Genomic DNA, 114,311 nt, shown 5'->3' with positions numbered 1-114,311 from the left:
GGAGATCGGCATGGGCGTGGAGCGGGTGCGGGCCATCCGGTACGCCGGCATGCTGCACGACGTGGGCAAGCTCGGCGTGCCGACGAAGGTGCTGCAGAAGGACGGGCCGCTCACCGAGGAGGAGTTCGCGGCGATCCAGCTGCATCCGATGCGCGGGCTGGAGATCGTCCGGGGCATCGGCTTCCTCGACGAGGCGTACGCCGGCATCATGCACCACCACGAGAAGCACGACGGCACCGGCTATCCGATGGGGCTGGCGGGCGACGAGATCCCCGAGTTCGCGAAGGTGATCGCGGTGGCCGACGCGTTCGACTCGATGACCTCCGACCGCTCCTACCGGGGCGCGCGTCCGGTGCCCGAGGCCGTCGAGGAGCTGCGCAAGAGCGCGGGCACGCACTTCGACCCGGTCATGGTGGCGGCCTTCATCCGGGCGCTGGAGCGTGAGCCGTGGCAGCCGCCGCGCCGCGCGGACCAGCCGCCGCCCGACGCCGCCGAGGCGACGATCAAGGACCACGACGACCCGACGATGCCCATCCAGGTCGTGACCGGATCATGATCACCACTGAGCGCGTCAGGCGCACGACCGGGCGCTCGCTGAGCACGGTCCTGCGCCGCCTCGACTCCGGCCAGCTCCTGCTCATCTGCGCGGCCGGCCTGGTCGCGCTGGTGGGCGTGGCGCACACGGCGGCGGTGGGGCTCACACAGCCGGAGATCGCGGTCGGGTTCGGGGCGCTGATCGCGGTGGGGGAGCTGGCCAGGCTCACCATGCCGGGCAACAGGGAGGTCGCGCCGATCGGGGCCGCCGCGGCGCTCGGTTACACGCTGCTGCTCGACCTCAGCCAGACCCCGTTGGAGCATCCCGCGTTGCAGGTCGTGGCCGTGATCGCCGTCGGCATGACGGCGGGAGCGCTCCCGCACCTCGCGGTGGGCCGGCCGCCGCGCCTCGACGCGATGGCCAGGCGGCTGCTCACCGGCGCGTTGCTGGCCTTCGCGTTCCGGCCGCTGGCGGCCCCGCTGTACGAGATGACCAAGCCGCCGACCCGCACGTGGTGGCCGGCGCTCGTGGTCATGGTCACGCTCATCGCGATCACCCTGCTCATCGACGTGCTGATCGCCGCGCTGCTGCGGGCCGAGCAGGTGCGCACGGCGTTCAGGGTGGCCGTGCGCGACGAGATCAACATGGCCTTCCCGCTGGGCGCCGCCGTGGCCTCCTCCGGCGTGCTGCTCGCGCTGGCCACGCACAGCATGGACCTCGTGGCGCTGCTGGTGTTCGCGGCGCCGCTGCTGGTCACGCAGGTGGCCTTCCGCAAGTACGCCGGCATCAGGGCCACCTACCTGCAGACCGTGCGCGCGCTGTCGCGGGTCACCGAGGTGGGCGGCTACGTCGAGCCGGGGCACTCGCGCCGGGTCAGCCGCCTGGCGGTCGCCATCGGCAGGGAGCTGGGCATGGCCGAGCCCGAGCTGCTGGAGCTGGAGTACGCCGCGCTGATGCACGACATCGGCCAGCTCTCGCTGCGCGACCCGATCCCCGGCGGGGCGACCGTGCTGACCGAGCCCGAGCAGGCCCGCCGCATCGCGGAGCTGGGCGCGGAGGTGATCAGGCAGACGGGCGTGCTCGACCGGGTGGCCGAGGTGGTCAGCCGGCAGTGCGACCCGATCACCGACGACCCGCCGCTGTCGAGCCGCATCATCAAGGTGGCCAACGCCTACGACGACCTCGTGGGGCCCTCCACCGACCGTGACCGGGGCGGGGCGGCGCTGGAGCGGATCCGGCTGTCGTCAGGGAGCGCGTACGATCCGCACGCGGTCGAGGCGCTGGCCCGGGTGATCGACCGCGGCCGGGTGTGATCACCGGCCGAGGTGGGCGCCGGCAAAGGGGGGCGCGCCGTCATCGAGCCGCGCGCTCTCAGCAAATGGCGCGCTCTCAGCGAGTGGCGCGCGCGAGGAACTTCGCGCGGTCGACCACGACGCGCTCGATCCTGCCCTTGCCGACCACCGTGCTCTGCTCGTGCGCCTCGAACGCGAAGACCAGCCGCCGCCCGTCCACCTCGACGAGCTCCACGCTCACCTGGACGTGGGCGCCGAGCGGGCTGGCGGCCAGGTGGTCGAGCTCGACCCGGGTGCCGACGGACGTCTCGCCGGGCGCGAGGTGCTTCTCGACGGCGCGTACGGTCGCCGCCTCCGCCAGCGCGAGCAGCCGGGGCGTGGCCAGCACGGGCACGTCCCCGCTGCCGATCCGCTTCGCGGTGTCCTCCATCTCGACCATGATGAGCAGGTGAGCGCGCAGACCTGGAGTGAGCGTCATGAGATGAGCCTCTCATGGGGTCGCCGAGTTCCCGGAAACGCGGACAAGTACCGCCGGAAGGCCCCAGGATAGGCTTTGTACGGCTTGAGGCATTTGAGTGGCATGTGGGTCAGGTGAGTCGTACACTCTCTGAGTTCCGTGACCACTGTGTTACCTCACCGCGACAAAACTTCGCTTTGTTGGAGATCCGCGGGGTGGGCGAGGTAAGAGGGTTACGGATGGTAGGGGGGTAGCGGGGGAATCATGGTGGCCCAAGGGACGACGCTGGCGGGGCGGTATCGGCTGGATACCCGCATCGGCGCCGGTGGCATGGGTGAGGTGTGGCGGGGCGAGGATGTCGTGCTCGCACGCACCGTCGCCGTCAAAGTGCTGCTCCCAGGCCGCATGCAGGACCCCGGGTTCGTCGCTCGCTTCCAGGGGGAGGCGCGGGCGATGGCCACGATCAACCACTCCGGCGTGGTCGACGTCTACGACTACGGCGTCAGCGGCGACACCGTCTACCTGGTGATGAAGTTCGTCGACGGCGAGCCGCTCGACCGTCTGCTCGGCCGGCTGGGGCGCATCCCGCCGCAGCCCGCCATGGAGCTCATCGCGCAGGCCGCCTCGGCCTTGCAGGCGGTGCACGACCAGGGCATCGTCCACCGCGACGTCAAGCCGGGCAACCTGCTCGTGCAGCGCGACGGCACGCTCGTCCTCACCGACTTCGGCATCGCCCGCTCCGACATCGCCAGCCGGCTCACCGACGCCGGCATGGTGCTCGGCACCGCCGCCTACTGCGCTCCCGAGCAGGCCGAGGGCGCTCCCGTGACGCCCGCCGTGGACATCTACGCGCTCGGCGTGGTCGCGTACGAGTGCCTGGTGGGCCAGCGGCCCTTCGACGGTGACAGCGCGGTCACGATCGCGCTCAAGCACATCCGCGAGGCCCCGCCGCCGCTGCCCCAGGACATCCCGCAGGCGGTGCGCACGCTGGTGGACATCGCCCTGTCGAAGGACCCGGCCAGGCGCTACCCGAGCGCCCGCGCGATGAGCGAGGCCGCCAGGGCGATCGCCAGCGGGCAGGCGCCCGCCGTGCCCGAGCTGGCCACCGGCTCCACGATGGCCCAGCCGCCGCAGCAGCAGTACCAGCAGCAGCCGACCGGTCAGCAGTACCAGCAACAGCCGACCGGCCAGTACCAGCAACAGCAGCAGTACCAGCAGGCGGCCGGCCAGCACGACTCGGGCCCGTACCAGACGGGCGCCAGGATGGCGCACGAGGACACCACGATCTCCGACCGGCGCGGGAGCCGCCGTGCGGCCAAGGCGCCGCGCAGGACCGGGCTGATCGCGGGCATCGCCGCGGCGGTCGTGCTCGGCGCGGGCGCCACCGCAGTGGCGCTGACGGGCATGCCCCTCGGCGCTCCTGAGCCCACGGTCACCGCCACCTACCAGGGCAACGACACCAAGCCCACCAAGACGGCCAGGCCCCCGTCCAAGACCTCGGAGCCCGAGCCCGACCCGACGACGGAGGAGCCGCGGCCGACCACCCGGCCGCCGACGAGGTCGCAACAGGTGCCGGAGAAGACCGAGGAGCCGACGAAGACGCCGTCCGGCACGCCCTCGACCCCTCCGCCGTCCACGTCGAAGTCGCCGAGCCCGACCGCGTCCGGCAACAAGGTGCTGATGCCGAACGTGGTCGGCAGGCGCTACCTGGAGGCGGTGGACATGATCGAGGCGGCCGGCCTGCTGTCGAACCCCGACGACCAGACCACCACCACCGACGGCATGCGCTGCGGCCGGGTCAAGGCGACCACGCCGGGCGCGAACAAGCCGGTCACCAAGGGCACCACGGTCACGCTCGTCGTGGTCGACAGCGTCTGCCCCGAGGACGGCTCGCCCTCGCCCACGGCGACGACGCCCACGCCCACCTCCACGCCGAAGGGGTAGTCACACCCCCGTCGTGTTGCGGGGGTAGGCGATCTGCGGGTCGGTGGCGATGTTCACCAGGTACGGCACACCGGAGTCGAACGCCCTGCGCAGCGCGGGCCCGATCTCCGACGGCTTGGTGACCAACTCGCCGCCGCCGCCGAGCGCGGTCACGACCTGGTCGTAGCGGCACTGCGGCTGCAGCTCGGCGGCCACGTCGTAGCCGTACAACATCTGCATGGGGTGCTTCTCCAGGCCCCACATGCCGTTGTTGCCGCAGATCATCACGACCGGCAGGTTGTGGCGGACGAGGGTGTCGACGTCCATCAGCGAGAAGCCGGCGGCGCCGTCGCCGAGCAGCAGCACCACCTGCGAGGACGGCCTGGCCAGGCGGGCGGCGATGGAGTAGCCGAGGCCGGTGCCGAGGCAGCCGTAGGGGCCCGGGTCGAGCCAGTTGCCGGGCTGCTTCGGCTCGACGTACTTGCCGGCGTAGGAGACGAAGTCGCCGCCGTCGCCGATGACCACGGCGTCGTCGTCGAGGACGCGGTTGAGCTCGCCGTAGATCCGCATGGGGTGGATCGGGTCGGAGCCGGAGGACAGCAGCTCGGCGTCGCCCTCGATCGCGGCCGAGGCGGCCTCGGACAGCTTCGTCACCCAGGACGCGTACGCGTCGGGCTTGACGCCTGCCTCGCCGCAGGCGGTGCCGAGGCCCCAGAACACCACCGACAGGTCGCCGGCGGCCGACGCGGCCGGCTGCATGTGCGTGGCCAGCTGCGAGGGCGCGTCGGCGATGTGCACCACCCTGGCCAGCGGCGCGCCGTCCTTGCCGCCGAACCAGCCGTAGCCGAGGCGGAAGTCGAGCGGCGTGCCGACCACGATGACCAGGTCGGCCTGGCCGAAGGCGAGGCCGCGGGCGCGGGTGACGAGCAGCTCGTGGCCGGCCGGCAGGATGCCGCGGCCCTGCCCGTTGGGGATGACCGGCAGCCGCCACGTCTCGGCGAAGTCGCGGGCGGCCTCCTCGGCGCGGTCCATCCACACGTCGGAGCCGTAGACCAGCACCGGCCGCTCGGCCTCGGCCAGCAGCCGGGCGATGCTCGCCAGGGCGTCGGGGTCGGGCTCCAGCGGCGACGGCGACTGCGTGCTCACGTCGTGCAGCGGCGCGGGCGAGAACAGGTGGTCCATAAAGAAGTCGAGGAAGACCGGGCCGCGGTGAGGCGCGACCGCCGTGCGGAAGGCCACTTCGACGTCCTGGCCGACGGACTCGGCGCCGGAGGCGGTGAACGCGAGCTTGGTGATCGGCTCCAGCAGCGGCGGATGGTCCATCTCCTGCAACGCGCCGCTGCCCCAGCGGGACTGGGGCGCCCGCCCGCCGAGCACGACCACGGGGGAGCCGTTGAAGTGGGCGGTCGCGACGCCGCTGACGCCGTTGGTGATGCCGGGGCCCGCGGTCAGCACGGCCAGGCCCGGTTTCCTGGTCAGCCTGGCGGTCGCCTCGGCGGCGAAGACGGCGCTCTGCTCGTGGCGTACGTCGAGGATGCGCATGCCCTCGTGCACCGCTCCGTCGTAGAGCGGGAAGACATGCCCTCCCGACAGGGTGAACATGGTCTCGACACCATAGGCCTTGGACACGGCGACGGCGGCGTCACCGGCGTGCTTCGCAGACTCCATGCCGGGAACTTACCAACCAGTCACACGGGTAAACAGGTCTTCATCGGCAGCACACGTTCACGAGGCCGTCGGGGGCGGTCACGGTGATCTTTCTTGACGCGCCGGGGGCGTGCCTGACGTCGACCGTGGTGTTGGCGCCCTGCACGGCCACGTCGTACTCGGTGGGCGGCACCTGGAGGGAGACGTCGCCCGCCGTCCGCACGACCACCTTCGCCTCCGAGGGGGCGCTGCGGAAGGCCAGCTCGACGTCGCCGGAGCCGACCTCGACGTCGGCCCGGGCGCCGCGCAGCCCGTCGCCGTCCACGCGGCCCGTGCCGGTGCGTACGTAGAGGTCGCCGGCCAGGGAGTTGACGTTGACGTCACCGGAGACGGAGGTCAGGCGCAGGTCGCCGAACAGCTCGTCCACCGTGAGCTGGCCGACGGACGTGGCGGCCTCCACCGAGGTCTCGGGCGGCACGGCCACCAGGTAGTCGGCCTCGCAGATCGGGCCGTCCGGCTGGTCGTAGCCGAGGCACACGGCGTCGAGCCGCAGCGTGCGGGCGGCGCCGTCCCAGTCCTCCGTGACGGTGGGCCGGTCGCGGGACCAGCTCAGCGACCGCCGGATGAGCAGCTCGCCCGCCTTGCCCGACACGATCCACAGGTTCACCTGGCCCTTGCCGGTCTTGACGCGCAGCTCCTGGCCGTCGAACGGGATGGATCTCATGGTGACGTCGGTCGGGGTCCTGGCGCCGGCGAAGCCGTTCCAGAGGCCCACGGTGGACACCGTGAGCACGACCACGGTGGCCACGGTGCCGGCCGCGAGCCACAGAGCTCTCACGGCAGGCTCCGGATCTTGAGGAACTGCAGCACGGCGAGCACCCGCCGGTGGTCGCCCTCGGCGGGCGGCAGGTCGAGCTTGGTGAAGATGTTGCCGATGTGCTTGCCCACGGCGCCCTCGCTGAGCACCAGGGCCTGGCCGATGCCGGCGTTGGAGCGGCCCTCCGCCATCAGCTGGAGCACCTCGTGCTCGCGGGGTGTGAGCCGCTCCAGCGGGTCGCTGTTGCCGCGCAGCAGGAGCTGGGCCACCACCTCGGGGTCGAGCGCGGTGCCGCCGGAGGCGACCCTGCGCAGCGCGTCGATGAACTCCGCGACGTCCGCCACCCGGTCCTTGAGCAGGTAGCCGACGCCGCCGGCCGAGGCCGACGCGAGGAGCTGGGCGGCGTAGCGCTCCTCGACGTACTGCGAGAGCACGAGCACGGCCAGGCCCGGCTGCTGGCGGCGCAGCACGAGCGCGGCCCGCAGGCCCTCGTCGGTGTGCGTGGGCGGCATCCTGACGTCGGTGACGACCAGCTCGGGCCGGTGCTCCTCGACCGCCCGCAGCAGCCCCTCAGCCTCGTCCACGGCCGCGACCACGTCCATGCCCGCCGCGGCCAGGAGCCGGATCAGGCCCTCTCGCAGCAGTACGGAATCCTCTGCGAGCACTACTCGCACGGCAGCTCCACCTCGATCGTCGTCGGTCCGCCCAGCGGGCTGGACAGCTTCAGCCGCCCGTCGACGGAGTCGATGCGCTGGGCCAGGCCGCGCAGCCCGGTACCGCCGTCCATCCTGGCACCGCCGCACCCGTCGTCGTGCACGAGCACGTGCAGGCGGTCGCGCTCGCGCCGCACGAGCACCTCGGCCTTGGTGGCCGCCGCGTGCTTGGCGATGTTCGTCAGCGCCTCGGAGACGGTGAAGAACGCCACCGCCTCGATCGTCGGGGTGGGCCGCCGCTCGATGTCCACCGTCAGCTTGACGGGGAACGGCGCGCGGGCCGCCACGCCCGATAGCGCCGCGTCCAGCCCCTGGTCGTTGAGCACGGCGGGGTGCAGGCCGCGGACGAAGTCGCGCAGCTCCTTGAGCGCCTGCTTGGCCTCCTCGTGCGCCTGCGCGATGGCCTCCTTGGCCGGCTCGGGCAGGTCGGTCAGGGTGGCCCTGGCCAGCCCGAGGTTCATGGCCAGGGAGACGAGCCGCTGCTGGGCGCCGTCGTGCAGGTCGCGCTCGATCCTGCGGCGCTCGGCGTCGGCCGCGTCGATCACGCCGGCCCGGCTCTCGGTCAGCGTCTCGATGCGCTGCCCCAGCTCCGTACGGCTCGGGCCGAGCAGCGTACGGGCCACCGACAGGTCGAGCGCGGCCATGCCGCGGGCCAGGAACGGCGCGAGCACCAGCAGCGCCAGCCCGATCAGCATGAAGACGATCTGGACCCGGTTGTCCCTGAGGTTGAACATGAACTCCAGCGGCGGCTCCTCCAGCTTCGGCGGCAGGAACGCCAGCAGCCCCACGATGGCCCCGCCCCACGCCAGCCCCACCAGGACCGCGCCGGCCAGGCCCACCACCGGCGACAGCAGGTGGTAGCCGATCTGCCGCCACGTCGGCGAGTCGCGCCAGCCGGTCGGGGCGGGCACGGGCGGGATGCGCACGCCCTGGAAGGCGTGCAGCCGCGAGCGCTGCACCCGGGTGAACCAGGGCAGGGCGTGCCGCAGCACGGGCGGCGCCACGGCCAGCGTCAGCGTCAGCCCGCCGAGCAGCACGGCGACCGGAAAGCCGATCATCACATGGGCCGTGTCCAGCCAGGCTCGCGCCGACCAGGGGCGGGGGACTTTCATGCCTCAAAGGTATTGACCGTGAGCGAGGACGTGAAATGGGTCTGGTGTGCCGGTGGGAGGTGGGGTTAGCCCCACCCTCAGGACAGGGGCCCCCTGAACGCGCCGCCCAGCGTGACGCCGAGCCCTTGCCGCGCCGCCTCGGTGAACGCCCGGCGGTCGCGCAGGCCGCCCATACCCTCGGGCAGCGCACCCGCCAGCGGCCGGGCGGCCAGCATCTCCAGGTCGGCGACGCTGCTGAGCTCGGCCGGGCCGGGAGCGGCGGGCCAGCGGCCGATGACGATCCCGGCCAGGTCGAGGCCGTGGTGGGCCAGGGACTCCAGGGTGAGCGCGGTGTGGTTGACGGTGTCGCCGCCGACCCGTGCCACGACGAGGACCTGCGCGCGCAGGGCGCGGGCCAGGTCGGCGATCGTGGCGCCCTCCTCGTCGTAGCGGTCGAGCAGCCCGCCGGTGCCGTCCACGACGACCAGGCGGTTGCTCGCGGCCAGCTCCCGCACCAGCGTCGCGGCCGCCGACAGCGACACCGGCGGCGTCCCGGCGGCCCTGGCGGCCGCGGCGGGCGGCAGCGGGCAGGGGAAGCGGCCGAGCTCGAAGGTGGTGGTGACGCCGGACAGCCGGATGACCTCGTCCACGTCGCCGGGCTCGCCGGCCGCCCGCCCGGTCTGCGCGGGCTTGACCACCGCCGCCGTGGACCCGCGCGCCAGCGCCAGCGCGGCCAGCGCCGCCGTCACGACCGTCTTTCCCACGCCGGTGCCGGTGCCCGTGACGACGAGGACGCTCATGGGCGGCGCAGGCGGGTGACGAACTTGTACCGGTCGCCGCGGTAGAGCGACTGTGCCCACTCGACGGGGTTGCCGTCGGCGTCGAAGGCGTGCCGGGTGAGCAGGAGCATGGGCAGGCCGACGTCCACGCCCAGGGCCTTGGCGTCGTAGGGGGTGGCCAGGACGGTCTCGATGATCTCTTCGGCGTCGGTCAGCCGGACGTTGTAGGCGTTGTGCAGCGTCTCGTACAGGGACGCGTGCACCTCCAGCTCGCGCCGCAGCCGGGGGAAGCGGCGGGCGGACAGGTGGGTGGTGTCGATCGAGACGGGCTCGCCGTTGGCGAGCCTGAGCCGGTGGATGCGCAGCACCCGCCCGCCGGGGTTGATGGCCAGGCGCCGCGCGAGCGCCTCGTCGGCGGTGATGTAGCCGATCTCCAGGATCTTGGTGTCCGGCTCCAGCCCGGCGGTGCGCAGATCCCCGATGTACGAGGTGAGCTGCAGCACCTGGGCCACCTTGGGCTGCGCCACGAACGTGCCCTTGCCCTGGATGCGCAGCAGCCGCCCCTCGACGACCAGCTCGGTCAGCGCCTGGCGGACGGTGGTGCGCGAGGTCTCGAAGCGGACGGCGAGCGTGCGCTCGGGCGGCAGGGCCGTGCCGGCGGGCAGGGTCTTGGTGAGCTCGAGCAGGGCCCGTTTCACGTCGTAGTACTTGGGAACGCGGGGGCTGTCGTCTGTCACGCTCTCACCTTCACTTCTGCCACGGCGGTGAGGGCGTGTCTGATCACCGCGAGATCATCGGAACTCACTTTGGCCCGAGCGGTCAACCGCGGGCTGGAGCGGCCCGCAGGCTCCGGGCGCGTACGGGTGTGAGCACACGCGGATCCGGGCAGCTCAGGTTGATTGTGAAGGATATCCACAGCAGCGTGCGCGATCGCAACCGAGGCCGGTCCGCGCGCCGTGTCGCGGAAGAACCACCTGGCCGTGTGGATCACCTCCGGCTGGCCGTGCACCGCTCCACCCTGGGAACCGGCGGCTGCGCCCGTGTGACGGTTCTCACAATATGAGATTGACCCTCCACAGTATGGTGTTATGCCCCCGCTGTGGTGAACCCTGCCTGCTCGTCCCCTATCGGCTCAAGCCCGCCCCCTCTGACCGGGAGTCGGTTTGGTTGTTGCGGGGGAAAGCACGCATGATGCACTCGTGCCGACTCTCAGCGACCTCGTAGCCCGTCACACAGCGCTCGACGAGGCAGATCTCGACTGGCTGCACTCGCTGGTCTCCGACTGGCAGCTGCTGGCCGACCTGTCGTTCGCCGACCTCATCCTGTGGGCGCCGCTGCTGGGGGAGAGCGGCTGGATCGCGATCGCCCAGATGCGGCCGACGACCGGCCCGACCGTCTACCACGACGACATCGTCGGCACCGTGGCCGCCAAGGGCGAGCGGGCCCTCATCGACACGGCCTGGAACGAGCGCCGCATCTGCCGCGAGGGCGACCCCGACTGGTCCACCGGCGTGCCGGTGCGCGAGGAGACCATCCCTGTGCGCCGGGCGGTCGAGGGCGGCGAGGGCCGCTTCCTGGCGGTCATCCAGCGCTCCACGAACCTGTCCTCGGCCCGCACGCCGTCCCGGCTGGAGCTGACCTACCTGCAGAGCGCCTCCGACCTGGCGCAGATGGTGGCAGAGGGCCGCTTCCCGTTCTCCGGCGAGGAGCCGATCCTGGTGCGCTCGCCGCGCGTCGGCGACGGTCTGCTGCGGCTCGACCGGGCCGGGCGCGTCACCTACGCCTCCCCGAACGCGCTGTCCGCCTACCGGCGGCTCGGCCTGCACGCGGACCTGGTCGGCGCCGAGCTGGGCCGGGTCACCGCGACCCTCTGCTACTCGGACGAGCCCATCAACGAAGACCTCATGATCGTGGCCAGCGGGCGCGCGGCCAAGGAGACGGAGGTCGAGTCGGGCGGCACGATCGTGCAGCTCCGGGCCATCCCGCTGATCGTCGGCGGCGGCCGCATCGGCGCGCTCGTCCTCATCAGGGACGTCACCGAGCTGCGCCGGCGCGAGCGCGAGCTGATGACCAAGGACGCCACCATCCGCGAGATCCACCACCGGGTCAAGAACAACCTGCAGACCGTGGCCGCGCTGCTGCGGCTCCAGGCCAGGCGGCTGCAGGTGCCCGAGGGGCGGGAGGCGCTGGAGGAGGCGGTGCGCAGGGTCGGGTCGATCGCGATCGTGCACGAGACGCTGTCGCACGCGCCCGAGGAGTTCGTCGACTTCGACGAGATCGCCGACCGCGTGATCGCGATGGCGGGAGAGGTGTCGTCACCGGAGGTGGCCGTCACGCCGAGGCGGGTCGGCGGGTTCGGGGTGCTGCCCTCGCTCATCGCCACGCCGCTGGCCATGGCGCTGACCGAGCTGTTGCAGAACGCGTTGCAGCACGGGCGGCCCAAGCGGCTGGAGGTGGTGGTCGAGTCCGCGCACGAGCGGCTCAACGTGACCGTCTGGGACGACGGCCGCGGCCTGCCCGGGGGCTTCGACCTCGACAGCTCCACCAGTCTGGGGCTGCAGATCGTGCGTACGCTGGTCGAGGGGGAGTTGTCCGGGCGGCTCACCATTGAGCCGCGCCTGGAGGGCGGCACGGAGGTTGCCCTGTCGATCCCGCTCCCGCCCGGCTGACGGCACAGTGACAGTCGGCGGGCCGCTGCTGCGGTGCGGCCGGCGTCGGGGTTCGGTTTTTCGGGGGAGTTACGGGGGTCAGGCGGTGGCGCGGGCCCGGGCGCGGGCGGTGCGGCGCTTGAGTGCGCGGCGCTCGTCCTCGCTCATGCCGCCCCAGACACCGGCGTCCTGGCCGGACTCCAGCGCCCACTTGAGACACATCTCGACGGCCGAGCAGGAACGACAGACCTGCTTGGCCTCCTCGATCTGCATGAGTGCCGGGCCGGTGTTGCCGATCGGGAAGAACAGCTCGGGGTCCACGTCACGGCAGGCAGCTCGGTGGCGCCAGTCCATGCGTCCACTCCTTAGTAGATGGAGCCTCTGGTCGGCTCCGTGCGGCTACTACTTTGTGAAGAGTTTCACTAACTCGCGCGAACAATTACCCGGATCCTGTGAGGACCGGGGTTGCCCACTGAGCATCGGAGGACCCTGGGGTGTTTAAAGGTCCTACGTTCCGACGTCATGAACGAGCCTGTCAGCCACGGAGAGTGCACGCAAGAGGGTTGGCGGGAAGTTTTGGCGGTTATGGATGTCGGATGCGTCACACAATGACCGAATGTAACCGGCTAGACCAGAACTTGTAACGCGTTCGGTGTAGACCGGAATGTCACGGTTTCGCGTTCGCCCAGGTAGTCGCCGTCCAGCTGGAAGGCCACGGGGCGGTCGGCGGTGAGCGTCAGCTCGGCCTCGTCGTGCATCTGCACGAGGTGCCGGCCGGACGGAAGGATGTCACTCTCCGTGAGGATGTGCCGGATCGTCTTCGCCAGCGTCATCGGCCCCATGCGCCGCAGGCCGAGCAGATCCAGGCCCGTCTCGAAGCTCGCCCATGGGGTGGGGCGGACCGGCCGGCTGCCCACGTACGTCCACGGCGAGGTGTTGGAGACGATCGCCATGAACACCCCCTCGGCGGGCGGGATGCCGGGGCCCGTCACCGTCATCGCGGGATGCCGCTTGTCCGTGGCCAGATAGTGCCTCAGAGCCGTGTTCACATACCGTGCAGGGGTAGCCTTACGGCCGGTGCCTCTCAGGCCCTCCACGGCCCGTACAACCTCCGCGTCGTAGCCGAGCCCCGAGCAGAAGGTGAAGTAGCGGCTCTGCCCCTCCCAAAGGGCTTGGCCCAAACCCACGGTCCGGCGCCGGTCCTCCCTGAGCGCCTCCAGCACCTGGCCGGTGGACTCCACCGGGTCGTTCGGCAGGCCCAGGGCGCGGGCGAAGACGTTCGCGCTGCCGCCCGGGATGACGATCAGCCCTGGACGGCCGGCGCTGGGATTGCCGCCGTGGGCCGGGTCCTCGCCGTTGACCGGGTTCAGCAGGCCGTTGACGGTCTCGTTGATGGTGCCGTCGCCGCCCAGCACCGCCACCACGTCATAACCCTTGGCTCGCGCGGTGGCCGCCAGCGACGCGGCGTGCCCGCGGTAGCGGGTCTCCTCGACGGCGAGCTCGACCGCCGCGCCGAGCGCGCGGATGAGCACGTCCCGGGTGCGGGCATTCGTGGTCGTGGCCTTGGGGTTGACCAGCAGCATTGCGCGCATACGGCCAGCGTAGCCGGTGACCTTGTCCGGCTTATCGGCCGATCGTCCTATTTTCCGTGCCGACAGGGCCGGGAGGTAGGGTACGGACGTGAACGGTCGCCCGCTTACCCTCCTCATCGCCGCCGCGGTCGTCGCCCTGGAGGGGCTGGTCGCGCTCGGTCTCGGCGTCTACGTCGCGGTGCAGACCCTGACAGGGAAACCCGACGACCTCACCAGCGCCCTCGCCGAGGCGGTGTTCGGGCTGCTCATCGGGGCCGGCCTGCTCTGGGTCGCCTGGGGCGGCCTCTTCAAGGTGGAGCGGTGGGGGCGCTCGCCCGGGGTGCTGACCCAGATCTTCATGCTGCCCGTGGGGGGCACGCTCGTCACGTCGGACCAGCCGCAGCTCGGGATCCCCGTGATCGTGCTGGGCCTGCTGGGGCTGGTGACGCTGCTGGCTCCGCCCACCACCCAGGCGCTCTACCCCGACGACCAGGCGCCGGACCCGGGCCGTTCGCGCCGCTAGCCCCGTTTCCGCGCTTCGCGGCACATCGTGCGTCCCGGGGCCGGCGACGCGCGGACGGGCGGGCTCAGTCGTCGGCGGTCAGGCCCTCGCGCAGCTGCGCCAGCGTGCGGGCGAGCAGGCGCGAGACGTGCATCTGCGAGATGCCCAGCTCGGTGGCGATCTGCGACTGCGTCATGTTGCCGAAGAAACGCAGCAGCAGGATGCGCTTCTCGCGCGGCGGCAGCCGTTCGAGCAGCGGCTTGAGCGACTCGCGGTACTCGACGCCCTCCAGCGACTCATCGACGATGCCGAGCGAGTCGGACACCGCGGGAGCGTCGTCGTCTCCCGAGTCGGGCGCGTCGAGCGAGACGGTGGAGTAGGCGTTGGCCGACTCGAGCCCCTCGAGCACCTCCTCCTCGGTCATCTTGAGGTAGGTGGCCAGCTCCGCCACGGTCGGGGCGCGCCCCTCGCGCTGGGACAGGTCGCTGATCGCCTTGGTCAGCGAGAGCTTCAGCTCCTGCAGCCGGCGCGGCACGCGGACCGCCCAGCCCTTGTCGCGGAAGTGCCGCTTGATCTCGCCGACGATGGTGGGCGTGGCGTAGGTGGAGAACTCCACGCCCCGGTTGAGGTCGAACCGGTCGATGGACTTGATCAGCCCGATGGTGGCGACCTGCGTGAGGTCGTCGAGCCACTCGCCCCTGTTGCGGAAGCGGCGGGCCAGGTATTCGACCAGGGGAAGGTGAAGCTCGACCAGCTCATCCCTGATGCGCTGGCGGCGCGGCTCCTCGGGGCCCAGCTCGGCCAGCTCGGCGAAGAGCATGCGGGCACGCACCCTGTCGGGTACGGCGTGTTCGCTGGTGGCCATGGCTCCAGTCCTTTCCGTCACGCCGGCCCCGCCGTACCCCGGGCCGCGCCTCGGCGCTTACGCAGGACGATCGCCATGCGATCGGGGGAGTCGGTCACCGCGTCGACGTCGTCGGCCAGGGCGGTCAGGACCATCCAGGCGAAGTCGTCGCGCTTGGGCGCGGAGCTGCCGACGGTGGCGACCTCGACCCTGACCTGCATCTCCTGCCCGGTGAGCTCGAACTCCGCGGTGAGGTCGGTGCCCGGCACCGCCTCGTTCAGCAGCATCGCGCACGCCTCGTCGACCGCGATCCGCAGGTCCTCGATCTCGTCCAGGGTGAAGTCAAGCCGCGCCGCCAGGCCGGCGGTAGCCGTACGCAGCACAGACAGGTAGGCACTCGCCGCGGGGAGCCTGATGCTCACCACGTCACGGATGCCGGCCACGCCTTCCGCGCGCGTCTCGGTTTCCTCGGTCACGTTCCTCCTCGCGAATCCGACGCTGACTGCAACTTACCGCCCCTGAGAGGTGCTTGGACGATTCAGACTCGCCATCAACGGAAAAGGCTCTGTGCGGTGTGTGACCGCACAGAGCCTTATGTGCCGTTTTAGGCGGCCTTGGTCTCCCAGAAGATCTTGGAGATTTCGTCGATCTTGCCCAGCAGGTCCTCGGCCTTGGCGACGTCGACCGTGCCCTTGGCGCCCGCGGCGCCGGCGAGCTTTGTGGCGTCCCAGAAGAGCTGGTGGAGCTGGGGGTACTGCTCCAGGTGCGGCGGCTTGAAGTAGTCGGTCCAGAGCACCCAGAGGTGGTGCTTGACCAGCTCGGCCCGCTCCTCCTTGATCTTGATGGCGCGGGCGCGGAAGACCGGGTCCTCGTTGGCCGCGTACTTCTCCATGATCGCCTTGACCGACTCGGCCTCGATCCGGGCCTGAGCGGGGTCATAGACCCCACAAGGCAGGTCGCAGTGTGCGGAAGCGACATGCTTGGGTCGTAGCAGTCGTGCGAGCATCAGAAAATCCTTCCTGGATGCTGAATCAGCTTGGTCCATCAACGACCTTACTCGGGTCCCAACGCCTGCGGAGTAGGGGGTCAAGACGATGAGAGTACGTGTCGAAGGCGATTCGATGCGGCCCGCGCTGGTGCCCGGCGACTGGCTCCTCGTACGCCGGGGCGCCGCCGTGCACCCCGGCGACCTCGTGGTGGCCAGACTGCCCGGCGACCCCGACCGGCTCATCGTCAAACGCGCGCAGTGGCACGGGGCCGACGGGTGGTGGCTGGAGAGCGACAACCAGCGGGCCAGCGGGCGGCGCGACAGCTGGGACTTCGGGCCCGTCCACGACATCGTGGGGCGGGTGGTGCTGCGCTACTGGCCGCTCGTGCGCCGCTCCGCACGCAAGTCTTCAGGCGGGTCGTCCGGCAAGCGGCGTTAGGCGCCGTTCCTGCGGCGGGCGCGGAAGGCGGCGACGTTGGCGCGGCTGGCGCAGCGGGCCGAGCAGTAGCGGCGGGAGCGGTTGGAGGAGGTGTCGAGGAAGGCCAGCCCGCAGTGCGGCTCCCGGCAGCGGCCGAGACGGTCCACGCCGAGCTCGGCGACCACCGCGGCCAGCCCCATGACGGCGGTCGCCGCCGGGTCCTCGGCCAGGTGCAGGTGCCAGCCGCGGCCGTCGTGGTCCGACAGCTGCGGGCGTACCGGATAGCGGGCCAGCAGGGCGTTCAGCAGGCCGGCGACGGCACGATCGTCGCCGGCCGCGTCGAACACGGCGGCCAGCTCGTCGCGCAGGCCCCTGAGCTCGGGCGGCGGGTCGGGGTCGTTCGCCAGCCGGACCGCCCACTCGGCGTAAGAGGTGAGGTCCATGCCGGTCTATTACAGCAGAAGCCTGCCGGTCTATTGCAGCAGAAGTCCGTGCTGGCGGAAGGCGGGGCGGCCGCCGCTTGGACGCGTCCGGCGTGCCCCGCCCTTCAGCGCGCCGGCTACTCCTCCGGGTGCAGGACGCGGTGCAGGAACGCACGGGTGCGCTCGTGCCGCGGGTCGCCGATGACCTGGGCCGGGGCGCCGTCCTCGACGATCACGCCGCCGTCCATGAACACCACCCGGTCGGCCACCTGCCGCGCGAAGCCCATCTCGTGGGTGACCACCAGCATGGTCATCCCCTCCTCCGCCAGCTTGCGCATGACGGTGAGCACGTCCCCCACCAGTTCGGGGTCGAGCGCCGAGGTGGGCTCGTCGAAGAGCATCAGGCTGGGGTTCATGGCCAGGGCGCGGGCGATCGCGACCCGCTGCTGCTGGCCGCCCGAGAGCTGGCCGGGCAGCGAGTCGCACTTGGCGCCGACGCCGACCTTGTCCAGGTTGTCCCGGGCGACGACCTCCGCCTCCCGCTTGCTCCGCTTCAGCACGCGCTGCTGGGCGATCATGACGTTCTGCAGCGCGGTCATGTGCGGGAACAGGTTGAACTGCTGGAAGACCATGCCGATGCGGCGGCGCACGGCGTCGATGTCCACGTCGGGGTCGGTGACCTCGACGCCCTCCACGAACACCTTGCCCCTCGTGGGCGCCTCCAGCAGGTTCACGCACCGCAGGAGGGTGGACTTGCCCGAGCCCGACGGGCCGATGACGCAGACCACCTGACCCTGCTCGACGGTCATGTCGATGCCCTTGAGCACCTCGTTCTTGCCGAAGTACTTGTGCAGGTCCCGAAGCTCGATGGCGTGGACGGTCATCGGTTCCTCCCCTTGCGCCCCTCCAGCCGGGACGCGAGGTAACCCAGCGGGATGGTGACGATCAGGTACGTCACGCCGGCGACCATGATGGGCGTGGCGTTGGCGTACTGGGACGCCAGGTCGTTGCCGAACTTGGCCAGCTCGACGTACTCGCCGGACACGCCGAGGAACAGCACCAGCGACGAGTCCTTGAGCAGCGCCACGAACTGGTTCGTGGTCGGCGGGATGACCATGCGGATGGCCTGCGGGATCACCACGGTGACCTGGGCGCGGGTGGCGGACATGCCGAGCGACCTGGCCGCCTCCGTCTGCCCCTTGGGCACGGCCTGCAGGCCCGCCCTGAAGACCTCCGCCTGGTAGGCCGCGCCGACCAGGCCGAGCCCGAGTATGCCCTGCCCGTACGTGCCGAAGGGCACCGCGAACCCCGGGAGGGCCAGCGGGAGGAACGTGATCATCAGGAAGATCAGCAGCGCGGGCAGCCCGCGGAAGATCTCGATGTAGACGACCGCGATCCACCGGTACGGCCGGACCTGCGAGAGCCGCATGAGCGCCAGCAGCAGGCCCAGGACGAACGAGAAGACGAAGCCGCCCACCGTGTAGATGATCGTGTTGCGCAGCGCGATGGTGAACAGGTCGGGCAGCGCCTGCCTCGCCACGTCCGGCTTGGCGAAGTTCTGGGCGAGGCTGGCCCAGTCGGCGTACAGTACGACGGCGACGAGCGCGGCGATCAGTACGACGTACTGGATGGTACGGCTGACCTGCTGCTTTTTCCGGGGGCTGAGCCTGGCGCGTCCAGGCTCAGCCGTCTTCGGCTGGTCGGCCATGGGTCAGCCCAGCTCGCCGGGCTTCTTGCCGAACCACTTCACGTAGATCTTCTCGTAGGTGCCGTCCTGCTTGGCCTTGGCGATCTCCTCGTTGATCGTCTTGAGCAGGACGGGGTCGGCGCCCTTCTTCAGGCCGATGCCGTACTGCTCGCCGGTGTCGAGGCTGCCGATCATCTCGAACTTGGCGGCGATGTCGGGCTTCTTCAGCCAGGTGAGGACGACGGGCAGGTCCTGGACGATCACGTCGGCCTGGCCGGCCTGCAGGGCGAGCAGCTCCTTGGCGGAGTCGGCGTACTCCGTGGGGTTGAAGCCCTGCTTCTTGACGTAGTCGAGGCCGGTGGTGCTGGCCTGCGCGCCCAGCTTGAGCCCCTTGGACTTGACGTCCGCCAGGGAGGCGGCGCCGGTGCCCTTCTTGGCCAGCAGGGCCTGCGTGGCGTCGAAGTAGGGGTCGGAGAAGTCGATGTTCTGCTTGCGCTCGTCGGTGATCGTCATGCCGGCGGCGGCGACGTCGCACTTGCCCGCCGCCATGGCGGCACCGCTCTTGATCACGGCGAAGTCGATGTCCACGATGTTCTGGGTCACGCCCAGCTTCTTCGCGGCCAGGTCGACGATGTCCACGTCGAACCCGACGATCTTGCCGCTCGCGTCCTTGAACTGGAACGGCTCGTACGGGATGTTCGTGCAGACCGTGAGCTTGCCGGGCTGGACCAGCTTGACGCCGCCCGCTGCCGAGGCGCTCGCGCTGGTCGTGCCGGTGCCCGAGCCGCTGTCACTGCCGCACGCGGTCAGCGTGAGCGCAGTGGCCAAGGCGAGCGCGCCGGCGGCGTAGCCACGGCGGCTCAAGGGTCTGAGGGCCATGTACGGCCTCCTCGATGTGAAAAGCCATGAAACTTGCGTTTTGTGCAGTTTAGATGGGGTTTAGCTGCGGTCCGTCATCTTCGATTTAACGATGCGTCAACAGAACGGCGTCAGCGGCGACACCGAACACCATCTCAGCATGTGGCACTATGGGGGCACGGGTGACCCCCGAACCCCCTCACCAGACGACCGGCGAGGGGATCCTGGCAGCTACCGAAGCCAGCCCGCTCGCGCTCGTCCGCCGAAGGTTTCTTCCGCTACCGATGACTACAGGGGTCGCTGTGGCTGCCACGTCCGCTTCCGCATCCGCCGAAACACCCGAACTCGATCCGGCCTTCGCCCTGCACAAGGGAGGCAAGATCGAGATCCGCTCCACCGTTCCCGTCCGCGACGCCGACGACCTGTCGCTCGCGTACACGCCCGGCGTCGCCCGGGTCTGCACCGCCATCGCCGACCGGCCCGAGCTGGCCGACGACTACACCTGGGTCTCCAACGTCGTCGCCGTCGTCTCCGACGGCACCGCCGTGCTCGGCCTCGGCGACATCGGCCCCGCCGCGGCCATGCCCGTCATGGAGGGCAAGGCGCTGCTGTTCAAGGAGTTCGCGGGCGTCGACGCCGTGCCGCTCTGCCTCGACTGCACCGACGTCGACGCGCTCGTCGAGACCGTGGTGCGCCTGGCGCCCTCGTTCGGCGGCATCAACCTCGAGGACATCAGCGCCCCCCGCTGCTTCGAGGTCGAGGACCGGCTCCGGAGCCTGCTCGACATCCCCGTCTTCCACGACGACCAGCACGGCACCGCGATCGTGGCGCTGGCCGCCCTCCAGAACGCCGCCCGCCTCACCGGCCGCGCACTCGGCGACCTGCGCGCCGTCGTCGCCGGCGCCGGCGCCTCCGGCGTCGCCGTCACCCGCATCCTGCTCGAAGCGGGCATCGGCGACATCGCCGTCTCCGACTCCAAGGGCATGCTGTACGAGGGCAGAGACGGCCTCAACCCCGTCAAGCAGGCCCTGGCCCGCGACACCAACCGGGCCGGCCACACCGGCTCCACCGAGGAGGCCCTGGAGGGCGCCGACGTGTTCCTGGGGCTGTCCGGCTCGACCGTGTCGGAGGCGGCGATCGCGTCCATGGCGCCCGACGCCATCGTGTTCGCCCTGTCCAACCCGACGCCCGAGGTGCACCCCGAGGTGGCCGCCAAGCACGTCCGGGTCGTCGCCACCGGGCGCTCCGACTTCCCCAACCAGATCAACAACGTGCTGGCCTTCCCCGGGGTGTTCCGGGGCGCGCTCGACGTGCGGGCCACCGCGATCACCGAGAACATGAAGGTGGCCGCGGCCAACGCGCTGGCCGGGGTGGTCAGGGACGAGCTGTCGGAGACGTACATCATCCCGAGCCCGTTCGACGAGCGCGTCGCCCCCGCCGTGACGGCCGCCGTGGCCGCCCAGGCGCGCGTGGACGGCGTGGCCCGCGCCAAGTAACCCCTCGGGCCCTTCGGGATCTCCGGGCTCTTCCCGGCAGCTCTGCGGGATCTTCGGGGCGGGCGGGGGCTGTTTCCGGCCCCTGCTCGCCCCTTTTCTGCCGCCCCTGACCAGCTCGTTCACCCTTTCGGGTTATGAGGCCGTTTCGTGGGTAGTTGAGATCCCCGTCCAGGAGCCAGGGCCCGCATGATCATGCTCGGGGTGGGCCTGGGGTGTGGGATGGAGTTTGGGTGACCTTTGGGAACTGCCATAAACCCTTTACGCAAGGTGCTATAACAGTAGCTCTCTGTAATGATGTGGGCGCCGACTCCTGTGACGAGGAGAGCGATGGAACGCGAGCCGAATCGACTGCTGCAGCAGCTCATCGCAGAGGCGGGTTTTTCCCACAAGGGACTGGCCAGGCGCCTCAACGATCTGGGAGCCGCACGTGGCACACCGGGCCTCAAGTACGACCACAGCTCCGTGCTGCGCTGGCTCGGCGGCCAGAGGCCACGCGATCCGGTCCCGTGCCTGCTCACCGAGATCTTCGCGCTCCGGCTAGGCAGGCCGGTCTCGTCGGAGGATCTCGGCATGCCGGCGGTCATCACACCCCTCGATCTCGGACAGGAGTTCACGCACACCTGGCAGGAGGGGGTCGCGACCGTGACGGCGCTGTGGCGGGCCGATGTGGAGAGACGGAGGTTCCTGATCGACTCGACGTTCGCGATAGGAGCAGGCTCTGTTGGAGCCGTACGCTGGCTGACATCGCCCTCCGAGGGGCGCCCGAGCGGCACCGGGACGCGGCGCGTCGGCCGCGCCGACATCGCCGCCATCCACGAGGTCACCCGCTCGTTCGGTGAGCTCGACAACCGCTTCGGCAGCGGACGCGTCCGCTCGTCCGTCGTCAAATACCTCGACACCGCCGTCTCCCCCCTGCTCAAAGACGGCACGTACGGCGAATCCACCGGCCGGCAACTCGCCGCCGCGGCCGCCGAGCTGACCCGCCTCGCGGGGTGGATGGCCTACGACATGGAGCAGCACGGCCTCGCCCAGCGCTACCTCATCCAGGCCCTGCGCCTGGCCAGGGGCGCCGACGACCAGACGCTGGGCGGCGAGATCCTGGCCGGCATGGCGCACCAGGCCATCTACATGGGCCAGCCGGCCCACGCCCTCGACCTGGCCAGAGCCGCCCAGATGGCGGCCCGCACGGCCGGGGTCAAGACCCTCCTGGCCTCCGCGCACGTCCTGGAGGCCCACGCGCACGCCGGCCTGGGCGACCCCCGCGCCTGCGGCCACTCCCTCCACGAGGCCGAGTGCGCCTTCGACGCCCGCAACCCCGCCGAAGAGCCCCCGTGGCTCAGCTACTTCGACGAGGCCTACCTGTCCGCCAAGTTCGCCCACTGCTTCCGCGACCTGGGGGAGGGCGAACGCGTCGTCCGCCAGGCCCGCCGCTCCCTCGACATGGACTCCCGGTACGTACGGGGCCGCATGTTCAACCTGTCCCTGCTGGCCGCCGGCCTCCTGCAGTGCGGCGAGCTGGAGGAGGCCTGCTCGGCGGCGGGCCACGCCCTGACGCTGGCCGCCGAACTGCAGTCGGTGCGGTCGCGGTCTTACGCGGCCGATCTTCGGCGGCGGCTGGAGCCTTACAAGAATGAGCGGGCGGTCGCGGCACTACGCGAACGCACCCGCGAACTCACCGCCGTCTGACTTGACGGGCCCGGGCCGACTTGTGCCCGGGCCCGTCGACAGCCTTACCGGCCGATCTTTGATCTTGACGGCCCGGATTTTCTTTGACTTGATCAGGGCGCCGACATCTTCCCTTCCTCCAGATCGGAGATCCTGTGCGCCCTTTACGCCTCGAACTCACGCGCCGCCTGGCCGCACTAAGCGGTGTCGTGGCCATGACAGCAGGCTTGATCACCACCCTGGCCCCGGCGGCGGCCGCCGACTCCACGACCGACCTCGGTGTGTCCCTGAGCGTCACCTCCAAGAGCGGTGATGTGGCTGTGGGTGGCGGCAAGGTCTTCGTCAGTGCGGAGAACCAGATCGTCGTCACCGACACCGCGGGCGTGCTCAGCGGCGCCATCGCCGGCCTCTCCGGTGCGCAGGGCCTCGCGATGCGGCCCGACGGCACGCGTCTGTACGCAGCGCTGCGTGGTTTGAACGAGGTCGTCGAGATCGACACCGCCACTCTCGCCATCACCCGCCGGATCGCCCTGCCCTCGAACCCGTGCCCGTCGTACCTGGCGCTGTCCGGAGATCGGCTCTGGGTCGGGTACGGCTGCCAGCACATGTACAACGGAGGCGTTCTCGGCGTCGACCTGTCGGCAGCGGTGCCGGCGCCGGTCGAATTCGGCCCGAACACGAGCTACGCGCCGATCCTCGCCGCCGCCGGCGACACCCTGGTCTTCGGAGATCCCGGCGTCATGCCGACGGACCTGTTGGTCTACGACGTGGGCGGTGCCTCGCCCACGTCGCGCGGCGTGATCTCAGGCAGTGCGAACGGCGAGCTGTCGAACCTGCTGGACCTGGCCATTACAGGGGACGGCTCGAAGGTTGTCTCGTCGTTCGGCTCCCCCAACCGCTTCGACGTCTGGGACACCACCAGCCTGACCAGGACGCGCACCTACGGGGAGGAGTCCGCGTCCCATGGCTCCTGGCGAGCCGTCGCGATCAGCCCGGACGGCGAGCACGTAGCAGGAGGCAGTTGGCGGGGCAGCGTGGACCTGACCCTGTTCGACACCGGAACGGGGGCGACGACGTACACGACCGCCAACCCGGTCGGTGACGTGGTGCAGGGAAGCCTGGCCTTCTCCGGCGACGACGTCTTCAGCGTGCTGAGAGCCTCACGCGACGGCAGGCTGCATCTGTGGCGGGCGGAGGATACGACTCTCAGCGGATCCACGCTGACGTTGACGCCTCCTGACTGGTCGATCGTGTCCAAGCCGCTCACCATGACCGGCCGGCTCACGCTGTCCGGCGAGCCGGCTCCCGGCCCGCAGCAACTCGTCGTGACCCGCCGCCCGGACCACGGCGCGGCCACCACGCTCCCCGCCGTGACGACCGCGGCGGACGGCACGTTCACCTTCACCGACACGTCAACGGCTGGTGGGGGCACCACCTGGGAGGTGCGCTGGAACGGCGACTCCGACCACCGGGCAGCCACGGCGTCGGCATTCATCTGGACCCGCTTTCCGGCCTCGCTCACGCTGACCGGCCCGCGGAGGGGCTCGTCGGCAGCCCGCTGCGGCTCACCGGCACACTGACCACCGACGGCCACGCTGCGGCCGCCGGGACCTGGGTGAGCGTACAGCGCACCCTCACCCAGGACGGGAACACCGTCACCACGGACCTGCCGGGTGTGGCGACTGCAGACGACGGCTCGTTCGCCTTCACCGACACACCAGCGGAGGCCGGTCGTTACCGGTACGTCGTGCAGTGGGGCGACACCAGCTTCGAGCCGGCTGAGGCCGGCCATGAGGTCACGGTTCAGGAGGACACCGGCGTGTAGCCGTTGTCGCAAGGGCAGGGCCCAGGCCGGGACGTACCTGGGCCCATCGTCGCGCGGCCACAAGTCCATCTTGCACAGAGCGTTGAGTCTCGCCGCACTCCATCAGTCCTGCCTGCTTCTGTCATGAAGTGTGAGCATTTGTTATTTTCGCGACCTTTAGTTTGGTACGTCGCATTCCGTCAGCATATGACAACAAAAGTGACTCTTGTCGGGTGATCTTAGGAAAGTTACGCTCTGTCCGTTTGATCATGCTCCAGAACTGCGCGAGCAGGGCCCAACCTGCCGGGCGGGTGGAGTGACGTCCGACACCTCTGGGTGTCCCTCGTTATGGTTCGGAGCGTGATGGTGTATGTCCTCAAGGTCGTGTTTGGCTGGGTCTTGGTGGACGGCGAAGATCGCCTCGGTCACCTTGGCGCTGCTGTTACCGGGCCTTCTGCAGCTCCCAGTGCAGCCGGTGGCGGCCGAGGTCCAGCAGGCTGAGTTACAGCAGCCGGCGGTGGAGGTCCCGCAGCAGCAGCGGGGGAGTGCAGGCGTCCTGCCTGCCTTGGTGGACAGTTCGGTTACGCGAGCGGAAAAGAACGCCTCTCCTGGGGAGAAGAGGGCTTCAGTCAAGCCGCCCAAAGGAGCGCTGGGGCCGGACCGGTTATATGCCGGTGAGCGGCCTTTGAAGGGTGAGCCGCCGACGGGGGAAGTGCCGTCGGATGGGATTGAGCGGAGTTTGGCTTCCAGGGGCGCTGAACGGCAGGCGGTTGCGGCGGCGGACGAGCCGCCTTCGCTGTGGTCGGCACGCCCGGTGGACGGCGCTCAGCTCGACACCCTGACCCCGCAGCTGCGGCTGGAAGCCTATGGATACGGCTCGACCCCCTCGTGGGAGGTCGAGCGTCAGTACGAAGTTTGCGAGGTGACCAACACGGGCGGGACGGGCCCGTGCACCATTTCGCCGTGGAGAGACTGGACTGAGCCGTTCTGGACGGTGCCCGCCGGCAAGCTTGAGTGGGGCAAGAGGTACAAGTGGAAGGCCCGGGCGCGCGACACCACCAACGACGCGACCAGCCAGCTGACCGATATGTACTTCACCACCGGTGTGCGCCAGCCGCTGGTGAGCTCACTGCTGGCCACCAGCGGGGTGGACGGCCAGGAGTTTCACCAGCTGCCAGGCAACTACACCTCCACCGTCACGGACGCGTCGGTGGCAGCGGCCGGCGCGGTTCCGTTGTCGGTGGTGCGCTCCTACAACAGCCTGGATCGGCGGGCCAAGGCGATGTTCGGCGCGGGCTGGTCCACCCGCTTCGACATGAAGATCGACTCTGAGGGAGGGACGCCGGAGTCGTTGCTGCTCACCTATCCCGATGGACGGCAGCTCAGGTTCATCCAGCATCTGGGCAAGAGCACCTACCAGTCCCCGCCCGGCATGCACTTCACGCTGACCAAGCAGAGCGGTGGCGGCTGGAAGCTGATGGACAAGCAGTCCTCGGTCTACGACTTCGACGCCCAGGGCCGCCTGTTGAAGGTGGCCGACAGCCGCGGACGTGGCCAGCAGCTGACCTACACCGGAGGCAAGCTCACCAAGGTGAGCGCGGACGGCGGGCGTTCGCTGACGTTCGCCTGGACGGGGGACCACGTCACCTCGGTGTCCACCGATCCGGTCGGCGGGGCGCCGCTGACCTGGACCTACCACTACGACGGCGATCGGCTGGGGCGGGTGTGCCCGCCGGGGCAGGACAGCGCCTGCACCGTCTACACCTACGACAGCGCCTCCCGTTATCGGGAGACGGTGCTGGACTCCCGTCCCGTGCACTATTTCCGCCTGGGTGAGGTGCGTACCGAGACCTGGCCGGAGATGGGCACGGTGCAGTGCTTCCCGGACGAGGCCCAGGCGCTGGGCTGCCAGCGGTTCAGCAGCGGGGTCCTGACGGGCCAGGCGGGCGCGTTGTCCGGGACGACCAACGCGGCGGTCACCTTCCAGGGCAGCGGACGCTCCTCCTACTTCGAGACCAGCCCGGTGCTGCCCGACCTGGGAAATCAGGTATCGGTCGAGGCCTGGTTCAAGACCACGAAGTCCGGGTTCATCTACTGGGCAGCGCGCGGCGGGTATAGCCAGGGCTCTTGGAATCCCTCCTCTCCCGGCTACGGCATTCCCGGCCTGTACGTGGGTACGGACGGCAAGCTGCGCGGCATGCTGAAGGTAGCAGGACTCGACGGCAGCGACACCCCGGTCGTCTCGCAGCAGACCGTCAACGACGGCCAGTGGCATCATGCGGTCATCACGGCGACCAGCGACCTCACCTCGCTCTACGTGGACGGCACGGCTGCCGGGTCCCAGCCGATCGGTGTGGAAGCCAGGTATTGGGTCAACGGTTCGGTCGTCGGCACGGGCGCGGCCGCGTCCTCCTTGCCCGGCACTCCTGCGGGCATCAGCCAGCCGACCGAGTTCGGCTTCGAGGGCTCCATTGACGAGGTCGCCTTCTACGGCCGGGCCCTTACCGCAACTGAGGTGCGCGCACACTACGAGGCGCGGGCGGAAGCGGCGTTCTCGCTGTCGAAGGTCACGCTTCCGTCCGGCCGGATCTGGGCGTCGAACACGTACGACCCGGCCAGCGGGCGGTTGAGCACCCACACCGACTCCGATGGCGGAACGTGGAAGGTCGGCGTTCCGGTCCTCGACTCCAGCAGGTGGGTCAGCACGGCCACCGTTACCGACCCGTCCCAGAACAACCTGAAGTTCGAGTACGACCCCTGGCGCGGCTACCGGCAGATCGCGGCGATCGACCAGGCGGAGAAGAAGACCAGCTTCAAATACGACACCGGTGGTTTCCTGTCCGAGATCACCGACCCGAACAACAACACGGTCACCTGGGCGAACGACGAGCGCGGCAACACCGTCAGCACGACCACATGCCGGAGCAGCGCGAGCTGCCAGACGGTTCACACCGAGTACTACCCCCGGAGCGCGGATGAGTTCGACCCGCGCAACGACCGCGTGGTCAAGGTGCGCGACGCCCGTTCGTCCACCGCCTACGACAACACCTACGCCACCACCTTCGAGTACAACCAGTACGGCGAGCAGGTAAAGAAAACCACCCCCGCGACGCCGGACTTCCCCAGCGGACGCTCGACCACGGCCGCCTACACCGACGGCAGTGAACCCGCCGTCGGCGGCGGCACGGTTCCCGCCGGCTTGATCAAGACGCGTACCGACGCCAAGGGGAACGCCACCAAGCTGCGCTACACCGCATCCGGGGATCTCGCCGAACAGACCGATCCCTCGGGACTGGTCACCCAATTCGAGCATGACGAGCTTGGGCGCGTCGTCGCACAGACCCAGATCTCGCAAGCACAGCCCGGCGGAGTGAAGACCACCTTCACCTACGACAACCTAGGGCGACTGGCGACGCAGACCGCGCCTGGAGTGAAGAACGAGATCACCGGCGTCACGCACACCGCGCAGACCAGCTACACCTACGATCCGGACGGCCACCGGCTCACCGAGACGGTCAAGGACCTGACCGGCGGCGACCCGGCCCGGACGACCACCTACACCTACGACGCCCACGGCCGTGAGGAGACCGTCACCGATCCCGAGGGCGGCGTCGTCCGGACCGCCTGGGACAACCGCGGTCGGCAGACAACGGTCACCGACCAGCTGGGCTCGGTGTTCGGCTACATCTACACCAAGCGTGGCGAGCTGGAGAAGCGCACGCTCAAGAACTGGACCGGCAGCCCGGTCAGCCCGCAACCGGCCACGGAAATCACGCTGGAGTCCTACTCCTACGACCCGGCGGGCCGGCTGGCCGCCCAGGTCGATGCGATGCTCCGCAAGACGTCCTACACCTACTTCGGGGACAACCTGCTGTCGCGGGTGATCGGCGACGACGTCAAGGTGAACGGCACCACCACCACCAAGGACGTGGTGCTGGAGCAGAACGCCTACGACCCCGCAGGAAACCTGCTGCGCCAAGACAACGGTGGCACCCTCAACGCTGACGGCACCGTCTCCAACATCATCACCACCACCGCATACACCTACGATGCCGCCGGTCGGCTCACCTCGGCCACCCTCGATCCGGCCAAGCTGAACCGCAGAACCGTCTTCGACTACGACGCCAACGACCAGACGATCAAGGAGACGTACACCGGCGCGGCGGGCGGTACCCGCGCGGAGAGCGTCAGCTATGGCTACAACGCGGCCGGGGTCCTGACCCGGCAGACGGTCGAGAACGGTGACGAGGACCTCACCACCACCTGGACGGTCGACGATCGCGGCCTGGCCACCGCGGTCACCGATCCGCGTGGTAACGCCGCAGGCGCCACCGCCGCCGACTACACCACCACCAACACCTACGACGCGCTCGGCCGCCTGATCGAGATCAAGGCCCCCAGCGTCACCATCGAGAAGGCCGGAAGCGCGCAGCAGGGCCGCCCCACCACCCGGATCGGCTACAACAGCGCGGGCTGGCAGACCCACGTCATCGATCCGGAAGGCCGCCTGTCCACCGCCGGTTTCGACAAGATGGGCCGCCGCACCTCGCTGACCGCCATGCCGTACACGCCGCCCGGTGGCACCCCGGTCACCCCAAAGATCGGTTTCGCCTACGATGCGGCCGGTCGGCTGACCAAGGTCACCGACCCGCGCGGGCAGATCACCACGACCGAATACGACGCGCTCGGCAACCCGGTCCGGGTGACCGACCCGCCCGCCGCCGCGGGCCAGCCGGCCGGGCAGTGGATCTCCGAGTACGACCTGGCGGGTGAGCAGCTCGCGGCGGTCGACCCGACCGGCGCGCGCGTCCAGGCCACCTACGACGACCTGGGCCGCCAGATCACCCAGACCGTGATCGAACGCAAGCCCACCAGCGCCGCGTACGTCACCACGCTCACCTACAACGACGCCGGCTACCTCACCAAGCAGGTCCAGCCGGGCAACAAGACCACCGACTACACCGTGAACGCGGCCGGCGAGGTCGAATCGGTCACCGACCCGGCCCGGGAGACCACCAAGTACAGCTACGACGCGCTCGGCCGCCCCGCCAAGATGACCAACCCGCTCGACAACGCCATGGTCGGCGAGTACGACCTGGCCGGTCGCCTGATCAGCGTGAAGAGCCTGGACAACACCGGAGCGACGGTCCGCACGGTCGGCCTGGGCTACGACGCCGCCGGCAACGCCACCCGCTACACCTCCGGCGAGGGCCACGTCACCCGGCGCAGCTACGACGCCACCGACCTGCTGACCGAGCTCGTCGAACCGGTCTCCGACAGCAAGTCCATCACCACCAGCTTCGGCTACGACGCCACCGGCGCCCGCACCCGGATCACCGACGGCCGCGGCAACGCCACCTGGACCGGCTACAACACCCTCGGCCTGATCGAAACCCTGACCGAGCCGGCCACCACCGCCCACCCCGACCTGGCCGACCGCACCTGGACCCACGTCTACGACGTGGCCGGCAACGAGACCGCGCTCATCCAGCCCGGCGGCGTGCGTCACGACAAGCAGTACGACAACCTCAACCGGCTCACCAAGGTCAGCGGCTCCGGGGCCGGCATCGTCGCCGACGACAAGACCTACACCTACGACCTGGCCGACCGCCCCACCGCGGTCAGCGGCAACACCCTCGAATACAACGACCGCAGCCTGCTGACCAAGCTCACCACCCCGGCTGGGACCAGCACCGCCTACGCCTATGACGCCCTCGGCAACCCCACCCAGCGCGCCGACGTCACCGGCACCACCACCTACGCCTGGGACGCCGACAACCGGCTCAAGACCGTCACCGACCCGGTCAGCGGACGCACCAACACCTACGACTACGACAAGGCCGACCGGCTCACCACCATCACCTCCGCCAACCCGGCCAACACCCAGTCCTACACCTACGACGCCCTCGACCGCATCAAGACGCACACGCTGAAGAACAGCAGCGGCGGCCAACTCGCCAAGATCACTTACGGGTGGGACAAGGACGACAACCTCACCAGCAAGGTCACCGAAGGCCTCGCCGGAGCGGGCAGCAACACCTACGGCTACGACCACGCCGGCCGCCTCACCTCCTGGACCGGCCCCGACGGCACCACCACCAGCTACGAGTGGGACGCCTCCGGCAACCGCACCAAGGCCGGCGACAAGACCTACACCTACGACGAACGCAACCGCCTGCTCGAAGGGGACGGCAGCACCTACACCTACACCCCGCGCGGCACCCTCGCCACCCAGACCAAGAACGGCAACACCCGCCACCTCACCTTCGACGCCTTCGACCGGCTCATCAACGACGGCGACGCCACCTACACCTACGACGCCTTCGACCGCATGCTCACCCGCCAAAAGAGCGGCGGAACTCAGCAGCGGTTCGTCTACGCCGGCCTCGACAACGACATCATCGCCATCACCGACCCGGCCGGTGCCGTGCAAGCCAGCTACGGTCGTGACCCCTTCGGCGGCCTGATCAGCGTCAAGGAAGGCGCCGCCCCCGCCGCGGGCGCGCTCACCGACCTGCACCAGGACCTGATCGGCACCTTCACTGGAACCGCCCTGTCCAACACGACCACCTACAACCCCTTCGGCGAAGTCACCGCCCAAACCGGCACCAAACCCGGCCTCGGCTACCAGAGCGAATACACCGATCCCGACACCGGCAACGTCAACATGCACGCCCGCTGGTATCAGCCCGGCACCGGCACCTTCACCAGCCGCGACACCTGGACACTAGAACCGAACCCGTCCGCCCGAATGAACCGCCACGGATATGGACAAGCCAGTCCCCTCAACTACGGCGACCCATCAGGTCACAAACCCGATCCACTCTGCGTCCCTGGATTTATCGTGGCGCCAGGATTAGGAGCTGTTTGTGACGGCTTCATCGGTGAGACTAATAGGGACAATGACGTATGCAGGGACCGTTTCGGCAAGGCAACCAGCTGCAACCCCGACCCCTGTGCGGAGTTCTCTAACCAGTGCCCCAACCGCCCTAACAGCAAAGACAAGGGTTCGAAATCTAATAAGGAGAAGAGTAATCCTGAGCGTCATAATGATGCCACGTCGACCTCGAATAATGCTCCGCGACCTCCTGCCGTATACCGCCCTCCTGCCGCTCACCGCCCGACAGGTGGAGAGCCCAAAGAAGACCCATGCGCTGTCATGTGTTATGTTCCCGGCCCTAAGCGACCTAATTGTGGCAAAAAATGTATGATCGACCCGGCGCCAGCATTGGACCCCGTCATCCCGATCATCATCGTGATCGGTGATGGGGACCTGGCGCCCTTCGGTGGGGTTGACCCTGATGACGGCGTTGACTTTGTTCCGACTCGCGAGCGACCGACAACCGACCCAGAAGGTGGCACTGACCCCACGCCTGAGCCTTCCCCTGGCTCGGAGAGTCCGCCACCGGGAGGCGGTGGACCGGAGCCCGATTGTGAATCCTTCAAGAATAATTATGTGGATCCTTTCAACCGTCCTATCGCTGGGGTTGCGCGGTACTGCCGTCCATCCGACTTACAAGGCGGATCGGATGCAAGAAAGAAACCTGGTCCCGCATATTGGCCCAAAAAAAATCCGCAGCTGCCAGGCTCGAAGGCCTACCGATATAACAGATGTCATCTAATTGGCAAACAGCTGGGGGGTAGCGGAAAGAAGAGAGAGAATCTTGTCCCATGCCTTTCGACCGTCAATAACCAGACAGTGAAGTCTCGCGAAAACCGAGTCCGAGAGGCAGTAGAGAGTGCCAATGGAAAGGGTGTCGTCGATTACAGGGTGACAGTATTCTATAATGGCCGCAGTGGAAGACCTTCCAAGTTTCGCATGGAAGCGAGCCTGGATGGGGTACCTTTCCTCGATGATTGTGTTCACAATAATGCGAGTCGAACGGTGAATCCAGGAGCCACCTGTATCTGATACATGGCTGCCTCTGATCTCTCGGCGTTCCACTTGGACGCCATGCTGCGGGGAACTTTGGTAGAGGCGGGAGGCGTCTAAAAAAGTCGCAGAAATTGCTGTCGAGGTCTAGTTGTGACCGTGAGTCCGCTGGCCTGAGGATGGTGCTGTATCCACGTTTAAGATTGGCCGACGGATTACGCCCCTGAAATGCACATTCAGATTCACTAGATAGCTACAGGGATCTCGCGAAGGTGGTTGGACAACTGTTTATCAAACAAGCATTCCGATTTGCTTTCGCATGGCAGCGCTGCGATGCCGTGGGGCACGTCGGAGAGGCCAGTGGGACTTGTGTTGCGTTGTCTCGTTAATTTCGCTGCGGTGACCCATCTTGCCTGTCCCGCTCTTGAAGCCGGCCAGTCCAGTGTGGTGGTGTTTCCCCTCGTAGGGCGTACGGGCCAAGAAAGGCTTGTCGTTGCCGGAGTTACGTGGCGCCTCTACGATCCAAGGCGCTGGAGGAGAGCGATCAGGAAGAGTCGGCCTGGCACCGGCGGAGGAATGCCGCGCCTCTATCGCATGCGGACGTCACATGATCGAGAAAAGGGCAGCTATATCGGCTCTGCCGAGGACCGCTGTGGAACAAACCCCTTCTAAGCTTTCAGGGAATTAACGGTTCCCGCATGGCTATTGGATAGACAGACGATAGCCATGATCTGCAGATTGTGGACATACGAAAATGTAGAGGGAAGCATCCCGGCCGAGTTGTAGTGTAGTCGGTTCATGAATTTGTGCGTACTCGGGAGTTCCCCGCAAGATGCGGCGTTCTTCGAGTGGACGCCATCTCTGTTCGCCGTCGTCTTCCCATTCGCTGCTGGCAAATTTGAGGAGCAGTTCGGTCTCGGCTCCACAGACTTCGCAGGCTAGCTTGTACATATCAGTGAGGCCCCACGAAACCCAGCCGCCGATCTTGCAGCCGGTAGCAACTGACAGTAGATCGCTGTATGCGAAGTCGGCCTCGTCGTCCCATTCGCTCAGGGGCTGCTGAAGCTGTTCAGGGAGTTCCTCGAGTGACGGATATTCGATAATCCGCTCGGGATGGAGCATACATGGGCGTGGCAGGTAATACTTCTGAGCTAGCTCGACTGAAGGTGCCCCAGGCGGACTGCTCGGAGCAGCGTAATCGCGCCTTGGAGGCTGCGCGAACGGGTCAGCCAGATCTGCGAAGCGGCGCCAGATCAATTGTGGAAGCGGCGCTATGGTGCCCTCTAGGAGATGATCATTTGGGCACCATAGCACTTGAAGTAGATCAGCGTCCTGGGGAAACAGGATCTCAGGAAAATCTCGTGCGTAGAACTGAGCCACCCCGACCATGGGAATGGGGGTCTCGGGAACTCGATCCCGCGCACCACCAGTGGCCTCGTCAGATGGGGGGACCTCTACTGTAATCATCCGGTCGCACATAGGCCATGGCTCTGCGGATGGCCAGATCAGTGGTCCTCCAATATGGCTCTCATACATGTTTGGCTCGCCAGGGCGTGGGTGGAGGCGAACAGTCGTCCTTGCATACTCTCTCAAAGGAGGGAACAGCTCAGTGATGTCATAAGGGGGGCTGGAAGTAGTGCGCGTCATAGGACAAGACTAGCTGTAAAGGTGCGATATGGATGTCGATGTTGCGTGAATGCTGGCCACTTTTCATCCTGAGTGCGTAGAGGGTGTCCGATAAAGGGCCGACATGTCATGCTGGCAGGTACCGAGGGCCTATGCCTGAAGGCGGCAATGGTTCCTCGCCGTCCATGCTTTACCGATCCGTCAGCTGCGATCAAGGAGTACTCACCCCACTGATCTCGGCGCCCAAGCGGGGGTGGGCGGCCTGCCGTTCATGAGCGACAGAAAATCGTGAATGCCCTGGGGTGCGGGGTGCGGGCGGGGTGCGCCTAGCGGCTGCTGCCCCACGACCTGCCGCCCGTGGCGGATGATCCACCACTACTGGCGCACCTGGTGCATCGAGGGCCGCTGGGAACAAATCCTGGCTCGCTTATGCGAACATGAACGCGTTGGTGGCGGTAGTGACCCCACGCCCAGTACGGGCAGCATTGTGCCAGAGCGGGCAGCCCACCAACTGGGGCGGACTGCACGGCTACGACGGCGGCAAAAGATTCCGAGAGTCAAGCGGCATCTGCTGGTCAACGCGCTCGGCACTGTGGTCACCGCCTGCGTCAGCCCGGTCAGCGTCAACGACCGCGACGGCGCGGCCGTGCCAACCCGTACCGACGATCTCCTGCGGCGTCTGAAGCATCCCTGGGCGATCAAGGCTATCGCGGCCAGGAGTTCATCGGGTGAGTTTTGGATCAGTTCGGTATGACCCTGCAGATCGTCGTTCGGCGTGACGGCGGGTTCCGCCACACTTGGGCCAAGAAGCGGAGTCCGCCGCGGCAGATCTTCGGTTCTCGCTCGTAATCACCGGTGGGTGGTTGAGCGGACCTTTGCCTGGCTGGGGAAGTATCGCCGCCTCGCCAAAGATTACGAGTACCTGGCCGCGACCTCGGAGAATGTCGTCTACCTAGCGATGATCACGCCGAGAACATTTCAGCCTGCTGGTCAAAGCCTACGATGATCGGCTCGTCGATACCGTGGCGGAACTTCTGATTTTGGCAGGACATTGGCATCTTGGTCACAGGGGCCACGAAGGCGACGCCGTCCACTGGCAGCTGGCGGCCCTGTCACCCTTCCCCCGGCGAATGGTGTGTTCCCGTGGCCGTCTTATCCCGCCCCATGTTCTGGCCGCCGAGGTGGATTGGCTGCGAGATCGGGATCTATTTGGGAAGGCTCACGCTCCAGCGGCCGCCGGCGTCTCCGGTGCGCTTGTCAAGCTGTGCGCGTCCACCTGATGTCTGGACGATGCGATGGGCCCGGGCTCGCGTCGGCCCGGGCCCATCGGCCGCTACTTGAGCAGTTCGCCGTTCGGGCCGACGATCTTCTTCGTCTCCGCGTAGTTCGCCTTGTTGTAGACGTCGGCGGTCTCGCTGTCGAAGATGGCCGAGCTGATCGTGTCGATGCGGTCGTTGCCGTCCGTGTCGGCGAACAGGCTCGTGACGCCGTTGACGTAGCCGGTGCGCTTGCTGTTGTTGTACTTGATGAGCCAGGGGCCGCCGTCGGCGCCGAAGGTCATCGAGCACTTGAGGGTCTGGTGGGTCTCGACCTTGAAGGTGTTGACCTGGACGCTCTTCGTGCCGGTCTTGCCGGTGCACCACTTCGGGGTGACGCCGGTGAAGGGGCGGTCACCGTCGGGGTGCGGGGCGCTCGGGTAGCCGAAGACGGTGACCTGCTGGCCGAGGGGCTGGTTCCAGGCGAGGCCCTGGCCGCCGACCACGTCGCCGAGGCGGCCGAGGTCCTTGGCGATGCCGACGGTGAAGACGGTCTTGTAGTACAGCGTCTTCGTGGACTCCTTGACCCAGTAACCCAGGAAGTAGTGGGTGATGGTGAAGTTGCCGTTGGCGTCGATCTTGCGGTAGCCCTCGCCCTTGTACGCGTCGTACTCGGACTTGGTCACGTAGTCGACGACCGTCTTGGTCGGCTCCTGGGCGCCGTTCCCGTTCCCCGTGGGGGCCTTGTCGTACTCCTCCTTGGAGACCTCCTTGAAGGCCCGCTTCTTCTCGCCGGTGTAGTCAGGCCCGACGACGTCGGCGTTCGTGGCGAGCTTGGCCCAGCAGTCGGGGCTCTCCCCGCCGTTCAGGTCGACGCACTTGGTGTACTCGGCCTGGGTGATCTCAACGTCCTTGGCCCACTTGTCGCCCAGCCACTTGTCGTAGTCGGCCTTCGAGACCTGCTTCGAACCGCTGAGGGAGAAGCCGTTGTGCACCGCGACGAAGGCGTAGTCGCCGTCGTAGTCGTCGTAGGTGTCGAGGTCGTAGGCGGTGAAGGCGTAGGCGCCGACGTAGACGCCCCAGGGAGCCTTGCCCTGGTAGTAGCCCGGCACGAAGATCCACTTGTTGTAGACCTCGTCCTTGCCGTTCTCGAACACGCAGTGGCCGGCGGTGGCGACCAGGTTGTGGTTCCTGGACTGGATGGAGGTGGCCGAGCACCAGCGGTAGTGGCCCGCCTTGTCCAAGAAGAAGACCTTGCCGACGGTCTTCGGCAGGTTGACGTTCTTGCTGGTGGTGGCCTTGGCAGTGGTGGTCGGGCCGGTCATGCCGGGCTTGCCGTCAGGGGCGCCCTTGCCGCCCGAGCTCACGATCTTCGGCACGTCCTTGGCGTCCAGGTTGTACTGCGTGGCCTTCCGCAGGGCGGCCCCGTTGGAGTCGAGCCAGAAAGCGGCGGCGCCGTACGCGTCGGCCGGCTTGGGCAGAAGGTCTTCGGAGGCCCAGGACGGGGCGGCGGTCGCGGGCGAGGCGAGTACGGCGGCGCTCAGGCCGGCGGCGGCGAGGGGGATGAGCAGGCGCTTCACGGGAGGCTCCACAGTTGTCAAAAAGGGTGTAAAGACCCTATCGACCCACCAGTCACTCTGGTAAGGGGAATGCTCAAATTCATCATGAAAAGGCCAAAGGGCCCGGCCGAAGCCGAGCCCTTTGGGTGAAGCATGTGAACGATGACTAGGTCGTCGTTCTGTCCAGCAGCGAGAACTACGGGATCAGCTTGCCGGACCACGAGGCCGAAGCGGCCTTGTAGATCGCGGCGGTCTCACCGTCGAAGTACGGCGAGGTGATCGTGTCGTAGCGCTTGTTGCTGTCGGTGTCGGCGATGAGGCTGGTGACACCGTTGACGTAGCCGAGACGCTTGCTGTTGCTGTACTTGTACAGCCACGGCGCACCGTCGTAACCGGCGGTCACGGTGCACTTGAACGAGATCTGCTCCTCGACCTTCTTGGACGGGATGCGGAGCACGTTCTTGGCCGTCTTGCCGTAGCACCACTTCGGCGTGACACCGGTGAACGGCTTGTTGCCGTCCAGGTGCGGGCCGAAGGGGTAGCCGAAGGTGCGGACGTACTTGCCGGTCGGCTGGTTCCAGGCGAAGCCCTGGCCACCGACGTTGTCGCCCAGGCGGCCGACGCTCTTCACCTCGTGAACGACGATGAAGAACTCGGTGCGGAAGTACTTGACCTCGGAGCTCTTCTTCACCCAGTACTTGAGGTAGTAGTGGGTGATGGTGAAGTTGCCCTTGTCGTCGATCTTCCGGTAACCGGGGCCACTGTAGGCCTTGTACTGCGCCTCGGTGACGTAGTCGATGGTGGTGGCGCCCTCAGCCTTGGCGCCGTTCTTGTCGCCGGTGGGAGCAGCGTCGTACTGCTCCTTCGAGACCTCCTTGAGCACCTTCTCGGCGCCGGGGGTGTCCGGGCCGGCGAGGTCCTCGAGGTCGGCCGACTTGGCCCAGCAGTCCGGCGTCTCGCCGCCGTTGAGGTCCTTGCACTTCTTGTACTCGGCCTCGGTGATGCTGTAGTCCTTGGTGAACTTCTCACCCTGGTACTTGTCGTAGTCGGCCTTGGAGACCTGCTTCGGCTTGTTCAGGGTGCCGCCGATGCCGTCGTACACGGTGACGAAGGCGTAGTCGCGGTCGAAGTCCTCGTAGACGTCGAAGTCGTAGTGGGTGAAGGCCTGCTTACCCACGTAGACGCCCCAAGGAGCCTTGCCCTGGTAGTAACCCGGGACGAAGACCCAGCGGGAAACGACCTCGTCGTTGCCGGCGATGTCGTAGACGCAGTGACCGGCCGTGGCGACCAGGTTGCGGTACTGCGACTGGATCGAGGTGCCCGAGCACCAGTAGAGCGAGCCGTCACGGTACTCGAAGAAAACCTTACCGATGGTCTTCGGCAGGTTCACGTTCTGAACCTTGGCGGTGCTCTTCTTCTCCTCGCCGATGGGGGCGGTGGAGCCCGGCTTGGTGTCCGCGCTGTAGCCACCACCGGAGGAGATCTTCTCAACCTCGAGAGCGTCGGGGTTGAACGCCACAGCCTTCTTCAGGGCCGCGTTGTCCGACTTGGTCCAGAAGTCGAGGACCTCGGCGGCCTGCGCCGCCGTCTTCGCCAGGTCGGCGTCCGCGATCTTGTCGTCAGCCTGGGCGGTGCTGGCGAGGCCAGCGGCCAGCAGACCAGTGGCCAGAAGGGCGCCACCGGCCGGGAGGAGGATGCGCTTCAAGGTAACTCCTTGCGCTGTCGTGGAACGCCTCTTGCGTCCCATGCGTCAGTAAAGGGATAGCCAGGAACATACAGTGTGGATCTTGAAGTCCGGTAGCCGCTTTGGCCGGAAAAGATGGGACAAGACGGCCGTGATCATTCTGTGATGTTTAAGTGGCTGATGCGCAGGAGTTGAGGAAGGCTCCCCTTGTGACCATTTGCCCTGATCAACATAAGGAAGTTGTCAGTGTGGTCAGCGGTGCTGGATCATCCCCTTGATTCGTTCGATCGATGTGATGTGATGCAGATCACATCGACTTGATGGCACCGTCCGGACGCCCCGTGCGTCCAAAAGCCTTCATCTTTGGGGTGAAAGCTGAAGGGCCCGGCAGGATGCCGGGCCCTTCGCTTGCAACGGTTACACGAACGGTCTAGGTCCGGTCGCTATCCGTTACTCAGACGACCTTGCCGGACCAGGAGGCCGCGGCAGCCTTGTAGACGGTGTTGGTCTCGCCGTCGAAGTACGGCGACGAGATGTAGTCCACGCGGCCGTTGCTGTCCTGGTCGTTGAAGGTGCTGGTGACACCGTTCACGTAGCCGAGACGCTTGCTGTTGCTGTACTTGTACAGCCACGGGCCACCGTCGGCGCCCTCGGTCATGGCGCACTTGAGGGCGACGTGCTCCTCGATCTTCTTGGCGGCGGAGCCCACCAGCTTCTTCGTGGTGTTGCCGTAGCACCACTTCGGAGTCACGCCGGTGTAGTTCTTGTTGCCGTCGGGGTGAGGAGCGGCCGGGTAACCGAACACGCGAACGGCCTTGCCGGTCGGCTGGTTCCAGGCGAAGCCCTGACCGCCGACGTTGTCACCGAGGCGGCCGGCGTCCAGGGAGCCGGTCTCGACGATGAAGAAGGTCGTCTTGTAGTACTTGACCGACGTGCTCTTCTTCACCCAGTACTTGAGGAAGTAGTGGGTGATGGTGAAGTTGCCCTTGTCGTCGATCTTCTGGTAGCCCGGGCCCTTGTAGGCCTTGTACTGCGACTCGGTGACGAACTCGGTGACCGTGGCCTGCTCGGCCTTGGCACCGTTCTTCTTGCCGGTCGGAGCGGCGTCGTACTGCTCCTTCGAGACCTCCTTGAGCACCTTCGTGGCGTCCGGGTAGTCCGGGCCGACGAGGTCCTCGAGGTCGCTGGCCTTCGCCCAGCAGTCAGGGGTCTCGCCGCCGTTGTAGTCCACGCACTTCTGGTACTCGGCCTGCGAGATTTCCTGGTCCTTGGCGTCCTTGATGCCGGCGTACTTGTCCCACTCGGCCTTGGAAACCTGCTTGGTCTTGCCGCCACCGTCGACCTTGACGCCGTTGTAGACGGTCACGAACGCGTAGTCGCGGTCGTAGTCCTCGTAGACGTCGAAGTCGTAGTGGGTGAAGGCCTGCTTGCCGACGTAGATGCCCCACGGAGCCTTGCCCTGGTAGTAGCCGGGGACGAAGACCCACTTGGACATGACGTCGGAGTTGGCGCCAGTGTCGTACACGCAGTGGCCGGCCGTGGCGACCAGGTTGCGGTACTGCGACTGGATCGAAGTGGCGGAGCACCACTTCTTCTCGCCCTTGCTGTTGACGAAGAACACCTTGCCGATGGTCTTCGGCATGTTGACGTTCTGGACCTTGGAGGAGGTCTTCTTCTCCTCGCCGATCGGAGCAGTCGAGCCGGGCTTGGTGTCCGAGCTGTAGCCGCCCTTGCTCTGCAGCTTGGCGACGTCGGACTTGTCCCAGATGTTCGACTCGGTGGCGGCCTTGAGGGCAGCACCGTTGTTCTCCGCCCAGAAGTCGGCGATGGCCTTCGCGTTCGCCGCGCTGGTCGCCAGGTTGTCCTTGGCGACGTCGCTGTCAGCGGCGGCCGTACCGGCGAGGCCGGCGGCCAGGAGGCCGGTGGCCAGGAGGGCGCCACCGGCGGGGATGAGGATGCGCTTCAAGGGAACTGCTCCTTGCTCTGTCGTGGGTCGCAACTTGCGTCCCATGCGTCAGTAAAGGGATAGCAAGGAACATAGCGTGGTGATCTCCGCAGGTGGAACCCGCTTTGAGTGATCCGGTAGACGCCCTTACCGCCGTGACCTTTCCGTGACCTGTCAGAGATCTTCGCGCGTTGTGATCATTAGGTCACGTTTTCGCTGGGTATCGAGGGGTTGTTGCTGCCGGGACGAAAGTGCCGTTAATGGGCCATCACGGACTGTAGTCAGCTGAACGTGACTCAGATCACAGGAACCAGATGGGAACCGGCTCCGTCTAATCTGCCCGTTTCTCACAGGTGATCTTCAGGTTCGGGCCTGAAACCCCTTCGGATGTCCGTTCCTGACGGGGTTTCTGTAGGGCCAGTGCATGACAACGGCCCGCCGACATGTCGTCGGCGGGCCGTGGGGATGTGGTGGGGGCGGTGTCAGAGCTTCTTGGCTCTGACCGTGTCGCCCAGAAGGGCCTGGAGGCTGGCCAGCACCGCTGTGTCCTTGAAGGGGGACAGGTCCGGTGCCGTGCCGGGGGAGCCGGGGGGATGGCTGCGGATGAGGTCGAGGTCGGCGTGGCCGGCCCTGATGGTTTTGGCTCCGTCGGTACGGAGCGCCAGCGCCAGCCGGTGCCAGGTGCCGTCGGCCAGCCAGCGGCGGTGACGTTTGTAGATGGTGACCCAGCAGCCGTACCGGTCGGGGAGATAACGCCATCGGACGCCGGTGCGGGCCTGATAGAGCAGGCCGTTGATCACCGTGCGGTCGTCGGTGCGGTCGGCGTGGACGCTGTCGTGGGGGATCAGGGGAGCGACCTGTTCCCATTCGGCGTCTGTCAGATCATCGCGACGCATGCGCCCATCGTGACAAGGCAAATACCGTCTGTCAGTTGAACCAAGAAAGATCTTCCCGGGGGCGGGTGGAAGGTTCGGCTATGCGGCATGGGTGTCGGTGCCGCGCAGGATGTAGAGGTCATCGCCGGACACCGCGGAGATCTGCGGTTGCCCGCCCAGGGCCTGTAGCCGGCCACGGCCTCCATGGTGGACATCTCGCCGCGCTCCATCTGCGAGACGCGGCTCTTGGCCACGCCCATCCGCTCGGCCACCTCGCTTTGCGACAGACCCACGCTCTTGCGTCGTTCGGCGAGGCGGTGGCCGTCGATGTAAGCCTGGTTGCGCCGCCGGGCCTCCACCACGGCCTCCTCCCTACCGGAGTTGGCCACGATCTCGGCGCGGATGTCGCTCCACTTGTGGAAGTTGGTCATCGGTCCTTCTCCTCCTTCTCGCGCGCCCTCAGATACTCGGCGTACAGCTCTTCCGCGTGGGGGATGGCTCGCTGATACCAACCGGACCAGTTTCCGGACTTGTCTCCACCTGTGAGGAGTACGGCACATCGCCAGGGGTCGAACACGAACAAGATCCGAATCTCGGATCGCCCGGCGGAGCCAGGGCGCAGCTCCTTGAGATTGTGGAGCCGGGAACCCTCCAGCTTGTCGACAAGTGGACGCCCCAGGATTGGCCCGCTCTCGGCCAGTCGGTCGATCGCGTCGACCACCTTGGCCGCGATTGTTTGTCCAGTGTGTCAACCCAGATCAAGAACTCGTCTGTGACCTGGATCTCCCATTCCTCCACACCGTGGCGTGTAGAAAATCCTTTACGGAGCGCGGTGATCTCTGGCTGCGCAGCCATCCGATCTCGAGGGTTATGTCTGCGCGGCGAGATGAGAGACGCGCGGGCAACCAGTACCCGCTTGTGATCAAGCCTCGCTGAGGGCGTTACTCAAGACGGCGGTGGCGCTGCGGCGAGCGGAGCGAGCGGGGGTGTCGGGGGATCGAAAGGGGGCGGAGCCCCCTTGGGAGGCGCTGTCTGAAGCTGCCAAGGCGCGTAGCGCCCCCGAGCGGAAGGCCATGCTGTGAGCCCCCGCGTACCCGGTAGTGCTTTGTGTTCTCGCGTTCAGAGGGTTTCTGGGGGAACGGCAAGGCGAGGGCCTCGGGGTCGAGGCCCTCGCCGTCCCCTGGTAGGGCTTACTTGTACAGCTCGCCGTTCGGGCCCACGATCTTGCCGGACCACACGTTCTTGGCCGCGTTGTAAACGGACGCGGTCTCGCCGTCGAAGTACGGCGAGGTGATGTAGTCGATGCGGTCGTTGCCGTCCTGGTCGGCGAACGTGCTGGTGACGCCGTTCACGTAGCCGAGCCGCTTGGCGTTGCTGTAGTTGAGGAGCCAGGGGCCGCCGTCGTAGCCGGGGGTGACGGCGCACTTGAGGCCGATGTGCTCCTCGATCTTGAGCCAGGAGGCGCCGACGGCCTTGGCGGTGGTGTTGCCGTAGCAGTGCTTGGGGGTGACGCCGCTGTACGGCTTGTTGCCGTCGGGGTGGGGGGCGGCGGGGTAGCCGAAGGCGCGGACGGGCTTGCCGGTGGGCTGGTTCCAGGCGAAGCCCTGGCCGCCGACGTTGTCGCCGAGGCGGCCGGCGTCCTTGGACAGGAGGATGTAGTAGTGGCCGCCCCAGGCGCGCTTCGGGCCGGTGAAGCGCTCGAAGTCCTTGCGGTCCACCTGCTTGACGCCGTTCGAGGTGATGCCGTTGAAGACGGTGACGAACGCGTAGTCGCGGTCGTAGTCCTCGTAGGTGTCGAAGTCGTAGTGGGTGAAGGCCTGCTTGCCGACGTAGATGCCCCACGGGGCCTTGCCCTGGTAGTAGCCGGGGACGAAGACCCACTTGTCCATGGTGGCGCTGTTGCTGTCGGTGTCGTAGACGCAGTGGCCGGCGGTGGCGACCAGGTTGCGGTAGTTCGACTGGATGGAGGTGCCGGAGCACCAGCGGAACTTGCCCTGGCCGTCGACGAAGAAGACCTTGCCGACGGTCTTGGGGAGGTTGACGTTCTGGGCCGAGCCGGTCGACTTCGAGGAGCCGGTCGGGGCGGTGGTGCCGGGCCTGCCGTCGGGGCTGTAGCCGCCCTTGGAGACGACCTTCCGAACTTCGTTCGAGTCCCACGTGTACTGGGTCGCGGACCGGAGCGCCGCGCCGTTCGAGGCCAGCCAGAAGGAGGCGATGGAGACGGCGTCGGAGTTGTTGCGGGCCATCGGGTCGTGGGCGACGTCGCCGTCGGCCTGCGCGGTGCCGGACAGGCCGGCGGCGAGCAGGCCGGTGGCCAGGAGGGCACCGCCGGCGGGAAGGAGGATTCGCTTCAAGGTAACTCCAGGTTGCGCTGACATGAGGCGCCTTGCTGCACCTTCAAAACTCAGCAAACGGACAGCCCGGAACCTATCGGGTTGACTCTGGTCATGTGAATTACCGGTAGATCCTGTCAGCGTTCCAAACGCGCGCCGTGACCGTACTGTGACAAAGAAGCCGCTGATCACCCGCAGTGATCAGATGGTTGCTATGACTTAGGTCACATTTGGGATGGTCGAGAGCGACGCGGCGCGTCGGTAGACCTCTCCGGTGGTGGTGTCGAAGTACGGCGCGGACACCGAGTCGTAGCGGCCCTTGGCGTCCCTGTTCCAGGTCAGGCTGTTGACGCCGGCCAGGCTGCCGAGCCTGCGGGTGCTGTCGTAGGCGATCACCCAGGGGCCGCCGCTGGCGCCGGGGCTGAAGTCGCACGGCGTCAGCTCGACGCCCTTCTGCAGGTCGCGCCCGGGCGCGACGGTGTAGCGGGTGGTGCCGGGCAGGCACTTGAGCAGCGTCTTGCCGTCGAACGGGTGCGTCCCGTCGGGCTGCTGGCCGGCCGGGTAGCCGAAGGCGGTCACGGTGTACGTGCCGGGCTTCTTGTTCAGTTCGAGCCCGAGGCCGCCCACGTTGTCCTGGAGCCGGCCGACGTCCTGCATGACGGACGCGCCGTCCTTGCCGGCGACCCAGGTGAAGCCCCGGTGCACGGTCACGAACGCGTAGTCGTAGTCGTAGTCGCCCTTGCCCGACCAGTCCTCGTGCAGGCTGATCGAGGCGCCGACGTAGATGCCGTCGGGGGCGCCGCCGTTGGGGCCGGGGTTCGGGACGAAGATCCAGTAGTCGGCGGGCTTGCCGGTGCGCGAGTCGTACGCGCAGTGGCCGGCGGTGGCGACGACGCTGCGGTTCCTGGCCGCGACCGCGGCGGCGGAGCACCAGAACTCCTTGTCCCCGAAGCGGAAGAAGACCTTGCCCATGGTGTTGGCGGCGGTGCCCTGACGGGGCAGCGCGGGCGCGACGGCGGCCGCGGCGTTCGTCCGCTTGGCAGCGGTGGCGGTGACACCAGCGGCGGCGGGCGCGGCGGGGCCGGCGGCGGCGCCCGACGAGGTCGTCGAGCCGGCGCCGGAGCCGGGCGTGGCCGGGGTGTAGAGGTCGGTCTGCTTGAGGCGGTCGGGCTTCCAGTAGTCGGCGACCCGCTTCACGTCCGCGAGGGTCCTGGCCAGCGGGACGGCGTACACCTTGCTGGCGACCGCGCTCGTCGCGGCGTGGGCGATCCCCGTGAAGGCAGGCACGATCAGCAGCGCGCTGCCGAGGGCAGCGGCCACGAAGTGCCTGGCTCGGGGGATCATGAAATGCCTTTCTTGGGGTCGTAAGGGTGGATTTTTCCAGATGTACAGACGGTATTGCAGCTCGGATAGAGATTCGTTACCTGATCAAGAGTGCGTCGCGAACCATAAGGATGCCGTCAGTCGTGCGCTCTCGATACGCGTAAATGATCATTAGTGGGCTGCGTCACCGCAGGTCAGCGGCGGGTTCGGCGGCGATCCGCGTGAACCGAATTCGCGCGCATTCGCGGTCGCATTCGCACGTTCCAGTGGCGTACGCCACGCCCGCATCGCACCCCTCATTCCGCCGATGGATGGCCCCGGCTCCCAGGGGAACCGGGGCCTTCCCGTCAGTGGAGTGCCGGTCGATCACCGCCAGTTGCCCGTCCAGCGGTTGGCCGCGGCCTTGTAGACCTTGTAGGTGTCGGTGTTGAAGTAGGGAGAGGAGATGTGGTCGTAGCGGTCGTTGCCGTCGGTGTCCCAGGCGACGCTGTTGACGCCCACCAGGTAGCCGGTGCGTGACGCGCTCTTGTAGTTGTAGAGGAACGGTCCGCCGCTCGCGCCGGCGGTGAAGGAGCACTTGAAGCCGACGTGCTCCTGAAGGTTGTACTTCTTGGCCTCGGGCATCGCCTTGGTCTTGCCGTAGCAGTACTTCATCGTGCGGCCGGTGTAGGGCCGGTCGCCGTCGGGGTGCTCACCGGCCGGGTAGCCGAACGAGAACACGTTCAGCTTGGTGCTCCGGTTCCAGGTGAAGCCCTGACCGCCGACGTTGTCGCCGAGGCGGCCGACGTTCTTGACGGTCCACCGCCAGCGGTTGCCGGCCTTCTGCCAGTCGACCTTGATGCCGTTGAAGACGTTGACGAACGCGTAGTCGTAGTCGTAGTCCTCCTTCACGACGAAGTCGTCGTGCGCGTTGAACGTCTTGGCGGCGTAGATGCCGTACGGGGCCTTGCCGTTCCAGACCTTGTCGCCGTCCCAGTACGACGGGATGAAGATCCAGTTGTCGTAGAAGGTGTTCTGCTTCGTGTCGTACACGCAGTGGGCGGAGGTCGCCACGAGGTTGCGGTACTTGCTCTGGACCGAGGTGGCCGAGCAGTAACGCCAGTTCCTCGGGTCGCGGGGATCGGCCTTGGGCAGCGTGAAGAACACGCGGCCGACCGTGTTCGGCAGGTTGACGTGCTTGCTTCTCTTGGACGACGTCTTCTCGCCACCGATCGGCGGCACGGAACCGGGCGGGCCGTCGGGGGCGTCGTTGCTGCCCTTGACGCCCTTGGACGTCACGTCGATGCCCTCGTCGTGATCGGTGGCCTGCTTGACGCGGTCCGGCGTCCAGAACTGGACGGCCTGCTCGGCGGGGGTCGCCGAGTTCCTGGCGATGACGTCGGAGGGTGCGGTCGTCGCGTCTGCGGCGCCGCTGACCATTCCCGCCGCCAGTCCGATGGCCAGCAGGCCGGCGAGGGGGAACGCGATGCGCCTTGCTCGGGGGTTCATGGAGCTCCTCTCAGCTTTCGGCGGCCCAGAGCGGGGGACTGCGCCCCGGTGGGCCAGGAAAACGTTCGGAACGTTAATGAACGGCGCGATCCGGCGACCAGGAAACGACGTGAAAAAGCATGAGCCGGTTCCATTCCGTTATAGAAATAGCAAATTCGCATGTATTCGTGATGGGCATCTCCGCAGGTGAACGCCTTGATTGAATTTCTCTGGTCACAGCGGTAACCGCATTTATCACATGCCACTCCTTATCAACCGAGCGATGTTCTGGTTGACTTGATCCATGGACCCTCGCACCCCCTGTCTCATTGGCATCGCACAACGCACCGTTCGTGAGCAGCCCGGGCCCGAGCCGCTCGACCTCTGGGAGTCCGTGGCACGCGAGGCCGCCGGCGACGCGCGGCTGCCCGTCGAACGGCTCGACTCCATCCAGATCGTCTGGACCGACTCCTGGCAGTACGACTCTCCCGTCGGCCGCCTCGCCGACCGCCTCGGCGCCACGCCGCGCCACCGGGTCTACTCCAAAGTCGGAGGGACGGCCCCGCACCTGCTCATCGGTGCCGCCATGGCCGCCATCGCCGCGGGCGAGCTCGACTCCGCCCTGGTCGCCGGGGCCGAGGCGCTGGCCACGCGCAGGGCGTACAGGAAAGCGGGGGAGCACGTGCCGTGGAGCCATCCCGCCGACCCCAAGCCCCCGTACGGGTGGGAACGGCCGCCGCACCCCTCGGCGCTCGCGCACGGGCTGGTCCTGCCGGTGCACACGTACCCGATCATGGAGACCGCGCGGCGGGCCGCGGCCGGCCTCACGATCGAGCAGGAGATGCGCGAACGGGCCCGCATCATGGCGCCCATGACCGAGGTCGCCGCCGCGAACCCGCACGCCTGGCGCCGCACCGCCCGCGAGCCCCGCGAGCTCGGCGACCGCTTCGTCGGCTGGCCCTACACCAGGGACACGGTCGCCGTGCTGGAGGTGGACCAGGCCGCCGCCGTCGTCCTGGCCAGCACCGCGCTGGCCGACCGGCTCGGAGTGCCGCCCGACCGGCGGGTGTACCTGCGCGGATGGGCGTACGCGGAGGACGCCTGGGAGGTGGCGGCCCGGCCCGCGCTCGGCTCCTCCACCGCCATCGCCCGCGCCGCCGAAGCCGCCTTCGAACGGGCCGGGCTGACCCTCGACGACATGAACGCGCTCGACCTCTACAGCTGCTTCGCGATCGCGCTGCGGCAGGCGTGCGACGCCATCGGGCTCGACCCGCTCGACCCGCGCGGGCTGACCGTCACCGGCGGGCTGCCGTACGCGGGCGGGCCGGCCAGCGACTACGTCCTGCACTCGACGGCCACGATGGCCGGGCTGCTGCGGGCCCAGTCGGGGCACGGGCTGGTGACCGGGGTGGGGATGCACCTGACCAAGCACACGTACGCGGTGTGGTCGAGCGAGCCGGGCGGGCGGCTCGGGGACGCCGCTCCGGTTCATGTCGCCAAGGAGGTGCCGCTGGTGGAGAGCTGCGAAGGGGTGGGGATCGTCGCCGGGTACACGGTGGCGCACGGCCGCGACGGCGCCGCCGAGAAGGGGTTCCTTGTGCTGGACGTGCCCGGGGGGCGTTCCTACGCGGTGGTCGAGGAAGCGGCGCTGCTGGCGGAGGCCGAGGAGCGGGAGCTGGTGGGGGAGCGGGTGCGGGTGACCAGTGACGGGAAGCTCAATGTGGCCACGTGGTGACGTAAAGTGGGCGCAAAATCTGTGATCGCGTGACTACTATCTGGTGTTGACATTTTTATGTCAGGCGCGGACGCTGGAGTCATGCGGAGGACAACGGTGCGCATCGACGAGACGCTCCTCAACGAGGCGAAGGCGTACGCGGCCAAGAACGGAAGAAGTCTCACCTCAGTCATGGAGGACGCCTTGCGCCAACTACTCAACCGAGCCACGGAGGTGGCCGAGCGGCCCCGCGTGGAGCTCATCACGTCCGACAGCAAGCCTGGCTTCGCGCCCATGGTGCAGCAACGGCTCGACGCCGGCGAGACGCTGGAGCACATCCTCTCCGACCTCGAAGACGAGGAATGGGTCGAGAGGGCGCGCAATGCTGCTCGCTGACACCAACGTCCTCGTCAACGCCTTCAGGAAGGAGTCCCCCGACCACAAGCAGTGCCACGCCGTCATCGACGAGATGGTCAACGGCGACTCCGGTTACGCGGTGAGCGACTTCGTCGTGAACGGCTTCGTCCGGATGGTCACCAACCGGCGCATCTACAAGGAGCCCGATCCCGTCGAGCGCGCGCTGGCCTTCGCCGAGACCTACCGCAACCAGCCGCATGCCATCGTCGTCACGGCGGAGGACCGGCACTGGGAGATCTTCACCCGGCTCACCCGCGCGGCCGGCGCGACCGGCAACCTCATCCCCGACGCCTACCTCGCCGCACTCGCCATCGAGCACGGTTGTGAATTTGTGACCTGCGACCAGGACTTCGCCAGGTTCCAGGGCTTGCGCTGGCGGTCGCCCCTCAATTGAACTGAGACGTAAGGGCGCAAGCCGGCACTACTCGGCTAGGAACGTCGTGGCTGACCAGTTCGACGTCATCGAGGCAGGCGAGCGCGGCCGTCGCCGGTGGATCGGGCTGGCGGTGGTCCTGGCGCTCCTGCTGATCCCCGTCGTCGGCCTGCTCGCCAGCCGGGACCCGGAGCCCGGGCCCGTGTCCGCCACCCGGACGCCCTCGCCCATCACCTCCCTGACCACCATCGACAACCCGCCCAACATGCTGACCGCGCCCGTCAAGCACAAGGGCGGCGATGAGGTGATCCAGGTGGTGTTCCCGCACGGGGCGCGGGCCGAGGTGCGGTACCCGGCCGGGCTCAGGCTGGCCGCCATGGGGGTGCGGCCGTTCCGGGCGGGGTGGATCGACGGGATGTTCCGGGAGTTCGTCGCGCCCTACGGCGGCGAGGCCGAGATCACGCGCGGTGGCCGGCCGCTCAGGAACTACGCGCCGAACGTGACGCTCTGGCCGCGCCAGGCCGGCAGCGGCCAGTACGGGCAGGTGCTGCTGTTCGCGTTCGGGCCGTGGCGGGTGGCGATGTACGACCGGGGGCAGGGGCTCACGTTCGACCAGCGGACGGCGCTGGCGACGAACCTCAAGGGGCGGGTGACCAAGGACGGTTATCTCGTGCTGACGGCGCGCGGCGGGGTGCAGCTCGCCGAGCCGGGCGAGTACGCGCAGGGGGAGCCGATCGGGCCGCAGCTGTGGTTCGGCGGCGGGGCGGCGGAGACGGTGGCGCTCGTACCCACACCCGACTGCGCGAAGCGGGCCCGGATGCCCGGGGTGGTCCAGGGACGGGGGCGGCGGGCCGAGATGGTGTGCCGGGGAGATGTGCTGGTGGCCGCCAGCGGACCGGCGTCGTTCCGGACGAAGGCGATCTCCGGGATCCGCGTCACGATGAAGTGAGGTCTGGGGGCGGGGAGGTCGGCCGGACTGCGGGTGTGAGGTGCTCGGCCCCTGTCCTGGGTGGGTAGCCGGTGCGTTATGGCTCGTGACGCGGGGGCTGGCGTGGGTGGTGGGTGGCTTGGCTCATGCTGCGAGTGGACGCGCTTGGGTGGCGCGGCTTGGCCGGTGATGCAGGGGCTGGCGCGTGATGCAGGGGCTGGCCCGTGATGCAGGGACTGGCGTGGGCGAAGGAGCATGGCGGCGGAGTGCGGGGTGGGTGGCGGCGGTTTGGCTCGTGCCACGGCTGGCGGGCGTGGGGTGGTGGTCCCCTGGCTCGTGCCACGGCTGGCGGGCGTGGGGTCGTGGTCCCCTGGCTCGTGCCGCGGCTGGCGGGCGTGGGGTGGTGGTTCCCTGGCTCGTGGAGGGTGGGGCGGAGGTGCGGTGGCGGGTCTGGATCGGAGCGGGCAAGGGGGATTCGGGGGTGGTGGTGGTTTGGGGCGGTGTGGTGGGGGTTCCGGGTTGAGGGGTGGGGCTGAAGTAGGGTGCGGCCATGTTCGCCGTAACCGCCACACAGACCGATCCCGACAACCCGCTCGCCGGCCTGACGCTGGGCGAGCGCCCCGAGCCGAAGGTGCCCGACGGGTGGACGACCGTCTCCGTACGGGCGGCCGCGCTCAACCACCACGACCTGTGGACGCTGAAGGGCGTCGGCATCAGGCAGGACCGGCTGCCGATCGTGCTCGGCTGCGACGCCGCCGGCGTGGACGAGGACGGGAACGAGGTCATCGTGCACTCCGTGATCGGCACGGGTGCCGACGAGACGCTCGATCCGAAGCGGACGCTGCTGTCGGAGATGTACGACGGCACGTTCGCCGAACGGGTGGCCGTGCCGCGCCGCAACCTGGTGCCGAAGCCCGCGGCGCTCAGCTTCGAGGACGCGGCCTGCCTGCCGACGGCCTGGCTGACCGCGTACCGGATGTTGTTCGACAAGGCCGGGCTGCAGCCCGGCTCGACCGTGCTCGTGCAGGGGGCCGGCGGGGGAGTGGCGACGGCGCTGATCGCGCTCGGCCGCGCCGGGGGTTACCGGGTGTGGGCGACCAGCCGTTCGGAGGAGAAGCGGGAGCGGGCGCGGGAGCTGGGCGCCGACCAGGTGTTCGAGCCGGGCGCGCGGCTGCCCGAGCGGGTGGACGCGGTCATGGAGACCGTGGGGCAGGCCACGTGGGACCATTCGCTCAAGTCGCTCAAGCCCGGCGGGCGCATCGTGGTGTCGGGGGCCACGAGTGGCGCGGTGCCGCCGGCCGACCTCAACCGGGTCTTCTTCCTGCAGCTCTCGGTCGTCGGCACGACGATGGGGACGCGGGAGCAATTGGGGCGGCTGGCGGTGTTCCTGGAGCAGACGGGGCTGCGGCCGGTGGTCGACCGGGTGCTGCCGCTGGCCGAGGCGCGGGACGGCTTCGCCGCCATGGAGGCCGGGGAGATCTTCGGGAAGGTCGTCTTCACGGTTTGAGTAAGTGAAGGGTTACTTGTGACCCTCCTGGGTGATACAAGAGGAATGGGGTTGTAGCACCCAGGAGGCAGTCATCATGGACGTTGAGCCGTTCGGCCCAGGTTCGATGCACTGGGACACCGCCGGCGAGTACCGCAACCTGCTCGTGGCCGGCAGCGCGCTGGTCCTCCAGACGATGCATCCGGCCGTCGGGGCCGCGGTCGCCGAGCACTCCACGTACAAGGCCGACCCTTGGGGGCGGCTGGAGCGCACGCTCGCGTCCGTGCAGAAATGGGTCTACGGCGGGCCGGACGGCCCCGCCGAGGGGCAGCGGCTCAGGGAGCTGCACAAGCCGATCAGCGGCGTGGACGAGCAGGGCAGGCACTACCATGCGCTGAACGGCGAGGCGTGGGCGTGGGTGCACCTGTCGTTGTTCGAGCGGTTCATCGCGCTCAACCGGTACTTCGGCACGCCGTTCACGCCGGCGCAGGAGCGGCGGCTCTACGCCGAGTCGCGGCAGCTCGGGGCCATTCTGCGGGTGCCCGAGCGGGAGATGCCGGCGGACCTGGACGCGTTCTGGCGCTACTTCGAGGAGATGGTGCGCGGGCGGCTGGAGGCGCACGCGACCGCGCTCGACGTGCTGACGGTGATGCGCGGCGCGCCCGCGCCGCCCCGGTTGCCCGCGCCGCTGCGCCGGCTGTGGACGCCGGTGGGTGCCGGGGCGGGCGAGTTCACCTACTTCGTCACCGTCGGCACCCTGCCGCCCGCCGTGCGGGAGAAGCTTGGGCTGCGGTGGACCGCCCGGGAGGAGCGGCGGTTGCGGCATCTCGGGCATGCGGTGGCGATGGTGACGCCGCGGCTGCCCGAGCGGCTGCGGTACATGCCGATCGCCTATCACGCCAGGAGGGCCGCGCGCAGCTCCCTCCGCCGCCGCCGACACACGGGACGCCTTTCCGCCTGACCAGCCGACGGCCCGGAGCCGTGCCTGGCGGGCCGGCCGTGCCTGGCCAGGCGCGCACCCACCACGCCTGCCCGGGCCGACGTGTGGCGAGGCCTGCGGCTGGCGGAGGCAGCGGCTGGAGGCGGCGATGCTCCTCCGCGGGCAGGCCGGGTGTGGTGCTCCTCGGTAGGGGCCGGTGAGGAGATGGCGGGCCGGCGTGCCTGGTGGGCCGGCGTGCCTGGCGGGCTGGCGTATCTGGCGGGCCGGCCGTGCCTGATCAGGCGCGCGCCGACCACGCCTGCCCGGGCCGACGTGTGGCGAGGCTTGCGGCTGGCGGAGGCAGCGGCTGGAGGCGGCGATGCTCCTCCGCGCGGCAGGCAGGGTGCGGTGCTCCTCGGTAGGGGCCGGTGAGGAGATGGTGGGCCGGCGTGCCTGGCGGGCTGGCGTATCTGGCGGGCTGGCGTGCCTGGACAGGCGAGCACCCACCACGCCTGCCGGGCCGACGTGTGGCGAGGCCTGCGGCTGGAGGAGGCAGCGGCTGGAGGCGGCGATGCTCCTCCGCGGGCAGGCAGGGTGTGGTGCTCCTCGGTAGGGGCCGGTGAGGAGAGGGCGCTCCCGGTGGGCCGGGGGAGGGGCGCGGCTCCCCGGTTGGTCAGCGGTCGAGGATGTCGTGGATGCGGCGGGTCGTCTCGTCGAGCGTCGTGCGGAGCTCGGCCAGCTTCTCCGGCGTCAGCCGGGCGTTGGAGGCGTCCTCGCGCGCCCGCGCCACGAAGTCGGCGAGCAGCTCGCCCAGCTCGGCGTCGAGCTCGGCCCGGTTGGCGGAGGAGCCGCCGGCGGGGGTGCCGCCGAGGGTGGTCCAGACTTCCGACCAGATCCGGCGCCATTCCTTGGTGAGCCGCTCGCCTTCGTCCTGCCAGTGGTAGGCGTGCTCCATCCACTGGCGTTTCTGCTGGTCGCGCAGCCGCTTGAGCTCTTCCTTCTGCTTGTCGCGCAGCCGCCGGGTGTCCTCGGCGGCGCCGGTGCGGACGTCCTTGGCCATGCGGGTCAGCTCTTCGCGCAGCGACTTGACGGTGTCGCGCACGTCCTCCTTGACCTCGCGGGCGATGTCGCGGACGGAGGCGGAGATCTCCTGCTCCAGGTCGTCGAGCTCGTCGAGCCGGGCGTTCAGCTCTTCGCGGCCCTTGTCGGTGATGGAGAACACCTTCTTGCCCTCGACCACCTCGTGCGTGACCAGGCCCTCTTCTTCCAGGCGGGCCAGGCGCGGGTAGATGGTGCCGGGAGAGGGCGAGTACACGCCGAGGAAGCGGTCCTGGAGCAGCCGGATGACCTCGTAGCCATGGCGCGGGCTCTCTTCCAGCAGCTTGAGCAGGTACAGCCGGAGCCGGCCGTGACCGAAGACAGGGCTCATTCCTTCTCTCCCTTGAGCAGCGTGACCTCGCCGGAGACCGTGATCGCCGACAGGGAGGCCATGCCGCCACCCAGCCGCCCCGACAGCGACTTCGCCGCGGGGGCGCTCGTGTTGGACAGTTCCTCGAACGTGCTGACCAGCCTGCCGGAGGTGGATCTGATGCTGACGTCCGCCTCCACGTTCTCCGGCAGCCTGACCAGGATGTCACCGGAGACGCTGTTGAACGTGACGTGACCCGTCGGTCGCAGGGTGAGATCCGCGGTGATCCGGCCGGAGACGGTGTTGGCTTTCAGCCGGTGGGGGACGCCGTCGGCGACGGTGAGGTCGCCGGAGATGCTGACGAACGACAGGTCGCCTTCCATGGCCCGGGTCTCGACGGCCCCTGAGACGGTGTTGGCGGCGACGTCGCCGCTGACCCCGTCGAGGACGACGTCACCGGAGACGCTCTTGACGTGCGTGGATCTCTCGAACCCGGCCAGGACGGCGGGTGCGGACACCACGCCCGCCTTGACCCGGCAGCTCTTGGGCACGGCGATGGACAGCACGGATCGGCGCCGGTCGCGGCGCAGCCAGCCGAGCACGCCGTCCCAGGTGAGGTCGCGGTCGGCGATGGTGAGCGAGCGGGTGGCCTCGTCGTAGGTGACGGTCAGCGGTGAGGCCGGCTCGATCTCGGCGATCTCCAGGGTGGCCGGGCCGTCGCTGGCGAGCACGTCGAGCCGGCCGGCGACGATGCGGACGTCCAGCGACTCCACGTCGCCGAACGTCAGCTGTCCTGGCTCGTCGATCGTCCATTGCTGCATGATCCCCCGCCCCTCTCTAGGCGACACCGGTTCTCCATAACTCACGATATGTCGCGTCTCGGCGAATCTCAAGATGTATCGCGTTATTCGAGACTACGACTTCGCGAGGGAAGTCGCGGGGCGGTCAGTCGTCCTCGTCGTCGTCGAGGCGCGCCAGCCACGTGGCCAGCCGCTCGATCGGCGTCTCGAACTCGGGGTTGAGATCGACGAACTCGCGCAGCCGCTCGCCCAGCCACAACAGGCTGACCTCCTCCTCGCCGCGGCGCTCGACCAGCTCTTCGATCCCCCGATCGGTGAAGTACATCGCTCTCCATTCGCAGGTTCAGAAAGGGGCCCGGACCTGCACTTTAGCCTGCCCGGGCAGCAGTGAGCCCCCGGCCGCCGATCGGCGGGCCGGGGGCTCTGGACGACGGTGGCTCAGCCGAAGATCTGGTGCAGGATCTCCTCGAGCTCCGTGTCGTGGGAGTTGTGCGACCCGGTCGCCGGCGAGCTGTTGGGCGTGCGCGACACGCGCCGCACCGCCCGGCCGCCCAGCGTCTGCGGGTCTTCGGCCATCTTGAGCGTGAGGTACGGCCACGGGCCCATGTTGGCCGGCTCGTCCTGCGCCCAGATCAGCTCCACCTGGTCGCCGTACCGGGACAGCTCGGCGGCGAGCTCCTCGGACGGGAACGGGTAGAGGCGCTCCAGCCGCACGATCGCGACGTCGTCGCGGCCGTCCTTGTCGCGCCGCGCCGCCAGGTCGTAGTAGAGCCTGCCGGAGGTGAGCACGACCTTGGTGACCTTGGCCGGGTCGGCCGTGGCGTCGCCCAGGACCGGCTGGAAGGAGCCCGAGGTGAAGTCGGACGCCTTCGACGTGGCCGCCTTGTGGCGCAGCAGCGACTTGGGCGTGAAGACCACCAGCGGCTTGTGCCGCTCCGACTCCACCTGCCAGCGCAGCAGGTGGAAGTAGTTGGCCGGGGTGGTGGGCTGCGCGACCGTCATGTTGTCGAGCGCGCAGACCTGGAGGAAACGCTCGATGCGGGCCGAGGAGTGGTCGGGGCCCTGGCCCTCGTAGCCGTGCGGCAGCAGCAGCACGACGGAGGACTTCTGGCCCCACTTCTGCTCGCCCGACGAGATGAACTCGTCGATGATCGTCTGGGCGCCGTTGACGAAGTCGCCGAACTGCGCCTCCCAGCAGACCAGGGCGTCAGGACGGACGACGCTGTAGCCGTACTCGAAGCCGAGCGCCGCGAACTCGCTCAGCAGCGAGTCGTAGACGTAGAACTTCGTGGTGCCCTGGTTGAAGGTCTTGAGCGGCGTGTGGTCGGCGCCGGTCATGCGGTCGACCAGGACGGCGTGGCGCTGGGTGAACGTGCCGCGCCGGGAGTCCTGTCCGACGAGGCGGACCGGGTGGCCGTCCATCAGCAGCGAGCCGAAGGCCAGCGTCTCGCCCATCGCCCAGTCGATCGCGTCCTGCTCGACCATCTGGCCGCGGCGCTGCAGCACCGGCGCCAGGCGCGGGTGCGGCGTGAAGCCCTCGGGGAGGTTGAGCTGGGTGTCGACGATGCGCTTGAGCGTCTCGTGCGTGATGCCGGTCGGCGTGTCGTCGTGGGACCACTTGACGACCTCGGTCGGGGGCACCCGCATCGCGGCCGCCTCGGCCGGCTTCTTCGCCGCCTCGCGCGTCTCGGTGAACGCCTGCTCCAGCTTGGCCTGGTAGTCGCGCAGCGCGGACTCGGCCTCCTCGACCGTGATGTCGCCCCGGCCGATCAGCGCCTCGGTGTAGAGCTTGCGGGTGGAGCGCTTGGCGTCGATCAGGTCGTACATCAGCGGCTGGGTGAAGGCGGGGTTGTCGCCCTCGTTGTGGCCGCGGCGGCGGTAGCAGATGAGGTCGATGACGACGTCCTTGCGGAACGCCTGGCGGTACTCGTAGGCCAGTTCGCCCACGCGGACCACGGCCTCGGGGTCGTCGCCGTTGACGTGGAAGATCGGCGCCTGGATCATCCGCGCCACGTCGGTCGCGTAGACCGAGGAGCGGGAGGAGGCGGGCGAGGTGGTGAAGCCGACCTGGTTGTTGACGACCACGTGCACGGTGCCGCCGGTGCGGTAGCCGCGCAGCTGCGACAGGTTGAGGGTCTCGGCCACGACGCCCTGGCCGGCGAAGGCCGCGTCGCCGTGGATGAGGACGGGCAGGACGGTGAAGCCCTCCTCGCCGCGCTCAAGAAGGTCCTGCTTCGCGCGGACGACGCCCTCCAGGACCGGGTCGACCGCCTCCAGGTGGGAGGGGTTGGCGACCACGGACGCGGTGATCGTCTTGCCGCTCGGCGCGGTGAACGTGCCGGTGGCGCCGAGGTGGTACTTCACGTCGCCGGAGCCGTGCGCCGTGCGCGGGTCGATGTTGCCCTCGAACTCGCCGAAGATCTGGGCGTAGGACTTGCCCACGATGTTGGCCAGGACGTTGAGGCGGCCGCGGTGCGCCATGCCGATGACGACCTCGTCGAGGCCCTCGTCGGCGGCGTCGCTGATCACGGAGTCGAGCAGCGGGATCAGGGACTCGCCGCCCTCCAGCGAGAAGCGCTTCTGGCCGACGAACTTCGTCTGCAGGAACGTCTCGAACGCCTCGGCGGTGTTGAGCCGGGACAGGATGTTGAGCTGCTCGTCGCGCTCGGGCGACTTGTGCGGCTTCTCCACCCGCGCCTGGATCCAGGCCCTCTCCTCGGGGTTCTGGATGTGCATGTACTCGATGCCGACGGTGCGGCAGTAGGAGTCACGCAGCACGCCCAGGATGTCGCGCAGCTTCATCAGCGGCTTGCCGCCGAAGCCGCCCGTCGCGAACTCGCGCTCGAGGTCCCACAGCGTCAGGCCGTGCGACTGGATGTCGAGGTCGGGGTGCTTGCGCTGCTTGTACTCCAGCGGGTCCGTCTCGGCCATCAGGTGGCCGCGGACGCGGTAGGCGTGGATCAGCTCGATCACGCGCGCGGACTTGGCCACGTCGTCGTCGTGGGTGGCCGAGATGTCCTGGACCCAGCGGACCGGCTCGTACGGGATCCGCAGCGCCTCGAAGATCTCGTCGTAGAAGCCGTCCTCGCCGAGCAGCAGCCGGTGGATCTGGCGCAGGAAGTCGCCCGACTGGGCGCCCTGGATGATCCGGTGGTCGTAGGTGCTGGTCAGCGTCATGACCTTGGAGACGGCCAGGCGCGAGAGCGTGTCGGGGGAGGCCCCCTGGTATTCGGCCGGGTATTCCATCGCGCCGACGCCGATGATCGTGCCCTGGCCGGGCATGAGGCGCGGCACGGAGTGGACGGTGCCGATCGTGCCGGGGTTGGTGAGGGAGATCGTGGTGCCGGAGAAGTCGTCGACGCCGAGCTTGCCGGCGCGGGCCTTGCGGACGACCTCCTCATAGGCCATCCAGAACTGGCGGAAGTCCATCTCCTCGGCGCCCTTGATGGAGGGCACGAGGAGCTGGCGCTCGCCGTTGCTCTTCTGGACGTCGATCGCGAGGCCGAAGCCGACGTGCTCGGGCTTGACGAGCGTCGGCTTGCCGTCGATCTCGGCGTAGGAGTAGTTCATCTCCGGCATGGCCTTCAGCGCCTTGACGATCGCGAACCCGATCAGGTGCGTGAAGGAGACCTTGCCGCCGCGGCCCCGCTTGAGGTGATTGTTGATCACAATGCGGTTGTCGATGAGCAGCTTGGCCGGGATGGCCCGCACGCTGGTCGCCGTCGGGACCGCAAGGGAGAGGTCCATGTTGGCGGCGGTGCGGGCCGCGGCGCCGCGCAGCTTGACCTCCTCGGCGCCCTTGGGCACCGGGGTGGCGGGCTGCTTCGGCTTTTCGGCCGCGGGTGGCGCCTTGGGTGGCGCCTTCGGGGTCTGGGGAGGAGCGGGCGCGGTCACCGTGCCGTTCGCCGCCTCCCTGACCGGGGTTCGGCCCGGTCCGTAATCAGGGTTGTAGTCAGCGAAGAAGTTCCACCAGGCCTTGTCGACAGACTCTGGATCTTGGAGGTACTTCTGGTACAGCTCGTCGACAAGCCACTCGTTCTGACCAAAGCTTGCCAGCGGGTTTGTCCGCGACGACTCAGACGACACGGCGGAAATCGCCCTCTTCCGCAGATCGGCGTTGATGTTAGAGAACCTGTCCAAGGCTACTCGCCCGGACTGGCAGCGCGCGCCGAAGGACCCGTGCCGCCTCGAACGATCCTCTCAGGACCGCGCAAAGAGGTCACGCGCGCCTCGTCAATCCGGGTGGTGCAGCGTTTATTACTCTTTGGTATCAACACCGGGGGGTGAGGTTTATTTCCCGCTGGACAGGAGCCGGCTGGAGATGCGCACCTCGGGGGACAACTCGGTCAGAAGCTCCGAAAGCTCCTCTCCTGCCTGCTTCAGCTCCTCCAAAGACATCGGCTCAAGGCGCTCCAGCAGGAAGATCGCGTTGGTGGTCTCCTCGGTGAGACGGGTGCGCACCACCTGGCGCCAGTTCCATCTCCTGCAGGTGACACCGATGTCGTCACGCCAGATGACCTCGCCGGGCTCGGGCTGACCGAGCGCCTCCTCCGACGCCTCGTCGCCGCTCGCCCGCACCAGGCGGGCCGGGCCGACATATTTGTCGAGGTCTTCGCCGCCGATGGGCAGCGCGTGCTTGACGCTGATCGAGTTGTACGCGTCGACGACCCGGTTGATCTCCGGCAGCGGCATGCGCCGGGTCAGGGCGTCGACCGAGGGGCGGGTGCGCTGCGGCTTGGCGCCGAACGCCCGGTAGGCGTCCTTCCAGGCGTCGATCTTGTCCGTCTGCACCTCCACCGCCGAGGCGGCCGCCAGCCAGGCCCGGGAGCGGTCGTCGGTGGGGCCGTTGCGCAGGCCGTGCGCGGTCACGATGAGCACCGCGAAGTCGGGGCGCAGCGCGCGGACGGAGTCGTCCACCCAGATGTCGTCGAGCATCCCCACAGTCTAGGAGAGTGGGCAAACCGCAAAATCCTCTTTGCAAAATCGTCTTTGCGATTTACGGTGAAGGGGTGGAAGAGCATTACAAGATCAGCGACCCGCAGGTGCTGAGAGTGGTCACCCACCCGCTGCGGGCCCGGCTGCTCGGCCTGCTGCGCTCCGACGGCCCGGCCACCGCCAGCGAGCTCGGCCGCACGGTCGGCGAGAGCTCCGGCTCGACCAGCTACCACCTGCGCGAGCTGTTCAAGCACGGCTTCATCGAGGAGGACCCGGAGCAGCGCGACGGCCGCGAGCGACGCTGGCGGGCCCGGCACCGCTACACCTCGTGGAACAGCCGCGAGATGGCCGTGACGCCGGAGGGCCGCGAGACGGTCAAGGTCATGCGGCTGCTCCAGGCGGAGCTGCTGGGCCGGGTCACCGAGGAGTTCGACGAGGCCGGCTGGTCGCCGGAATGGGTGTCGGCGGCCGGCATGAGCGACCACATCGTGGAGCTGCCGCCGGCCGCGCTGGAGGAGTTCGCCGCGCGTACCGGGGAGATCCTGCGCGAGCTGGCCGCCCGCCACGAGGGCGCCCCCGACAGTCAGCTCGTCCACATCTGGGTGGGGGGCTTCCCCCGCAAGCGGAGGGAGGAGTCGTGACCGCACGGTCGGCGTTACGGCGCTACCTGCTCGTCAGCTTCCTGACCTGGCTGCCGCCGGGCCTCATGATGGCGACGATGGTCCTGCTGATGACCGAGCGGGGTCTCGGCCTGGCCCAGGTCGGGCTGGTGGTGACGGTCTACTCGGTCGTGACCGTGAGCCTGGAGCTGCCGACGGGCGGGCTGGCCGACGTCGTCGGCCGGCGCATGGTGCTGGCGGCCTCGGCCGCGTTCACGGTGGCGGGGCTGGCGCTGATGAGCGTGTCCACCACGTTCTGGATGTTCCTGCTGAGCGGGGTGTTCAAGGGGGTCGCCAGGGCTCTGTCCAGCGGTCCCGCCACTTCCTGGTACGTCGACACGCTGCACGCGATCGAGGGGCGCGGGGCGGACCTCAAGCCCGGCCTGGCCAGGGGCGGCGCGATGGAGTCCGCGGCCCTGTGCGCGGGCGTGCTGGCGGGCGGCGCGCTGCCGCTCCTGGTGCCGCCGTCGCTGATGCTGCCGCTGGCCGCGCCGCCCCTGGTGGGCGCGGTGGCGGCGCTGGTGCTGCTGGTCGTGGTGGTGCTCGCGCTGCCCGAGCCGGCCCACCGGCGTCGCTCGCCGGCGGGCGTGCTGCGCGAGGTGCCCGCCACCGTGACGGGCGGCATCCGGCTGGCGCTGGGCGGCGTGCTGCTGCGCAGGCTCATGCTCGCCGCCGCGGCGTCCGGCGTAGTGCTGACGTGCATCGAGCTGCTCACGCCCGGCCGCCTGGCCGAGCTGGCCGGCACCGCCGAGGAGGGCAGCCTGGCCTACGCCGTCGTCGCGGCGCTGGGCTTCGCCGGCAGCGCGGCGGGCGCGGCGCTCGCGCCCCGCGCCGCGCGCCTGGCGGGCGGGTCGGCCAGGGGCGCGATCGCGGGCACGGCGCTGACCGCGCTCGCCGTCGGCGCGCTGGCCGCGACGGCGGGGCTGGCCGGTCTGCCCGGCATGCTGAGCGCCGGGCTCGCCTACGTCGTGCTCTTCGTCGGCATCGCGGTGACGGGCGTGCTCTGCCTGGAGCTGACCCACAACGCGGTCGGCTCCGCCGAGCGCACGACCGTCACCTCCACCAGCTCGTTGTCCCTGCAGTCGGGGGGCATCGCGGCCAACCTCACGCTCGGCTCGCTGGCCACCCAGGCGGGCCTCGCCGCCGCCTGGTCCGTCGCGGCCGCCGTGATGCTGGTCTCGGCGCTGCTGTTCGTGCGGATGCCCGCGCCTACAGGCTCCAGTCCAGCTCCGGCCCTACCGGCACGATCCGGCTCGGGTTGATGTTCGTCTGGGTGATGTAGTAATGGCGCTTGATCTGGTCGAAGTCGGTGGTCTCGCGGAAGGCCGGGATGGCGTACAGGCGGCGCGCGTACGCCCACAGCGCCGGATAGTCGACCAGCCGCCGCACCGAGCACTTGAAGTGCCCGTAGTAGACGGCGTCGAACCTGGCCAGCGTCGTGTAGAGGCGCACGTCGCTGTCGGTGAGCGTGTCGAACAGGAACTCCGACTCGGCCAGCCGCACCTCCAGGAAGTCGAGGGTGGTGAACACCCGGGCCACCGCCTCCTCGTAGACCTGCTGGTCACGGGAGAAGCCCGCCTCGTAGACCGCGTTGTTGAGCCCGTGGTAGAGGCGGTCGTTCATGATGTCGATGTCGGGGCGCAGGCGTTCGGGATAGAGGTTGGGCGAGGTGCCCCACGTCGTCTCCAGGTCGAGCGTGATCTGCGGGAAGTCGTTGGTGACGATCCGCTTCTCCTGGGTGTCCCAGACGCAGGGGACGGTGTAGCGGCCCGTGTAGCCGGGGTCGGTGGCGTGGTAGAGCTCCGACAGGTACTCCGGGTCGCCACCGGGGACACGCCAGCCCTTCTCGTCGCGGATGGGGTCGACGATCGTGACGTCCAGCAGGTCTTCCAGGCCCAGGAGCTTACGGACGATCAGTACGCGCTGCGCCCACGGGCAGGCGTAGGACGCGTAGACCCGGTAGCGGCCGGGCTCGGGTGGGCCGAGCCGATCCGTGAAACGGTTCGGCTGCCGGACGAAGCGGCCATCATCGTTGATCTCGCGGCTCAGCTTCATGCCCCAAGTAGAACATGATTCGGACGCAGAACTATATTCGGGTCGTGGCGAAATTCGTAGTGACCCCCGCCAACCCCGCCCAGCGGGAGGCGTGGGTCGGCGGGACGTTCCCCGAAGTCGAGCGGGTGCGCCCCGGCCTGTGGTCCGTTCCCGTCCCGATCCCGATCAACCCTCTCCGGTACGTGCTCGTCTACGTGCTGGAGCTGCCCGACGGCGTGGCCATCATCGACGCCGGGTGGAACACCGACGAGGCCTACGACGCGCTCGTGGCGGGCCTGGGCGTGGCCGGGTACGCGATCACCGACGTCAAGGGCGTCCTGGTCACCCACATCCACCCCGACCACTACGGCCTGGCGGGCCGCATCAGGGAGAGCTCCGGCGCCTGGATCGCGCTGCACCCCGCCGACGCCCGCCTGGTCCGCGAGCGTTACGACGACGACGCCATCGACTCCCTCGTCCAGCGGGAGCGGGCGCTGCTGCGCCGCTGCGGCGTGCCCGACCTGACGCTGGACGAGCTGGCCGGCGCCTCCATGATGATCAGGCACATGGTCTCGATGGCCAGGCCGGACCGGCTGGTGGAGGACGGCGACGACCTCGGCCTGCCGGGCTGGGACCTGCGGGCCATCTGGACGCCCGGCCACTCGCCGGGCCACCTGTGCTTCGTCTCGCCGGAGCGCAAGGTGCTGTTCTCCGGTGACCACGTCCTGGCGCGGATCACGCCCATCGTGGCCGTGCACCCGCAGTCGGGGCCGAACCCGCTGGCCGACTACCTCGATTCTCTGGACGCCGTCCGCAAGCTGGAGGTCGAGGAGGTGCTGCCCGCGCACGAGTACCGGTTCCTGGAGCTGGCCGAGCGGGTGGACACGGTGCTGGCGCACCACGACGCCCGCCTCGCGGAGATCGAGCAGGTGGTCGGCGCGGCCGGCGCCGCCAACTGCTGGGATGTGGCCACCCGGCTGACGTGGTCGCGGCCGTGGGAGACGATCCCGCCGTTCATGCGGCGCTCGGCCAACAACGAGACGCTCGCGCACCTGGCGTGGCTGGAGGCCAAGGGGCGGGTGGTCAGGGAAGCGGGCGAGCCGGACCTGTGGCGGCTGCCCTGAGGCGGCTATCGTACAGATGACCAGAATTTTGTTCTCCTCGGCTCGGGAGGTTCGATGCTTCGGTTCGATGACAGGGTCGCGATCATCACGGGGGCCGGGCACGGCCTGGGCAGGTCGCACGCGCTCCTGCTCGCCGAGCGGGGCGCCAAGGTCGTCGTCAACGACCTCGGCGGCGCGCTCGACGGCACCGGCGCCTCGACCGGCCCCGCGGCCGAGGTGGCCGACCTCATCACGAAGAACGGCGGCCAGGCCGTCGCGAACGCCGACGACGTCGCCACCCCCGAAGGCGCCCACGCCATCGTCCAGGCCGCGGTGGACGCGTTCGGCAAGGTCGACATCGTCGTCAACAACGCGGGCATCCTGCGCGACAAGTCGTTCGGGAAGATGACGGTCGAGGAGTTCGACGCGGTGCTGGCCGTGCACGTACGCGGCTCCTACCTCGTCAGCCAGGCCGCCTACCCGCTGATGAAGGCGGCCGGCTACGGCCGCGTCGTCAACACCTCCAGCCCCGCCGGCCTGTTCGGCAACTTCGGCCAGGCCAACTACTCCACGGCCAAGATGGGCCTGGTGGGCCTGACCAAGACGCTCGGGATCGAGGGGGCGCGCAACGGCATCAAGGCCAACGCGATCGCGCCCGTGGCCTGGACGCGGATGACCGAGGCGCTGCTGCCGGCCGAGTTCGAGGCCAAGTTCACCCCCGAGCGGGTCAGCGCGCTGGTCGCCTACCTCGTGCACGAGTCGTGCGAGGTCAGCGGTGAGGTGTTCACGGTCGGGGGCGGCAAGGTGGCGCGGGTGTTCGTGGCCGAGGGGCCGGGGTGGAAGAGCGACGACCTGACGCCCGAGGCGATCGCGGACAACTGGGGGGCGGTCATGACCGAGCAGCCTTACGTGCTGACGGCGGCCGACTCCATGAAGTCGATGCTCTGACCGCCGAGCCCGGCCGCTCCGGCTGATCGCCGCGACCGGCGGCCGTCTCTGAAGCGCCGGCCCCGCGTCGGGGGTCGGCGCTTCCGCATACCTGGGTAAGTACCGAAATGTCGGCTTTTCTGGGCTGAAACCGGCCTTTGTTCGATCTTCGGCGGAAGTTGGGGGAGTTTGGTCGATCTCCGCTCTTGATTTGCCCCATCGGTGATCTTATTGTCGCGGCATGACCCCCCAGCCGGGCTCCGCCGGCGACGTGCTGACGCTGATCAGCGCGGGCTCCGCGACGACCCGATCCGATCTGGCGAGGCTCACCGGCCTGGCCCGCTCGACGATCTCCCAGCGCGTGGACGCGCTGATCGAGCGCGGCCTGGTCGAGGAGACCGAGAGCGGCGAGTCGACCGGTGGCCGTCCGCCGCGCCAGCTCCGCCTGCACACCGAGGACCACGCCTTCGCGGGCGTGGACCTGGGCGCCACCCACTGCCGGGTCGCCCTCATGGACATCTCGGGCAATGTGCTGGCCGAGTGCGAGGACGCGCTGCTGATCGGCGAGGGCCCCGAGAAGGTGCTCGCCCACGTGGACCAGCGGCTCGACCACCTGCTCGGCCAGGCGGGCCGGCCCAGGACCGCGCTGCGGGCCATCGGGATCGGCGTGCCGGGGCCGGTGGAGTTCGCCACCGGGCGGCCGAACAACCCGCCGATCATGCCCGGCTGGAACGACTACCCCATCCCCGAGTACTTCGAGGGTGTCGAGGTGCTGGTCGACAACGACGTCAACGTGATGGCGCTGGGCGAGCACCGGGGCGCCTTCGCCGACACCAAGCACCTGCTGTTCGTCAAGGTCGGCACCGGCATCGGCTGCGGCATCATGGCCGCCGGCACCCTGCACAGAGGCGCGCAGGGCTCCGCCGGCGACATCGGCCACATCCGGGTCAGCGGCCACGAGGACGCCGGCTGCCGGTGCGGCAACAGCGCCTGCCTGGAGGCCGTGGCCGGCGGCGCCGCCATCGCGCGGCGGCTGACCGAGCTGGGCCTTCCGGCCGAGACCGGCGCCGACGTCGTGGCACTCGTTCAATCAGGAAACACCCAGGCGCTGCGCCTGGTCAGGGAGGCCGGCCGGCTCATCGGCGAGGTGCTGGCCAGCCTGGTCAACTTCTTCAACCCCGAGGTCATCGTGATCGGCGGCGCACTGTCACGGGTGCACGAGCACCTGCTGGCAGGGATCAGGGAGACGGTCTACCGCAGGTCGCTCCCGCTGGCCACGCACCACCTGTCGATCACGCCGAGCCGTACGGGGATCAACGCCGCCGCGCTCGGCGCCGGGATCCTCGCCATCGAGCACTACCTGTCACCCGACAACATCAACCGCATCGTCAACGCCTGAAAGGGACCTCCCGATGCTGGTCATGAAGGGCATCGTCAAGCAGTTCCCCGGCGTGCGCGCGCTGGACGGGGTCGATCTGGACGTGCGGGCGGGCGAGGTTCACTGCCTGCTCGGCCAGAACGGCGCCGGCAAATCCACCCTGATCAAGGTGCTGGCCGGAGTTCACCAGCCGGACGAGGGCACGATCTCGTTCAACGGGGCGGAGGTGCGCCCCGGCAGCCCCATCGACGCCATCAAGCTCGGCTTCGCCACCATCTACCAGGAGCTGGATCTGGTGGACGGCCTCAGCGTGGCCGAGAACATCTTCCTCGGCCACGAGCACGCCCGCCTCGGCTTCGTCAACAGGGCGGCGGGCCGGCGGGCCGCCCGCGAGGTGCTGGAACGCCTCGGCCATCCGGAGATCCGCCCCGCCACCGAGGTGGGGCGGCTGTCTCCGGCGGCCAAGCAGGTCGTCTCCATGGCCCGCGCGCTCTCCCACGAGGCCAAGCTGATCATCATGGACGAGCCGTCGGCCGCGCTCGCCCACGACGAGGTCAGCAACCTCTTCCGCATCATCCGCGAGCTGACCGCCCAGGGCGTGGCCGTGGTCTACATCTCCCACCGGCTGGAGGAGATCCGTGAGATCGGCGACCGCGTCACCGTGCTCAAGGACGGCCGCACGGTCGCGGTCGGGCTGCCCGCCCGCGACACGCCCACCACCCAGATCGTCTCGCTCATGACCGGCAGGAACGTCGAGTACGTCTTCCCGCCCAGAGGCGGCCGCGAGTTCGGCGAGGAGGTGCTTCGCGTCGAGAACCTGAGCTCGCCGGGCGTCTTCAAGGACGTCTCGTTCAGCGTCCGGGCGGGCGAGATCGTCGGCCTGGCCGGGCTGGTCGGCTCGGGCCGCTCGGAGATCCTGGAGGCCGTCTATGGCGCGCGCCCTCACACGGGACGCGTCCTGCTCGACGGCCGCCAGGTGCGCCGCGGCGTGGTCGGCACCGTCAGGAGCGGCATGGGCCTGGCCCCCGAGGAACGCAAGGCCCAGGCCCTGCTCCTCGACCAGAGCGTCACGGCCAACATCACGCTGGGCACCCTGCCGGGGTTCGCCAGGTTCGGCTGGATCGACCGCAAACGGGAGCGGGACGAGGCCAAACGGCTGTCCGAGATGCTGGACATCCGCCCGCCCGACCCCGAACGCCCGATCAGGACCCTGTCGGGCGGCAACCAGCAGAAGGCCGTGCTCGCCCGCTGGCTGCTCGGCGGGCGCAAGCTGCTGCTGCTCGACGAGCCCACCCGCGGCGTGGACGTGGGAGCCAGGGCCGAGCTGTACGCCGTCATCCACGACCTGGCCAAGCAGGGCATCGGGGTGCTGCTGGTCTCCAGCGAGGTGCCCGAGGTGCTGGGGCTGGCCGATCGCGTGCTGGTGCTGCGCGAGGGCGCGGTCATCCATGAGGGAGAGGCGACTGAGCTGGACGAGCACCGCGTACTGGACATGATCATGAATGGGAGGGCCGCGTGATGGGCGAGCCCACGACGAAGGCCGTACCGGCGCTGCCGTCCATCCGCGGCGTCGGCGAGATGCGGCATCTCGGCCTGGTCGGCGCGCTGGCACTGCTGGTCGTCGTCGGCCTGATCACCCGGCCCGACAACTTCCTGACCACCTCGAACCTCGTCAGCATCCTGTCGCTGGCGGCCACGATCGGCGTGATCACGGTCGGGGCCACGTTCGTCATCATCGGCGGCGGCATCGACCTGTCGGTCGGCGCGGTCATGGCCCTGGCCAGCGTGTGGGCCACGACCGTGGCCACGCAGTCGTACGGGCCGGTCGTCATGGCGATCTGCGCGATCCTCGTCGGCACCGGAGCGGGGCTGGTCAACGGCTGGCTGATCGCCTACGGGCGGTTGGTGCCGTTCATCGCCACGCTGGCCATGCTGGTGGCCGCGCGAGGGCTCGCGCAACGCATGTCGGACCGCAAGACCCAGCTCATCCAGGCCGACAACTCGGCCCTCGTGGACCTGTCGACGACGCGGCTGCTCGGCATCCCGCTGCTCGTCTACATCTTCGCGCTGGTCGTGGTGCTGGGCTGGATCGTGCTCAACCGCACGACGTTCGGGCGGCGCACGTACGCGGTCGGCGGCAACCCCGAGGCCGCCCGCCTGGCCGGCATCGACGTGCGCCGGCACACCATGCTGCTGTACGCGCTGTCGGGCCTGTGCTGCGGCATCGCGGCCATCCTCATCATGGCGCGCACCACGACGGGCTCGTCCACCCACGGCGACCTGTACGAGCTGGACGCCATCGCCGCCGTCATCATCGGCGGCACGCTGCTCACCGGAGGCCGCGGCACGATCGTCGGCTCCATCCTGGGCCTGCTGATCTTCACCCTCATCACCAACCTCTTCATTCTCAACGGGCTCAACACCAGCGACCAGCTGATCGCCAAGGGCCTGATCATCGTCGTCGCCGTCCTTCTCCAGCGGCGGAATCTGAAGGAGAGAGCACCATGAGTGACAACGTCGCGCGCCGGGGATTCCTCATCGGCGGACTCGGCGGGGCCGCGTTGCTGGCGGCGGGCTGCACCAGCAACGAGCCCGCCGCGTCCGGCCCCACCAGCGCGGCCCCCGCACCCGCCCAGGCGAGTGGCGGCAACGACCAGCCGGGCACGAAGGTGACGATCGGCTTCTCGGCCCCCGCGGCCGACCACGGCTGGATCGCGGCGATCGCCAAGAACGCCGAGGCCACCGCGAAGCAGTACACCGACATCGACTTCAAGCCGGTCGAGCCGACCAACGACATCAACCAGCAGATCTCCGCCGTGGAGACGCTCATCCAGGCCAAGGTGAACGCCCTGGTGATCCTGCCGAACGACGGCCAGCAGCTCAACCAGGTCGCGCTGCAGGCCACCGAGGCGGGCATCCCGGTCGTCAACCTCGACCGGATCTTCCCGGACAAGCTCGCCTACCGCACGTGGGTCGGCGGCGACAACTACGGCATGGGCGTGGCCGCCGGCCACTACATCGGCAAGCAGCTCAAGGACAAGGGCGTCTCGAACCCCGTCATCGTCGAGATCCAGGGCATCGCCACGCTGCCGCTGACGCAGGACCGCAGCAAGGGCTTCGCCGACGCGCTGAAGACGTACGGGTTCAGCGTGACGGCCAAGCAGGACGCCCAGTTCACCGTGGAGACCGGCAACGAGGTCGCCACGTCGCTGCTGCAGGCGCACAAGAAGATCGACGCGATGTGGAACCACGACGACGACCAGGGCGTCGGCGTGCTGGCGGCCATCAAGGAGGCCAGCCGCAACGAGTTCATCATGGTCGGCGGCGCCGGCTCGCTGAACGCGATGCGCGAGATCCAGTCGGGCAACTCCGTGCTGAAGGCCACCGTCACCTACTCGCCGACCATGGCCTCCTCGGCGATCAAGCTGGCGCGTCTGATAGCACAGGGGAAGGGCATGAGCGATCTGGTGGAGAACACGGTTCCCCAGTCCATCACGCTCGCGTCCGAGACCATTACCAAGGAGAACGTCGAGAAGTACCTGGCACTCGGCTTCGAATCCTGATCCTGATCGGGGGTTGCATGTCAGACAGAACCACCATCGGCGTGGGCATGGTCGGCTACGCCTTCATGGGCCGTGTCCACTCCCAGGCCTGGCGCAGCGTCGGAGCGTTCTTCGACCTGCCGGTGGCGCCGCGCATGGCGGTGCTCTCCGGCCGGTCGAAGGAGCGCACCGAGGCGGCCGCCGCGCAGCTCGGCTGGGCCGACATCGAGACGGACTGGAGAGAGCTGGTCAAGCGCGACGACGTGCAGATCGTCGACATCTGCACGCCCGGTGACTCGCACGCCGAGATCGCCATCGCCGCGTTGCAGGCCGGCAAGCACGTGATCTGCGAGAAACCGCTGGCCAACACCGTCGCCGAGGCCGAGGCCATGGTGGCGGCGGCCGCCGCGGCGACGGGCAAGAGCATGGTGGCCTTCAACTACCGGCGGGTGCCCGCGATCGCGCTGGCCCGCCGGTACGTCGAGGAGGGCCGGATCGGCGAGATCAGGCACGTACGGGCACAGTACTTGCAGGACTGGATCGTCGACCCGGAGTTCCCGCTGGTCTGGCGGCTGCAGAAGGACAAGGCGGGCTCGGGCGCGCTCGGCGACATCGGCGCGCACATCGTCGACGCCGCCCAGTTCGTCACCGGCCAGAACGTCGTGGGCGTGTCGGCACTGACCGAGACGTTCATCAAGGAGCGCCCGCTGGCGACCGAGTCCGCCGGGCTCGGCGCCACCGGGTCCAGCGCCAGGGGCGAGGTGACGGTCGACGACGCGGCGCTGTTCATCGGCCGCATGTCGGGCGGCGCGGTGGCCTCGTTCGAGGCGACCCGCTTCGCCAACGGGCGCAAGAACGCCATGCGCCTCGAGATCAACGGCTCGCTCGGCAGCCTCGCCTTCGACTTCGAGGCCATGAACGAGCTGTGGTTCAGCGCGAACGGCGGCGGCTTCGAACGGATCCTGGTCACCGAGCCCGACCACCCGTACGTCGGCGCCTGGTGGCCGCCCGGCCACGGCCTCGGCTACGAGCACACCTTCACCCACGAGATCAAGGACTTCCTGGAAGCGGTCGCCACGGGCGCCGACCCGTCGCCGTCGTTCGCCGACGGGCTGCGGGTACAGCGCGTGCTGGAGGCGGTCGAGCGCAGCGCGGCTGACGGCAGCCGCTACACGAACGTGGAGGACTGATGCGACCCGTCACACTGTTCACCGGACAGTGGGCCGACCTGCCGTTCGAGGAGGTGTGCAGGCTGGCCTCCGAGTGGGGCTACGACGGCCTGGAGATCGCCTGCTCGGGCGACCACTTCGACGTGGCGCAGGCCGTGGCGGACCCCTCGTACGTGGAGCAGAAGCGCGCCCAGCTCGACAAGCACGGCCTGAAGGTCTGGACGATCTCCAACCACCTGGTCGGCCAGGCCGTGTGCGACCATCCCATCGACGAGCGGCACAAGGCCATCCTCCCGGCCCGCATCTGGGGCAACGGCGACCCCGAGTCGGTGCGCCAGGCCGCGGCCGAGGAGATGAAGAACACCGCCCGCGCCGCCGCGCTGCTCGGCGTGGACACCGTGGTGGGCTTCACGGGCTCGTCGATCTGGCACACGGTGGCGATGTTCCCGCCGGTGCCCGCCTCGATGATCGAGGCCGGGTACCAGGACTTCGCCGACCGCTGGAACCCGATCCTCGACGTGTTCGACGAGGTGGGCGTGCGGTTCGCTCATGAGGTGCACCCGAGCGAGATCGCCTACGACTACCACACCACCGTGCGCACGCTGGAGGCCATCGGCCACCGGCCCGCGTTCGGCCTCAACTGGGACCCGTCCCACATGGTGTGGCAGGACCTCGACCCGGTCGGGTTCATCCTCGACTTCGCCGACCGCATCTACCACGTCGACTGCAAGGACACCCGCGTGCGGGTCGGCGACGGCCGCAAGGGCCGCCTGTCGTCGCACCTGCCGTGGGCCGACATGCGCAGGGGCTGGGACTTCGTCTCGACCGGCCGCGGCGACGTGCCGTGGGAGGACTGCTTCCGCGCGCTCAACGCGATCGGCTACGAAGGCCCGATCTCGATCGAGTGGGAGGACGCCGGGATGGACCGGCTCGACGGGGCCAAGGAGGCGCTCGGCTACATCCGCAAGCTGAACTCCATCACCCCGCCGGCGACGGCCTTCGACGCCGCCTTCTCCACCGAGTGACCCCGTCGTGGGGCCGTCCCGTCGCGGGGCGGCCCCACGCGCGGGTCAGTCCATCAGGACGATCTGGCGCAGCACCTCGCCGCCCTTGAGCGCCGCGACCGCGTCGTTCAGGTCGGTCAGGCGGATGCGGGCGCTGATCATCGACTCCAGGTCCAGCAGGCCGGACTTGTGGAGCTTGGCGAAGTACGGGAAGTCGTGCCGGACGTCGGCCTCGCCGTACAGGCTGGACAGCAGGTTCTTGCCCTCGAACAGCAGGCTGAAGGCGGAGATGGAGACCGTGTCGTCCATCGCGCCCGCGCCGACGACGATCACGTCGCCGCCCTGCCGGGCGAGCTGCCACGTGGCCTGGATGGTGGCCGACTTGCCGACCACCTCGAAGGCGTAGTCGAAGCCGGCGCCGCCGGTGAGCTCGGCCAGCGCGCCCGGCACCTGCTCGGGGGTGACCGCGTGCGTGGCCCCGACCTTCCTGGCCAGCTCGTGCTTGGACTCCAGCGGGTCCACCGCGAGGATCGTGCGGGCCCCGGAGACCCGCGCCCCCTGGATGACGGACAGGCCGACGCCGCCGCAGCCGACCACCGCGACCGTCGAGCCGGGCCGTACCTTCGCGGTGTTGAGCACCGCGCCGACGCCGGTCGTGATGCCGCAGCCGATCAGCGCCGCCGCCTCCCACGACACGTCGTCGTCGATCTTGATCGCGCCCTGCCACGGCACGACGATCTCCTCGGCCCAGGTGCCGCACCCGGCCATCCCGAACACCGTGGAGCCGTCGCCGAGGCGGAAGTTGCCCTTGGTGAAGGACTCGACGACGTACTTCATGCACAGGAACGGCTGGCCGCCCACGCACAGCTCGCACTCCTGGCACGCCGGGCGCCAGCTGATGACGACGTGGTCGCCCGGCTTGACCGACGTGACGTGCTCGCCCACCTCGACCACCTCACCCGCGCCCTCGTGGCCGAGGATGAGCGGCACGGGCTGGGGCAGCACGCCGGTCATGGCCGACAGGTCGGAGTGGCAGACGCCCGTCGCCCTGATCCGGACGCGTACGTCCGCCGGCCCCACCGGGGCCAGGGTCACGTCGTCGCGGATGTCGAGCTTGTCGTTGCCTACGGCGTGCAGGATCGCGGCGCGCATGGGGGTTCCTCCTCGTGTTGCCTGCGGGCTATTCCTCGAGGGACAGAGCGGCTTTCGGGCAGGACCTGACCGCGTGGCGGACGCGGTCCCGCAACTCGGGGGGTGGTTCGGGCAGCAGGATGTGGAGCTGGTCGTCGTCGTCCACCTCGAACACTTCCGGCGCGAGCCCCATGCACACGGCGTTGGCCTCGCAGACCAGCTCGTCCACCTTGACCTTCATGTGAGCCTCCTGTGGTCCCATGAGACCACTTTCGTGCGCTCGACGACGTACGCAACCCGCTTGGCGCCGGTTTTCTCCACGTACGGGAGCAGCAGCTCGTCGGCTACGCCAGGAGTCATCCGGCGCGCGATCGCCAGGCCGATGGACAGGACCCGGTCGCGGTCGTCCACCCGGGCGGCCGTGCCGTACAGCAGGACGCCGCGCAGCTCGGCGTAGTCCTCGCCGGCCTCCACGAGGCAGCTCACGCGGGGGTCGCGGGCCAGGTTGCGGGCCTTCTGCGCCTTGGCGTAGGTCCAGAAGGCGATGCGGCCCTCGTCCAGGCCGTAGAACATGGTCACGAGGTGGGGGGTGCCGTCCGGGTTGATGGTGGCGAGCTGCAGCTTGCGCGAGCCCTCCAGGAAGGCGGTGACCTCGTCGTCCGACATGGCGATGCGAGCGCGCTGATTCACGCTGCCAAGTAGAACAGGTTCCAGATCGGCCCGGCAAGAGCCGGTTGGAATGTTGTTCGGTTCGGCTAGGGTTCAGGGCTATGACGATGCCGTCAGAGCTGCTTTACGCGGCGAAGCTCGCCAAGGGATTCATGCCGCCGGACGAGGGCCTCGCCTTGTTCGAGGCCGCCTGCCGCTACGGCAAGCTCGGCCCCATCTGCGAGATCGGCACCTACTGCGGCAAGTCGGCCATCTACCTCGGCGCGGCCGCCCGGCAGAGCGGGTCCGTCGTCGTCACGGTGGACCACCACCGCGGCTCCGAGGAGATCCAGCCCGGCTGGGCCCACCACGACCCCACGCTGATGGACCCCCGGTTCGGGAAGATGGACTCCCTGCCGACCTTCCGCGCCACGATCGCCGCCGCCGGGCTGGAGGAGGAGGTGATCGCGATCGTCGGCAGGTCGGAGCGGGTCGCCGCGCTCTGGAACACGCCGCTGGGCATGCTGTTCATCGACGGCGGCCACTCCGAGGAGCCGGTGACCCGCGACTACGAGGGCTGGGCCCCCCACGTGCTGGGCGGCGGGGCGCTGGTCTTCCACGACGTCTTCCCCGACCCGGCCGACGGCGGTCAGGCGCCGTACCGGGTCTACCGGCGGGCGCTCGACTCCGGCGCGTTCGACGAGGTGGCGGTCACCGGCTCGCTGCGCGTCCTGGAGCGCGTCCGTCCCGGCATCTGATCAGTTCACCAGGACGATCCTGCCCGGCGCGTGGCGGCGCTCGCTCAGCTCGTGCGCGGCCGCGGCCCCGGTGAGCGGGAACGCCGCCGCGACCGGCACCCGCAGCCGCCCCCGCGCCGCGAGATCGGCCGCGATGGCCAGGCCGTGCACCGCCAGTGGGTCGGCCGCCGAGCCGACGGCCGCGTCCCCGCCCGGCACGCCGTGCGACATGTGCACGCCGAGGGCCGCCGCGTCAGGGTCGGGCGCGATCGTCACCACCCGGGACGGGCCGCCGGCGATCGCGATCAGATCGGGCAGCGAGCCGCCCGCGCAGTCGAACACCGCGTCCACCCCGCCGGGAGCCAGGGCCCGCACCCGCTCGGGCAGGCCCGGCCCGTACGCCGTCGGCTCGGCGCCGAGCGAGCGCAGGAACTCATGGTTGCTCTCGCGGGCCGTGCCGATGACGGTGGCGCCGCGAGCCGCCGCGAGCTGCACGGCCACCGTCCCGACCGCGCCCGCCGCGCCCTGCACCAGCACCACCTGCCCGGCACCGACCGCGAGCCGGTCGAGCACCCGCACGGCCGTCTCCACGCTGCCCGCCGCGCCGCCCGCCTCCTCCCAGCTCCACGCGGCCGGCTTCGGCGCCCACGCCACCAGGACCGCGTGGTCGGCGTTCGCGCCGCGGGTGGCCGTCGCCGTCATGCCGAACACCTCGTCGCCGACCCGGGTGCCGGTCACGCCGTCGCCGACCTCGTCCACCACGCCCGCCGCGTCGAACCCGGTCCGGTGCGGGAACGACAGCGGCAGCACGTCCCGCATGGCGCCGGAGCGCAGGCGCGTCTCGCCCGTCGACAACCCCGACGCCCGCACGGCGATGCGGATCGTGCCCGGCCCGGCGTGCGGCTCGTCGGACTCGGCCACGTGCACCACGGACGGCGGGCCGTACTCGGAAAACTGAACTGCTCTCATGGGCCGGACGGTAACGGAACACCCCGTCCGTTTGCCTAAAGTGAGAGAGGTGACCGCCGAAGTGAGGGAAAGGCTGCGCTCGGACGCGCGGGACAACCGGGCGCGCATCCTCGCGGTCGCCCGCGCCGCGTTCGCCGCCGAGGGCCTCGACGTGCCGATCAGGGAGATCGCCCGGCGGGCGCAGGTCGGCCCGGCCACCGTCTACCGGCACTTCCCGGCCAAGGAGGCGCTGCTGGAAGCCGCCTTCGCCGAGCCGCTGGCCCTGTGCTCCGCGATCGTCGAGGAGGGGCTGGCCGACCCCGACCCGTGGCGCGGGTTCCGCCTGGTGATCGAGAAGCTGATGGAGGCCCACGCCCTCGACCGGGGGCTGTCGCGCACGTTCACCACGCGGCTGCCCTACCTCGCCGCCGACCGCGACCGGACGATGCGCATGTTCGCGCGGCTCCTGCGCGACGCCAAGGAGGCCGGCGGGCTGCGGCCCGACCTCGTCCTGGAGGACGTCGTCGTGGCGCTCATGGCGAACGAGGGCATCCGCGCCTCCTCACCCGAGACCCGGGTGGCGGCGTCGCGGCGCTTCGCCGCCCTGATGATCCAGTCGTTCCGCGCCGACCCCGTGCGGGAGCCGCTGCCGCCGCCCGTCAGGCTGGGCGCTCAGTAGTGGTGGCGGCGCGTCCAGGAGCGGCGGATCTGCGACTGCCAGCTCCGGAAGTCCTCATGCGTGTGCGCCTCGTGGCCGAGCGCGATCAGCGCCCGGTCCGTCCACGACGCCGCCTCCTCGGGATCCGTCCCCGCCAGGATCGCCGCCGCCCGCGCCACGTGCTCCGGCGGCGCTCCCGAACGCAGCCGCGCCGCCACCGCGAACGCGCACCCCTGCGCCAGGTACGCGCGGAACCCGTCCGCCCCGGCGCGCTCGGTCAGCCACCACAACTCCTCGGACTCCGCCCCGCCCGTGTACGCCGCCGCGAACCCCACCCCGCTCCACAGGTCGGCCCGCCGCGGGATCGGATAGGCCCCGATCCGGGCCGAGACGTCGTCGGGCGCGCCGCCCTCGTGGTACCACAGCAGCCGCCCCAGCCCCTGGTCGAACACCGCGCAGTGCGCCCGCGTCAGCAGGTCCGGCATCGTCCGCTCGCCCACCATGCGGTCGGCCCTGGCCAGGCTCCACTGGAAGCCGAACCCGTCCACGGCCAGCCACCGCAGCAGCGGATGCGCCCGGCGCGCGCCCTGCGCCGGGCGCAGCCGCAGCAACGCGTAGCCGCGGCCGGCGCCCAGGTAGGCGGCGTGGCGGTGATGCTGAGCGGGGCCGGCCAGTAGCTCGTGAAGGCGCCGGCCCCGGGTCAGGGTGAGCAGGTCGAGGACCGTGCAGGCCGCCGCGGCCCCCTCGTAGGCGAAGGGGCGCTGGTCCTCCCGCAGCTCCTCGATCTTCTCGGCTTCTCGTGACATCACCGCGTTGTAGCCGAACACGTACGAACGCTCGGAGGCCGTGAAGACCGTCGGTGCGGTGCCGCTCCGGTGCCGGAACCTGCGCCGGCTCAGGTCCGACTCCTCCGGGTCCTTGGCGAGCAGCCGCCGCAGCCCCTTGATCTCCGAGAGTGTCGGCTCGGTCCCGGCCTGGTCCAAGAACGCTGGTGTGCCCGTGTCGCCCACGCTTCCCCCGAAGACGCCTCGTACGTCACTCAGAAGCTAGTAAGCCCGCTGAGCGGCGCATCGGCGGCGCACCGGACGTCGCGGGCAAAGAACCCGCAAAAGCGGTTGTGCGGGCGCCTCAGAGCCCTTCCGCTGCTTTTAGAGCCCTTCCGTCCGTACGGCGGCGCAGCCGCACACCTCCGGGTCGAACACGGCCGTCCCGACGATGTCGCGGAACAGCCCGGCCCCCGGCGAGAGCCCGAGCAGCGCGTCGGCCGCCAGGACGACCGCGGCGGCGGTGTAGCCGGAGCGCTCGTGCGGGAAGTGCTTGCGGTTGGCGAACTGCCAGCCCGTCCAGTACGAGCCGTCGTCGTGCCGCAGGTGCTGCATGTCGGCGAAGAGCGTACGGGCCCGCTCACCGTCGCCGAGCGCGTCGAGCGCCAGCACCAGCTCGCACGTCTCGGCCCCCGTCACCCACGGCTGGTCGGAGACGCACCGGATGCCCAGCCCCGGCACCACGAACGTGGCCCACTCGCGTTCCAGCAGCTCGAACGCCTGCCGCCCGCGCACCGCGCCGCCCAGCACCGGGTAGTACCAGTCCATGGAGTAGCGGCTCTTGTCGGCGAACGCCTCGGGGTGGGCCGCGAGCACGTGCGCCAGCCGGTCGGCGGCCAGCTCCCAGTGGGGCTGCGGGTCGCCCAGGTGCTCGGCCAGCAGCACGCCGCAGCGCAGCCCCTGGTGGATGGAGGAGCAGCCGGTCAGCAGCGCGTACGTGGAGGCCGTGCCGTGCGCGTCGCGCTCCCAGACGATCTCGCCGCGCTCGGTCTGCAGCCCCGCCACGTAGTCGAGCGCGGCCTTGACCATCGGCCAGCTCTCCTCGGTGAAGCGCCGGTCGCCGGTGACGAGGTGGTGGTGCCAGACGCCGACGGCGAGGTAGGCGGCGTGGTTCGTCTCGCCGTTCGACTCCGACGGCACGCCGTCGACGATCTTGCTCGGCCAGGAGCCGTCGGGGCGCTGGTGGCGGGCCAGCCAGGCGTAGCCGCGGCGCACCGGCTCGTCGAGACCCGCCACGGACATCGCCATCAGGCACTCGACGTGGTTCCACGCGTCCACGTGGCCCTCCGGCCAGGGCACGCCGCCGTCGTCCTGCTGGATCGCGGCGATGCTCTCGGCCGTGCGGACGACCTCCTCGCGGGAGATCATGGCTTCTTGACGTACAGGACCACGCTCTTGCCGATGATCGGGTTGAGCACGGCCTCGGCGATCCTGGTGGCGGCGGGCCGCTTTATGATGTCCCAGACCAGCAGCTCGTGGTACGCCTTGGCGAGCGGGTGGTCGTCGTTGTTGACGCCGACCGCGCACTTGATCCACCAGTAGGGCGCGTGCAGGCCGTGAGCGTGGTGGTGCGGCCCGATCTCGAAGCCGGTGGACTTCAGCTTGGCCGACAGCTCCGCCAGCGTGTAGATGCGGACGTGGCCGCCGGGAGCGGTGTGGTAGTCCTCGTCCAGCGCCCAGCAGATGCGCTCGGGCAGGAAGGCCGGCACGGTCACGGCCGCCGTGCCGCCCGGCTTCAGCACGCGGAAGATCTCACGCATGGCCGCCATGTCGTCGGGGATGTGCTCCAGCACCTCCGCCGCGATGACGCGGTCGAAGCTGCCGTCCTCGAACGGCATGTCCAGCGCGGTGCCCTGGACCGTCTCGCCGGTGGCGCCGTCGGGCACCTCGCCCGCCTTGTCCATGGCCGTGAACATGTTCGCCACGGTGTCCAGCTCCGACTGGTCCATGTCGAACGCGACCACGTCGGCCCCCCGGCGCAGCGCCTCGAAGGCGTGCCTGCCGCCGCCGCAGCCCAGGTCGAGCACGCGCACGCCCGGGCCCACCGGCAGCCGGGCGAAGTCCACCGTCAGCACTGGTCAGACTCTCCTCTTGTGGTTCTCGATGGCCTCGTGGTACGCCTCGACGGTCCGCTTGGCCACGACGTGCCAGGTGTAGCGCTCCATGACCCGGTCGTATCCGGCCTTGCCCACCCGCTCGCGCTCCTCGGGCGAGTCGTGCAGGCGGCGCAGCACCGCGGCCAGCTCCTCCGGGTCGCCCGGCGGCACCTGGACGGCCGCGTCGCCGACCACCTCGGGCAGCGCGCCCGTACGGCTGGCGACCAGCGGCGTGCCGCACGCCATGTGCTCGACGGCGGGCAGCGAGAAGCCCTCGTACAGGGACGGCACGACCGAGATCTCCGAGGTGGCGATCAGCTCGCCCAGCTCGTCGTCGGAGATGCCGTGCACGAACCGCACCCGGTCCTGCAGCGACAGCTCCTGCACGAGCTGCTCGGTGGGGCCGCCCGGGGTGGGCTTGCTGACGACGGTGAGGTTCACGTCGCGCTCGGTGGCCAGCTTCGCCACCGCGCGCAGCAGCGTCGCGACGCCCTTCATGGGGGAGTCGGCGCTGGCCACCGCCACGATCGAGCCCCTGCGCTTCGGCTTGTCCGGGCGCGGGTGGAAGTAACGGGTGTCGACGCCGAGCGGGATCAGGCGCATGTTCGCCTGGGGGACGTTGAAGTCGCGGTGGATGTCGGCCAGCGACGACTCGCTGACGGTCAGGATCGGGCTCAGCCGGGGCGCCACGCGCGACTGCATCTTCACGAAGCCGTACCAGCGGCGCATGGTCAGCTTCTTGGCGCCCTCGGCGGCCTCCAGCTCGATGCGCCGGTCGACGCTGATCGGGTGGTGGATGGTACCGACCACGGGGAACAGCTTCTGGATGCCGAGCAGGCCGTACCCGAGGGTCTGGTTGTCCTGCACGACGTCGAAGTCGCCGACGCGCTTCTTCAGCTCGCGGTAGGCGCGCAGCGTGAACGTCAGCGGCTCGGGGAAGCCGGCCGTCCACATGGTGCCGACTTCCAGCCAGTCGATCCAGTCGCGGTATTCGTGCAGCTTGGGCGTTCTGAACGGGTCTTCGTCGCGGTAGAGGTCGAGGCTGGGCACCTTCCGGAGGATGACGCCCTCGTCCAGCTCGGGATACGGCTGGCCGGAGAACACCTCCACGTGGTGCCCCAGGGCGACCAGCTCCCGGCTCAGATGGCGGAGGTAGACCCCCTGACCGCCACAGGTGGGCTTGCTGCGGTAGGACAGAAGCGCGATCCGCAGCGTTCGCTCCCGCACGGACACCCCTTTCTCCGCCGGTAGGGCCCGGATCCGGGCGTGTACCGTGAAAGATGACCTTAGTCCGAGAAGGCTACCATTCGGTAGGTCGGCTGGAATTGTTCACAATGACCGTTGCAGGGCGTGCGAACTGCGACATTGCTGTAACCGAGCGTGGTTCGGTGGAACGTGTTCTATGTCGCCTGATGTCCTTGTGAGGTGCTTAGCTGTACATTCCCGTCTCAAAGGGACAGGGCAGGCGATAGTTGGAGGACCCCTTGGCCAGGCGCGCTCTGATCACCGGCATCACCGGCCAGGACGGTTCCTACCTGGCGGAGCACCTGCTCCAGCAGGGGTACGAGGTCTGGGGGCTGGCCCGGGGACAGGCGAACCCGCGCGTGTCGCGCATGCGCAAGCTCCTCGCCGACGTCCGCGTGGTGCGCGGTGATCTCCTCGACCAGGGTTCGCTGATCTCCGCCGTCGAACGGGTGCAGCCGGACGAGGTGTACAACCTCGGAGCGATCTCGTTCGTGCCCATGTCGTGGGAGCAGGCCGAGCTCACCGCCGAGGTGACCGGGATGGGCGTGCTGCGCATGCTGGAGGCGATCCGGGTGTGCTCGGGCGTGTCGCGCGGCGGCGCTGGGGCCTCTGCCGGCGGCGGTGGGGGCGCTGGGGGCGCTGGGGGCTCTGCTGGGGGCGGTGGGGGACAAATCCGCTTTTATCAGGCTTCCTCCTCCGAGATGTTCGGCCAGGTCACCGAAACCCCCCAGAACGAGCGCACCGCCTTCCACCCGCGCTCCCCGTACGGGGTCGCCAAGGCGTACGGGCACTTCCTCACCCAGAACTACCGCGAGTCGTACGGCATGTTCGCCGTGTCCGGCATCCTGTTCAACCACGAGTCGCCGCGGCGCGGCGCCGAGTTCGTCACCAGGAAGGTCTCGCTCGGGGTGGCCCGCATCAAGCTCGGCCTGGCCACCGAGCTGCGACTCGGCAACCTGGAGGCCCGCCGCGACTGGGGCTACGCCGGCGACTACGTCCAGGCCATGCACCTGATGCTGCAGGCCGACAAGCCCGAGGACTACGTCATCGGCACCGGCCGCATGAAGTCGGTCAGGGAACTGGTCCAGGCCGCCTTCGACGCCGCCGGCCTGGACTGGGAGCAGTACGTCGTCACCGACCAGACCCTCCACCGCCCCGCCGAGGTCGACCTGCTGTGCGCCGACCCGAAGAAGGCGCGGGCGCAGCTCGGCTGGGAGCCCCGGGTGTCGTTCGACGAACTGGTGGCCATGATGGTGGAGGCCGACCTGCGGCTCCTCACGGACGGCGGCGACCCCCACGACGACAGCTCCTGGCCCTGACCTCGCCGGGCAGCGCTCACCGCCCTGTGATTCTCGTCACTCCCTCCCCTCGGGAATGACACGCTCTTCGGAGCATCCCTTCGGAGGGGACGCCCTCGGAGCATCTCCAAGGGAGGGAACGCCTCCAAGGAGGGCACGCCCTTCGGAGCATCTCTAAGGACTGCACGCCTTCGGTGCATCCCTTTGGAGGCGTCGCCTTCGGAGCATCCCTAAGGGAGGGCACGCCTTCGGAGCAGCCGGCTCAGCGCGGAGCGCAAAACCGGAGCCGAACCATGCGGGCGCCATCTCATTCGTCTGTGGACAAGCTCCCTCATCCACAGAACCGCGTTCGGCGCCCGCCCGCTGGGCCTGGCTGAGGCACCCTCCCACCATGACCTCACCAACACCCTCGCCCTCGCCTCCGACACCCCGGCCCTCGCCTCCGACACCCCGGCCCTCGCCTCCGACACCGCCGTCACCCCAGGCTCTGCCGCGGGGCACGCCGATCACCTCGCCAGTGGCGCCCCCGCCTCCGCTTCCGGCGCGCTCGCGTTCGTCCGCGCAGCCCCAGCCTCCGCCGCCCTCGCTGTCGCCGCCTCCGCTGCCCTCGCTGTCGACGCCTTCGCCGCCCTCGCTGTCGACGCCTTCGCCGCCCTCGCTGTCCCGGCCGTCGCTGCCGGGCACGCCTGTCACCTCTCCGCTGACGCCACCGCTTCCGGCACCGTCGCCGTCGCCGTCGGCACGCTCGTGTTCGTTCGGGCCGTCGCAGCCCTCGCAGCCCTCGCAGCCCTCGCAGCCCTCGCAGCCCTCGCAGCCCTCGCAGCCCTCGCAGCCCTCGCAGCCCTCGCAGCCTTCGCCGTCGCTGGCGGGCGCGTCCGCTGCCTCGCCGCCGCCTGTGCTTCCGGCGCCCGCGCCGCCGCCTCAGGCATCCTCGCGTCCATTCGCGCAGTCCCAGCCTCCGCCGACCTCGCCTTCGCCGCCTTCGCCGCCCTCGCCGTCCCGGCCGTCGCTGCGGGGCACGTCTGCCGCCTCGCCGCCGTCTCCGCTTCCGGCGCCCGCGCCGCCGCCTCAGGCATCCTCGCGCCCGTTCGCGCAGCCCCAGCCTTCGCCGTCCCGGTCATCCCAGCCTTCGCCGTCGGGCACGTCCGCCGCCGCGCCGCCGACGCCTCCGGCGCGCCCGCGTTCATCCGCGCAGTCCCAGCCTCGGCCGCCCTCGCCGTCACAGCCGTCGCCGGACTCGCCGTCCCATCCTTCGTCGTCGGGCGCGCCTGCCGCCTCGCCGGCGTCACCAGCCGCAACATCGGCACCTTCGAGCTCGACCTCGGCCTTGATCCCAGCCTTGACCCCGATCACTCACTCGGCCTCCAACACGCGCTCGACCTCCAACCCGTACTCGGCCTCTGACGGGCGCTCGGCCTCTGACGGGCGCCCAGCGACCAACGCCCGCTCGACCTTCGACCCGCACTCCGCTACCGACACCCGCTCACCATCGCTCTCCCTCCTGAAGCGCGCCCGCAGGGCGACCCGGGCAGCGCCGGAGGCCGTCGCCTGCCGTCAGACGGCGGCCCACATCTGGGGCGTCAAAACGCTCTCCACACCGGAGGAGGAGTGGCCGGTGGAGCTGATCGCCCCGAGTCACCTCGCGATCCCGGGCTGCGTCACCTATCCGGCATCTCTCCCCGAAGAGGACATCACCGAGCACCAGGGCGTCCGTCTCACCACCATGGACCGCACGGCCCTCGACTGCGCCCGCTGGCTGCCGCGGATGGAGGCCGTGGCAGCCCTCGACCAGTTCGCCCGCCGGGGCGTGGACCTGGAGGCGTTGTGGCACCGTCCGCTCAACACCTGGAGCCTCCGGGAAACTCTCAGTCTCGCCGACCGCGGCGCGGCCTCTCCGCGGGAGAGCTGGCTCAGAGTCATCCTGACCGATGGGGGCCTCCCCAGACCCACCACTCAGATCAGGGTGGACCTGGGCGATGACCGGTTCGCCTACCTGGACCTGGGCTGGGAGGAGTTCAAGGTCGCCGTGGAGTACGACGGCCAGGAGCACCACACGTCACCCGCCGACCAGCAGCACGACGCGGACCGCCGTGAGGAGCTGCGCCAGCGTGGGTGGCGCGTGATCGCCGTCCGCCGAGACGTCATCCCCGGCCAGATCGCCGACCTCCTGCAACACGTGGCGAACGCCTTGATCGAATCCGGTTGGGAGCCGGGCCCGCAACGCACGATCCGCATCCTGAGCCGTATCCGCGCCGCCCGCCGCAGCCGCCGCTACCGCTTACCCTCCCCCGCCCGGTGCCGTCGCGCCGCACCCTCGCCCGCTGCTGTCGCGCCGTGCTGTCGCGCCGTGCTGTCGCGCCGTGCTGTCGCGCCGTGCCGTTGCGCCGTGCCCTCGCCCGGTGCCGGCGCGCCGTACCCTCGCCCGGTGCCGTCGCGCCGTGTCCTCGCGCCGTGTCCTCGTCCTCGCCTCTCGCCCTAGACTCGCGCCCTCGTCCCGTCCCCTCGTCTCGCGCCCCCGACCCACACCTTCGTTCCATGTCGCCGGTCCAGGCCCTCGCCTCGCGCCGTCAGCCCACGCCTTCAACGTGGGCTCTCGGCGCGAGTCACCCATCCGTCACGCTGACTCGCCTCCTCGACCTGCGCCCTCGACCTGCCTCGCCGTGCCGCCCCGAAAGTTCATGGTTCCGCCACCGATGATGACGATCACCCACAGTCCTTCGGGACAGGTAGTCCCGCATTCGTGCTCCTCTACAGAGCGCCAGACAGATGATCAGCCGATGGTCACGGGCAGTTCCTTGATGCCGTTGATGAAATTGGAGCGCAAGCGCCGGGCCTCGCCCGTCTGGCGGAGGCGGGGGTGGCGGCGGGCCAGTTGCTCGAAGAGGACGCGGAGTTCGAGCTTGGCGAGGTGGTTGCCAAGGCAGAAGTGCGCCCCGCCCCCGCCGAAGCCGATGTGGGGGTTGGGGTCGCGGCCGATGTCGAAGGTGTCGGCGTTGGGGAAGACGGAGGAGTCGCGGTTGGCGGAGGAGTAGAAGACCACGACCTTGTCGTTCTCCTTGATCTCTTGCCCGCCCAGCACCTGGTCGGTGGTCGAGGTGCGTCTGAAGAGGTTGACGGGGGAGACCCAGCGGACGATCTCGTCCGCGGCCGTCTTCGCGAGGGTCGGGTCGGCGACGAGCCGGGCCCACTGGTCGGGGTGCTCGAAGAGCGCGAGCATGCCGCCGGAGGCCCCGTTGCGGGTGGTCTCGTTGCCGGCCACCACCAGGAGGAGGACGAAGAGGTCGAACTCGTCCTCGCTGAGGGTTTCGCCGTGTTCGTCCGGCTGGAGGAGCTTGGTGACGATGTCGTTCTTGGGGTTGGCCTTGCGCTGGGCGGCGAGCTGGTTGGCGTAGGCGTAGACCTCCATGGCGGCGCCAGAGCCCTCTTCGGGGCTGGCGGCGTAGTCGGGGTCCTGGGAGCCGATCATGCGGTTCGACCAGTTGAACAGCTTGTCGCGGTCGGTCGCCGGGGCGCCGAGCAGCTCGCAGATCACGTAGAGGGGCAGGGGTGCGGCGACTTCGGTGACGAAGTCGATCTCGCCGGTCAGCTTGTCGAGGAGGTCGTCGCAGATGTCGCGGATGTGCTGTTCGAGTGCGCCGATCGTGCGGGGGGTGAAGCCGCGGTTGACCAGCGAGCGGCGCCTCGTGTGCTCGGGCGGGTCCTGGTTGAGCATCATGAGGCGCTGGAGGGCGATCTGGTCCTCGGGGAGGTCTTCGAAGAGGGCGAGCTTACGGTGGGAGGAGAAGAGGTCGGAGTGCCGTGACACGTGCACGACGTCCTCGTAGCGCGTCACGGCCCAGAACCCGGGGTCGCCCTCGTGCCAGTGGATGGGGGAGTGCGCGCGTAGCCAGGCGAGCTGGTCGTGGGGTGGGCCGGCGTTCGCGTAAATGTCCCTGTCGACAAGGTCGATGTGCACGCGGGTCACCTCTTGATCAAGCGCTTGGTTAGGCTTATCTGAAACGTGTTCTATTACGGCGCTGTACGGTCGTCAAGGACGGGCATCGATCGTTCCTGATGAGTTCTGCCCTGAATCGCCTCTGGCCTGCACTTATCCCGCTCACCTCGGCCGCCGAGGTCACCCAGGTCGCCAAGGCTCCCAATGCGCCTCCGTCGCGCATGCCGGGGTCGCGCATGCCGGGGTCGCGCATGCCGGGGTCGTGCATGCCGGGGTTGCGCATGCCGGGGTTGCGCATGCCGGGGTCGCGCATGCCGGGGTTGCGCATGTCCGGGTCGTGCACGTCGTGTCGGTCGTGCACGTCGTGTCGGTTGCGCAGGTTGCGTACATCGCCTCGATCGCGCCGCCGGGTAGCCGGGGTCGCCCCGGTGCGTCAGGTTTGCCCCGGGTCGTCCGGGCCCCAGGGTCGCTCGGTGGCCAAGGTTGTCGGGTTGCCAGGGTTGCTCGGTGGTCAAGGTTGCCGGGGCTTACTCGGTCGCCGTGGCTCACGCCTACGCTGGCACCGCGACTTCCTCGCCGCAGTCCCGCCCTGACGTGCTCACCACCGCGGACGGTATGGCGGGCGCGTTGAGCCAGGTGCGCGGTCCGGGTGGGGCGAGCGTGACCCGGCGTTCCGGTACCGCGCAGCCGGGGAGTGGGCAGCCGATGATCGGGCCCAGAGGCCGGTTCGGGATCGCCGGCGGGAGCTAGCCGATCATCGCCGCCACCGTGTTGCGGCTGGCCTCTCAGAATAGGGTCGACCTGGGCGCGCCGGTGGAGCGTTACCTGCCCGGGGTGCTGCGCGGCACCGGCGGCGCCAGGATCGACGGCCAGGAAGATCACCGTCCGGACACTGTGGCAGCGGGCTAGCGGCCTGCCTGAATACCTGGGCGCGAGCGGCTGGAAGAACCGCAGGACGGCGGGGTAGGTCTGGCCGACCGGCTGCCCACCTATGCGTGCGGGGTCGGCGGTGGCCTGGTCTCCATGCCTGGAGACCTCAACCGGTTCTGGAGTCGGGCCCCGCTGAGCGCGATGATGGCCAGGACGGTCAAGGTCGGGCAGGAAGGCTGGGCTAGAGGCGCCCGCTACGGCTACGGCACCGTCCGGATGAGGACGAGCTGTGGCGATGCATACGTCGCCGCGACGTGCGGCCGCTGAGGCCGGGCAGCAGCCGTGGGGGCCGGGCCGCTGACCGGCCAGACGGTTTTCGACGTGCGTGGCCTCCGCCGAAGGCGCGGTCACGGTGGTGCGATGGTGGTCAAGCCTTGGTCGCCGCCCTGGCGGCCTGCTCGATCTTCGCGCGGTGGGCCGCGAGGGCTTCCTCGTCGATCTGCTCTTCGTGTTCGGCGCGCAACCCGGTCCGGCCGTCGAGGCCCTCGCGCAGGATGTCGGCGTGTCCGGCATGCCGGGTGGACTCGCCGAGGACGTGGACCATAATGGCGAACAGGTTCGTGTGCCAGGCCGGCGTCGACTCCGGCCACCACGGCACGTGGCCGGGGGCGTCGAGGGGCAGCTCGTTGATCGTCGCGTCCGAGTGTTCCCAGGTGCGCCGGTAGAACTCGATGATCTGGTCGCGGGTCTCGTCCTCGGTCGCCCACAGATGGCTGCCGTCGGAGTCCTGCCACCGGGGCAGCGGCTCCGGGAAAGGGCGGTCGAAGACCTCGCCGAAGTACCTGGCCTCGACGGTGGCCAGGTGTTTGACCAGGCCGAGGAGGTTGGTGCCGGTGGCGGTCAGAGGTCGGCGGGCGTCGTATTCGGACAGGCCGTCGAGTTTCCAGAGCAGCGTCTTACGGTCCCGCCGCAGTCTCTCGTGCAGGATGTCCTTCGCGAAGTCGTCGATCACGGGTCGCGATCCTTTCATACGCGGATCGCGATCCCTTCATACCGGGCTGGCGGGCTCGGGCTGCGAGCTGCGAGCTGCGAACTGCGAGCTGCGAACTGCCTGGGGTCGTCGGGCTGGCCGGCCATCGCGTCCAGCCACACTGCTTGCAGCGATCGCTGCCGTGCCGCCGCCGCTGCCGCTGCCGTGCCGCCGCCGTCCCCCCGTCATGGCTGCGCCCCTCAGGGCGTCCCAGAGGTCCTGGCAGTGCCTGCGCGCTGGGTGGTTCGCCGGGCAGTGGGCGGGCGTGGTGGCTGTCGAGCCGTCCAGGACGATGGCCGGCAGCCGGGAGCGGGCGCCCGCGGTCGCCGAACTCCCACCGGCCGGGGGGCCATGTGTGTGCCTCCGGTTTCGTACGGGCCTCAGCTCTCCGACCCAGCCTTGGGAGGCGGGGTGGTGGGGCTCAAGGGAACGGTGGGGCGGGAGGGTTTGTGGTCGGATGTATGGGGGGACGGGGTTTCGGTCGCGTGAAAAGGGGTGGTCGGGGTGGTTAAGTGGGTTCACGAGGCCGCGGGGGAGTTTGTGGGGGTTTGTCGTGGTCAGGGATCGGAGGTATGCGGGGAGATGGCCTTGACACATGGCACGCGGCAGCACGAGCATCTTGAAACGAGACATCCGATGTATAGATAAGAAGGATGCGGTGTGAAGCTGCTGCGAGTGGGACCCGCCGGCCAGGAGCGGCCGGTGGTCATGGACGATGCCGGTAACCTGCGCGACATCGGAGAGCCGGAGATCGACGGGGCTTTCCTCGCCTCCGGGGGAGTGGCGCGGGTGCGTGCGGCGCTGGAGCGCGGTGATCTGCCGGTCGTCGAGGCCGAGGGGCTGCGGGTCGGGGCGCCGATCGCGCGGCCCGGGAAGATCGTCTGCATCGGCCTGAACTACAGCGATCACGCCGCCGAGTCCGGTGCCGCGGTGCCGGCCGAGCCCGTCGTGTTCATGAAGGCCGGCAACACGATGGTCGGCCCGTACGACGAGGTGCTCGTGCCGCGCGGCAGCGTGAAGACCGACTGGGAGGTGGAGCTGGCCGTGGTCATCGGACGGGAGGCCCGTTACCTCGGCAGCCGGGAGGAGGCGCTCGGCGTGATCGCCGGGTACGCCATCTCCAACGATGTCTCCGAGCGGGAGTTCCAGCTGGAGCGGGGCGGACAGTGGGACAAGGGGAAGTCGTGCGAGACGTTCAACCCGCTGGGCCCGTGGCTGGTGACGGCCGACGAGGTAGGTGATCCGCAGGCGTTGCCGATGCGGCTCTGGGTGAACGGGGAGCTGCGGCAGGACGGCGACACCAAGAACATGATCTTCGACGTGGCCGAGGTGGTGCGGTACCTGAGCCAGTTCATGGTGCTGGAGCCCGGCGACGTGATCAACACCGGGACGCCGGCGGGTGTCGCCATGGGCATGCCGGGGCAGCCGTACCTGCGCGCCGGTGACGTGATGGAGCTGGAGATCGAGGGGCTGGGGCGGCAGCGGCAGACGGTGGGGCAGGCATGACGGCGGCGATGGACGCCTCCACGGCCGGCGGGGATCACCAGGGCGGGGCGTACCGGATCGTGGGGATGGAGACGCACGACGTGCGGTTCCCGACCTCACGCGAGCTGGACGGCTCCGACGCGATGAACCCCGACCCCGACTACTCCGCCGCGTACGTGGTGCTCAAGACGGACGACGGGTACGAGGGGCACGGCTTCGCGTTCACGATCGGCCGCGGCAACGACATCCAGACCACGGCCATCAGCGCCCTGGAGCCGTACGTGGTGGGCAGGGACGTCGAGGACCTCGGCGCCCTGTACCACGAGATGGTGGGCGACTCGCAGCTGCGCTGGCTGGGCCCGGAGAAGGGCGTCATGCACATGGCGATCTCCGCCGTGGTCAACGCCCTGTGGGACCTCAAGGCGAAGCGGGCGGGCCTGCCGTTGTGGCGGCTGCTGGCGGAGATGACGCCGGAGGAGATCGTCGAGCTGATCGACTTCCGGTACCTGAGCGACGCGCTGACCAAGGACGAGGCCCTTGAGATCCTGAGGCGGAACGAGGCCGGCAAGGGGGAGCGGATCGAGCGGCTGGTCCGGGAGGGCTATCCGGCGTACACGACGTCTCCGGGCTGGCTCGGCTACGACGACGAGAAGCTGCGGCGGCTCTGCAAGGAGGCGCTGGAGCAGGGGTTCGGGCAGATCAAGCTGAAGGTCGGCGCGGATCTGGAGGACGACCGGCGGCGGTTCAGGGTGGCGCGCGAGGTGTGCGGGCCCGACTTCCCGATCGCGATCGACGCGAACCAGCGCTGGGACGTCGGCTCGGCCATCGAGTGGGTGGGCGCGCTGAGCGAGTTCAGGCCGCACTGGGTGGAGGAGCCGACGAGCCCCGACGACGTGCTCGGGCACGCGGCCATCGCCAGGGGCATCGCGCCGGTGCCGGTGGCGACGGGCGAGCACGTCCAGAACCGCATCGTGTTCAAGCAGCTCCTTCAGGCCGAGGCCGTCTCGTACGTGCAGATCGACTCCGCCCGCGTCGGCGGCGTCAACGAGAACCTGGCGATCCTGCTGCTGGCGGCCAAGTTCGGCGTGCCGGTGTGCCCGCACGCGGGCGGGGTGGGGCTGTGCGAGCTGGTGCAGCACCTGTCGATGTTCGACTACGTGGCGGTCACGGGGTCGATGGAGGGCCGCGTGATCGAGTACGTCGACCACCTGCACGAGCACTTCGTGGACCCGGTGGTGATCCGCGACGGCCGGTACGTGGCGCCCTCGAGGCCGGGGTTCAGCGCGGAGATGCACGCGGAGTCGATCGCCGCCCACACGTATCCGGGTGGCGAGGTCTGGAGGGGTGAGGCGTGAGCGCTCACACGTATCCGGGTGGCGAGGTCTGGAGGGGTGAGGCGTGAGCGCTCACATGTACCCGGGTGGCGAGGTCTGGAGGGATGGGGCGTGAACCTGAAAGCGGTGGTGACCGGCGGCGGGTCCGGGATCGGGCTGGCGGCGGCGCGGGCGCTGGCCGGGCGCGGCATGACGGTGGCCTGTCTCGACCTCAACCCGCCGGGTGAGCCGTTCATCGGCATCAAGGCCGACGTGACCGACGACGCGCAGGTACGCGCGGCGGTGGCCGAGGCGGCCGAGCGGCTGGGCGGCATCGACGTGCTGGTGAACAACGCGGGCATCGGCGCGCAGGGCACCATCGAGGACAACCCGGACAGCGAGTGGAACCGGGTGTTCGACGTCAACGTGCTCGGCATGGTCCGGGTGGCGCGGGCGGCGCTGCCGTATCTGAGGAGGTCGGAGCACGCGGCGATCGTGAACACGTGCTCGATCGCGGCCACCGCGGGGCTGCCGCAGCGGGCGCTCTACAGCGCCACGAAGGGCGCGGTGCTGTCGCTGACGCTGGCGATGGCGGCGGACCACATCCGCGAGGGCATTCGCGTCAACTGCGTCAATCCGGGCACCGCCGACACGCCGTGGGTGGGCAGGCTGCTGGCCGCGGCCGACGACCCGGAGGCGGAGCGGGCGGCGCTCAACGCCAGGCAGCCGATGGGCCGCCTGGTCACCGCGGAGGAGGTGGCCGCGGCGATCGCCTACCTCGCCGGCCCCGAGTCCGCCTCGACCACCGGCACCGCGCTCGCGGTGGACGGCGGCATGCAGGGGCTACGGCTCCGGCCCACCAACTAAGAGGGCCACGCTACTAAGGGCCTGCAGAGAAATAACTCGTAGCATTCCGGGTTCGCGGTCGATGGTCTGGTATGAGCGTGTCGGCGGAGACCGTAGAGATGCTGGCTGCGAAACTTGAGGTGATCTTGCCGCATCTGGACGAGCGGCAACGCCGGCTGCTGCTCGGTGCCGAGGCGCGCGCACTGGGGCACGGCGGGATCCGGGCGGTGGCCCAGGCGGCGAGTGTCCGCGAGGCCACGGTGTCACGGGGCGTGGATGAGCTGGAGGCGGGCGCCGAGCCGTTGGGACGGGTCCGTCGGCCAGGCGGAGGACGGAAGCGACTGGTCGACATCGACCCCCAGTTACGGGCCATGCTGCTGGCGCTGGTGGAGCCGGATGAGCGTGGGGATCCGACCTCGCCGCTGCGCTGGACCACCAAGTCCACCCGCAAGCTGGCCGGTGAGCTCACCGGCCAGGGGCACCGGGTGTCGGCCGACACCGTCGCCGACATCCTGCGCACTGAGGGGTTCAGCCTGCAGGGCAACGCCAAGACGCTGGAGGGCGGCCGGCACCCGGATCGCGATGCGCAGTTCCGCCACCTCAATGAGCAGGTCCGCGCGTATCGCGATGCCGGACAGCCGGTGATCAGCGTGGACACCAAGAAGAAGGAACTGCTCGGGCCGTTCAAGAACGCCGGACGGGAGTGGCGGCCGGCCGGTGAGCCGGTGCTGGTCAACGTCCACGACTTCGCCGAGTCCGCATCCGGGAAGGCGATCCCGTACGGCATCTACGACATCGCGGCCAACACCGGCTGGGTGAACGTCGGCACCGACCACGACACCGCCGCGTTCGCGGTCGCCTCCATCCGCCGCTGGTGGCATGCCCAGGGCAGCGCCGCTTACCCGCAGGCCACCCGGCTGCTGATCACCGCCGATGCCGGCGGCGCGAACGGCTACCGCACCCGCGCTTGGAAGAGCGAACTGGCCGCTCTGGCCGCCGAGACCGGCCTGACCATCACCGTCTGCCACCTGCCGCCCGGAACCTCGAAATGGAACAAGGTGGAGCACCGGCTGTTCGCCCACATCACGATGAACTGGCGCGGCAGACCGCTGACCAGCCACGAAGTGGTGGTCAACAGCATCGCCGCCACCACCACGAGCACCGGATTGCAAGTGCAGGCCGCACTTGACACCGGCGTCTACCCGCTCGGCGCCCGCGTCAGCGACGCCGAGCTGGCCGCCCTGCCCCTGACCCGGCACCTCTTCCACGGCGACTGGAACTACACCCTGCACCCCACCCTGGACACCGACCCCGACGCCACCGGTCACGACCAACCGGCCGAACGGTGGGACCCGCAGGTCCTGTCCGATCCCACCCTGACCGGCATGCCCCGCCCGGAACTGGACCGCCTGACCATCAACCTGCAAGCCCGCGATCAGCAACGCCCGCGAATCAAAGCGGGCCGGCCGCCCACTGTGGCGTTCACCGACCAGGTCCTGCTCACGGTGCTGCACCAGCGGCTGGGCCTTGCCATCGAACCCCTGGCGGTTCTGTTCGGCACCAGCCGGACCACCGCCTACCGCACCACCCGAAGCATCGGCCTACTCCTCGATCAGCACGGCACCCACATCCCACCCGCACCCACCCCGCCTGGGCTGCTGCGCGTCCTGCACGCACGCGTCCTCGCCGAAGACACCAAGGCCGCCAACAAGATCAAACCCGCGTGTTAATAATCTGCAGGTCCTAAGGAAGGTACCCCCCAATGAAGTTCGGACGGGCGGTCGCGGCAGCGGCCCTCTTGGCGGTCGTGACCGCGTGTGGCTCAGGCACCACGACGGGAGCAGGAAGCGGCGGCGGCAAGGTCGGCATCGACCATCCGCGTGCCGACTCCGACTTCTGGAACTCCTACATCAAGTACGTCCCGCAGATGGCCGGCGAGCTCAAGGTGGACCTCATGCCCGCCACGAACTCGCAGAACGACGTGGCCAAGCTGGTCAACAACGTGCAGGCGCTGATCGGCCAGGGCGCGAAGGTCATCGTCATGGCCCCTCAGGACACTGGCGCCATCGCCAACACGCTCCAGCAGCTGGAGAACAAGAAGATCCCGGTCGTCACCGTGGACACCCGTCCGGACAAGGGCAAGGTCTACATGGTCGTACGTGCGGACAACCGCGCGTACGGCACGAAGGCGTGCGAGTTCCTCGGCGAGAAGCTCGGCGGCAAGGGCAAGGTGGTGCAGCTCCAGGGCGCGCTCAGCTCGATCAACGGCCGTGACAGGTCGGAGGCGTTCCTGGAGTGCATGAAGGCGAAGTTCCCCGACATCACGGTGTTCAGCGAGCCGACCGACTGGGAGGGCAGCAAGGCGGCGTCCATGCTGCAGACCCGCCTGGAGCAGAACCCCGACATCAAGGGCATCTACATGCACGCGGGCGGCGTGCACCTGGCGCCGACGCTGCAGGTGCTCAAGCAGAAGGGCCTGCTGGTGCCGCCGGACGACCCCAAGCACATCTTCGTGATCTCCAATGACGGGATCCCGCAGGAGTTCGAGGCGATCCGCAAGGGCGACATCGACGCGACGGTGTCGCAGCCGGCCGACCTTTACGCCAAGTACGCCCTCTTCTACGCCAAGGCCGCGGCGGAGGGCAAGACGTTCAAGCCTGGCCCGACCGACCACGACAGCACGATCATCCAGCTCCCCAACGGCCTGGAGGACCAGCTCCCGGCGCCGCTGGTGACCAAGGAGAACGTGGACGACAAGGCCCTCTGGGGCAACCAGGTCAAGTAGATGAACATTCACGTCGAAGCCCGGAACGTGGTCAAACGCTTCGGCCCGACCACCGCGCTGAACGGCGCGAAGATCGAGATCGCCGAGGGTGAGACGCACGCGCTCGTGGGCAGGAACGGCGCGGGCAAGTCGACGCTCGTGTCGATCCTGACCGGGCTGCAGCGGCCGGACGAGGGCGAGGTGCGGTTCTCGGGGCAGGCCGCGCCCGCCCTGGCCGACCGTGACGCCTGGCGGCAGCGGGTGGCCTGCGTCTACCAGAAGTCCACGATCATCCCGGCGCTCACCGTCGCCGAGAACCTGTTCCTCAACCGGCAGTCCGACGGGCACGCCAGGATCAACTGGCGCAAGCTGCGGGCCAGGGCGCGCGAGGTGCTGGACACGTACGAGGTGGACGTCGACGCGCAGGCGCTGGCCGGCGACCTCAGCGTGGAGCAGCGGCAGCTCGTGGAGATCGCCCGCGCGCTGTCGTTTGGGGCGCGCTTCATCATCCTCGACGAGCCGACCGCCCGCCTCGACGGCCCGGCCATCGAGCGGCTGTTCACGCGCATGCGGTCGCTGCGCGAGCAGGGCGTCACGATGATGTACATCTCCCACCACCTCGACGAGGTCTACGAGATCTGCCAGAGCGTCACCGTCTTCCGCGACGCCCGGCACGTCACGACCCGGCGGGTCGCCGACCTGCCGCACGACGAGCTGGTGGCCGCGATGACGGGGGAGGCGACGGCGGCGTACGAGGCGCGCGAGCACACTCCCGGTGAGCGGGTGGTGTTGCGAGGGGCGGGCCTCAGCCTCACCGGCCGCTACACGGATATCGATATTTCCGTCAAAGAGGGCGAAGTCGTCGGCCTGGCCGGGTCCGCGAGCAGTGGCAAGGTCGGCCTCGCCGAGACGCTGGTCGGGCTGCGCAAACCCGACACCGGCACCGTCGAGGTGAACGGCACCCGCGTCCGGCCCGGCGACGTGCCCGCCGCCATACGGGCCGGGCTCGGGTTCGTGCCCGAGGACCGGCACCACGAGGGGTTCGTCCCCCTGCTGTCGGTGGGGGAGAACGCCACGTTCCCGATCGCCCGCAAGCTGGGCCGCTACGGCCTGGTCTCCCCGGCCAGGCGGCGCGCCACCGCGGAGCGGATGATCGCGGCGCTGGACATCAAGACCGAAGGCCCCGACCAGCCCGTCGGCGACCTGTCCGGCGGGAACGCGCAGAAGGTCGTCTTCGCGCGGGCCCTCGTGGACGACCCGACCGTGCTGGTCGTGATCAACCCGACCGCCGGCGTGGACGTCAAGGCCAAGCAGGCCCTGCTCGGCGCCGTCGAGGACGCGGTCGAGCGCGGCGCGGGCGCCGTGGTGGTCTCCGACGAGCTCGACGACCTGCGCATCTGCGACAGGGTGCTGGTGATGTTCCACGGCAGGGTGGTGAAGGACGTGCCACGTGGCTGGACCGACCACGAGCTCGTGGCCGTGATGGAAGGCATGGAAGAGTGACGACTTTGACCGCACCCGCCCCTCGGCTGAGGATGGCCAGGTTCCGCGACCTGACGCTCGTGCCGGTGATCGTGCTCCTGCTCATCGTGGGCGCGTTCCTCGACCCGACCTTCCTGACCGCGGGCAACCTCACGAACGTGCTCCAGCAGCAGGCCGCGATCTCGCTGCTCGTGCTGGCCGAGTCGATGATCCTGATCGCCGGGAAGTTCGACCTGTCGCTGGAGTCCACGGTCGGCACCGCGCCGGCCATCGCGGTGATGCTGGTGATCCCTGCCGCCGCCGGCGGCTTCGGCATCGGGCTGCCGGGCGCGCTGGTGATCCCGCTGGCGCTGCTCATCGGGGCCGCGATCGGGGCGTTCAACGGCTTCCTGATCATCAGGTTCCAGCTGTCGGCGTTCATCGTCACGCTGGCCATGCTGATCATCGTGCACGGCTTCCTCCAGGGGCCGACCGAGGGCAAGACGCTGTTCCAGCTCCCCGAATCCATCCTCTACCTGGGCAGCGCCATGTGGCTCGGCCTGCCGGCCGCCATCTGGATCGCCGGCGTGCTGTTCGCCGCCGGCATCTTCGGCCTCGGCTACCTCAGGCTCGGCCGCGCCCTGTACGCCATCGGCGGCAACATCGACGCCGCCCGCGCCGCCGGCATCCGGGTGGACCGCGTCCTGTACGGCGTCTTCATCCTGGGCGGCACGCTCGCGGCGCTGGCCGGCATCCTGGAGACCGGACGCCTCGGGGCGATCGGCAACAACCAGGGCGTCGGGTGGATCTTCATGGTGTTCGCCGCGGCCGTCATCGGCGGCGTCAGCATGGACGGCGGCAAGGGCACGATCCTCGGCGCGCTCACCGGCGTGCTGGTCATCGGCCTCGTCCAGAACATCCTCACCCTCATCGGCGTCTCCGGCTTCTGGCAGCCGGTGATCTACGGCTCGATCATCCTCATCGCCCTCATGATCAGCCGGATCGCGGGCGGAAAGGCACAGGACTGATGGCACTGGACCTGCCCCGCCACGGGTTCGGCGGCGCGCCCATCGGCAACCTGTACGACGAGGTCGCCGAGGAGCAGGCCCGCGCCACGGTGGACGCGGCCTGGGACAGCGGGGTGCGCCTGTACGACACTGCCCCCCACTACGGCCTCGGCCTGTCCGAGCGCCGCCTCGGCGCCGCGCTCGCCGGCCGGTCCGGCTACCTGCTGTCCACGAAGGTCGGCCGCCTGCTGCGCCCCAAGGCGTCCGGCCCCGGCCACGACGACGACATCTTCGACGTCTCGGGGGAGCTGGAGCGGGTGTGGGACTTCTCCGCCGCCGGCGTCCGCGCCTCCCTGGACGAATCCCTCGAACGCCTCGGCCTCCCGTCCGTGGACATCGCCCTCATCCACGACCCCGACAACCACGCGGACCAGGCCATCGGCGAGGCGTACCCGGCGCTGGCCGAGCTGCGCGCCGCCGGCCGGGTGCGGGCCATCGGCGTCGGCATGAACCAGTGGGAGGTGCCGCTGCGCTTCGTCCAGGAGACCGACATCGACGTCGTCATGCTCGCCGGCCGCTACACCCTCCTCGACCAGTCGGGCCTGCCCCTGCTGGACGAGTGCGCGAAGCGGGGCGTCAAGGTGCTGGCCGCCGGGGTCTTCAACAGCGGCATCCTCGCCACGCACGAGCCGGCCGGCACGTACGACTACGCGCCGGCGCCGCCGCGACTGCTGGAGCGCGCCAGGCGGATCGCCGGAATCTGCGAACGGCACGACGTCACCCTGCCGCACGCGGCCCTGGCGTTCCCGCTGCGGCACGAGGCGATCACCACGATCGTCCTGGGCGCCCGCACCCCGGAGGAGGTACGCCGCAACGCCGACCTGTGGTCCCGCCCGGTGCCCGAGGAGCTGTGGGCGGACCTGGAAGGAGAGGGGTTGCTCGCGGCAGGGAGGTGATGATCCCGGCGAGGAGGCGGTTGCGGCGGGCCCGTCGCCGGACGGGCCTACCCGGCCTCCCAGAGCGCGCTCACCGGCATGGCCCGCATGCGATCCCCGAAGGGGAGGGTCTGGGTGCCGGTGTAGAGGACCACGCCCGCGACGAAGTCGTCCCCGAGCCGGTCGGCCAGGTGTCTCAGCCCCCTGAAATCCCCACCCCGTACGGTCGAGGCGGCCTTGACCTCGATGCCCACGACGCGCCCTTGCCTGTTCTCCAGCACGGCGTCCACCTCGACGCCGTCCTTCGTCCTGTAATGGGAGAGATCGACGAGCTCGTCCGACCAGGTGAGCTGCCGGGCCAGCTCCATGAGCACGAACCCTTCGAGCAGCGGCCCGAACGCGCCCCCGGGCCGCACCAGGCCGCGCGCGTCGGTCCCGAGCACGTTCGCCGCCACGCCGGAGTCCACGAACGCCACCTTCGGCGTGCCCACGGCGCGGTTGCTCAGGTTTCTGGACCAGGCCGGGATCCGCTTGATGAGGAAGACCTCTTCGAGCAGGGCGAGATAGCGGATCACCGTGCTCGCGGACACGCCGAGCTCGGCGCTCAGGGCGTTCGCGACGAGCAACTGGCCGGATCGGGCGGCCAGGAGGCGGATGAGCGCCGTCATCTGGGGGGCACGCTCGATCTCCGAGAGCTGCCGCACGTCACGTGCGATGAGATCGCCGAGGTAGGAGTCGAAGAAGCGCCCTCTGCGCCGGGGGTTGTCGCGGGCCACCGCTTCCGGGAAGCCGCCGCGGATGAGCCGCTCGGCGTACTCCGTCCTGGTCACCTCGGAGTTGTGCCGCAACGCGGGCCCTTCCGCGAAGACGGCGTCGACGAAACGATCGGCGGTGCCGTCGATCTCTCCCTGCGCGAACGGCCAGAGCTCGATCGTCTCCATCCGCCCTGGCAACGTGTCGGGGAGGTCCTTGAGGGCGAGCAGGCGGGACGATCCGGTGAGGAGGAAGCGGCCCGGCCTCGGGTCGTTGTCCACTTGCGACTTGATCGCGAGCAATAGCTCGGGAACCCGCTGGATCTCGTCGATCACCATGAGATCGGGGAACGCCACGAAGCCGTCCGGGTCCTCGACGGCCGCCTGCCTCGTGGCCGTGCTGTCAAGATCCCGCCATTCGGCCGCCCGGCCCTTCGCGATCCGGCCCACCAGCCTGTTCTTGCCGCAGTGGCGGGCGCCGTTGACGAGGACCACTCTGGTGTCGTCGAGTGCTTCCACCACCGCTCGTTCGGCGTGCCGGGACAGGAACTCGCGCATGGGCGTGCTGGCCATATCCGCAGCATGACGTACGTGGCTGACGCGTTGGCCGCCTTTGGGCTGACGCGTTGGTCGCCCTCCTGCTGACGGATTGGTCGGGGTGGGGTCGTCAGGAGGGGATGAAGAGCCAGGACTTTGACGGGCCCGGTTCGTACGGTGAGTTCAGGCGCTTGGCGATCACCCCGGGCAGGCGCTGTTCGCGGGCTGCCCGGCGGACCGCGTCCGACTCGCCGGGCCAGGATGGGGCGGTCTGCCAGTGGGGGCCGGTCAGGTTCAGGGCTTCCAGGGCGGCCCTTCGCGTGGTGTAGGGCTCGGTCAGGAGGGAGTGGCCGTCGTCGTACAGGAGGTCGTAGAAGACGAGGAGCTCCGCGCCGCCGAGCGTGGCCACTTCGCCGTCCAGGACGGCGGTGCGGCTGCCGAACGACTCCGCCAGGCCGCGCAGCCACGGGTGGTCGCGGGCCGCGTCCGTGCGGCCGCCGTCGATGGGGACGAGGAGGCGGCGCCCGCCCCACGCGAACTCGAAGGCGTAGGCCGAGGCGTCCTTCGGGGGGCGGGTGCGGTCGGTGGGGAGCATGGGCGTCAGGGGTGGGAACGGGTCGCGGACGGGCGCGCCCATGCGGTGGATCATCCAGTTCTTGCCGCGCGTCCGGAACAGCACGAACCGGCCGGAGGCCCGCTCGCCGCGCAGGACGACCTTGACCTCGCGGTCCGACCACTTCTCCGTCTCGTACGTGCCGGTGTCCCAGACGGTCATGGTGCCGCCGCCGTACTCGCCCTTGGGGATCTCGCCGTGGAAGGTGAGGTACTCCATGGGGTGGTCCTCGGTGTGCACGGCGAGATGGTTGGTGTCGGGGTCGGCGGGCAGGCCCTTGGGGACGGCCCAGGAGACGAGGACGCCGTCGCGTTCCAGGCGCAGGTCCCAGTGGAGGGAGCGGGCGTGGTGCTCCTGGATGACGAAGGCCCTGCCATCAGAGGTGCCGTCTGGCGAGGGGGTGTCGGGGACGGGCTCTGGGGTGCGGTTCGGGTCGCGTTTGCTCCGGTATTTCGAGAGTTTGTCGGACACAGGACCGGTACTACCCGGTCGGGCTCTCCCTGATCGGCGGTCGTGGAGTCCTCCGATGTGCGGACGAGATCAGTCCATCTCCAGGGCCCGGCGCAGCCACGACTCGACGCCCGCCACGTGCACGGTCGCCCACGCGCGGGCCACGTCCGCCTGGCGGGCGGCGATCGCCTCGTAGATGGCGGTGTGCTGCTCGCGCGTCTTGTCCATCGCGCCCTCCTGCGTGAGGCCGCGCCAGATGCGGGCGCGGGTGGTCGGCCCTGACAGGCTCTCGATGAACGAGCACAGCACGCTGTTGCCCGACCCTTGCGCGATGCGGTGGTGGAACTGGAGGTCGTTGGCCACCAGCTCCTCCACGGTGGGCCGGGCGGGCAGCGACTCCAGGATCACCCGCAGCTCGGCGATGTCGGCGTCGGACATCTGCTCGGTCGCCATCGCCGTGGCGGCCGGCTCGAGGATGCGGCGCACCTCGAAGAACTGGATGACGGTGTCGTCGCGGTGCAGGTCGAGCACGAACGACATCGTGTCGAGCAGCAGCCCGGGCTCCAGGCTGGTGACGTACGTGCCGTCGCCCTGCCGCACGTCGAGCACGTTGATCAGCGACAGCGCGCGGACGGCCTCGCGCAGCGAGTTGCGTGACAGGCCGAGCCGTTCGGCCAGGTCGGCCTCTTTCGGCAGCCGGTCGCCGGGGGCCAGCTCCCCCGAGAGGATCATCTGCTTGATCTTGTCGATGGCCGCATCGGTGACCGCCACGCTCTTCTCCCTAGACATCGGATGTCTAGGAGTCTAGAGCGTGGAAGCGGACGGCATCGACACCGGGCAGGCGCCGCACGTGACCTTTGGCCTCCAGGGCGCGCAGGTGTGCGGCGGCCTCGCCGGCCGCCATGCCCCTCAGCGGCGGGGGCAGCTCGTCCCACGGCCTGTTCCACGTCATCATCGCGGCGACCTCCCAGATGGTCAGCGGTTGCGGCCGCTGGGCCAGGAGGGCGCGCAGCCGTTCGAGCTTCTCCTCGTGATGGTGGCGGATCTGGGCGGCGCGTGCGGCCACATCAGGAAATATCCACTCATGGGCGGGGAGGGCGTCGAGGGGGCCGAGCTCGCTCACCCGGTCCAGGGAGTCCAGGAAGTCGCCCAAGGGGTCGATGTCGTCCCGGTCGTAGGGGTAGATCCCGATGTGCGGGGTGATGTCGGGCAGGACGTGGTCGCCGGTGAACAGCCGGTCAGCGTCCTCCAGGTGCAGGCAGATGTGCCCCGGCGTGTGCCCGGGGGTGTGCACGGCACGCAGCTTGCGGCCCGGCAGGTCCACGAGGTCGCCGTCGCGCAGCTCCCGGTCCGGCAGTGCGGGCGGGGCCGGGCGCTCGCCTGCGACCTGCCGCGCCTCGCCCGGATCGGCTCCCGCCCGTCTCAGCATGTCGGCCTGGAACGCGTCGTGCTCGGCGCCGGCGTACTCGGCCATGAGCCTGACCAGCGCGGCGTCACTCTCGTGCATGGCGATCCAGGCGCCGGACGCCTGCCTGACCTGCCCGGCCAGGCCCGCGTGGTCAGGATGGAAATGGGTGACCACCACCCCCCTCACCGCGCTCACGTCGAGCCCGAGCGTGGCCAGGCCGCCGCTCAGGGCCGCCCACGCGTCCGGATGGTTCCATCCCGCGTCGATCAGCACCGGGCCGGGAGGGGAGTCGATGGCGTAGACGAGCGTGTAGCCGAGCGGGTTGCCCGGGATCGGCACCGGCACGCTGCACACGCCGCCGCCGAGGTCTTGCGGGCGCTGCTCTGCGTACGGCCTGCGCCTGGACTTCATCTGTCCCCCGATTGAGAAAGTGCGTACGTGGTCTGAGCGCCGGGGCCGGCGGCCAGATACATGATCGGCTGATTTGTCGGGAAATGGTGGCTTGTGGGGTGATCGGCCAAGGCGCTTCGGTGGCAGGCGGTGAAACTCGCGGGTCAGCGGGGGTCAGGTCTTCTGTGGCAGCCGGTGGAGGCTGGTTGGATTCAGCGGGTGGAGGCCGGGGCTGCTGTGGCAGCCGGTGGAAGTCGCGGGTCGGCGGGGTCGGGACTTCTGTGGCGGCCGGTGGAGGTCGTGGGGCGGCGGGGCCCTCTCTAGCGGGTCAGCTGATGCGTTCGAGGATGGTGGCCGTGGCCAGGGCGCCGCCCGCGCACATCGTGACCAGCGCCGTCGTCGAGTCCGACCGTTCCAGCTCGTGCAGCGCCGACGTGATCAGCCGTGCCCCCGTGGCCCCCACGGGATGGCCGAGGGCGATGGCGCCGCCGTTGACGTTCACCCGGTCGAGGTCGGGCTCGTGCACGCTCGCCCACGACAGCACCACCGACGCGAACGCCTCGTTCACCTCGAACCGGTCGATGTCGCCGATCGTCATCCCGGCCCTGTCCAGGACGCGCGCCGTCGCCTCCACGGGCCCGTCCAGGTGGTAGTACGGCTCCGCCCCCACGAGCGCCTGCGCCAGGATCCGGGCTCTGGGGCGCAGGCCGTGCCGCCGCGCCGCCGCCTCGCTCGTCACCAGCACGGCCGCGGCCCCGTCGGAGATCTGCGAGGAGGTGCCGGCCGTGTGCAGGCCGCCTTCGACCACCGGTTTCAGCCCGGCCAGCTTTTCCACGGTGGTCTCGCGCAGGCCCTGGTCCCTGCGGACGTCGCCGACGGGCACGATCTCCCGTTCGAAGCGCCCGTCCGCCCACGCCTTGCCGGCCCGCTGCTGCGAGCGCGCCCCGAACCAGTCGAGCCGCTCGCGGGTGAGCCCGCGCCGCCGCGCGATGCGCTCGGCGGCGGTGAACTGGTCGGGCAGGTCGATGCTCCAGTCGTCCGGCCGGGGACGGGCGGGACGCACGTTGCTGCCCAGCGGCGCCCGGCTCATCACCTCGACCCCGCACCCGACGCCGACCTCGATCACGCCCGCGCCGATCATCGCCGCGGCGAGGTGCACCGCCTGCTGGCTGGAGCCGCACTGGGCGTCGACGGTGGTGACCCCGGCCTGGTAGGGCAGCCCGGCATACAGCCACGAGTAGCGGCCGACGTGGCCGCCCTGCTCGCCGGCCTGTGTCACGCAGCCGGCGAACACCTGCTCCACGGCGGCCGGATCGAGGCCCGACCGCTCGACGAGCCCGTTCAGAGCCGCGGCCAGAACCTGTTGCGGTTTGAGCTCCGACAACCACCCCGCCCGCTTGCCGATGGGCGTGCGGACGGCTTCGACGATGACCGGTGTGCCCATGGCCGCCTCCAGAACGACGCTCTGGCGCGACTGTAACGCGTTCTACTTTGTTTCGGAACCCTCCCACTTCGACGGCAGCCCGAACGTCGCGAACAGCGACTCCTCGAAGAACATGCCGACGTGGCTGATGCGATCGCCCGAGAACGTCAGCACCGCGATCGCGAACTGCTCGTAGACGTCGTCGCGCCGGTAGTAGAGAGCGAAGGCCGGCTGGCCGTTGGCCGCGACGGGCACCAGCTTGAGATCGCCCGCCTTCTCCGCCGGGCACTGCGTGCGGGTGAGCTCGGCGATCGTCTCCGGCCCTTGGTACCAGCCCACGAACGGCGGCATCTCCCAGACCGCGTCCTTCGTGAACAGGTCGACCAGGCTGTCGACGTCGTAGTTCTCGAACGCGGCCACGTAGCGGTCGAGCAGGGCCCGCTGCTCCTGCGTCAGCGGCTCCACCGGGTCGTCGAGGCTCGGCGAGACCTCGCTGAGCTGCGCCCTGGCCCGCTGCAGGATGCTGTTGACCGCCGCCGTGGAGGTGCCGACGGCCTCGGCCACCTCGGCGGCCTTCCACTTGAGCACGTCGCGCAGGATCAGCACCGCCCGCTGCCGGGGCGGCAGGTGCTGCAGCGCCGCGATCAGCGCGAGCCGGATGCTCTCGCGGGAGGTCACGATCGAGGCGGGGTCGTCGTCGCCGCCGACGCCGGCCAGCGCGTCGGGCACCGGCTCCAGCCACAGCACCTCGTTGTCCTGCACCAGGGGCGCGGTGGCCTCCTGGCTCGGCGCGCCGAGGCCGGTCGGGAGCGGGCGCCTGGAGCGGCTGTCGAGCGCGGTCAGGCAGGTGGTGGTGGCGATGCGGTAGAGCCAGGTGCGCAGGGAGGAGCGCCCCTCGAAGTTCTCATAGCCGCGCCACGCGCGTAGGTACGTCTCCTGCACGAGGTCCTCGGCTTCGTGCACCGAACCCATCATGCGGTAGCAGTGCGCCAGCAGCTCACGCCGCATCGGATCAGCCAGCCGGAGGAAGTCCTCGTTCGTCGGCTTGTCGGTCATACCCCCTGTATAGCCTCCGGCACCGACAGAACGGGGAATGCTTCGACAGACGCCGAACACTTAGCCCTTGCGCTAACCATTACGATCCCCTCATACTTAGCCGCATGGCACAGTATTCGGCGGAGCTGGACGGCGTGTTCGTCGCCCTGGCCGACCCGACACGGCGCGCCGTGGTCCGTCGCCTCGGCCGCGGGCCCGTGAGCGTCGGCGACCTCGCCCGCGAGTTCCCGATGACGCTCCCCTCGTTCATGAAACACGTGCGGATGCTCGAGACGAACGGGCTCATCCGCACGGCCAAGTCCGGCCGGGTGCGCACCTGCGTGCTCAACCGCGACCGCCTCGCCCTCATCGACGGCTGGCTCGCGGAGCAGCGCCGGATCTGGGAGGAGCGCACCGACCGCCTCGAACAGTTCGTCACCGGCCCCGAGGAGGGCAATCCATGAACCCCGATCTCGACCTCACCCTGCAGCGGATCATCCGCGCCCCGCGCGCCGCCGTCTGGCACGCCTGGACCGATCCGGCCAAGCTCGCCCAGTGGTGGCTGCCGGCCCCCGCCCGCTGCCAGGTGGACCGGCTCGACCCCAGGCCGGGAGGGGCGTTCGTCACCCGGATGGGCGACGCGGACGGCGCGTTCGTCCCGCACCTCGACGCGTGCTTCCTCGTCGTGGACGAGCTCGAACGCATCGTCTTCACCAACGCGCTCACCAGCACCTGGCGCCCGGCCACCCCGGCCCCCGTCGCCATGACCGCGACGATCACCCTGACCGACCACCCCGACGGCACGGACTATCGGGTCCTCGTCCAGCACGGCGACCCCGAATCCCGCGCCCACCACGAGAAGCTCGGCTTCGCCGACGGCTGGGGCCTGGTCACCGCCCAGCTCGCCGCCGTCGCCGAAGACCTGGCCGCGCGATGAGGCTCACGCTCACCGAGTTCGTCACGCTCGACGGCGTCAGCCAGGGGCCCGGCTCTCCCGACGAGGACACCAGCGGCGGCTTCACCCACGGCGGCTGGCTCGTGCCCCACTTCGACGAGACGTTCGTCCGGCGCACCTCCGGCTGGCTGGACCTCGCCGACGGGCTGCTGCTCGGACGGCGCACGTACGAGGCGTTCGCCCGCGACTGGCCCAAGATCACCGACCCGGCGGATCCGTATGCCGGGCGGATGAACGCGCTGCCCAAGTACGTCGTCTCGAACACCCTCACCGAAGGCGCCTGGCACCCCACCACCGTCGTCGGCGGCGACCCGGTCCAGGCGGTCGCCGGGCTCAAGGCGCGCCCCGGGCGGGAGCTGCAGATCCACGGCAGCGGCCGGCTCGGCGACACGCTCCTCGCCGCCGGCCTGGTCGACGTGCTCCGCCTCGTGATCGCGCCCACCGTGCTGCGGGCCGGCCGGCGCCTCCTGTCGGGGGCGGGCGGCACGTCCGGGCTGCGCCTCGTGCGGCACGAGGCGACGCCGAGCGGGCTGGTGCTTCTCGAGTACGAGGCGGCGGGGCGGGCCTCCCAGGGACGGTACGAGGGCGTCACCGCCTTCGTCTGAGTCCTTCGCCCAGGAGTCTTCGCCCGGTGGCCGGGTCGTTGCTCGGCCACGCGGACGGCCCACTGGGGCGGCGTAACGGCGGCTCGCCACTGACGGGGTCAGCGGGCGTGTTCCTGGAAGGTCCGCGCCGAAGTGCGGCGGGTGGCGGTGGGGGCGGCTTCGCCGTACGGGATGGGGTGGGTTCGGCTCACGAGGGGAGGTCGGCGAGCAGGCGGGCGGCGGCGGTCTCGATGCGGCGCTGGATCTGGTCGTACGTGCGGCGCCCGCGCAGCATCTCCAGCAGCTCCTGCACCCACACGCTGGACAGCGACCCCGCGAGGTCGATCTGCTCCTCGGTGGCCTCCTCCAGCGTCAGCCCGTCGGCGGAGACGCGCAGCAGCAGGCCCGTCATGCGGTCGCCGAACGGGGTCTGGACCTCGGCCAGGATCAGCGACCTGATCAGCGCGTCGGCCAGCTCCGGCTCGCGCATGAGCCCCCGCGTGGCGCGCATGAGCACGTCGACGGCGCGGCTGGCCGGGGTTGCGGCCCCGGGCGGGCGGCGCTCGATGCTGCTTTCCAGCAGGTCGATCTCCTCGCCGACGACGGCCACGACGAGGTCCATCTTGGAGGGGAAGTAGCGGTAGAGGGTGCCGAGCGCCACGCCGGCGCGCTCGGCCACCGTGCGCATCTGCATGGCCTCGACGCCGCCGCGTGAGGCGAGCGCGGCGGCGGCCTGGACGATGCGCTTGCGGCGTTGGTGCTGGCTGCGCGTACGGACGCTGTGCCCGCCCGGCGCGGGGTGGCTCTCCACGGCTGCCTCGGTCTCGCTCGGGGGCGCGGTGATTGCGGGCTGCGGGGTACGCATAAGAACACGTTATCTGATTTCTCGATAACGCGGCTTGTTACTCGCGGGTCACAAACGAGGCGTATTGGCCCATGTCTCCGGCGTTACGCGGATATATCGGAGTTTATCTCTCTGGCTGGATACTGGACAGCTATTAGAATCTGTTCTAGTTTGCGATTCGGCTTACCTAGCGCTTGCTGGACGAGCTTGCCTAGCGCCTGCTGGAGGAGCGATGACCGCCGACACGCTCGCCTCCCTGCTGCTCGCCCGGGCCGAGGACGACCGGCCCGGGGTCGTCTTCGAGGGCAGGGTGTGGTCGTGGCGCCGGCACGTCGCGGACTGCCTCGCCGCCGGAGCCCGGCTGTCCGCGCGCGGAGCCGGGACGCACGTCGGGGTGCTCGGCGAGAACGTTCCCGAGCTGGTCTGCCTGATCGGCGGCGCGGCGCTGGCCGGGCACGTGGTCGTGGCGCTGAACCCGACGCGGTCGGTGGACGAGCTCATCCGCGACGCCCGCGCGACCGATGTCGACCTGGTCCTGGCCGGCGAACCCTACGTCGGGACGGGGCGGGCGGTGTCGGAGTCGCTGGACGTGCCGGCCCTGCCCCTCGCCCCGCAATCGGACGGTCCCGCGCCCAAGGCGGACGGTCCCGCGCCCGAAGCCTCTCGTGCGGGGGAGGCGGCGGCGGGGGACCTCGTGATGTTGATCTTCACGTCCGGGACCTCCGGCCGTCCCAGAGCCGTGCGGATCACGCAGCGGAAGCTCGCCGTGCCCGGGACGAGCCTGGCCGCGCTGCTCACCCCCGAGGACGCCGTCTACTGCTCGATGCCGCTGTTCCACTCCGGCGCGCTCATGGCCGCCTACGCGCCCGCCGTCGCGTCCGGGGCGGCGCTGGTGCTGCGGCGGCGCTTCTCGGCCTCCGGGGTGCTGCCCGACATCAGGCGATACGGCTGTACGTACCTGCACTACGTCGGCAAGGCGCTCTCCTACGTCCTCGCCACCCCCGAGCAACCCGACGACGCCGACAACCCGCTCAAAATCGCCTTCGGGAACGAGGGGAGCGCGGTGGCGGTCAGGAGGTTCGGGGAGCGGTTCGGCTGCCTGGTCATCGACGCCTTCGGCTCCACCGAGACCGCGATCTCGCTCATCCCCGACCCCGCCGGGCCGCCGGGCTGCCTCGGCCGCCTGCCCGAGGGCGTGCGGATCCTCGACCCGTTCACCACCCGGCCCTGCCCGCCCGCCCGCATCGAGGACGGCCGCCTGCTCAACCCCGACGAGGCCATCGGGGAGCTGGTCAACACGGCCGGGCTCGGCCTGTTCGAGGGCTACTACAACGACCCCGGCGCCGACGCCGAGCGGGTCAGGGACGGGGCGTTCTGGTCCGGCGACCTCGCCTACATGGACGCCGACGGCTACGTCTTCTTCGCCGGCCGGGGCACCGAGCGGCTGCGCGTCGACGGCGAGAACCTGGCGGTCGCGCCGATCGAGGCGGCGCTGCGGGAGTTCGGCGGCGTGGTGGAGGCGGCGGTCTATCCCGTGCCCGACCCGGCGGCCGGTGACCAGGTCATGGCCGCCCTCGTCATGAACGGCGCCGCCGGCTTCGATCCGGGTGCGTTCGCCGCGTTCCTGGCCTCGCGGCGGGATCTCGGCGTCAAGTCCATGCCCCGCTTCGTCCGCGTCTGTCGGGAGTTGCCGCAGACGGCCTCGCACAAGGTCGTCAAGCGGCGGCTCGCCCGGGACGCCTGGCGCACCCCCGACCCGGTCTGGGTGCGCGGGCCCGACGGGTTCAGGCCGCTCACCGAGGCGGACGTGAAGGGGATCGAGGAGGAGTTCGTACGGCACGGCAGGCAACACCTCTTGGAGACGTAGTGGATTTCAACCTGGACGAAACCCAGCAGGATCTGAAGAAGCTGGCCGCCGACGTCCTCGCCAAGGACGGCGACGAGGAGCGGCTGTGGCAGGCCGGGCTGATGGGCGTGTGCGTGCCCGAGGAGGCGGGCGGGGCCGGGCTCGGGCCGGTGGAGATGGCCGTCGTGCTGCGCGAGGTGGGCGCGCGGGCGGCCATGGTGCCCGCGCTGCCGACCCTGGCCTCGACGCTCCTCCTGGCCCGCCACGGCACCCCCGACCAGCAACGCACCGGCCGCCTCACCCTCGCCCTGCGCGAGCCGGCCCGCGCCCTTGCCGACCCGCCCACGACCACCGCCCGCCAGGTCACGGTTGAACCCGGGGCCGCGGCGTCGGGTGACGCGGGCGCGGCCGGGGCGAGTGCTGCGGGGCAGGGTGGCGCCGGGCCGAGTGCCGGAGGGGTGGGTGCCGGGCCGGTCGCGGCGGAGGCACGAGGTGCCGGCGCGGGGGCCGAAGGCGAAGCCGGGTGGAGGGTGAGCGGGCGGAAGGTGGGGGTGCCGTATCCCGGAGGGGCGGTGCTGGTGACCGCCGATAACGGCCTGTTCCTCATGGAGGAGCCGGTGACGGCGGCCGAGTTCACCTCCACGGGCGAGCCGGCCGCCACGGTCGTGCTGGACGGCACCCCGGCGGAGCGGGTCGCGGGGCCGGAGGCGGTGGCGGACGCGCGGCGGATCTTCATGGCGGCCGTGGCCGCGCAGGCGAGCGGCGTGCTGGCGGGCGCGCTGGAGCTGACGACCGCCTACATCAAGCAGCGCCGGCAGTTCGGGCGGGCGCTGGCCGAGTTCCAGGCGGTGACGATGCAGATCGCCGACGTCTACATCGCCGCCAGGGCCCTGGACGTGGCCATGTGGTCGGCGGTGTGGCGGCTGGGCGAGGGGTTGCCGGCGGAGGAGGACCTGGCGCTGGCGGCGTACCACGTCAGTGGGGCGTTCAGGGCGCTCTACACCTGCCAGCACCTGCACGGTGGCCTCGGCCTCGACGTCACCTACCCGCTGCATCGCTACTTCGCCCAGGCCAGGCACCTGTCCTTGCTGCTCGGCGGCGCCGACGCCCAGCTCGACGTGATCGGAGCGCTCGTCTGATGTTCATCGACCTGACCCCCGAGCAGCGCAGGCTCCGTGACGAGTTGCGCGAGTACTTCCAGGGCTGCCTCACCGCCGAGGACCGCGCCAAGATCGCCGAGGATCCGTTCGGCGAGGCGTACATGGCGCACTGCCGCCGCCTCGGGCGGGACGGCAAGCTGGGCCTCGGCTGGCCCAAGGAGTACGGCGGCAGCGGCTACGGCCCCCTGGAGCAGCAGATCTTCGCCAACGAGATCGCCCGCGCGGGCGTGCCGTACCCGATCATCACCGTGCAGACGGTGGGGCCGACGCTCATGCAGTACGGGACGGAGCGGCAGAAGGAGCACTTCCTGCCGCGCATCCTCGCGGGCGAGTGCCATTTCGCGATCGGCTACAGCGAGCCGGAGGCGGGCACGGACCTGGCCTCGCTGAGGACGACGGCGGTGCTCGACGGCGACCACTACGTCGTCAACGGCCAGAAGATCTTCACCAGCGGCGCCCACTACGCGCAGTACATCTGGCTGGCCGCCCGCACGAACCCCACCGCGAAGAAGCACAAGGGCATCACCATGATGATCGCCTCCACGGACGATCCGGGCTTCTCGTGGACGCCGATCGTGACCATGGACGGCCGCCACCACACCAACGCGACGTACTACTCGGACGTGCGCGTCCCGGTGGACATGGTGGTCGGCGAGGTGGACCGCGGCTGGGACCTGATCGTCAACCAGCTCAACCACGAGCGTGTCACGCTCGGCCCGGCGGGCAACCTCGGCCAGACGTACGACCGCTTCCGCGCCTGGGCGCGCCGCACCGGCGCGGACGCCGAGCCGGACGTGCGGCGGGCGCTGGCGGAGGTGTGGGCGGCGTTCCGGACGAACGAGCTGCTCAACTGGCAGGTGGCGGCCAACATGGACCTGGGTTGGCTGGGCGCGCCGGACGCGTCCGCGACGAAGATCTACGGCTCGGAGCGCATGCAGGAGATCGGCCGGATCGTCGGGGACGTGCTGGCCAGGTACGGCGACCCGTCGGACCCGGAGACGGCCGAGCTGCTCGAACGCCTCGACCACGGGGTGAAGGGCGCGGTGGTGCTGACGTTCGGCGGCGGGGTGAACGAGGTGCAGCGCGAGCTGATCGCCATGCTCGGCCTGAGCCTCCCGAGGCCGCCGCGATGACCGCCTCCGACAAGCGCGAGCCTGCCGAGGCCGCACCGATGACTGACGAGGAGCTGCACGAGCTGGCGGGCAAGCAGGCGGCGCTCGGGGAGGTGCGGGGCGCTCCGGCCGCCGACCCCGTGAACGTCCCGATGATCAGGCACTGGCTGACCGCCATGGGCGACGAGAACCCGCGCTACCTGGAGGAGGGCCTGGCCCCGCCCGCCATGGCCCAGGTGTGGACGATGCCGGGCCTGCGCCGCGGCGCGAAGGACCGCTCGCCGGTGGACGACATGATGGCCGCGCTCGACGGCAGCGGCTACACGGGCGTGGTGGCGACGAACTGCGAGCAGACCTACCACCGTTACGTCCGGGTAGGGGAGCGGCTGACCCCGGCGACGAGGTTCGCGGGCCTGGCGGGGCCGAAGCGGACGGCTCTGGGCGTCGGCTACTTCGCGACGTGGAACATCACCTGGTACACCGACGACGACGAGCCGGTCGCCGAGATGATGTTCCGGGTACTGAAGTTCCGCCCGCCGAAGGCGAAGGCGATGGAGCCGTATCCGCTCCAGCCCGCCGTCAACCAGGACACGGCGTTCTTCTGGGAGGGCGTGAACCGGGGCGAGCTGCGCGTCCAGGCGTGCGCCGACTGCGGCGAGCTGCGCCATCCGCCCGGCCCGCTGTGCCCGCGTTGCCGCTCCTCGGAGCGTACGTACCGGGTGGCCGACGGCACGGGGACGCTGTTCAGCTACGTCGTGCACCACCATCCGCCCGTGCCGGGCCGGGAGACGCCGTTCGTGGTGGGGGTGGTGGAGCTGCCGGAGGGCGTGCGGATCGTGGGCAACGTCGTGGACTGCCCCGTCGAGGAAGTGAGGATCGGAATGCCGTTGCGGGTGACCTACCGCCGGATGGACGACCGGCTCGTCCTGCCCATGTGGACGCGGCCATGATCGGGGCCGCGCTGCCGGAGCTGTCGATCGACCTGACGCCCACGATGGTCGTCTCCACGGCCCTGGCGACCATGGACTACACGCCGGTGCACCACGACACGGCGCTGGCCCGCGCCCAGGGCTCCAAGGACATCTTCCTGAACATCCTGACCACGATGGGCCTGGTCGAGCGCTACGTGACCGACTGGGCGGGCCCCCGGGCCGTGATCAGGAGCATCGACGTCAAGCTGGGCGTGCCCGCGTACGCGGGCGACCGCCTGACGTTCAGCGGCACGGTCGTGGCGGGCGCGGGCGAGCGGCTGACGGTCGAGGTGCGCGGCCGGGTGAGCCTGGGCGAGCACGCCACGGGCACGGTCACCTTGGAGACGCAGTGACGACGACCGCCATCGCCGGCATCGGCGCCACCGAGTTCAGCAAGCAGTCGGGACGCTCGGAGCTGCGGCTCGCCGCCGAGGCGGTGCTGGCGGCCCTGGACGACGCGGGCCTGTCGCCGGCCGACGTGGACGGCCTGGTCACCTACAGCCAGGACGCCAACCAGGAGATCGCCGTCGCGAGGGAGACGGGCATCGGCGAGCTGACGTTCTTCTCCCGCGTCGAGTACGGCGGCGGCGCGGCCTGCGGCACCGTCGCCCACGCGGCCATGGCGGTGGCCACGGGCGCGGCCCGCACGGTGGTCTGCTACCGGGCGTTCAACGAGCGCTCGGGCCGCCGGTTCGGCCGCCCGAACGCGGGCCTGGCCGGGCAGCCGGGCTCGCAGGGGCTGGAGATGAGCTGGCACGTGCCGTTCGGGCTGATGACGCCGGCGGCGTGGGTGGCCATGTTCGCGCGCCGCTACATGCACGTCCACAACGCGACCTCGGAGGATTTCGGGCGGGTGGCGGTGGCCATGCGCAGGCACGCGGCCACGAACCCGGCCGCCTGGTTCCACGGCCGCCCGATCACGCTGGAGGAGCACCAGGCGTCCCGGTGGATCGTGGAGCCGCTGCACCTGCTCGACTGCTGCCAGGAGAGCGACGGGGCGGTGGCGCTGGTCGTCACCTCCACCGAACGGGCCCGCGACCTGCGCCGCTCCCCGGCCGTGATCACGGCGGCGGCCCAGGGGGCGGGGGCCGGCCAGATGATGATGACGAGCTACTACCGGGATGACATGACCGGCCTGCCGGAGATGTCGGTCGTCGGCCGGCGTCTCTGGGAGATCTCCGGCCTATCTCCCGCCGACATCCAGACGGCGATCCTGTACGACCATTTCACGCCGTTCGTCCTGACCCAGCTGGAGGAGCTCGGCTTCTGCGGGCGGGGCGAGGCGCCCGGGTTCCTCGCCGACGGCGGCATCGAGCTGGACGGCCGCCTCCCGGTCAACCCGCACGGCGGGCAGCTCGGGGAGGCGTACATCCACGGCATGAACGGCATCGCGGAGGCCGTCCGCCAGATCAGGGGCACGGCGGTCAACCAGCTCCCCGACGTCACGAACGTCCTGGTGACGGCCGGGACGGGCGTCCCGACCAGCGGCCTCATCCTGTCATCCGGCTGAGGCGGCCGGCCCATCCGTGCCTCCATCGCCCACTCCAGAGAGGGGGCCCGGGGCCGGCCATGTCACGCCGGCCCGCTTTCATGGGTCACAGCAATGACGCGGGCCCGAGAAGGAATGTGACACATGGACGACCACGACTATCTGACCGGCCTCTTCGAGGCGCAACGCGGTCAGCTCAGAGCCGTCGCGTACCGGATGCTCGGCTCGCTCAGCGAGGCCGACGACGCCGTGCAGGAGGCGTGGATCAGGCTCAACCGCACCGACACCGCCGACGTGCGGAACATGGGCGGCTGGCTCACCACGGTCGTGGCCCGCATCTGCCTGAACATGCTGCGCTCCCGCGAGCACCGCCGCGAGGACCCGCTGGAGGAGCGCCTGCCCGACCCGGTGGTGAGCCCGGCGGACGGCGTCGATCCCGAGCAGGAGGCGCTGCTGGCGGACTCTGTGGGGCTGGCGCTGCTCGTCGTGCTGCAGACCCTGGAGCCGACAGAGCGGCTGGCGTTCGTGCTGCACGACATGTTCGCGGTGCCGTTCGAGGAGATCGCCTCGATCATCGACCGCACGCCGGCCGCCACCCGGCAGCTCGCCAGCCGCGCCCGCCGCCGCGTGCGCGGCGCGGCGCCCGAGCCCGACCCGGACGTGTCGCGGCAGCGGGAGGTGGTGCAGGCGTTCATGGCGGCCGCCCGCGAGGGCGACTTCGACACGCTGGTGTCGCTGCTGCACCCCGACGTCGTGCTGCGCACCGACATGGGGCCCACGGTGGCCAGGGGCTGGAACGAGCTGCGCGGCGCGCTCACGGTCGGGCAGCAGGCGCTCATGTTCCGGCGGATGGCGCCGTTCGCGCACCCCGTGCTGGTCAACGGCGTCGCGGGGGCGCTCAACGTCGTGGACGGCAAGACGGTCGCCGTCGGAGCGTTCACGATCGCGGACGGCAGGATCGTCTCGATCGACATCCTCGCCGACCCCGCCCGCGTGGCCGGGCTCGACCCGGCCGCCCTCATCGGCGCGTGAAGAAACGGGGTGGCGGGCCGGCCCGCCACCCCGATGATCGTCACGGGCCGACGATGACCGGCATGGAGAAGAACACGATCATCGCGATGGCCACGCACAGCAGGAACCCGACGAGCTCCCACACCCAGTCGTGGTGGCGGTCCTTGCGGCGGCGCACCTTCTTGGGGCGGGCGCTGTCGGGGCGCCGCTTGGGGGCGGGCCTGGCCCGCACGGGACGCGGCTCCAGGACGGAGGCGCCCGGCCGGCCCGGCTTCCCGTCACCCTGACGGGGCCGGTCGAGGGGCTTCTCCAGCGGCTTGACGAGCGGCTTCTCCAGCGGCCGTGCGGGCGAACCCGCCTCGTCCTGCTCGGACGGGCCGGGCAGCCGGTAGACCGGCTCGCCGGCGGGCCTGGAGGACGCACGCTTGCTGCGGGGCTTGAACAGCGGGGCCGCCGGTCCGCGTACGGGCTCCTCGGCGCGGGACGCCTGACGGCGCGGCGCGGGCGCCGACGGCGGCCGGCGGAACTCCTCGGGCGCGGCCGGGGGCCGGCGGAACTCCTCCGGCGTCGGCTGCGGCTCCGGCGACGGCGGCCGGCGGTCGGCGGGCGCGCGCCGGGGCGGCGGCAGCGGCCGGGAGGGGCCGTCGTGGAGGAGCACGTCGCCGGTCATGTACGGGTCGGGCGCGTCCTTGGGCAGGATCACGTCACCGGTGGCGAACGGCTCGGCGGCCGTGGGGTCGGGGGCGGCCATGAAGAACGGGCGCTCCTGCCCCGCCTTCCGGGACGAGGACGCCCCGGCCACCCACTTGTCGCCGGCGGACGGCACCCCGGGCTCGCCCAGGGGCCCCCTGAGCGTCCGCGCCGACCCGAGCGGATCCCGCAGCGGCGGGCCGGGGTCGAGGACGTCTCTAGGCGGCGACAGCGGGTCGCGCAGCTTGGGCATGGGAGCCGTGGTCGCCTCGTGCACGGGGGTGTGCGCCGGCGACGGCGGCGTCAGCAGCTCGGCCGGGAAGATGACCGTGCTGGACGCCGGGTCCGCCTCCGCCAGCGGCTGGGGCCACACGGGCGGGCTCGGCCAGCGCGGCTTGGTGAACAGCGGGGCGGGCGCCGCCGTGCGGGAGCCCGCGAAGTGGATGCGCAGCGTGCCGGGCGGCTGCGGCCAGGGCAGGCGGCCGAGCACATCGGCCAGCGGCGCGATGGCGAGCGCGCCGTAGACGTCGGCCACGGGCTTGGGCACGCGGACGCCGGTCGAGGCCAGCGCGGCCCCCAGCGACTGCCTGAACCGGTGCCCGGCGCCCACCGCCAGCTCCTCGGCGGTGTCGGGCGCGACGTCGAGCACCCACGCCAGCTCCTGCTTGCTCAGCCCGCACACCGCGCACAGCACGAGCACTTCGCGCTGGTGCGGGCGCAGCTCGCGCAGGGTGCGCTCGACGAGCGCGGTGGCGGGGTCGATGAGCGGGTCGACGGCGGGCGGGGAGTACACGATGTCCCGCCGGTGGATCTCGCGGCGGGCGAAGGCGTAGAGCGCCGCGCGGGGCGGCGGGGTGGCGGGGACGCCGCCGAGCACGGCCACCAGGACGTCGGAGGCCGAGCCGAGGTCGCCGAGC

Annotated in this window: 104 protein-coding genes (2 of these 104 cut by a window edge); 52 read left to right on the top strand and 52 right to left on the bottom strand. The window is 69.7% G+C overall.

From position 1 onward, the window contains the following. Together KIS93_RS25260 and KIS93_RS25255 are read left to right on the top strand one after the other, a co-directional pair. On the top strand, positions 1 to 556 hold the end of the coding sequence (locus tag KIS93_RS25260) for an HD-GYP domain-containing protein (RefSeq protein WP_080045332.1). 800 nt of this gene lie to the left of the window's left edge; only the last 556 of its 1,356 coding nucleotides appear in the window; the start codon falls outside the window, past its left edge; the stop codon is at positions 554 to 556. Continuing rightward, a complete protein-coding gene (locus KIS93_RS25255; RefSeq protein ID WP_080045333.1) occupies positions 553 to 1,848 on the top strand; it encodes an HD-GYP domain-containing protein in 1,296 nt (431 codons plus the stop codon). The genes KIS93_RS25260 and KIS93_RS25255 overlap by 4 nt, the downstream gene beginning before the upstream one ends. Positions 1,849 to 1,924: 76 nt before the next feature. Here the strand turns inward: KIS93_RS25255 and KIS93_RS25250 are convergent, their stop codons facing one another. After that, on the bottom strand, positions 1,925 to 2,305 hold the full coding sequence (locus KIS93_RS25250) for a thioesterase family protein (RefSeq protein ID WP_080045334.1): 381 nt from the start codon (positions 2,303 to 2,305) through the stop codon (positions 1,925 to 1,927). 243 nt (positions 2,306 to 2,548) lie between these two features. Here KIS93_RS25250 and KIS93_RS25245 point away from each other — a divergent pair, with 243 nt between their 5' ends. Further along, positions 2,549 to 4,228, top strand: a complete 1,680-nt coding sequence (locus KIS93_RS25245) for a serine/threonine-protein kinase (RefSeq protein ID WP_080045335.1) — start codon at positions 2,549 to 2,551, stop codon at positions 4,226 to 4,228. On the opposite strand, the gene KIS93_RS25240 is transcribed toward KIS93_RS25245, so the two are convergent. From KIS93_RS25240 to KIS93_RS25215, 6 genes are all read right to left on the bottom strand, one after another. After that, a complete protein-coding gene (locus KIS93_RS25240; protein WP_080045336.1) occupies positions 4,229 to 5,875 on the bottom strand; it encodes an acetolactate synthase in 1,647 nt (548 codons plus the stop codon). A 40-nt stretch (positions 5,876 to 5,915) separates the two neighbouring features. Next, positions 5,916 to 6,692: a DUF4097 family beta strand repeat-containing protein gene (locus KIS93_RS25235; protein WP_080045337.1), complete on the bottom strand. Its 777-nt coding sequence runs from the start codon at positions 6,690 to 6,692 to the stop codon at positions 5,916 to 5,918. Next, positions 6,689 to 7,345: a response regulator transcription factor gene (locus KIS93_RS25230; protein ID WP_080045338.1), complete on the bottom strand. Its 657-nt coding sequence runs from the start codon at positions 7,343 to 7,345 to the stop codon at positions 6,689 to 6,691. Before KIS93_RS25230 ends, KIS93_RS25235 begins: the two co-directional genes overlap by 4 nt. Next, positions 7,336 to 8,496: a sensor histidine kinase gene (locus KIS93_RS25225; protein ID WP_080045339.1), complete on the bottom strand. Its 1,161-nt coding sequence runs from the start codon at positions 8,494 to 8,496 to the stop codon at positions 7,336 to 7,338. The genes KIS93_RS25230 and KIS93_RS25225 overlap by 10 nt, the downstream gene beginning before the upstream one ends. A gap of 77 nt (positions 8,497 to 8,573) precedes the next feature. Further along, a complete protein-coding gene (gene bioD / locus KIS93_RS25220; RefSeq protein WP_080045340.1) occupies positions 8,574 to 9,275 on the bottom strand; it encodes a dethiobiotin synthase in 702 nt (233 codons plus the stop codon). Continuing rightward, entirely contained in the window at positions 9,272 to 9,991 is a 720-nt protein-coding gene (locus tag KIS93_RS25215; protein WP_080045341.1) for a GntR family transcriptional regulator, read from the bottom strand. The genes bioD and KIS93_RS25215 overlap by 4 nt, the downstream gene beginning before the upstream one ends. Positions 9,992 to 10,453: 462 nt before the next feature. Here KIS93_RS25215 and KIS93_RS25210 point away from each other — a divergent pair, with 462 nt between their 5' ends. After that, on the top strand, positions 10,454 to 11,923 hold the full coding sequence (locus tag KIS93_RS25210; protein WP_080045342.1) for a PAS domain-containing sensor histidine kinase: 1,470 nt from the start codon (positions 10,454 to 10,456) through the stop codon (positions 11,921 to 11,923). Positions 11,924 to 12,001: 78 nt separating this feature from the next. Here the strand turns inward: KIS93_RS25210 and KIS93_RS25205 are convergent, their stop codons facing one another. Beyond that, the gene (locus KIS93_RS25205; RefSeq protein ID WP_080045343.1) at positions 12,002 to 12,256 is read right to left on the bottom strand and encodes a WhiB family transcriptional regulator; all 255 of its coding nucleotides are present in this window, start codon (positions 12,254 to 12,256) and stop codon (positions 12,002 to 12,004) included. Between the two features lie 272 nt (positions 12,257 to 12,528). Then, positions 12,529 to 13,494, bottom strand: coding sequence for a diacylglycerol/lipid kinase family protein (locus tag KIS93_RS25200; RefSeq protein WP_080045344.1), 966 nt, complete (start codon positions 13,492 to 13,494; stop codon positions 12,529 to 12,531). A gap of 88 nt (positions 13,495 to 13,582) precedes the next feature. Here KIS93_RS25200 and KIS93_RS25195 point away from each other — a divergent pair, with 88 nt between their 5' ends. Then, positions 13,583 to 13,996: a hypothetical protein gene (locus tag KIS93_RS25195; RefSeq protein ID WP_080045345.1), complete on the top strand. Its 414-nt coding sequence runs from the start codon at positions 13,583 to 13,585 to the stop codon at positions 13,994 to 13,996. 64 nt (positions 13,997 to 14,060) lie between these two features. Here KIS93_RS25195 and KIS93_RS25190 read toward each other — a convergent pair whose 3' ends face one another. From KIS93_RS25190 to sodN, 3 genes are all read right to left on the bottom strand, one after another. After that, a complete protein-coding gene (locus KIS93_RS25190) occupies positions 14,061 to 14,840 on the bottom strand; it encodes an RNA polymerase sigma factor SigF (protein ID WP_186404427.1) in 780 nt (259 codons plus the stop codon). A gap of 17 nt (positions 14,841 to 14,857) precedes the next feature. Continuing rightward, the gene (locus tag KIS93_RS25185; protein ID WP_080045347.1) at positions 14,858 to 15,295 is read right to left on the bottom strand and encodes an ATP-binding protein; all 438 of its coding nucleotides are present in this window, start codon (positions 15,293 to 15,295) and stop codon (positions 14,858 to 14,860) included. Between the two features lie 128 nt (positions 15,296 to 15,423). Beyond that, a complete protein-coding gene (sodN, locus tag KIS93_RS25180; protein WP_080045348.1) occupies positions 15,424 to 15,825 on the bottom strand; it encodes a superoxide dismutase, Ni in 402 nt (133 codons plus the stop codon). Positions 15,826 to 15,913: 88 nt separating this feature from the next. Here sodN and KIS93_RS25175 point away from each other — a divergent pair, with 88 nt between their 5' ends. After that, positions 15,914 to 16,246, top strand: a complete 333-nt coding sequence (locus KIS93_RS25175; RefSeq protein WP_080045349.1) for a S24 family peptidase — start codon at positions 15,914 to 15,916, stop codon at positions 16,244 to 16,246. Here the strand turns inward: KIS93_RS25175 and KIS93_RS25170 are convergent. From KIS93_RS25170 to KIS93_RS25155, 4 genes are all read right to left on the bottom strand, one after another. Continuing rightward, positions 16,243 to 16,668 carry a CGNR zinc finger domain-containing protein gene (locus KIS93_RS25170; RefSeq protein WP_080045350.1) on the bottom strand — a complete coding sequence of 142 codons (426 nt, stop codon included), beginning with the start codon at positions 16,666 to 16,668 and terminating at the stop codon, positions 16,243 to 16,245. The genes KIS93_RS25175 and KIS93_RS25170 overlap by 4 nt on opposite strands. 116 nt (positions 16,669 to 16,784) lie before the next feature. Continuing rightward, positions 16,785 to 17,531 (bottom strand): amino acid ABC transporter ATP-binding protein, encoded by a 747-nt coding sequence (locus KIS93_RS25165; protein ID WP_080045351.1) that lies wholly within the window; start codon positions 17,529 to 17,531, stop codon positions 16,785 to 16,787. Next, positions 17,528 to 18,355 (bottom strand): amino acid ABC transporter permease, encoded by an 828-nt coding sequence (locus KIS93_RS25160; protein WP_080045352.1) that lies wholly within the window; start codon positions 18,353 to 18,355, stop codon positions 17,528 to 17,530. Before KIS93_RS25160 ends, KIS93_RS25165 begins: the two co-directional genes overlap by 4 nt. 3 nt (positions 18,356 to 18,358) lie before the next feature. Beyond that, positions 18,359 to 19,213, bottom strand: a complete 855-nt coding sequence (locus KIS93_RS25155; RefSeq protein ID WP_080045353.1) for an ABC transporter substrate-binding protein — start codon at positions 19,211 to 19,213, stop codon at positions 18,359 to 18,361. A gap of 281 nt (positions 19,214 to 19,494) precedes the next feature. Between KIS93_RS25155 and KIS93_RS25150 the strand changes: the two genes are divergently transcribed. The 5 genes from KIS93_RS25150 (at position 19,495) to KIS93_RS67595 (ending at position 32,069) form a co-directional block, all read left to right on the top strand. Next, the gene (locus tag KIS93_RS25150) at positions 19,495 to 20,688 is read left to right on the top strand and encodes an NAD(P)-dependent malic enzyme (protein WP_418113646.1); all 1,194 of its coding nucleotides are present in this window, start codon (positions 19,495 to 19,497) and stop codon (positions 20,686 to 20,688) included. 327 nt (positions 20,689 to 21,015) lie between these two features. Continuing rightward, positions 21,016 to 22,374: an NsdA family TPR-like regulatory protein gene (locus KIS93_RS25145; protein WP_080045355.1), complete on the top strand. Its 1,359-nt coding sequence runs from the start codon at positions 21,016 to 21,018 to the stop codon at positions 22,372 to 22,374. A 194-nt stretch (positions 22,375 to 22,568) separates the two neighbouring features. After that, positions 22,569 to 23,933 carry a hypothetical protein gene (locus KIS93_RS25140; RefSeq protein WP_186404426.1) on the top strand — a complete coding sequence of 455 codons (1,365 nt, stop codon included), beginning with the start codon at positions 22,569 to 22,571 and terminating at the stop codon, positions 23,931 to 23,933. Positions 23,934 to 23,968: 35 nt separating this feature from the next. After that, a complete protein-coding gene (locus KIS93_RS25135; protein WP_186404425.1) occupies positions 23,969 to 24,178 on the top strand; it encodes a hypothetical protein in 210 nt (69 codons plus the stop codon). A gap of 409 nt (positions 24,179 to 24,587) precedes the next feature. Continuing rightward, positions 24,588 to 32,069, top strand: coding sequence for a DNA/RNA non-specific endonuclease (locus tag KIS93_RS67595; protein WP_155129126.1), 7,482 nt, complete (start codon positions 24,588 to 24,590; stop codon positions 32,067 to 32,069). Positions 32,070 to 32,732: 663 nt separating this feature from the next. Here the strand turns inward: KIS93_RS67595 and KIS93_RS25125 are convergent. Next, on the bottom strand, positions 32,733 to 33,152 hold the full coding sequence (locus KIS93_RS25125) for a hypothetical protein (RefSeq protein ID WP_155129129.1): 420 nt from the start codon (positions 33,150 to 33,152) through the stop codon (positions 32,733 to 32,735). Positions 33,153 to 34,020: 868 nt separating this feature from the next. On the opposite strand from KIS93_RS25125, the gene KIS93_RS25120 reads away from it, so the two are divergent. Then, positions 34,021 to 34,410, top strand: coding sequence for a hypothetical protein (locus KIS93_RS25120; RefSeq protein WP_155129132.1), 390 nt, complete (start codon positions 34,021 to 34,023; stop codon positions 34,408 to 34,410). Between the two features lie 21 nt (positions 34,411 to 34,431). Further along, on the top strand, positions 34,432 to 34,662 hold the full coding sequence (locus KIS93_RS69105; protein ID WP_155129135.1) for a transposase: 231 nt from the start codon (positions 34,432 to 34,434) through the stop codon (positions 34,660 to 34,662). Between the two features lie 327 nt (positions 34,663 to 34,989). Here the strand turns inward: KIS93_RS69105 and KIS93_RS25110 are convergent, their stop codons facing one another. The 9 genes from KIS93_RS25110 to KIS93_RS25070 form a co-directional block, all read right to left on the bottom strand. After that, positions 34,990 to 36,492: a trypsin-like serine peptidase gene (locus tag KIS93_RS25110; protein WP_080045358.1), complete on the bottom strand. Its 1,503-nt coding sequence runs from the start codon at positions 36,490 to 36,492 to the stop codon at positions 34,990 to 34,992. 175 nt (positions 36,493 to 36,667) lie between these two features. Further along, the gene (locus KIS93_RS25105) at positions 36,668 to 38,176 is read right to left on the bottom strand and encodes a trypsin-like serine peptidase (protein WP_080045359.1); all 1,509 of its coding nucleotides are present in this window, start codon (positions 38,174 to 38,176) and stop codon (positions 36,668 to 36,670) included. 433 nt (positions 38,177 to 38,609) lie between these two features. Then, the gene (locus KIS93_RS25100) at positions 38,610 to 40,121 is read right to left on the bottom strand and encodes a trypsin-like serine peptidase (RefSeq protein WP_080045360.1); all 1,512 of its coding nucleotides are present in this window, start codon (positions 40,119 to 40,121) and stop codon (positions 38,610 to 38,612) included. A gap of 461 nt (positions 40,122 to 40,582) precedes the next feature. Beyond that, on the bottom strand, positions 40,583 to 40,996 hold the full coding sequence (locus KIS93_RS69100) for a transposase (RefSeq protein ID WP_080045361.1): 414 nt from the start codon (positions 40,994 to 40,996) through the stop codon (positions 40,583 to 40,585). Next, positions 40,978 to 41,406 (bottom strand): helix-turn-helix domain-containing protein, encoded by a 429-nt coding sequence (locus tag KIS93_RS25090; RefSeq protein WP_222107621.1) that lies wholly within the window; start codon positions 41,404 to 41,406, stop codon positions 40,978 to 40,980. Before KIS93_RS25090 ends, KIS93_RS69100 begins: the two co-directional genes overlap by 19 nt. Next, positions 41,403 to 41,696, bottom strand: coding sequence for a type II toxin-antitoxin system RelE/ParE family toxin (locus KIS93_RS25085; RefSeq protein ID WP_329607677.1), 294 nt, complete (start codon positions 41,694 to 41,696; stop codon positions 41,403 to 41,405). The genes KIS93_RS25090 and KIS93_RS25085 overlap by 4 nt, the downstream gene beginning before the upstream one ends. A 469-nt stretch (positions 41,697 to 42,165) precedes the next feature. Beyond that, entirely contained in the window at positions 42,166 to 43,329 is a 1,164-nt protein-coding gene (locus tag KIS93_RS25080) for a trypsin-like serine peptidase (protein ID WP_080045362.1), read from the bottom strand. Positions 43,330 to 43,527: 198 nt separating this feature from the next. Continuing rightward, on the bottom strand, positions 43,528 to 44,652 hold the full coding sequence (locus KIS93_RS25075) for a trypsin-like serine peptidase (protein ID WP_080045363.1): 1,125 nt from the start codon (positions 44,650 to 44,652) through the stop codon (positions 43,528 to 43,530). Positions 44,653 to 44,997: 345 nt separating this feature from the next. Then, positions 44,998 to 46,119: a trypsin-like serine peptidase gene (locus tag KIS93_RS25070; RefSeq protein ID WP_080045364.1), complete on the bottom strand. Its 1,122-nt coding sequence runs from the start codon at positions 46,117 to 46,119 to the stop codon at positions 44,998 to 45,000. A 283-nt stretch (positions 46,120 to 46,402) separates the two neighbouring features. Between KIS93_RS25070 and KIS93_RS25065 the strand changes: the two genes are divergently transcribed. The 6 genes from KIS93_RS25065 to KIS93_RS25040 all read left to right on the top strand — a co-directional run bounded on the left by KIS93_RS25065 (position 46,403) and on the right by KIS93_RS25040 (position 51,977). Next, the gene (locus KIS93_RS25065) at positions 46,403 to 47,833 is read left to right on the top strand and encodes an acetyl-CoA synthetase (protein WP_080045365.1); all 1,431 of its coding nucleotides are present in this window, start codon (positions 46,403 to 46,405) and stop codon (positions 47,831 to 47,833) included. 96 nt (positions 47,834 to 47,929) lie between these two features. Then, positions 47,930 to 48,208, top strand: coding sequence for a DUF6364 family protein (locus KIS93_RS25060; RefSeq protein WP_155129138.1), 279 nt, complete (start codon positions 47,930 to 47,932; stop codon positions 48,206 to 48,208). Continuing rightward, a complete protein-coding gene (locus KIS93_RS25055) occupies positions 48,195 to 48,623 on the top strand; it encodes a type II toxin-antitoxin system VapC family toxin (protein ID WP_080045367.1) in 429 nt (142 codons plus the stop codon). Before KIS93_RS25060 ends, KIS93_RS25055 begins: the two co-directional genes overlap by 14 nt. A 46-nt stretch (positions 48,624 to 48,669) precedes the next feature. Next, entirely contained in the window at positions 48,670 to 49,551 is an 882-nt protein-coding gene (locus KIS93_RS25050; protein WP_080045368.1) for a hypothetical protein, read from the top strand. A 529-nt stretch (positions 49,552 to 50,080) separates the two neighbouring features. After that, on the top strand, positions 50,081 to 51,037 hold the full coding sequence (locus KIS93_RS25045; RefSeq protein WP_080045369.1) for a zinc-binding dehydrogenase: 957 nt from the start codon (positions 50,081 to 50,083) through the stop codon (positions 51,035 to 51,037). Positions 51,038 to 51,113: 76 nt separating this feature from the next. Further along, positions 51,114 to 51,977 carry an oxygenase MpaB family protein gene (locus tag KIS93_RS25040; RefSeq protein ID WP_080045370.1) on the top strand — a complete coding sequence of 288 codons (864 nt, stop codon included), beginning with the start codon at positions 51,114 to 51,116 and terminating at the stop codon, positions 51,975 to 51,977. Positions 51,978 to 52,608: 631 nt separating this feature from the next. On the opposite strand, the gene KIS93_RS25035 is transcribed toward KIS93_RS25040, so the two are convergent. From KIS93_RS25035 to KIS93_RS25015, 5 genes are all read right to left on the bottom strand, one after another. Further along, entirely contained in the window at positions 52,609 to 53,364 is a 756-nt protein-coding gene (locus KIS93_RS25035; RefSeq protein WP_080045371.1) for a PadR family transcriptional regulator, read from the bottom strand. Further along, positions 53,361 to 54,164, bottom strand: a complete 804-nt coding sequence (locus tag KIS93_RS25030) for a DUF4097 family beta strand repeat-containing protein (protein ID WP_080045372.1) — start codon at positions 54,162 to 54,164, stop codon at positions 53,361 to 53,363. Before KIS93_RS25030 ends, KIS93_RS25035 begins: the two co-directional genes overlap by 4 nt. A 124-nt stretch (positions 54,165 to 54,288) precedes the next feature. Further along, a complete protein-coding gene (locus tag KIS93_RS25025) occupies positions 54,289 to 54,468 on the bottom strand; it encodes a DUF6104 family protein (protein WP_080045373.1) in 180 nt (59 codons plus the stop codon). A gap of 113 nt (positions 54,469 to 54,581) precedes the next feature. Further along, complete coding sequence (locus tag KIS93_RS25020; RefSeq protein WP_080045374.1) at positions 54,582 to 58,229, bottom strand: multifunctional oxoglutarate decarboxylase/oxoglutarate dehydrogenase thiamine pyrophosphate-binding subunit/dihydrolipoyllysine-residue succinyltransferase subunit; 3,648 nt, start codon at positions 58,227 to 58,229, stop codon at positions 54,582 to 54,584. 204 nt (positions 58,230 to 58,433) lie between these two features. Further along, the gene (locus KIS93_RS25015; protein ID WP_080045375.1) at positions 58,434 to 59,078 is read right to left on the bottom strand and encodes a B3/B4 domain-containing protein; all 645 of its coding nucleotides are present in this window, start codon (positions 59,076 to 59,078) and stop codon (positions 58,434 to 58,436) included. A gap of 74 nt (positions 59,079 to 59,152) precedes the next feature. On the opposite strand from KIS93_RS25015, the gene KIS93_RS25010 reads away from it, so the two are divergent. Then, positions 59,153 to 59,719 carry a winged helix-turn-helix domain-containing protein gene (locus KIS93_RS25010; RefSeq protein ID WP_230465810.1) on the top strand — a complete coding sequence of 189 codons (567 nt, stop codon included), beginning with the start codon at positions 59,153 to 59,155 and terminating at the stop codon, positions 59,717 to 59,719. Then, positions 59,716 to 60,999, top strand: coding sequence for an MFS transporter (locus tag KIS93_RS25005; protein WP_186404424.1), 1,284 nt, complete (start codon positions 59,716 to 59,718; stop codon positions 60,997 to 60,999). The genes KIS93_RS25010 and KIS93_RS25005 overlap by 4 nt, the downstream gene beginning before the upstream one ends. On the opposite strand, the gene KIS93_RS25000 is transcribed toward KIS93_RS25005, so the two are convergent. Further along, the gene (locus KIS93_RS25000; protein WP_080045378.1) at positions 60,947 to 61,792 is read right to left on the bottom strand and encodes a glutathione S-transferase family protein; all 846 of its coding nucleotides are present in this window, start codon (positions 61,790 to 61,792) and stop codon (positions 60,947 to 60,949) included. The two genes, KIS93_RS25005 and KIS93_RS25000, sit on opposite strands and share 53 nt — an antisense overlap. A gap of 44 nt (positions 61,793 to 61,836) precedes the next feature. On the opposite strand from KIS93_RS25000, the gene KIS93_RS24995 reads away from it, so the two are divergent. From KIS93_RS24995 to KIS93_RS24960, 8 genes are all read left to right on the top strand, one after another. Beyond that, entirely contained in the window at positions 61,837 to 62,895 is a 1,059-nt protein-coding gene (locus KIS93_RS24995) for an MBL fold metallo-hydrolase (protein WP_230465811.1), read from the top strand. Between the two features lie 54 nt (positions 62,896 to 62,949). Further along, positions 62,950 to 63,822, top strand: a complete 873-nt coding sequence (locus KIS93_RS24990) for an SDR family oxidoreductase (protein WP_080045380.1) — start codon at positions 62,950 to 62,952, stop codon at positions 63,820 to 63,822. A gap of 220 nt (positions 63,823 to 64,042) precedes the next feature. Next, positions 64,043 to 65,200, top strand: a complete 1,158-nt coding sequence (locus tag KIS93_RS24985; RefSeq protein WP_080045381.1) for an ROK family transcriptional regulator — start codon at positions 64,043 to 64,045, stop codon at positions 65,198 to 65,200. Positions 65,201 to 65,213: 13 nt separating this feature from the next. Next, positions 65,214 to 66,698 (top strand): sugar ABC transporter ATP-binding protein, encoded by a 1,485-nt coding sequence (locus KIS93_RS24980; protein WP_080045382.1) that lies wholly within the window; start codon positions 65,214 to 65,216, stop codon positions 66,696 to 66,698. Beyond that, positions 66,698 to 67,687: an ABC transporter permease gene (locus KIS93_RS24975; RefSeq protein WP_080045383.1), complete on the top strand. Its 990-nt coding sequence runs from the start codon at positions 66,698 to 66,700 to the stop codon at positions 67,685 to 67,687. The genes KIS93_RS24980 and KIS93_RS24975 overlap by 1 nt, the downstream gene beginning before the upstream one ends. Beyond that, entirely contained in the window at positions 67,684 to 68,742 is a 1,059-nt protein-coding gene (locus tag KIS93_RS24970; protein WP_080045384.1) for an ABC transporter substrate-binding protein, read from the top strand. The genes KIS93_RS24975 and KIS93_RS24970 overlap by 4 nt, the downstream gene beginning before the upstream one ends. A 17-nt stretch (positions 68,743 to 68,759) precedes the next feature. Further along, positions 68,760 to 69,911, top strand: coding sequence for a Gfo/Idh/MocA family protein (locus tag KIS93_RS24965; RefSeq protein WP_080045385.1), 1,152 nt, complete (start codon positions 68,760 to 68,762; stop codon positions 69,909 to 69,911). Next, on the top strand, positions 69,908 to 70,915 hold the full coding sequence (locus tag KIS93_RS24960) for a sugar phosphate isomerase/epimerase family protein (protein ID WP_080045386.1): 1,008 nt from the start codon (positions 69,908 to 69,910) through the stop codon (positions 70,913 to 70,915). The genes KIS93_RS24965 and KIS93_RS24960 overlap by 4 nt, the downstream gene beginning before the upstream one ends. Positions 70,916 to 70,960: 45 nt before the next feature. Here KIS93_RS24960 and KIS93_RS24955 read toward each other — a convergent pair whose 3' ends face one another. From KIS93_RS24955 to KIS93_RS24945, 3 genes are read right to left on the bottom strand one after another with little or no spacing between them, the layout of a single operon-like run. Then, entirely contained in the window at positions 70,961 to 72,046 is a 1,086-nt protein-coding gene (locus KIS93_RS24955) for a Zn-dependent alcohol dehydrogenase (RefSeq protein WP_080045387.1), read from the bottom strand. A gap of 28 nt (positions 72,047 to 72,074) precedes the next feature. After that, entirely contained in the window at positions 72,075 to 72,266 is a 192-nt protein-coding gene (locus tag KIS93_RS24950) for a ferredoxin (protein WP_080045388.1), read from the bottom strand. Beyond that, positions 72,263 to 72,715, bottom strand: coding sequence for a pyridoxamine 5'-phosphate oxidase family protein (locus KIS93_RS24945; RefSeq protein WP_080045389.1), 453 nt, complete (start codon positions 72,713 to 72,715; stop codon positions 72,263 to 72,265). Before KIS93_RS24945 ends, KIS93_RS24950 begins: the two co-directional genes overlap by 4 nt. A gap of 86 nt (positions 72,716 to 72,801) precedes the next feature. Between KIS93_RS24945 and KIS93_RS24940 the strand changes: the two genes are divergently transcribed. Further along, the gene (locus KIS93_RS24940; RefSeq protein ID WP_080047519.1) at positions 72,802 to 73,431 is read left to right on the top strand and encodes a class I SAM-dependent methyltransferase; all 630 of its coding nucleotides are present in this window, start codon (positions 72,802 to 72,804) and stop codon (positions 73,429 to 73,431) included. On the opposite strand, the gene KIS93_RS24935 is transcribed toward KIS93_RS24940, so the two are convergent. After that, complete coding sequence (locus KIS93_RS24935; RefSeq protein WP_080045390.1) at positions 73,432 to 74,379, bottom strand: NADP-dependent oxidoreductase; 948 nt, start codon at positions 74,377 to 74,379, stop codon at positions 73,432 to 73,434. Positions 74,380 to 74,428: 49 nt separating this feature from the next. Between KIS93_RS24935 and KIS93_RS24930 the strand changes: the two genes are divergently transcribed. Further along, positions 74,429 to 75,037, top strand: a complete 609-nt coding sequence (locus tag KIS93_RS24930; RefSeq protein WP_230465812.1) for a TetR/AcrR family transcriptional regulator — start codon at positions 74,429 to 74,431, stop codon at positions 75,035 to 75,037. Here KIS93_RS24930 and KIS93_RS24925 read toward each other — a convergent pair. The 4 genes from KIS93_RS24925 to KIS93_RS24910 form a co-directional block, all read right to left on the bottom strand. Then, positions 75,031 to 75,999, bottom strand: coding sequence for a DUF1702 family protein (locus tag KIS93_RS24925; RefSeq protein ID WP_186404423.1), 969 nt, complete (start codon positions 75,997 to 75,999; stop codon positions 75,031 to 75,033). The genes KIS93_RS24930 and KIS93_RS24925 overlap by 7 nt on opposite strands. A 165-nt stretch (positions 76,000 to 76,164) precedes the next feature. Next, positions 76,165 to 77,208 (bottom strand): glycoside hydrolase family 15 protein, encoded by a 1,044-nt coding sequence (locus KIS93_RS24920; protein WP_080045393.1) that lies wholly within the window; start codon positions 77,206 to 77,208, stop codon positions 76,165 to 76,167. After that, positions 77,205 to 77,915, bottom strand: a complete 711-nt coding sequence (locus KIS93_RS24915) for a class I SAM-dependent methyltransferase (protein ID WP_186404422.1) — start codon at positions 77,913 to 77,915, stop codon at positions 77,205 to 77,207. The genes KIS93_RS24920 and KIS93_RS24915 overlap by 4 nt, the downstream gene beginning before the upstream one ends. Before the next feature lie 3 nt (positions 77,916 to 77,918). Next, positions 77,919 to 79,169 carry a glycosyltransferase family 4 protein gene (locus KIS93_RS24910; protein WP_080045394.1) on the bottom strand — a complete coding sequence of 417 codons (1,251 nt, stop codon included), beginning with the start codon at positions 79,167 to 79,169 and terminating at the stop codon, positions 77,919 to 77,921. Between the two features lie 251 nt (positions 79,170 to 79,420). Between KIS93_RS24910 and KIS93_RS24905 the strand changes: the two genes are divergently transcribed. Then, on the top strand, positions 79,421 to 80,500 hold the full coding sequence (locus KIS93_RS24905) for a GDP-mannose 4,6-dehydratase (protein WP_080045395.1): 1,080 nt from the start codon (positions 79,421 to 79,423) through the stop codon (positions 80,498 to 80,500). A gap of 1,047 nt (positions 80,501 to 81,547) precedes the next feature. Here KIS93_RS24905 and KIS93_RS24900 read toward each other — a convergent pair. Continuing rightward, complete coding sequence (locus KIS93_RS24900; protein WP_155129141.1) at positions 81,548 to 81,832, bottom strand: hypothetical protein; 285 nt, start codon at positions 81,830 to 81,832, stop codon at positions 81,548 to 81,550. A 262-nt stretch (positions 81,833 to 82,094) separates the two neighbouring features. Between KIS93_RS24900 and KIS93_RS24895 the strand changes: the two genes are divergently transcribed. Continuing rightward, positions 82,095 to 82,958 (top strand): DUF559 domain-containing protein, encoded by an 864-nt coding sequence (locus tag KIS93_RS24895; protein ID WP_080045397.1) that lies wholly within the window; start codon positions 82,095 to 82,097, stop codon positions 82,956 to 82,958. Between the two features lie 291 nt (positions 82,959 to 83,249). Here the strand turns inward: KIS93_RS24895 and KIS93_RS24890 are convergent, their stop codons facing one another. Then, positions 83,250 to 84,434 carry a cytochrome P450 gene (locus tag KIS93_RS24890; protein WP_080047521.1) on the bottom strand — a complete coding sequence of 395 codons (1,185 nt, stop codon included), beginning with the start codon at positions 84,432 to 84,434 and terminating at the stop codon, positions 83,250 to 83,252. A gap of 34 nt (positions 84,435 to 84,468) precedes the next feature. After that, on the bottom strand, positions 84,469 to 84,774 hold the full coding sequence (locus KIS93_RS24885; RefSeq protein ID WP_186404421.1) for a hypothetical protein: 306 nt from the start codon (positions 84,772 to 84,774) through the stop codon (positions 84,469 to 84,471). Between the two features lie 410 nt (positions 84,775 to 85,184). Between KIS93_RS24885 and KIS93_RS24880 the strand changes: the two genes are divergently transcribed. Next, on the top strand, positions 85,185 to 85,322 hold the full coding sequence (locus KIS93_RS24880; RefSeq protein ID WP_186404420.1) for a hypothetical protein: 138 nt from the start codon (positions 85,185 to 85,187) through the stop codon (positions 85,320 to 85,322). A gap of 388 nt (positions 85,323 to 85,710) precedes the next feature. On the opposite strand, the gene KIS93_RS24875 is transcribed toward KIS93_RS24880, so the two are convergent. Beyond that, complete coding sequence (locus KIS93_RS24875; protein ID WP_080045398.1) at positions 85,711 to 86,295, bottom strand: DinB family protein; 585 nt, start codon at positions 86,293 to 86,295, stop codon at positions 85,711 to 85,713. Between the two features lie 678 nt (positions 86,296 to 86,973). Between KIS93_RS24875 and KIS93_RS24870 the strand changes: the two genes are divergently transcribed. From KIS93_RS24870 to KIS93_RS24835, 8 genes are all read left to right on the top strand, one after another. After that, positions 86,974 to 87,819 carry a fumarylacetoacetate hydrolase family protein gene (locus tag KIS93_RS24870; protein ID WP_080045399.1) on the top strand — a complete coding sequence of 282 codons (846 nt, stop codon included), beginning with the start codon at positions 86,974 to 86,976 and terminating at the stop codon, positions 87,817 to 87,819. Beyond that, positions 87,816 to 89,153 (top strand): L-fuconate dehydratase, encoded by a 1,338-nt coding sequence (locus KIS93_RS24865; RefSeq protein ID WP_186404419.1) that lies wholly within the window; start codon positions 87,816 to 87,818, stop codon positions 89,151 to 89,153. Before KIS93_RS24870 ends, KIS93_RS24865 begins: the two co-directional genes overlap by 4 nt. Positions 89,154 to 89,243: 90 nt before the next feature. After that, positions 89,244 to 89,978, top strand: a complete 735-nt coding sequence (locus KIS93_RS24860) for an SDR family NAD(P)-dependent oxidoreductase (protein WP_230465813.1) — start codon at positions 89,244 to 89,246, stop codon at positions 89,976 to 89,978. Between the two features lie 71 nt (positions 89,979 to 90,049). Continuing rightward, positions 90,050 to 91,687, top strand: coding sequence for an ISAzo13 family transposase (locus tag KIS93_RS24855; protein ID WP_080038912.1), 1,638 nt, complete (start codon positions 90,050 to 90,052; stop codon positions 91,685 to 91,687). Positions 91,688 to 91,719: 32 nt separating this feature from the next. Beyond that, entirely contained in the window at positions 91,720 to 92,742 is a 1,023-nt protein-coding gene (locus KIS93_RS24850; protein WP_080045401.1) for a sugar ABC transporter substrate-binding protein, read from the top strand. Continuing rightward, positions 92,743 to 94,224 (top strand): sugar ABC transporter ATP-binding protein, encoded by a 1,482-nt coding sequence (locus KIS93_RS24845; RefSeq protein WP_080045402.1) that lies wholly within the window; start codon positions 92,743 to 92,745, stop codon positions 94,222 to 94,224. After that, positions 94,221 to 95,210 (top strand): ABC transporter permease, encoded by a 990-nt coding sequence (locus KIS93_RS24840; RefSeq protein ID WP_230465814.1) that lies wholly within the window; start codon positions 94,221 to 94,223, stop codon positions 95,208 to 95,210. The genes KIS93_RS24845 and KIS93_RS24840 overlap by 4 nt, the downstream gene beginning before the upstream one ends. Next, positions 95,210 to 96,145 (top strand): aldo/keto reductase, encoded by a 936-nt coding sequence (locus tag KIS93_RS24835; protein WP_080045404.1) that lies wholly within the window; start codon positions 95,210 to 95,212, stop codon positions 96,143 to 96,145. Before KIS93_RS24840 ends, KIS93_RS24835 begins: the two co-directional genes overlap by 1 nt. A gap of 47 nt (positions 96,146 to 96,192) precedes the next feature. Here KIS93_RS24835 and KIS93_RS24830 read toward each other — a convergent pair whose 3' ends face one another. From KIS93_RS24830 to KIS93_RS24805, 6 genes are all read right to left on the bottom strand, one after another. Next, the gene (locus tag KIS93_RS24830) at positions 96,193 to 97,449 is read right to left on the bottom strand and encodes an ATP-binding protein (RefSeq protein WP_222107620.1); all 1,257 of its coding nucleotides are present in this window, start codon (positions 97,447 to 97,449) and stop codon (positions 96,193 to 96,195) included. Between the two features lie 94 nt (positions 97,450 to 97,543). Then, a complete protein-coding gene (locus tag KIS93_RS24825) occupies positions 97,544 to 98,497 on the bottom strand; it encodes a DNA polymerase ligase N-terminal domain-containing protein (RefSeq protein WP_186404418.1) in 954 nt (317 codons plus the stop codon). 69 nt (positions 98,498 to 98,566) lie between these two features. Next, positions 98,567 to 99,247: a FadR/GntR family transcriptional regulator gene (locus KIS93_RS24820; RefSeq protein WP_080045405.1), complete on the bottom strand. Its 681-nt coding sequence runs from the start codon at positions 99,245 to 99,247 to the stop codon at positions 98,567 to 98,569. Between the two features lie 25 nt (positions 99,248 to 99,272). Beyond that, a complete protein-coding gene (locus tag KIS93_RS24815) occupies positions 99,273 to 100,295 on the bottom strand; it encodes an MBL fold metallo-hydrolase (RefSeq protein WP_080045406.1) in 1,023 nt (340 codons plus the stop codon). Between the two features lie 307 nt (positions 100,296 to 100,602). Continuing rightward, positions 100,603 to 101,718: a steroid 3-ketoacyl-CoA thiolase gene (locus KIS93_RS24810; protein ID WP_080045407.1), complete on the bottom strand. Its 1,116-nt coding sequence runs from the start codon at positions 101,716 to 101,718 to the stop codon at positions 100,603 to 100,605. 42 nt (positions 101,719 to 101,760) lie between these two features. Next, positions 101,761 to 102,753 carry a sigma-70 family RNA polymerase sigma factor gene (locus tag KIS93_RS24805; RefSeq protein WP_080045408.1) on the bottom strand — a complete coding sequence of 331 codons (993 nt, stop codon included), beginning with the start codon at positions 102,751 to 102,753 and terminating at the stop codon, positions 101,761 to 101,763. Between the two features lie 104 nt (positions 102,754 to 102,857). On the opposite strand from KIS93_RS24805, the gene KIS93_RS24800 reads away from it, so the two are divergent. From KIS93_RS24800 to KIS93_RS24790, 3 genes are read left to right on the top strand one after another with little or no spacing between them, the layout of a single operon-like run. Continuing rightward, entirely contained in the window at positions 102,858 to 103,196 is a 339-nt protein-coding gene (locus tag KIS93_RS24800; RefSeq protein WP_080045409.1) for an ArsR/SmtB family transcription factor, read from the top strand. Continuing rightward, complete coding sequence (locus KIS93_RS24795) at positions 103,193 to 103,669, top strand: SRPBCC domain-containing protein (RefSeq protein ID WP_080045410.1); 477 nt, start codon at positions 103,193 to 103,195, stop codon at positions 103,667 to 103,669. The genes KIS93_RS24800 and KIS93_RS24795 overlap by 4 nt, the downstream gene beginning before the upstream one ends. Then, complete coding sequence (locus KIS93_RS24790) at positions 103,666 to 104,292, top strand: dihydrofolate reductase family protein (protein WP_080045411.1); 627 nt, start codon at positions 103,666 to 103,668, stop codon at positions 104,290 to 104,292. Before KIS93_RS24795 ends, KIS93_RS24790 begins: the two co-directional genes overlap by 4 nt. A gap of 187 nt (positions 104,293 to 104,479) precedes the next feature. Here the strand turns inward: KIS93_RS24790 and KIS93_RS24785 are convergent, their stop codons facing one another. After that, positions 104,480 to 105,136 carry a TetR family transcriptional regulator gene (locus tag KIS93_RS24785; protein ID WP_080045412.1) on the bottom strand — a complete coding sequence of 219 codons (657 nt, stop codon included), beginning with the start codon at positions 105,134 to 105,136 and terminating at the stop codon, positions 104,480 to 104,482. Positions 105,137 to 105,347: 211 nt separating this feature from the next. On the opposite strand from KIS93_RS24785, the gene KIS93_RS24780 reads away from it, so the two are divergent. The 7 genes from KIS93_RS24780 to sigJ all read left to right on the top strand — a co-directional run bounded on the left by KIS93_RS24780 (position 105,348) and on the right by sigJ (position 112,725). Further along, positions 105,348 to 106,982 carry an AMP-binding protein gene (locus KIS93_RS24780; RefSeq protein WP_080045413.1) on the top strand — a complete coding sequence of 545 codons (1,635 nt, stop codon included), beginning with the start codon at positions 105,348 to 105,350 and terminating at the stop codon, positions 106,980 to 106,982. Then, entirely contained in the window at positions 106,982 to 108,100 is a 1,119-nt protein-coding gene (locus KIS93_RS24775; protein ID WP_080045414.1) for an acyl-CoA dehydrogenase family protein, read from the top strand. The genes KIS93_RS24780 and KIS93_RS24775 overlap by 1 nt, the downstream gene beginning before the upstream one ends. After that, positions 108,100 to 109,254: an acyl-CoA dehydrogenase family protein gene (locus KIS93_RS24770; protein ID WP_080045415.1), complete on the top strand. Its 1,155-nt coding sequence runs from the start codon at positions 108,100 to 108,102 to the stop codon at positions 109,252 to 109,254. The genes KIS93_RS24775 and KIS93_RS24770 overlap by 1 nt, the downstream gene beginning before the upstream one ends. 38 nt (positions 109,255 to 109,292) lie before the next feature. After that, positions 109,293 to 110,183 (top strand): bifunctional MaoC family dehydratase N-terminal/OB-fold nucleic acid binding domain-containing protein, encoded by an 891-nt coding sequence (locus tag KIS93_RS24765; RefSeq protein WP_080047525.1) that lies wholly within the window; start codon positions 109,293 to 109,295, stop codon positions 110,181 to 110,183. Continuing rightward, the gene (locus KIS93_RS24760; RefSeq protein WP_080047524.1) at positions 110,180 to 110,557 is read left to right on the top strand and encodes a MaoC family dehydratase; all 378 of its coding nucleotides are present in this window, start codon (positions 110,180 to 110,182) and stop codon (positions 110,555 to 110,557) included. Before KIS93_RS24765 ends, KIS93_RS24760 begins: the two co-directional genes overlap by 4 nt. Continuing rightward, positions 110,554 to 111,714: a lipid-transfer protein gene (locus KIS93_RS24755; RefSeq protein WP_080045416.1), complete on the top strand. Its 1,161-nt coding sequence runs from the start codon at positions 110,554 to 110,556 to the stop codon at positions 111,712 to 111,714. Before KIS93_RS24760 ends, KIS93_RS24755 begins: the two co-directional genes overlap by 4 nt. 123 nt (positions 111,715 to 111,837) lie before the next feature. Further along, positions 111,838 to 112,725 (top strand): RNA polymerase sigma factor SigJ, encoded by an 888-nt coding sequence (gene sigJ, locus KIS93_RS24750; protein ID WP_080045417.1) that lies wholly within the window; start codon positions 111,838 to 111,840, stop codon positions 112,723 to 112,725. A 40-nt stretch (positions 112,726 to 112,765) separates the two neighbouring features. Here the strand turns inward: sigJ and KIS93_RS24745 are convergent, their stop codons facing one another. After that, positions 112,766 to 114,311 carry the 3' portion of an RNA polymerase sigma factor gene (locus KIS93_RS24745; RefSeq protein WP_080045418.1) on the bottom strand. 98 nt of this gene lie beyond the right edge of the window, so the window shows 1,546 of its 1,644 coding nt (coding positions 99-1,644); the start codon falls outside the window, past its right edge — the gene reads right to left on this strand; it ends in the stop codon at positions 112,766 to 112,768.

Source organism: [Actinomadura] parvosata subsp. kistnae (assembly GCF_900323885.1).
GTDB classification, from domain to species: domain Bacteria; phylum Actinomycetota; class Actinomycetes; order Streptosporangiales; family Streptosporangiaceae; genus Nonomuraea; species Nonomuraea composti.
Note: the sequence above shows the minus strand (reverse complement) of the source record. Positions and strands in the feature narration are given on the sequence as shown.

What these genes read in the sequence shown, in the direction of transcription:
- KIS93_RS25255 (WP_080045333.1), top strand. Translation starts at nt 553, where the DNA reads ATGATCACCACTGAGCGCGTCAGGCGCACGACCGGGCGCTCGCTGAGC.
- KIS93_RS25250 (WP_080045334.1), bottom strand. Translation starts at nt 2,305, where the DNA reads ATGACGCTCACTCCAGGTCTGCGCGCTCACCTGCTCATCATGGTCGAG.
- KIS93_RS25245 (WP_080045335.1), top strand. Translation starts at nt 2,549, where the DNA reads ATGGTGGCCCAAGGGACGACGCTGGCGGGGCGGTATCGGCTGGATACC.
- KIS93_RS25240 (WP_080045336.1), bottom strand. Translation starts at nt 5,875, where the DNA reads ATGGAGTCTGCGAAGCACGCCGGTGACGCCGCCGTCGCCGTGTCCAAG.
- KIS93_RS25225 (WP_080045339.1), bottom strand. Translation starts at nt 8,496, where the DNA reads ATGAAAGTCCCCCGCCCCTGGTCGGCGCGAGCCTGGCTGGACACGGCC.
- bioD (WP_080045340.1), bottom strand. Translation starts at nt 9,275, where the DNA reads ATGAGCGTCCTCGTCGTCACGGGCACCGGCACCGGCGTGGGAAAGACG.
- KIS93_RS25205 (WP_080045343.1), bottom strand. Translation starts at nt 12,256, where the DNA reads ATGGACTGGCGCCACCGAGCTGCCTGCCGTGACGTGGACCCCGAGCTG.
- KIS93_RS25200 (WP_080045344.1), bottom strand. Translation starts at nt 13,494, where the DNA reads ATGCGCGCAATGCTGCTGGTCAACCCCAAGGCCACGACCACGAATGCC.
- KIS93_RS25190 (WP_186404427.1), bottom strand. Translation starts at nt 14,840, where the DNA reads ATGGCCACCAGCGAACACGCCGTACCCGACAGGGTGCGTGCCCGCATG.
- sodN (WP_080045348.1), bottom strand. Translation starts at nt 15,825, where the DNA reads ATGCTCGCACGACTGCTACGACCCAAGCATGTCGCTTCCGCACACTGC.
- KIS93_RS25175 (WP_080045349.1), top strand. Translation starts at nt 15,914, where the DNA reads ATGAGAGTACGTGTCGAAGGCGATTCGATGCGGCCCGCGCTGGTGCCC.
- KIS93_RS25170 (WP_080045350.1), bottom strand. Translation starts at nt 16,668, where the DNA reads ATGGACCTCACCTCTTACGCCGAGTGGGCGGTCCGGCTGGCGAACGAC.
- KIS93_RS25165 (WP_080045351.1), bottom strand. Translation starts at nt 17,531, where the DNA reads ATGACCGTCCACGCCATCGAGCTTCGGGACCTGCACAAGTACTTCGGC.
- KIS93_RS25160 (WP_080045352.1), bottom strand. Translation starts at nt 18,355, where the DNA reads ATGGCCGACCAGCCGAAGACGGCTGAGCCTGGACGCGCCAGGCTCAGC.
- KIS93_RS25155 (WP_080045353.1), bottom strand. Translation starts at nt 19,213, where the DNA reads ATGGCCCTCAGACCCTTGAGCCGCCGTGGCTACGCCGCCGGCGCGCTC.
- KIS93_RS25145 (WP_080045355.1), top strand. Translation starts at nt 21,016, where the DNA reads ATGGAACGCGAGCCGAATCGACTGCTGCAGCAGCTCATCGCAGAGGCG.
- KIS93_RS25140 (WP_186404426.1), top strand. Translation starts at nt 22,569, where the DNA reads ATGACAGCAGGCTTGATCACCACCCTGGCCCCGGCGGCGGCCGCCGAC.
- KIS93_RS25125 (WP_155129129.1), bottom strand. Translation starts at nt 33,152, where the DNA reads ATGCTCCATCCCGAGCGGATTATCGAATATCCGTCACTCGAGGAACTC.
- KIS93_RS25120 (WP_155129132.1), top strand. Translation starts at nt 34,021, where the DNA reads ATGATCCACCACTACTGGCGCACCTGGTGCATCGAGGGCCGCTGGGAA.
- KIS93_RS69100 (WP_080045361.1), bottom strand. Translation starts at nt 40,996, where the DNA reads ATGCGTCGCGATGATCTGACAGACGCCGAATGGGAACAGGTCGCTCCC.
- KIS93_RS25090 (WP_222107621.1), bottom strand. Translation starts at nt 41,406, where the DNA reads ATGACCAACTTCCACAAGTGGAGCGACATCCGCGCCGAGATCGTGGCC.
- KIS93_RS25075 (WP_080045363.1), bottom strand. Translation starts at nt 44,652, where the DNA reads ATGATCCCCCGAGCCAGGCACTTCGTGGCCGCTGCCCTCGGCAGCGCG.
- KIS93_RS25070 (WP_080045364.1), bottom strand. Translation starts at nt 46,119, where the DNA reads ATGAACCCCCGAGCAAGGCGCATCGCGTTCCCCCTCGCCGGCCTGCTG.
- KIS93_RS25065 (WP_080045365.1), top strand. Translation starts at nt 46,403, where the DNA reads ATGGACCCTCGCACCCCCTGTCTCATTGGCATCGCACAACGCACCGTT.
- KIS93_RS25055 (WP_080045367.1), top strand. Translation starts at nt 48,195, where the DNA reads ATGCTGCTCGCTGACACCAACGTCCTCGTCAACGCCTTCAGGAAGGAG.
- KIS93_RS25045 (WP_080045369.1), top strand. Translation starts at nt 50,081, where the DNA reads ATGTTCGCCGTAACCGCCACACAGACCGATCCCGACAACCCGCTCGCC.
- KIS93_RS25040 (WP_080045370.1), top strand. Translation starts at nt 51,114, where the DNA reads ATGGACGTTGAGCCGTTCGGCCCAGGTTCGATGCACTGGGACACCGCC.
- KIS93_RS25035 (WP_080045371.1), bottom strand. Translation starts at nt 53,364, where the DNA reads ATGAGCCCTGTCTTCGGTCACGGCCGGCTCCGGCTGTACCTGCTCAAG.
- KIS93_RS25030 (WP_080045372.1), bottom strand. Translation starts at nt 54,164, where the DNA reads ATGCAGCAATGGACGATCGACGAGCCAGGACAGCTGACGTTCGGCGAC.
- KIS93_RS25025 (WP_080045373.1), bottom strand. Translation starts at nt 54,468, where the DNA reads ATGTACTTCACCGATCGGGGGATCGAAGAGCTGGTCGAGCGCCGCGGC.
- KIS93_RS25015 (WP_080045375.1), bottom strand. Translation starts at nt 59,078, where the DNA reads ATGCTCGACGACATCTGGGTGGACGACTCCGTCCGCGCGCTGCGCCCC.
- KIS93_RS25000 (WP_080045378.1), bottom strand. Translation starts at nt 61,792, where the DNA reads ATGAAGCTGAGCCGCGAGATCAACGATGATGGCCGCTTCGTCCGGCAG.
- KIS93_RS24990 (WP_080045380.1), top strand. Translation starts at nt 62,950, where the DNA reads ATGCTTCGGTTCGATGACAGGGTCGCGATCATCACGGGGGCCGGGCAC.
- KIS93_RS24985 (WP_080045381.1), top strand. Translation starts at nt 64,043, where the DNA reads ATGACCCCCCAGCCGGGCTCCGCCGGCGACGTGCTGACGCTGATCAGC.
- KIS93_RS24980 (WP_080045382.1), top strand. Translation starts at nt 65,214, where the DNA reads ATGCTGGTCATGAAGGGCATCGTCAAGCAGTTCCCCGGCGTGCGCGCG.
- KIS93_RS24975 (WP_080045383.1), top strand. Translation starts at nt 66,698, where the DNA reads ATGGGCGAGCCCACGACGAAGGCCGTACCGGCGCTGCCGTCCATCCGC.
- KIS93_RS24970 (WP_080045384.1), top strand. Translation starts at nt 67,684, where the DNA reads ATGAGTGACAACGTCGCGCGCCGGGGATTCCTCATCGGCGGACTCGGC.
- KIS93_RS24965 (WP_080045385.1), top strand. Translation starts at nt 68,760, where the DNA reads ATGTCAGACAGAACCACCATCGGCGTGGGCATGGTCGGCTACGCCTTC.
- KIS93_RS24955 (WP_080045387.1), bottom strand. Translation starts at nt 72,046, where the DNA reads ATGCGCGCCGCGATCCTGCACGCCGTAGGCAACGACAAGCTCGACATC.
- KIS93_RS24950 (WP_080045388.1), bottom strand. Translation starts at nt 72,266, where the DNA reads ATGAAGGTCAAGGTGGACGAGCTGGTCTGCGAGGCCAACGCCGTGTGC.
- KIS93_RS24940 (WP_080047519.1), top strand. Translation starts at nt 72,802, where the DNA reads ATGCCGTCAGAGCTGCTTTACGCGGCGAAGCTCGCCAAGGGATTCATG.
- KIS93_RS24935 (WP_080045390.1), bottom strand. Translation starts at nt 74,379, where the DNA reads ATGAGAGCAGTTCAGTTTTCCGAGTACGGCCCGCCGTCCGTGGTGCAC.
- KIS93_RS24920 (WP_080045393.1), bottom strand. Translation starts at nt 77,208, where the DNA reads ATGATCTCCCGCGAGGAGGTCGTCCGCACGGCCGAGAGCATCGCCGCG.
- KIS93_RS24865 (WP_186404419.1), top strand. Translation starts at nt 87,816, where the DNA reads ATGACGGCGGCGATGGACGCCTCCACGGCCGGCGGGGATCACCAGGGC.
- KIS93_RS24855 (WP_080038912.1), top strand. Translation starts at nt 90,050, where the DNA reads ATGAGCGTGTCGGCGGAGACCGTAGAGATGCTGGCTGCGAAACTTGAG.
- KIS93_RS24850 (WP_080045401.1), top strand. Translation starts at nt 91,720, where the DNA reads ATGAAGTTCGGACGGGCGGTCGCGGCAGCGGCCCTCTTGGCGGTCGTG.
- KIS93_RS24845 (WP_080045402.1), top strand. Translation starts at nt 92,743, where the DNA reads ATGAACATTCACGTCGAAGCCCGGAACGTGGTCAAACGCTTCGGCCCG.
- KIS93_RS24835 (WP_080045404.1), top strand. Translation starts at nt 95,210, where the DNA reads ATGGCACTGGACCTGCCCCGCCACGGGTTCGGCGGCGCGCCCATCGGC.
- KIS93_RS24830 (WP_222107620.1), bottom strand. Translation starts at nt 97,449, where the DNA reads ATGGCCAGCACGCCCATGCGCGAGTTCCTGTCCCGGCACGCCGAACGA.
- KIS93_RS24815 (WP_080045406.1), bottom strand. Translation starts at nt 100,295, where the DNA reads ATGAAGTCCAGGCGCAGGCCGTACGCAGAGCAGCGCCCGCAAGACCTC.
- KIS93_RS24810 (WP_080045407.1), bottom strand. Translation starts at nt 101,718, where the DNA reads ATGGGCACACCGGTCATCGTCGAAGCCGTCCGCACGCCCATCGGCAAG.
- KIS93_RS24805 (WP_080045408.1), bottom strand. Translation starts at nt 102,753, where the DNA reads ATGACCGACAAGCCGACGAACGAGGACTTCCTCCGGCTGGCTGATCCG.
- KIS93_RS24800 (WP_080045409.1), top strand. Translation starts at nt 102,858, where the DNA reads ATGGCACAGTATTCGGCGGAGCTGGACGGCGTGTTCGTCGCCCTGGCC.
- KIS93_RS24795 (WP_080045410.1), top strand. Translation starts at nt 103,193, where the DNA reads ATGAACCCCGATCTCGACCTCACCCTGCAGCGGATCATCCGCGCCCCG.
- KIS93_RS24790 (WP_080045411.1), top strand. Translation starts at nt 103,666, where the DNA reads ATGAGGCTCACGCTCACCGAGTTCGTCACGCTCGACGGCGTCAGCCAG.
- KIS93_RS24785 (WP_080045412.1), bottom strand. Translation starts at nt 105,136, where the DNA reads ATGCGTACCCCGCAGCCCGCAATCACCGCGCCCCCGAGCGAGACCGAG.
- KIS93_RS24780 (WP_080045413.1), top strand. Translation starts at nt 105,348, where the DNA reads ATGACCGCCGACACGCTCGCCTCCCTGCTGCTCGCCCGGGCCGAGGAC.
- KIS93_RS24770 (WP_080045415.1), top strand. Translation starts at nt 108,100, where the DNA reads ATGTTCATCGACCTGACCCCCGAGCAGCGCAGGCTCCGTGACGAGTTG.
- KIS93_RS24765 (WP_080047525.1), top strand. Translation starts at nt 109,293, where the DNA reads ATGACTGACGAGGAGCTGCACGAGCTGGCGGGCAAGCAGGCGGCGCTC.
- KIS93_RS24760 (WP_080047524.1), top strand. Translation starts at nt 110,180, where the DNA reads ATGATCGGGGCCGCGCTGCCGGAGCTGTCGATCGACCTGACGCCCACG.
- sigJ (WP_080045417.1), top strand. Translation starts at nt 111,838, where the DNA reads ATGGACGACCACGACTATCTGACCGGCCTCTTCGAGGCGCAACGCGGT.